107 protein-coding genes (2 of these 107 cut by a window edge) are annotated in these 115343 nt (G+C 60.4%); 13 read left to right on the top strand and 94 right to left on the bottom strand.

From position 1 onward, the window contains the following. From FOI68_RS02510 to FOI68_RS02410, 21 genes are all read right to left on the bottom strand, one after another. A protein-coding gene (locus FOI68_RS02510; protein WP_143862217.1) for a hypothetical protein crosses the window boundary here: on the bottom strand, positions 1 to 1169 show its 5' portion. 1051 nt of this gene lie to the left of the window's left edge; 1169 of the gene's 2220 nt are visible here — the first part of the coding sequence; the start codon lies at positions 1167 to 1169; its stop codon lies beyond the left edge, outside the window. Between the two features lie 348 nt (positions 1170 to 1517). After that, positions 1518 to 1736 carry a hypothetical protein gene (locus FOI68_RS02505; protein WP_035297695.1) on the bottom strand — a complete coding sequence of 73 codons (219 nt, stop codon included), beginning with the start codon at positions 1734 to 1736 and terminating at the stop codon, positions 1518 to 1520. Between the two features lie 102 nt (positions 1737 to 1838). Beyond that, the gene (locus FOI68_RS02500; protein WP_029099709.1) at positions 1839 to 3620 is read right to left on the bottom strand and encodes a M3 family oligoendopeptidase; all 1782 of its coding nucleotides are present in this window, start codon (positions 3618 to 3620) and stop codon (positions 1839 to 1841) included. Between the two features lie 118 nt (positions 3621 to 3738). Further along, entirely contained in the window at positions 3739 to 5061 is a 1323-nt protein-coding gene (locus tag FOI68_RS02495; protein WP_143862216.1) for an MFS transporter, read from the bottom strand. A gap of 22 nt (positions 5062 to 5083) precedes the next feature. Beyond that, positions 5084 to 6301 (bottom strand): M20 family metallopeptidase, encoded by a 1218-nt coding sequence (locus FOI68_RS02490; protein WP_143862215.1) that lies wholly within the window; start codon positions 6299 to 6301, stop codon positions 5084 to 5086. Positions 6302 to 6453: 152 nt separating this feature from the next. Next, positions 6454 to 7011, bottom strand: a complete 558-nt coding sequence (locus FOI68_RS02485) for an ECF transporter S component (protein WP_029099707.1) — start codon at positions 7009 to 7011, stop codon at positions 6454 to 6456. A gap of 60 nt (positions 7012 to 7071) precedes the next feature. Continuing rightward, positions 7072 to 7908, bottom strand: a complete 837-nt coding sequence (locus FOI68_RS02480; protein WP_029099706.1) for an energy-coupling factor transporter transmembrane component T family protein — start codon at positions 7906 to 7908, stop codon at positions 7072 to 7074. A gap of 12 nt (positions 7909 to 7920) precedes the next feature. Then, positions 7921 to 8781, bottom strand: coding sequence for an energy-coupling factor transporter ATPase (locus tag FOI68_RS02475; RefSeq protein ID WP_143862214.1), 861 nt, complete (start codon positions 8779 to 8781; stop codon positions 7921 to 7923). Beyond that, positions 8778 to 9647, bottom strand: coding sequence for an energy-coupling factor transporter ATPase (locus FOI68_RS02470; RefSeq protein WP_044898514.1), 870 nt, complete (start codon positions 9645 to 9647; stop codon positions 8778 to 8780). The genes FOI68_RS02475 and FOI68_RS02470 overlap by 4 nt, the downstream gene beginning before the upstream one ends. Positions 9648 to 9667: 20 nt before the next feature. Then, on the bottom strand, positions 9668 to 10426 hold the full coding sequence (locus tag FOI68_RS02465) for an SDR family oxidoreductase (RefSeq protein WP_044898513.1): 759 nt from the start codon (positions 10424 to 10426) through the stop codon (positions 9668 to 9670). Between the two features lie 13 nt (positions 10427 to 10439). Then, positions 10440 to 11885 carry an aldehyde dehydrogenase family protein gene (locus FOI68_RS02460; RefSeq protein ID WP_044898512.1) on the bottom strand — a complete coding sequence of 482 codons (1446 nt, stop codon included), beginning with the start codon at positions 11883 to 11885 and terminating at the stop codon, positions 10440 to 10442. Positions 11886 to 11888: 3 nt separating this feature from the next. Then, positions 11889 to 12965 (bottom strand): tartrate dehydrogenase, encoded by a 1077-nt coding sequence (locus FOI68_RS02455; RefSeq protein WP_044898511.1) that lies wholly within the window; start codon positions 12963 to 12965, stop codon positions 11889 to 11891. Positions 12966 to 13115: 150 nt separating this feature from the next. Beyond that, the gene (locus FOI68_RS02450; protein ID WP_143862213.1) at positions 13116 to 14429 is read right to left on the bottom strand and encodes a sigma-54 interaction domain-containing protein; all 1314 of its coding nucleotides are present in this window, start codon (positions 14427 to 14429) and stop codon (positions 13116 to 13118) included. Beyond that, positions 14426 to 14674, bottom strand: a complete 249-nt coding sequence (locus tag FOI68_RS02445; RefSeq protein WP_029099699.1) for a hypothetical protein — start codon at positions 14672 to 14674, stop codon at positions 14426 to 14428. Before FOI68_RS02445 ends, FOI68_RS02450 begins: the two co-directional genes overlap by 4 nt. A gap of 117 nt (positions 14675 to 14791) precedes the next feature. After that, positions 14792 to 15463, bottom strand: a complete 672-nt coding sequence (locus FOI68_RS02440) for a GNAT family acetyltransferase (RefSeq protein ID WP_065066351.1) — start codon at positions 15461 to 15463, stop codon at positions 14792 to 14794. Between the two features lie 25 nt (positions 15464 to 15488). Next, on the bottom strand, positions 15489 to 16175 hold the full coding sequence (locus FOI68_RS02435; protein WP_143862212.1) for a GNAT family N-acetyltransferase: 687 nt from the start codon (positions 16173 to 16175) through the stop codon (positions 15489 to 15491). 17 nt (positions 16176 to 16192) lie between these two features. Next, positions 16193 to 17050, bottom strand: coding sequence for a carbon-nitrogen hydrolase family protein (locus tag FOI68_RS02430; protein ID WP_143862211.1), 858 nt, complete (start codon positions 17048 to 17050; stop codon positions 16193 to 16195). A gap of 220 nt (positions 17051 to 17270) precedes the next feature. After that, entirely contained in the window at positions 17271 to 18530 is a 1260-nt protein-coding gene (locus tag FOI68_RS02425) for a M20 family metallo-hydrolase (protein ID WP_143862210.1), read from the bottom strand. After that, the gene (locus FOI68_RS02420) at positions 18527 to 20149 is read right to left on the bottom strand and encodes an amidohydrolase (protein ID WP_143862209.1); all 1623 of its coding nucleotides are present in this window, start codon (positions 20147 to 20149) and stop codon (positions 18527 to 18529) included. Before FOI68_RS02420 ends, FOI68_RS02425 begins: the two co-directional genes overlap by 4 nt. 24 nt (positions 20150 to 20173) lie before the next feature. Further along, positions 20174 to 21664, bottom strand: coding sequence for a sodium:solute symporter family protein (locus FOI68_RS02415; RefSeq protein ID WP_143862208.1), 1491 nt, complete (start codon positions 21662 to 21664; stop codon positions 20174 to 20176). After that, on the bottom strand, positions 21661 to 21861 hold the full coding sequence (locus FOI68_RS02410) for a DUF3311 domain-containing protein (RefSeq protein WP_029099692.1): 201 nt from the start codon (positions 21859 to 21861) through the stop codon (positions 21661 to 21663). The genes FOI68_RS02415 and FOI68_RS02410 overlap by 4 nt, the downstream gene beginning before the upstream one ends. 177 nt (positions 21862 to 22038) lie before the next feature. On the opposite strand from FOI68_RS02410, the gene FOI68_RS02405 reads away from it, so the two are divergent. Continuing rightward, positions 22039 to 23661: a PucR family transcriptional regulator gene (locus tag FOI68_RS02405; protein ID WP_143862207.1), complete on the top strand. Its 1623-nt coding sequence runs from the start codon at positions 22039 to 22041 to the stop codon at positions 23659 to 23661. A gap of 86 nt (positions 23662 to 23747) precedes the next feature. On the opposite strand, the gene FOI68_RS02400 is transcribed toward FOI68_RS02405, so the two are convergent. Then, entirely contained in the window at positions 23748 to 25361 is a 1614-nt protein-coding gene (locus tag FOI68_RS02400) for an ABC-F family ATP-binding cassette domain-containing protein (RefSeq protein WP_035298370.1), read from the bottom strand. A gap of 123 nt (positions 25362 to 25484) precedes the next feature. Between FOI68_RS02400 and FOI68_RS02395 the strand changes: the two genes are divergently transcribed. Next, positions 25485 to 25796 carry a hypothetical protein gene (locus FOI68_RS02395; protein WP_143862206.1) on the top strand — a complete coding sequence of 104 codons (312 nt, stop codon included), beginning with the start codon at positions 25485 to 25487 and terminating at the stop codon, positions 25794 to 25796. 55 nt (positions 25797 to 25851) lie between these two features. Here the strand turns inward: FOI68_RS02395 and FOI68_RS02390 are convergent, their stop codons facing one another. From FOI68_RS02390 to FOI68_RS02370, 5 genes are all read right to left on the bottom strand, one after another. After that, a complete protein-coding gene (locus tag FOI68_RS02390) occupies positions 25852 to 26976 on the bottom strand; it encodes a sulfate/molybdate ABC transporter ATP-binding protein (RefSeq protein WP_143862205.1) in 1125 nt (374 codons plus the stop codon). Beyond that, positions 26976 to 27836 carry a sulfate ABC transporter permease subunit CysW gene (gene cysW, locus FOI68_RS02385; protein WP_035297725.1) on the bottom strand — a complete coding sequence of 287 codons (861 nt, stop codon included), beginning with the start codon at positions 27834 to 27836 and terminating at the stop codon, positions 26976 to 26978. The genes FOI68_RS02390 and cysW overlap by 1 nt, the downstream gene beginning before the upstream one ends. A 3-nt stretch (positions 27837 to 27839) precedes the next feature. Further along, positions 27840 to 28685: a sulfate ABC transporter permease subunit CysT gene (gene cysT / locus FOI68_RS02380; protein WP_035297727.1), complete on the bottom strand. Its 846-nt coding sequence runs from the start codon at positions 28683 to 28685 to the stop codon at positions 27840 to 27842. Positions 28686 to 28708: 23 nt separating this feature from the next. Then, positions 28709 to 29782 (bottom strand): sulfate ABC transporter substrate-binding protein, encoded by a 1074-nt coding sequence (locus tag FOI68_RS02375; protein ID WP_143862204.1) that lies wholly within the window; start codon positions 29780 to 29782, stop codon positions 28709 to 28711. A gap of 273 nt (positions 29783 to 30055) precedes the next feature. Then, a complete protein-coding gene (locus tag FOI68_RS02370; RefSeq protein ID WP_143862203.1) occupies positions 30056 to 30721 on the bottom strand; it encodes an MOSC domain-containing protein in 666 nt (221 codons plus the stop codon). 120 nt (positions 30722 to 30841) lie between these two features. Here FOI68_RS02370 and FOI68_RS02365 point away from each other — a divergent pair, with 120 nt between their 5' ends. Further along, positions 30842 to 31144, top strand: a complete 303-nt coding sequence (locus FOI68_RS02365) for a DUF3846 domain-containing protein (RefSeq protein ID WP_143862202.1) — start codon at positions 30842 to 30844, stop codon at positions 31142 to 31144. Between the two features lie 97 nt (positions 31145 to 31241). Here the strand turns inward: FOI68_RS02365 and FOI68_RS02360 are convergent, their stop codons facing one another. The 3 genes from FOI68_RS02360 to FOI68_RS02350 form a co-directional block, all read right to left on the bottom strand. Beyond that, positions 31242 to 31781, bottom strand: coding sequence for a dUTP diphosphatase (locus FOI68_RS02360; protein ID WP_035289728.1), 540 nt, complete (start codon positions 31779 to 31781; stop codon positions 31242 to 31244). A gap of 38 nt (positions 31782 to 31819) precedes the next feature. Next, entirely contained in the window at positions 31820 to 32851 is a 1032-nt protein-coding gene (locus FOI68_RS02355) for a ribonucleotide-diphosphate reductase subunit beta (RefSeq protein WP_143862201.1), read from the bottom strand. Positions 32852 to 32924: 73 nt separating this feature from the next. Continuing rightward, on the bottom strand, positions 32925 to 35174 hold the full coding sequence (locus FOI68_RS02350) for a ribonucleoside-diphosphate reductase subunit alpha (protein WP_185973850.1): 2250 nt from the start codon (positions 35172 to 35174) through the stop codon (positions 32925 to 32927). A gap of 297 nt (positions 35175 to 35471) precedes the next feature. Between FOI68_RS02350 and FOI68_RS02345 the strand changes: the two genes are divergently transcribed. The 5 genes from FOI68_RS02345 to trhO all read left to right on the top strand — a co-directional run bounded on the left by FOI68_RS02345 (position 35472) and on the right by trhO (position 40045). Next, positions 35472 to 36209, top strand: coding sequence for a hypothetical protein (locus FOI68_RS02345; RefSeq protein WP_044898495.1), 738 nt, complete (start codon positions 35472 to 35474; stop codon positions 36207 to 36209). After that, a complete protein-coding gene (locus FOI68_RS02340) occupies positions 36202 to 37275 on the top strand; it encodes a DUF3419 family protein (protein WP_044898494.1) in 1074 nt (357 codons plus the stop codon). Before FOI68_RS02345 ends, FOI68_RS02340 begins: the two co-directional genes overlap by 8 nt. Then, positions 37272 to 38276, top strand: coding sequence for an N-acetyltransferase (locus FOI68_RS23240; RefSeq protein WP_044898493.1), 1005 nt, complete (start codon positions 37272 to 37274; stop codon positions 38274 to 38276). The genes FOI68_RS02340 and FOI68_RS23240 overlap by 4 nt, the downstream gene beginning before the upstream one ends. A 10-nt stretch (positions 38277 to 38286) precedes the next feature. Then, positions 38287 to 38982 (top strand): iron-containing redox enzyme family protein, encoded by a 696-nt coding sequence (locus tag FOI68_RS02335; RefSeq protein WP_185973849.1) that lies wholly within the window; start codon positions 38287 to 38289, stop codon positions 38980 to 38982. A gap of 121 nt (positions 38983 to 39103) precedes the next feature. Beyond that, the gene (gene trhO / locus FOI68_RS02330; protein ID WP_143862199.1) at positions 39104 to 40045 is read left to right on the top strand and encodes an oxygen-dependent tRNA uridine(34) hydroxylase TrhO; all 942 of its coding nucleotides are present in this window, start codon (positions 39104 to 39106) and stop codon (positions 40043 to 40045) included. Positions 40046 to 40172: 127 nt separating this feature from the next. On the opposite strand, the gene FOI68_RS02325 is transcribed toward trhO, so the two are convergent. The 4 genes from FOI68_RS02325 to FOI68_RS02310 all read right to left on the bottom strand — a co-directional run bounded on the left by FOI68_RS02325 (position 40173) and on the right by FOI68_RS02310 (position 44695). Beyond that, entirely contained in the window at positions 40173 to 41222 is a 1050-nt protein-coding gene (locus FOI68_RS02325) for a sensor histidine kinase (protein WP_029099676.1), read from the bottom strand. After that, positions 41219 to 41893, bottom strand: coding sequence for a response regulator transcription factor (locus FOI68_RS02320; RefSeq protein ID WP_029099675.1), 675 nt, complete (start codon positions 41891 to 41893; stop codon positions 41219 to 41221). Before FOI68_RS02320 ends, FOI68_RS02325 begins: the two co-directional genes overlap by 4 nt. A 5-nt stretch (positions 41894 to 41898) precedes the next feature. Then, positions 41899 to 43680: an ABC transporter ATP-binding protein gene (locus FOI68_RS02315; protein WP_035298376.1), complete on the bottom strand. Its 1782-nt coding sequence runs from the start codon at positions 43678 to 43680 to the stop codon at positions 41899 to 41901. A gap of 565 nt (positions 43681 to 44245) precedes the next feature. Next, a complete protein-coding gene (locus FOI68_RS02310; RefSeq protein WP_143862198.1) occupies positions 44246 to 44695 on the bottom strand; it encodes a hypothetical protein in 450 nt (149 codons plus the stop codon). Positions 44696 to 45145: 450 nt separating this feature from the next. On the opposite strand from FOI68_RS02310, the gene FOI68_RS02305 reads away from it, so the two are divergent. Then, positions 45146 to 46132, top strand: a complete 987-nt coding sequence (locus FOI68_RS02305) for a glycerophosphodiester phosphodiesterase family protein (RefSeq protein ID WP_143862197.1) — start codon at positions 45146 to 45148, stop codon at positions 46130 to 46132. 216 nt (positions 46133 to 46348) lie between these two features. On the opposite strand, the gene FOI68_RS02300 is transcribed toward FOI68_RS02305, so the two are convergent. The 5 genes from FOI68_RS02300 to FOI68_RS02280 form a co-directional block, all read right to left on the bottom strand. Continuing rightward, complete coding sequence (locus FOI68_RS02300) at positions 46349 to 47494, bottom strand: CPBP family intramembrane glutamic endopeptidase (protein WP_185973848.1); 1146 nt, start codon at positions 47492 to 47494, stop codon at positions 46349 to 46351. A 751-nt stretch (positions 47495 to 48245) separates the two neighbouring features. Then, the gene (locus FOI68_RS02295) at positions 48246 to 49346 is read right to left on the bottom strand and encodes a YheC/YheD family endospore coat-associated protein (protein ID WP_143862195.1); all 1101 of its coding nucleotides are present in this window, start codon (positions 49344 to 49346) and stop codon (positions 48246 to 48248) included. Between the two features lie 42 nt (positions 49347 to 49388). Then, positions 49389 to 50309 carry an RluA family pseudouridine synthase gene (locus FOI68_RS02290; RefSeq protein ID WP_143862194.1) on the bottom strand — a complete coding sequence of 307 codons (921 nt, stop codon included), beginning with the start codon at positions 50307 to 50309 and terminating at the stop codon, positions 49389 to 49391. A gap of 37 nt (positions 50310 to 50346) precedes the next feature. Beyond that, the gene (locus FOI68_RS02285; protein WP_029099669.1) at positions 50347 to 50694 is read right to left on the bottom strand and encodes a thioredoxin family protein; all 348 of its coding nucleotides are present in this window, start codon (positions 50692 to 50694) and stop codon (positions 50347 to 50349) included. An 81-nt stretch (positions 50695 to 50775) separates the two neighbouring features. After that, entirely contained in the window at positions 50776 to 51663 is an 888-nt protein-coding gene (locus tag FOI68_RS02280; RefSeq protein WP_143862193.1) for a LysR family transcriptional regulator, read from the bottom strand. Positions 51664 to 51777: 114 nt separating this feature from the next. Here FOI68_RS02280 and leuC point away from each other — a divergent pair, with 114 nt between their 5' ends. Further along, positions 51778 to 53208, top strand: coding sequence for a 3-isopropylmalate dehydratase large subunit (gene leuC / locus FOI68_RS02275; RefSeq protein ID WP_029099667.1), 1431 nt, complete (start codon positions 51778 to 51780; stop codon positions 53206 to 53208). After that, on the top strand, positions 53208 to 53804 hold the full coding sequence (gene leuD / locus FOI68_RS02270; RefSeq protein WP_143862192.1) for a 3-isopropylmalate dehydratase small subunit: 597 nt from the start codon (positions 53208 to 53210) through the stop codon (positions 53802 to 53804). Before leuC ends, leuD begins: the two co-directional genes overlap by 1 nt. A gap of 295 nt (positions 53805 to 54099) precedes the next feature. On the opposite strand, the gene FOI68_RS02265 is transcribed toward leuD, so the two are convergent. The 20 genes from FOI68_RS02265 to FOI68_RS02170 all read right to left on the bottom strand — a co-directional run bounded on the left by FOI68_RS02265 (position 54100) and on the right by FOI68_RS02170 (position 79696). Further along, positions 54100 to 55758, bottom strand: coding sequence for an AMP-binding protein (locus FOI68_RS02265; RefSeq protein ID WP_143862191.1), 1659 nt, complete (start codon positions 55756 to 55758; stop codon positions 54100 to 54102). A 176-nt stretch (positions 55759 to 55934) separates the two neighbouring features. Further along, positions 55935 to 56405, bottom strand: a complete 471-nt coding sequence (locus FOI68_RS02260; RefSeq protein WP_044898484.1) for a hypothetical protein — start codon at positions 56403 to 56405, stop codon at positions 55935 to 55937. An 81-nt stretch (positions 56406 to 56486) separates the two neighbouring features. After that, entirely contained in the window at positions 56487 to 56978 is a 492-nt protein-coding gene (locus tag FOI68_RS02255; RefSeq protein ID WP_035297758.1) for a YajQ family cyclic di-GMP-binding protein, read from the bottom strand. A gap of 49 nt (positions 56979 to 57027) precedes the next feature. Then, positions 57028 to 57816, bottom strand: a complete 789-nt coding sequence (locus tag FOI68_RS02250; RefSeq protein WP_029099662.1) for an SDR family oxidoreductase — start codon at positions 57814 to 57816, stop codon at positions 57028 to 57030. Between the two features lie 217 nt (positions 57817 to 58033). Continuing rightward, positions 58034 to 61117, bottom strand: a complete 3084-nt coding sequence (locus FOI68_RS02245) for an efflux RND transporter permease subunit (protein ID WP_143862190.1) — start codon at positions 61115 to 61117, stop codon at positions 58034 to 58036. Between the two features lie 3 nt (positions 61118 to 61120). Further along, the gene (locus FOI68_RS02240; RefSeq protein WP_143862189.1) at positions 61121 to 62344 is read right to left on the bottom strand and encodes an efflux RND transporter periplasmic adaptor subunit; all 1224 of its coding nucleotides are present in this window, start codon (positions 62342 to 62344) and stop codon (positions 61121 to 61123) included. A gap of 253 nt (positions 62345 to 62597) precedes the next feature. Next, complete coding sequence (gene pepF / locus FOI68_RS02235; protein WP_255433313.1) at positions 62598 to 64409, bottom strand: oligoendopeptidase F; 1812 nt, start codon at positions 64407 to 64409, stop codon at positions 62598 to 62600. A 124-nt stretch (positions 64410 to 64533) separates the two neighbouring features. Further along, positions 64534 to 65823 (bottom strand): UDP-glucose dehydrogenase family protein, encoded by a 1290-nt coding sequence (locus tag FOI68_RS02230; RefSeq protein ID WP_143862187.1) that lies wholly within the window; start codon positions 65821 to 65823, stop codon positions 64534 to 64536. 9 nt (positions 65824 to 65832) lie between these two features. Further along, entirely contained in the window at positions 65833 to 66909 is a 1077-nt protein-coding gene (locus tag FOI68_RS02225) for a glycosyltransferase (protein ID WP_370512095.1), read from the bottom strand. A 118-nt stretch (positions 66910 to 67027) separates the two neighbouring features. Next, the gene (locus FOI68_RS02220; protein WP_143862244.1) at positions 67028 to 67840 is read right to left on the bottom strand and encodes a glycosyltransferase family 2 protein; all 813 of its coding nucleotides are present in this window, start codon (positions 67838 to 67840) and stop codon (positions 67028 to 67030) included. A 5-nt stretch (positions 67841 to 67845) separates the two neighbouring features. Further along, positions 67846 to 68892: a glucose-1-phosphate thymidylyltransferase gene (locus FOI68_RS02215; RefSeq protein WP_029099655.1), complete on the bottom strand. Its 1047-nt coding sequence runs from the start codon at positions 68890 to 68892 to the stop codon at positions 67846 to 67848. Positions 68893 to 69015: 123 nt separating this feature from the next. Continuing rightward, on the bottom strand, positions 69016 to 70209 hold the full coding sequence (locus tag FOI68_RS02210; RefSeq protein WP_143862185.1) for a glycosyltransferase family 4 protein: 1194 nt from the start codon (positions 70207 to 70209) through the stop codon (positions 69016 to 69018). After that, positions 70190 to 70549 carry a hypothetical protein gene (locus tag FOI68_RS02205; protein WP_029099653.1) on the bottom strand — a complete coding sequence of 120 codons (360 nt, stop codon included), beginning with the start codon at positions 70547 to 70549 and terminating at the stop codon, positions 70190 to 70192. Before FOI68_RS02205 ends, FOI68_RS02210 begins: the two co-directional genes overlap by 20 nt. Before the next feature lie 207 nt (positions 70550 to 70756). After that, complete coding sequence (locus tag FOI68_RS02200) at positions 70757 to 71452, bottom strand: DnaD domain-containing protein (RefSeq protein ID WP_029099652.1); 696 nt, start codon at positions 71450 to 71452, stop codon at positions 70757 to 70759. A 125-nt stretch (positions 71453 to 71577) separates the two neighbouring features. Beyond that, a complete protein-coding gene (gene asnS / locus FOI68_RS02195; RefSeq protein ID WP_143862184.1) occupies positions 71578 to 72867 on the bottom strand; it encodes an asparagine--tRNA ligase in 1290 nt (429 codons plus the stop codon). 269 nt (positions 72868 to 73136) lie between these two features. Next, the gene (locus FOI68_RS02190; protein ID WP_255433312.1) at positions 73137 to 76124 is read right to left on the bottom strand and encodes a WIAG-tail domain; all 2988 of its coding nucleotides are present in this window, start codon (positions 76122 to 76124) and stop codon (positions 73137 to 73139) included. Positions 76125 to 76303: 179 nt separating this feature from the next. Next, positions 76304 to 77815 (bottom strand): AAA family ATPase, encoded by a 1512-nt coding sequence (locus FOI68_RS02185; RefSeq protein WP_035297776.1) that lies wholly within the window; start codon positions 77813 to 77815, stop codon positions 76304 to 76306. Further along, a complete protein-coding gene (locus tag FOI68_RS02180) occupies positions 77808 to 78335 on the bottom strand; it encodes a hypothetical protein (RefSeq protein ID WP_143862183.1) in 528 nt (175 codons plus the stop codon). Before FOI68_RS02180 ends, FOI68_RS02185 begins: the two co-directional genes overlap by 8 nt. 166 nt (positions 78336 to 78501) lie before the next feature. Next, positions 78502 to 78981 (bottom strand): cell wall elongation regulator TseB-like domain-containing protein, encoded by a 480-nt coding sequence (locus FOI68_RS02175; protein WP_143862182.1) that lies wholly within the window; start codon positions 78979 to 78981, stop codon positions 78502 to 78504. Between the two features lie 28 nt (positions 78982 to 79009). Beyond that, on the bottom strand, positions 79010 to 79696 hold the full coding sequence (locus tag FOI68_RS02170; protein WP_143862181.1) for a hypothetical protein: 687 nt from the start codon (positions 79694 to 79696) through the stop codon (positions 79010 to 79012). A 134-nt stretch (positions 79697 to 79830) separates the two neighbouring features. On the opposite strand from FOI68_RS02170, the gene FOI68_RS23235 reads away from it, so the two are divergent. After that, positions 79831 to 79992: a hypothetical protein gene (locus tag FOI68_RS23235; protein ID WP_156110418.1), complete on the top strand. Its 162-nt coding sequence runs from the start codon at positions 79831 to 79833 to the stop codon at positions 79990 to 79992. A gap of 82 nt (positions 79993 to 80074) precedes the next feature. Here the strand turns inward: FOI68_RS23235 and FOI68_RS02165 are convergent, their stop codons facing one another. The 15 genes from FOI68_RS02165 to FOI68_RS02095 all read right to left on the bottom strand — a co-directional run bounded on the left by FOI68_RS02165 (position 80075) and on the right by FOI68_RS02095 (position 95661). Continuing rightward, entirely contained in the window at positions 80075 to 81373 is a 1299-nt protein-coding gene (locus tag FOI68_RS02165; protein WP_143862180.1) for an amidohydrolase, read from the bottom strand. A gap of 15 nt (positions 81374 to 81388) precedes the next feature. Further along, the gene (locus FOI68_RS02160) at positions 81389 to 82012 is read right to left on the bottom strand and encodes a redox-sensing transcriptional repressor Rex (RefSeq protein WP_029099645.1); all 624 of its coding nucleotides are present in this window, start codon (positions 82010 to 82012) and stop codon (positions 81389 to 81391) included. 16 nt (positions 82013 to 82028) lie between these two features. Beyond that, positions 82029 to 82922 (bottom strand): ComEC/Rec2 family competence protein, encoded by an 894-nt coding sequence (locus FOI68_RS02155; protein WP_029099644.1) that lies wholly within the window; start codon positions 82920 to 82922, stop codon positions 82029 to 82031. An 84-nt stretch (positions 82923 to 83006) separates the two neighbouring features. Further along, the gene (gene dinG / locus FOI68_RS02150; protein WP_143862179.1) at positions 83007 to 85895 is read right to left on the bottom strand and encodes an ATP-dependent DNA helicase DinG; all 2889 of its coding nucleotides are present in this window, start codon (positions 85893 to 85895) and stop codon (positions 83007 to 83009) included. Positions 85896 to 85941: 46 nt separating this feature from the next. Then, positions 85942 to 87474 (bottom strand): tetratricopeptide repeat protein, encoded by a 1533-nt coding sequence (locus FOI68_RS02145; RefSeq protein ID WP_143862178.1) that lies wholly within the window; start codon positions 87472 to 87474, stop codon positions 85942 to 85944. Between the two features lie 80 nt (positions 87475 to 87554). Next, positions 87555 to 87938, bottom strand: coding sequence for an aspartate 1-decarboxylase (gene panD, locus FOI68_RS02140; protein WP_143862177.1), 384 nt, complete (start codon positions 87936 to 87938; stop codon positions 87555 to 87557). A 31-nt stretch (positions 87939 to 87969) separates the two neighbouring features. Then, complete coding sequence (gene panC, locus FOI68_RS02135; protein WP_044898526.1) at positions 87970 to 88818, bottom strand: pantoate--beta-alanine ligase; 849 nt, start codon at positions 88816 to 88818, stop codon at positions 87970 to 87972. Positions 88819 to 88826: 8 nt separating this feature from the next. Further along, positions 88827 to 89693 carry a 3-methyl-2-oxobutanoate hydroxymethyltransferase gene (gene panB / locus FOI68_RS02130; RefSeq protein ID WP_143862176.1) on the bottom strand — a complete coding sequence of 289 codons (867 nt, stop codon included), beginning with the start codon at positions 89691 to 89693 and terminating at the stop codon, positions 88827 to 88829. 252 nt (positions 89694 to 89945) lie between these two features. Then, positions 89946 to 90929 carry a biotin--[acetyl-CoA-carboxylase] ligase gene (locus FOI68_RS02125; protein WP_143862175.1) on the bottom strand — a complete coding sequence of 328 codons (984 nt, stop codon included), beginning with the start codon at positions 90927 to 90929 and terminating at the stop codon, positions 89946 to 89948. After that, positions 90919 to 92142 carry a CCA tRNA nucleotidyltransferase gene (locus FOI68_RS02120; RefSeq protein ID WP_029099638.1) on the bottom strand — a complete coding sequence of 408 codons (1224 nt, stop codon included), beginning with the start codon at positions 92140 to 92142 and terminating at the stop codon, positions 90919 to 90921. The genes FOI68_RS02125 and FOI68_RS02120 overlap by 11 nt, the downstream gene beginning before the upstream one ends. Before the next feature lie 126 nt (positions 92143 to 92268). After that, positions 92269 to 93396, bottom strand: a complete 1128-nt coding sequence (gene bshA / locus FOI68_RS02115; RefSeq protein ID WP_143862174.1) for an N-acetyl-alpha-D-glucosaminyl L-malate synthase BshA — start codon at positions 93394 to 93396, stop codon at positions 92269 to 92271. Between the two features lie 18 nt (positions 93397 to 93414). Continuing rightward, complete coding sequence (gene bshB1, locus FOI68_RS02110) at positions 93415 to 94110, bottom strand: bacillithiol biosynthesis deacetylase BshB1 (protein ID WP_029099636.1); 696 nt, start codon at positions 94108 to 94110, stop codon at positions 93415 to 93417. Then, complete coding sequence (locus FOI68_RS02105) at positions 94107 to 94517, bottom strand: methylglyoxal synthase (RefSeq protein ID WP_029099635.1); 411 nt, start codon at positions 94515 to 94517, stop codon at positions 94107 to 94109. The genes bshB1 and FOI68_RS02105 overlap by 4 nt, the downstream gene beginning before the upstream one ends. Before the next feature lie 50 nt (positions 94518 to 94567). Continuing rightward, positions 94568 to 95320: a 4-hydroxy-tetrahydrodipicolinate reductase gene (dapB, locus tag FOI68_RS02100; RefSeq protein ID WP_143862173.1), complete on the bottom strand. Its 753-nt coding sequence runs from the start codon at positions 95318 to 95320 to the stop codon at positions 94568 to 94570. A 2-nt stretch (positions 95321 to 95322) separates the two neighbouring features. After that, the gene (locus FOI68_RS02095) at positions 95323 to 95661 is read right to left on the bottom strand and encodes a nucleotide pyrophosphohydrolase (RefSeq protein WP_143862172.1); all 339 of its coding nucleotides are present in this window, start codon (positions 95659 to 95661) and stop codon (positions 95323 to 95325) included. Between the two features lie 320 nt (positions 95662 to 95981). On the opposite strand from FOI68_RS02095, the gene FOI68_RS02090 reads away from it, so the two are divergent. Beyond that, entirely contained in the window at positions 95982 to 96839 is an 858-nt protein-coding gene (locus tag FOI68_RS02090; RefSeq protein ID WP_029099632.1) for a YitT family protein, read from the top strand. 207 nt (positions 96840 to 97046) lie between these two features. On the opposite strand, the gene FOI68_RS02085 is transcribed toward FOI68_RS02090, so the two are convergent. The 20 genes from FOI68_RS02085 to FOI68_RS01990 all read right to left on the bottom strand — a co-directional run. After that, positions 97047 to 97727 (bottom strand): YqjF family protein, encoded by a 681-nt coding sequence (locus FOI68_RS02085; protein ID WP_143862171.1) that lies wholly within the window; start codon positions 97725 to 97727, stop codon positions 97047 to 97049. 45 nt (positions 97728 to 97772) lie between these two features. Beyond that, positions 97773 to 99308 (bottom strand): FMN-binding glutamate synthase family protein, encoded by a 1536-nt coding sequence (locus FOI68_RS02080; RefSeq protein WP_143862170.1) that lies wholly within the window; start codon positions 99306 to 99308, stop codon positions 97773 to 97775. A gap of 333 nt (positions 99309 to 99641) precedes the next feature. Continuing rightward, entirely contained in the window at positions 99642 to 100451 is an 810-nt protein-coding gene (locus FOI68_RS02075) for a sporulation protein YpjB (RefSeq protein ID WP_143862169.1), read from the bottom strand. A gap of 49 nt (positions 100452 to 100500) precedes the next feature. Then, positions 100501 to 101100 carry a DUF1405 domain-containing protein gene (locus FOI68_RS02070; RefSeq protein WP_065066311.1) on the bottom strand — a complete coding sequence of 200 codons (600 nt, stop codon included), beginning with the start codon at positions 101098 to 101100 and terminating at the stop codon, positions 100501 to 100503. A 74-nt stretch (positions 101101 to 101174) separates the two neighbouring features. Next, positions 101175 to 101969, bottom strand: coding sequence for a c-type cytochrome (locus FOI68_RS02065; RefSeq protein ID WP_029099629.1), 795 nt, complete (start codon positions 101967 to 101969; stop codon positions 101175 to 101177). A gap of 29 nt (positions 101970 to 101998) precedes the next feature. After that, the gene (gene qcrB, locus FOI68_RS02060; RefSeq protein WP_029099628.1) at positions 101999 to 102670 is read right to left on the bottom strand and encodes a menaquinol-cytochrome c reductase cytochrome b subunit; all 672 of its coding nucleotides are present in this window, start codon (positions 102668 to 102670) and stop codon (positions 101999 to 102001) included. A gap of 1 nt (position 102671) precedes the next feature. Beyond that, positions 102672 to 103190, bottom strand: coding sequence for a Rieske (2Fe-2S) protein (locus FOI68_RS02055; RefSeq protein ID WP_029099627.1), 519 nt, complete (start codon positions 103188 to 103190; stop codon positions 102672 to 102674). A 218-nt stretch (positions 103191 to 103408) separates the two neighbouring features. Beyond that, a complete protein-coding gene (locus FOI68_RS02050) occupies positions 103409 to 103831 on the bottom strand; it encodes a DUF2487 family protein (RefSeq protein WP_029099626.1) in 423 nt (140 codons plus the stop codon). Between the two features lie 85 nt (positions 103832 to 103916). Further along, positions 103917 to 104132, bottom strand: coding sequence for an IDEAL domain-containing protein (locus tag FOI68_RS02045; protein ID WP_029099625.1), 216 nt, complete (start codon positions 104130 to 104132; stop codon positions 103917 to 103919). 10 nt (positions 104133 to 104142) lie between these two features. After that, positions 104143 to 105255, bottom strand: coding sequence for a hypothetical protein (locus FOI68_RS02040; protein ID WP_029099624.1), 1113 nt, complete (start codon positions 105253 to 105255; stop codon positions 104143 to 104145). A gap of 105 nt (positions 105256 to 105360) precedes the next feature. Beyond that, a complete protein-coding gene (locus tag FOI68_RS02035) occupies positions 105361 to 106299 on the bottom strand; it encodes a tetratricopeptide repeat protein (RefSeq protein WP_029099623.1) in 939 nt (312 codons plus the stop codon). 106 nt (positions 106300 to 106405) lie between these two features. After that, positions 106406 to 107053 carry a zf-HC2 domain-containing protein gene (locus FOI68_RS02030; RefSeq protein ID WP_051188216.1) on the bottom strand — a complete coding sequence of 216 codons (648 nt, stop codon included), beginning with the start codon at positions 107051 to 107053 and terminating at the stop codon, positions 106406 to 106408. After that, the gene (locus FOI68_RS02025; RefSeq protein WP_029099621.1) at positions 107050 to 107640 is read right to left on the bottom strand and encodes an RNA polymerase sigma factor; all 591 of its coding nucleotides are present in this window, start codon (positions 107638 to 107640) and stop codon (positions 107050 to 107052) included. The genes FOI68_RS02030 and FOI68_RS02025 overlap by 4 nt, the downstream gene beginning before the upstream one ends. Before the next feature lie 150 nt (positions 107641 to 107790). Then, positions 107791 to 108912 carry an amidohydrolase family protein gene (locus FOI68_RS02020; RefSeq protein ID WP_143862168.1) on the bottom strand — a complete coding sequence of 374 codons (1122 nt, stop codon included), beginning with the start codon at positions 108910 to 108912 and terminating at the stop codon, positions 107791 to 107793. 309 nt (positions 108913 to 109221) lie between these two features. Continuing rightward, positions 109222 to 110505, bottom strand: a complete 1284-nt coding sequence (aroA, locus tag FOI68_RS02015) for a 3-phosphoshikimate 1-carboxyvinyltransferase (RefSeq protein ID WP_143862167.1) — start codon at positions 110503 to 110505, stop codon at positions 109222 to 109224. Positions 110506 to 110608: 103 nt separating this feature from the next. Continuing rightward, the gene (locus FOI68_RS02010; RefSeq protein WP_044898459.1) at positions 110609 to 111709 is read right to left on the bottom strand and encodes a prephenate dehydrogenase; all 1101 of its coding nucleotides are present in this window, start codon (positions 111707 to 111709) and stop codon (positions 110609 to 110611) included. Positions 111710 to 111776: 67 nt separating this feature from the next. Beyond that, a complete protein-coding gene (gene hisC / locus FOI68_RS02005; RefSeq protein WP_143862166.1) occupies positions 111777 to 112871 on the bottom strand; it encodes a histidinol-phosphate transaminase in 1095 nt (364 codons plus the stop codon). Positions 112872 to 112905: 34 nt separating this feature from the next. Continuing rightward, a complete protein-coding gene (gene trpA / locus FOI68_RS02000) occupies positions 112906 to 113724 on the bottom strand; it encodes a tryptophan synthase subunit alpha (RefSeq protein WP_143862165.1) in 819 nt (272 codons plus the stop codon). Then, on the bottom strand, positions 113721 to 114953 hold the full coding sequence (trpB, locus tag FOI68_RS01995; protein ID WP_143862164.1) for a tryptophan synthase subunit beta: 1233 nt from the start codon (positions 114951 to 114953) through the stop codon (positions 113721 to 113723). The genes trpA and trpB overlap by 4 nt, the downstream gene beginning before the upstream one ends. Next, positions 114916 to 115343: the 3' portion of a phosphoribosylanthranilate isomerase gene (locus FOI68_RS01990; protein ID WP_143862163.1), read on the bottom strand. 241 nt of this gene lie beyond the right edge of the window; the window shows 428 of its 669 coding nt (coding positions 242–669); its start codon lies off the right edge, out of view; the stop codon is at positions 114916 to 114918. Before FOI68_RS01990 ends, trpB begins: the two co-directional genes overlap by 38 nt.

Raw genomic sequence — 115343 nt, 5'->3', positions numbered from 1 at the left:
AGTTCCGCATTGATGCGTCCTTGCTCGCGCTCGTCGTGTCCGCCCTGGTCGCGCCCCAAGGGGCCGAGGTGCGCGACTCCCAAGGAAGAGGGAACGCCAAATTCGGTAACCACGACAGGCATCCCCCTGTGGTGGGATTTCAACTGCCTGAGGTAGGCTTTGTACGGATCGACCTCGCCGCGCTCGTTTTTCACCGTCCTCAACGCCGGATCAAAGCGGAAAAAGTCGGGATAATACGGATAGACGTGATAGGCGGCGAAGAAGCCCGCCTCCCAGTTGACGGTCCGGATATGCGTCGGATCGACACTGACCATGTCCTCGTGAATGATCGGCTCGCCCGGATGGGAGAGCGGATCGGTGGTGACCCAGTTGGTAAATGTCACCGGATGCTGCCAGCCCCGTTTGGCCTCCAGCTGCGCCGTATAATCCAGCATCTCCGCCAGCCAGCTTTCAAACGGCGTGGCTGCGGGAGCGGCCTGAAAATGACGCCCGTGATACATCGGTTCCTGTTTGCGCACCCGGTTTGTCTGGCTCACCATTTCCGGGTCCCACTCGGTGCCCACATGCCAGCCCAACAGGTACGGACCGGCATTGGCCGTGTATGTACCGCTTGCTTTGCCCTGCCGCTCGGGAATCTCGATGTCCCCGTACACCGCTCCGACGGCGTATTCGATCTCCTGGCGAAACTCGGTCTTGATCTCCGGCAAAAACGCGTCCTTCTTTTCGATCAGCGCTTCTTCCGGCGACCAGATTCCCTGAATCAGGTAGAGCGGATCATCGGCGTGCTTCCGGTTGAACTCCACCAGTGCCTCGTAGAAGACCGGCTGATGGATGGTGTAGATCCGCACGGCTCTGACACCCAATTCGTGCATCATGCCGAACCAGCGTTCGTAGTCTTCCTTTTGGATCGGCAGCTCGCCAGGATAGTGCCCCGGCAGGGAAGCCCCCAAGTTGATCCCTTTGACGAAGTAGGGTTTCCACGCGCTGTCTTTGTACATCTGAAGCTGCTCGCCGTGCGTGCGGAATTTCAAATGGTGCCCCTCCGCCGTTTGCCCCGTCTCAACCTGGGCAGACGTGGGAAACATCCACATGGCATAGCCGATCGCGACGCCGGCGAATCCCGCGAGGAGCAGCCACCTGATTCGTTTGCGAATCCCTGCCTTCTCCATCTCGACACTCCCCGATCACGTTTTACTCGGATTGACACGCCTGTCGGTCATTATACGGCAGGAAATTCCACACGGGCCATAGTCGCAGTTTCCTGCTTCACGAACACCTGTTTTGTAAAGAAAATGTAATACAATTCCAATTTCGTGCCCTTATTCCCAGAGAATTCATCAGCCAGTCCTGCAACCTTTTGGGAGACATATGGACAAAAGAAATGGGATGGCAGGATGTGTAAACCATGACATAGGTCCAAGTTACTTGAAAAAATTGGTATGTTGCTCCCAAAAAAACAACCTTCCACTTTGCATGGAAGGCTGTTTTTTTACATTTTCTTTACAGCAAGGCTGGGTCTACTGTTGGGTGGAGTGCTGCTGACCAATCTCGATTTTGCCCAACGCCTGTTTCATTTTATCCAACTGCATCTGGTAATCCCGCACCACCTCGGTCAAGACGCTGACCGACTCCTTGAAGTCGGGTTCGTTGGTAATCCTGTCGATGGCTCTATGTAAATGGAGCATCTTGTTTTCCGTTTCCCGCAGCAGATCGAGCAACTGCAATCCGTTCACCACAATATCACCTCATCCGTTTTTTCATATCGTCTCCACCCGACCGGCTGGCTATACGCACGCGAAAAAGCCCGACGGTTTTCGTCGGGCTCTTGGGCACATCGGTTAGCTGCGGGACGCGGCCAGGGAGACGAACGTTTCGACATCTTCCGCGATCAAGGCAAGCGAGCCGCGCCAGAAGTCGGCGGACCGGACGTCCACGTCCATGATGGCGGCGACGTCGGCAATGTTCATCTTGCCGGTGACCGCAAGCAGTTGATCGTACTGTTCGACAAAGGAGGCGCCGCGCTTCAGGTACTCAGCGTACAGCCCCTTGGCAAACAGGAGGCCAAAGGCGTACGGGAAGTTGTAGAAATTGTAATCGGCGTAGTAGTAGTGCGGCTTGCACACCCACATGTACGGGTGCAGGAATTCGTGGTCCAGCCCGTCGCCGTACGCCTCTTTTTGCGCCTGCAGCATGATCGCCTTCAGCTCGCTGACGGGAAGCGAACCGTTTTCGCGGCGCTTGAACAGCTCCGACTCAAACAGGTAGCGGCTGTAGATGTCGACGATTACCTGTCCCGCGCCGGAGATGTCATTTTCCAAAATGGCAAACGCCTCTTCCTCCGTCGCCTGCTGAAGCGCCGCTTTGGCGATAATCGTCTCGCAAAAGATGGAGGCCGTCTCCGCGATCGGCAGCGGGTAGTCGCTGTTCAAAAACGCCTCGTCCACCAGGCACTCGCCGTGATAGCCGTGTCCCAGCTCGTGGGCCAGCGTGCTCACGTCGTTGTACGAGCCGGTAAAGTTGGACATGATCCGGCTTTCTTTAACGACGTGCAGGTTGTAGCAGAACGCGCCGCCCCGTTTGCCTTCGCGCGGTTCGGCGTCAATCCAGCGGTTGTCAAACGCGCGCGCGGCGTAGTTGGCCAGCTTTTCGCTGAAGCTGCCAAAGTGTTTGACGATAAAGTCCCGCGCCTCCTGATAGGTAAACCGCATGTCCGCTTCTCCCACGGGCGCGAACAGATCGTAGAACGGCAGCCCGTTCGCGTGGCCCAACAGCTTCGCTTTCGTCCGGTAGTACTTGTGAAAGACGGGCAGGCTTTCGCGCATCGCGGTCAGCATCGCGTCCAGCGTTTCCTTGTCCATGCGGGAGTCCTGCAGCGTTTTGTCGAGAGCCGATTGGTAGCCGCGCAGTTTGACGGTGGTGATCACCTCTCCCTTGATGCCGTTCAGGCAGGCTGCGGACGATTCCTCGATTTTCTTGTAGGCGGCCAGTTCCGCCTCATACGCCGTCCTGCGCACCTGCGGGTCTTTTTCGTAGGCCATGTTGCGCACGACCGTCAGCGGGAGCTGTTTCGCTTCGCCGTCCACGGTAATGTCCACCAGCAGCGTGGAGGTGAGCAGCTCCTGCAGCTTCGCCCAGGCGTTGGAGCCGGTGTTTTTCATCTTCGCCAGGATGATTTCTTCCTTTTCGCTCAGCATGTACTTCGCCTTTTCCGCCGTCTCGGTGAGGAAGAACCGGTGCGTTTCCAGCAGCGGAGACTGGCTGATCAGGCTGTCCAGGCCGGAAAGCGCTCCCAACCATTGTTGAAACAGGACGCCCGGCTCCACCAGTTCGACCGCCTGCTCCTGAATCCGTTCCACCAACTGCAGGGCGCGTTCGTTTTTCGCGTCGACGCTTGCGGTCAGCTCCGCGTAGCTGTACAGGCGGGACTGCGTTTGCAGCACGGACGTGAGTTTGGTTATGTACGTCTCCATTTTTTCAACCGCGTCATTCTGCCCGTGCAGGTGTTCTTTGCTCCACGCCTTCAGTTCCTTCATTTCGCTGCACAATTTGTCCCAATCTTTTTGCAGTTCCGGGGAATCGAAGGACGGGTACAACACGTCCAAATTCCAGCGCATGTCCATAAGCGCGTGCCTCCTTCTTCTTGATCAACCACTTCCTTATTGTAAAAAAAATCTTATGGAGTGAGCAAGTTTTTGCCAAAAGGAACCCCCTACCCTGATCCCGGGTAGGGGGCCGCGCTTACATGTTGATGTCTTCCTCGGGATGCTGCGCCAGGGTCTGCCGGTTGATCGCCAGCGTCAGCAGGGAGCAGAGGACCAGAAATCCGCTGAGAAAAAACAAGCCGGCTGTGACGCTGCCCGTCGCTTCCTTCAGATACCCGAGCGCATAGGGGCCGAGAAAACCGCCCAGGTTGCCGATGGAGTTGATCAGCGCGATGCCCACGGCCGCCGCCTCTTCGCTGAGAAACAGCGCGGGCAGCGCCCAGAACGGCCCAAAAAAGCTGTAAATCCCGGCCGTCACCACCCCCATCATGAGGACGGACAGGTACGGATCGTCGGTAAAGGCGCACACGATCAATCCGATCGCTCCCACCGCCGGCGGGATGGCCGCGTGCATCCGCCGTTCCCCCGTCCGGTCCGAGCGGCGGGCCCACCCAATCATCGCCAATCCGCCGATCACATAGGGGATCATCGTGACCAGTCCCACCTGCGTATTGGTCAGCTTGCCGGAGAGCAGCTTGATGATCGTCGGCATCCAGAAACCGATTCCATACAGCCCCACGACCAATGTGAGGTAGATCAGGGCCAGGTGCCACACGCGCGGATTGGCCAGCACTTCTTTGGTCGTATACCGCTTGCGGGCCTGTTTGGCCTTCTGTTCGCGGGCCAGTTCCGCTTTGAGCCACTGCTTCTCTTCCGCGGTCAGCCAGTGCGCGTCATCGGGACGATCTGTCAGGTAGAAATAGGTGACGACGCCGCAGATGACCGCCGGGATGCCTTCCAGGATGAACATCCAGCGCCATCCCGGCATGCCGAACCAGTTGATGTGGTCCATGATCCAGGTGGAGACCGGGGCCCCGATGATGTTGGAAGCGGCCAGCGCGGTCATGAACAAGGCAAACGCACGCGCCTGCTCCCGCGCCCGAAACCAGTAGGTAATGTAGAGGATGATCCCGGGGAAAAAGCCCGCCTCCGCCACGCCCAGAAGAAAGCGGAGAAGGTAGAGGTGCACGGCGTTCTGCGCCCATGCCGTGACGATCACGACCAGCCCCCAGCTCACGATGATGCGGGCGATCCAGATGCGGGCGCCGATCCGGTGCATCAGGATATTGCTGGGAATCTCAAACAGAAAGTACCCGATGAAAAAGATGCCGGACACGAGACCGAACACCTCGGCCGTCAATCCCAGCGCCTGGTTCATCTCCAGGGCGGCGTAGCCCAGGTTGACCCTGTCCAGAAACGCGACGATGTAGAGGAGAAAAATAAAGGGGATGATTCGCCGCATCACCTTGCGGACGGTCCGCTCGCCGACGGATGGCTGCACGGTTTGTTCCAGGTTCATTGGGATTCCTCCTTTCCTCTTTTCAGGCGTGAACCGGCTGCGTCAGATAGGTCAGCGCGGACAGGGCGAACAGTTGGGTCGCTTCCACGAGCTGTGCGATCTCCACGTATTCATCGGCGTGGTGCGGGATGTGCCGGTCCCCCGCGCCGGTGGTCAGGATCGGGATGCCGGCCTTGTGCAGAAACGTCCCGTCCGTGGCGCCGGGCACTCCGTTGAAGACCGGTTCCTTTTTCGCCACTTCCCGGTATGCCGCCGCTGCCGCCTGCACCACATCCGCCTCCATCGGCGTCAGCGTCCAGGGACGTTCCTCGATCACGTCCAGCACGGCCTTGAACTGGTCGTCCTCGCGCGCCAACTGCTCCAGAATGGCGTTCATCTCCCGGCGCAGCGCGTCGTGATCCTGACCGGGCACCGTGCGGATGTCCAGCGTGGTCATGCATTGATCGGGAACGACGTTGATCTGCGGTTCTCCTTTGACAGGGGCCTGCAAAATCGTCGGCGTGATGCTGGGCCATCCGAGCATGGGATGCTGCCCCAGCCGGGCACACTCTCTCTGTTCCAGTTCCTCCAGCGCGAGTATCGCCCGGGCCATGCGGGTGTTGGGATTCACCCCGGTCAGCGGCATGGCGCCGTGGGCCATTTTGCCGTAGGTCCGCAGGATGGCCCGCATCGCTCCCTTCTGCGTGACGCAGAGCTGGTTTTCCTCCGGCTCGCAGATGATCGCGGCATCCACACCTTCCGCCCACCCGCGGCGGATGAAATCCTTGATCCCGATCATCATGCCTTCTTCGTCGCAGGGGATGCAGAGCAGGATTTTTCCCGGAAACGGGATGGCGGAACGCTGAATCGCCTTGACGGCGCAGATTGCCGCCGCCAGGTTGCCTTTGGTGTCGCAGGCGCCCCGGCCGTAGATGCGGCCGCCTGCGATCTGCCCGCCGAACGGGTCGTAGCTCCACGCGTCGCGGTCCCCCTCCGTCACGACGTCCGTATGCGCCTCAAAGAGAAGCGTTTTGCCCGGACGGCCGGAATCGTAAAAGGCGATCACGTTGGGCCGCCCCGGCACCACTTCCTCGTAAAACACCTGAAGTCCCATCTCCTGCAGGGTATCGGCGACAAATTGGGCGACCCGCTCTTCGTTGCCGTCCGGCTGACCGGGCCGATACACGCTCGGGATGCGCACCAGCTCCTGCGTCAGGCGAACGACTTCCTGCTCATCGACAAAGGAAATGACTTGGTTCATGGACATTCGCTCCTCTCCAGATTCTGCACGGATACCGCGATGGGACGGCATACCGCCGGCCCGCTTCCGTCCGTCTCCCCCGCACCACGGCTTCCGCCGGCATTCCCGCCTGTCTCATGATGCACGCACACCGGCAGGGGTTCCGCTCTCGGCTAAAAATCTCCTGAAATTTTCGACTTTTGTTTGCCAGCCGAGCCGATTTTCTTCCACGCCACCACGACGGCCAGCGTCACGATGACGGAGACGATCGCTTCCGGAAGGCCGCTAAACACCGCTACGCTGACGGCGACGCCGAACGGCATGTAGCCGCGGACAACCGCCATCCCGAGCACCAGGATCGTGTTCGTCATCGAGCCCACAAATCCGGCAAGGCCAATCGCCGCATGCTCGTTGACACGCCGCAGGCCCGCGTACGTCAGGTACGCCGTGACCCCGATAAACAGCCGCGGCAGGATGGCGACCAGCGGGTCTTTAAACAGCGGGACGGTGGCGTTTAAAAATGAAGAGACACCGAAAATGAGACCAATCACCAACCCAACGCCCCATCCTTCCACAATGCCGCCGATCACCGCGGGGATGTGCATGATCGTCGCACTGCCCGCCGCCGTCGGGACCGGAATGAAGCCGAGCCGCGTCACGCCCAGCAGGATGGCGATGGCCCCAAGCACACCCGCGATGACAATTTTGCGAACCGTCAAGCCCTTTTCCATGCGTCTTCCTCCTTTGGATGCCGATTGCTGGGGAAATCCCCGTCCAGGGTGAACTCCCCACTACCACGGTATTCCCACCATCACCGCGGACATGACAACGCTTACAGCAACGGCGGCGTAATCCCGGCCGTGCGCCGTGTAATGGGCGTAACGCGTCCGGGCCGCCCCCGGCGTGTAGCAGCGCGCCTCCATGGCGAGAATCAGGTCCTCCGCGCGGGACAGGGCCACGTTGAACAGGGGGATGAGAATCGGGAACATGTCTTTCGTCCGCTTGACGATCCGCCACCACTCGCCGGTGCCGAAGTCGGCGCCGCGCGACGCCTGGGCTTTCATCATCTTTTCCATTTCCATCGCAAAGGTAGGCACGAAGCGGATCGCGATGGTGATGATCAGTGCGAACGCGTGGACGGGAAACCGGATTGTTTCCAGCGGTCTCAGGAGCCGCTCCATCCCGTGCGTCAGCTCGGTCGTCGAAGTGCTGAGGGTCAGCACGCTGGAGAGAAAGATCACCTCCACGAACCGCATCGCCGACACGATCACCAACCGCACGCTTTCGCTGGAAATGGTCACAACCCCGTACTGGAGATAGATTGTCCCGCCCTGGGCGATTTCCCCGTAAAAGAGAAGCTGCAAAACGGCCAGGATGAGGATGAACGGAACGGCCGGCTTCACCCCGGACAGGCCGTACCGCAGCGGAATCCTGGCGAGGTGAAACAGCCACAGGCAGACAAGGAGAGCGAACAGGTTGCCCACGTAGGTGCCGCAGATCGCGATGGCGAGGATGAGGATGACAAAGGCGGCCAACTTAAACCGCGGATCGAGCCGGTGCACAATCGAACCCGTCGGCAGATACTGGCCGATCGTTATGTTTCGGGTCAGTTCAAATTCGGCGGACATGCGAATCCCTCCTCACTGCCTGATCAACGTCACGATTTGGTCCGCTGCTTCTTCGACGCGGTACGCCCCCACATCGACCGGATACCCCTGGTCCCGCAGCCGGTAGAGGATGTCGACGCTCTCCGGCGTTCCGATCCGATGGGCGCGCAGAATCTCCTGGCTGCCGAAGATGTCGCGCGGGGTGCCCTCGCAGACGGCCCGCCCGTCGGCCATGACGTAGACGCGGTCGGCCAGCCGGGCCACTTCTTCCATGTTGTGGGAGACGAAGATCACCGTCAGGCCTTCCTCCCGGTTCAGCCGGCGAATCCGCTCCAACAACTCGCTGCGCGAACGGGGGTCAAGTCCGGCCGTCGGTTCGTCCAGCACCAGCACCTTGGGCGCAAGCGCCAGCACGCCGGCCAGGGCCACCTTCCGCTTTTGGCCGCCGCTGAGCGCAAACGTCGGCCTGTCTTTCATCTCCTGAAACGACAGCCCGACCAGCTCCATGGCCCACTGCACGCGGCGCCGCACCTCTTCCAGCGGCAGCCCCATCTTGAACGGGCCGTACGCCACGTCGTCGCCCACCAACTTCTCGAAAATCTGGTCTTCCGGGTTTTGAAACACGAGGCCCACCTGACGCCTGAGCGCTTTCACGTCCAGCTTCGGATGAGAGACGTCCAGCCCGTTGACGATGACGGTGCCGGACTGGGGACGGATCAAGCCGTTCAAGTGCTGAATCAGGGTCGACTTGCCCGACCCGGTGTGGCCGATAATGGCAATGCACTCGCCCGCTGCCACCTGCATGGTCACGTCGGTGAGGGCGCGGTGCTCCAGCGGAGTGTTCTGCATGTACACGTGAGACAGATTGCGCACCTCGACGATCGGCTGACTCATGATCCGCTCGCCTCCGCCCGTTTGATCGTGAGCCTGTTCACTTCCGCCACCACTTCCTCGTTGTGAATCAGCGCGGGAGAAAAGGCCGGCACTTCCCGGTGGACCCATGCGGCAATCCGGCTGGCGTCCGGAACGTCCAAGTGGAGCTCCCGCAGCCGCTCGTGCTGGGCGAACACGTCCCGCGGGGTGCCCTCCAGTGCGATCCGGCCGCCTTCCATCACGATCACCCGGTCCGCTGCCGCTGCTTCCGACATGTGGTGCGTCACGTTCACGATCGTCATGCCTTCGCGATGCAGCCTGCGGACGACAGCGAGAATCTCCTGCCGTCCGCAGCTGTCCAGCATGCTGGTGGCTTCGTCCATCACCAGGCACCGCGGTTTCATCGCCAGGACGCCGGCGATGGCGATCCGCTGCTTCTGTCCGCCCGACAGATGGTGCGGCGGCCGGTGGCGAAACGCGCTCATCCCGACGGCCTCCAGGGCAAAATCGACCCGCTGTTTCATTTCCTCCGGCGGCACGCCGATGTTTTCCAGCCCAAAGGCGACGTCCTCCTCCACGATGGTGGCGACGATCTGGTTGTCGGGATGTTGAAAGACCATGCCGACCTGGCTGCGGATCTCGTGCATCCGCTTCTTGTCCCGCGTGTTGATGCCGTTCACCCAGACGTCGCCTTCCCGCGGCGTCAAAATGCCGTTGAGGTGCTTGGAGATCGTCGATTTTCCCGAGCCGTTGTGGCCGATAATGGCCAGATGTTCGCCCGGGTACACCTCAAGGGAGACGCCGTGCAGGACGGGAATGTGCTGTTCCTGGTTCACCTGATAGAAAAACGAGACGTTTTCCACGCGAATGAGCGGCTCGTTTGTCATGCGTTCCCCTCGCTTTGCGCTTAAATTCCCCGCCCGCCGTCCACGTTGACGATCTCGCCGGTCACCATCCGGGACAAGTCGCTGCACAGATAGAGCGCGGCGTGGGCGATGTCGTCCGGCTGGATCAGGCTGCCGAGCGGGACGCTGCTTACAAAGATCTCCTGCGTGTCCCTGGAGATTTTCTCCGCATCCCCGCTCATGAATTGGCGCAGCATCGGCGTCTCCGCCGGACCGGGGTTGATGCCGTTCACGCGAATCTTGTAGGGAGCCAGTTCGATCGCCAGCGCCTTGGTCAGCATGATCGCCGCTCCCTTCGAGGCGCAGTACGCGTTTAGTCCCGGGCGGGCGCGGATGCCGGCGATCGAACAGATGTTGAGGATCGCGCCGCTTCCCTGCTGTTTCATGACGGGAACGGCGTACCTGGCCGTCAGGTAGATGGACTTGACATTGACATCCATGATCCGCTGCCACTGTTCTTCCGACACCTCCTCGACCGGGGTAAAGGCCATCGGCACCCCGGCGCAGTTGACGACGGTGTCAACCGTGCCGAAGCGTTGGACCGTCTGCTCCACCGCCGCCTTCACATCGGCGTCGACGGCCACGTTGGCCGGGACCGCCCAAGCGTCGGAACCGCACTCTTCGGCTGTCGCCCGAGCGGCTTCCTCGTTCCAGTCGACGACGGCCACCCGCGCCCCCTCCCGCGCAAACTGGCGGCAAATCGCTTTTCCCATGCCGGAACCGCCGCCCGTGACGATAACCGCCTTGTCTCTCAACATCATCGGCGCTTTCCCCCTACTGTTTCAGATTCATCACGACCATGCGCAGGTCGGTCATCTCTTCGATCGCGTAGCGCGGCCCTTCCTTGCCCAGTCCGCTGTTCTTGATGCCGCCGTAGGGCATCACGTCATTGCGGTACGTGGACACGTCGTTGATGATCACGCCGCCGTACTCCAGCACCCGCGCCGCCCGCATGGCGATGTTCAGGTCGTTGGTAAAAATGCCCGCCTGCAGGCCGTAGCTGGACGCGTTGGCGACGGCGAACGCCTCCTCGATGGTACGGTAGGGGATGATCGTGACGACCGGGGCGAACACCTCCAGGCAGTTTACCTTCATCGCCGGGGTGGTCCGCGTCAGCACCGTCGGATGGAACACGGCCCCTTCCCGCCTGCCTCCGCAAAGCAGCTCCGCCCCCTGCGCGACGGCTTCCTGCACCCAGCTTTCCGCCCGGATCGCTTCCGCTTCGCTGATCATCGGCCCGACGTCCGTCTCCGGGTCTTCCGGATCGCCCACGCGCAGTTGACGCACCTCTTTCAGGTACGCCTCCGTAAACGCCTCGGCGACGCTCTCGGCCACGAGGATCCGCTGCACGGCGATGCAGGCCTGCCCCGCGTTGTGAAAGCTGCGCTGGGCGATCAGCCGCGCCGCCAGGTCGAGATCGGCGTCTTCGTGGACGATGTTGGGGGAGTTGTTGCCCAGCTCCAGCGCCACGGGACGCAGGCCGCTGCGCTGCTTGATGGCGGCGCCCACCTCTGCCGAGCCGGTAAAGGTGTACATGGCGATGCGGGGATCGTCCAGCAGCCAGTCTCCCACCTGGCTGCCGGAGCCGGTGACGATGTTGACGTGCCCTTTCGGCAGGCCGGCCTGTTCCAGCAGTTCCACCAGCAGGAAGGACGCGATCGGCGTGGCGGTCGCCGGTTTCAGCACCACCGTGTTGCCCGCGGCGATGGCGGGTGCCACCTTGTGCGTGCTGAGGAGAAGCGGGTAGTTGAACGGCGTGATCGCACCGATCACCCCTTTGGGCACGCGAATGGCAAAGCCGAGCCGGTTTTCCGCTCCCGGCGTGGCCGCGAGGGGCACCATCTCGCCGGCGATCCGCTTCGCTTCTTCGGACGAGAGACGAAGCGTGTTGATGACCCGGTCCATCTCGCCTCGGGCGTCTTTTCGCGTCTTGCCCACTTCCCTGACCAGCGACAGCTCCAGCTCCTCCCGCCGCTTCTCGGCGATCCGGCTGGCCTCCAGCAGGATGTCTGAGCGCTGGCTCGGCGTCAGGGCGCTTCGGCGGAACGTCTCCAGCGCGCGCGTGACGGCATCTTCCACGTGCTGCCGTTTCGCCTTGGCGATCGTGGCGATGACCTCGCCCGTATACTTGTGGGTGACGGGGATGCGCTCGTCCGTCTCCACCCATTCACCGTCGATGTACAATCGGTAGTGATGCACCTGTGCCTGTGTCCCTTCCATACGTCATCCTCCCCTGCGGTAAAGTTGTTCGCGAATGGCCTCCCCCATCTCCCGCGTGGTGGCGGTCCCGCCGATATCCGGCGTGCGGACGCGCCGCTCCGTCAGGACGTCTTCGATGCTGTCCAGCACCAGCCTGCCCAGTTCACGCTCGCCCAGGTGATCCAGCATCATGCTCACGCTCCAGATGGTCGCAATCGGATTGGCGATGCCTGTGCCCGCGATGTCCGGCGCCGATCCGTGAATCGGTTCAAACATCGAAGGGTAGTCCTTTTCCGGATTGATGTTGCCGGACGGGGCCAATCCCAGCCCGCCGACGATGGCCGCGCCCAGATCGGTCAGGATGTCGCCGAACAGGTTGCTGGCGACGACGACGTCAAACGTTTCCGGGCGGCTGACAAAGTAGGCGGACAGCGCGTCAATGTGCGTCAGGCGGGTCTCGATCTCCGGGTATTCCCCGCTCACTTCCTTGACGATTTCGTCCCAAAACGGCATGGAGTGGTTGATGCCATTTGACTTCGTCGCTGCGGTCAGGCGCCGCTTGCCGGTTTCTTTCGCCAGGCGGTAGGCGTAGCGCACGATCCGCTCCACGCCGTAGCGGGTGAAGACGTTGTTCTGCACCGCCAGTTCGTACGGCGTGCCCGCATGCAGGCGGCCGCCCATGTTGGAGTACTCGCCTTCCGTGTTTTCCCGCACGACGACAAAGTCGAGATCGGCGTGCCCCTTGTAGCGCAGCGGACTCTCCAGCCCGCGCAGCAGCTTGATCGGCCGGAGATTGACGTACTGCTGAAACGCCCGCCGGATCGGCAGGATCAGCTCCCAGACGGAGATGTGATCGGGTACGCCGGGATCGCCGATCGCTCCGAGCAGGATGACGTCAAACTGCCGCAGGGTCGTCAGGCCGTCCTCCGGCATCATCCGCCCGTGCTCCCGGTAATACCGGCAGTTCCAGGGAAAGGACGACGTCTCAAAGGCAAGTCCGCCGTGGATCTCGGCGGCCGCCTGCAGCAGGGCCAATCCCTCCGCCATCACCTCCGGTCCGATACCGTCACCGGCTATGACCGCGACCGCGTAATGGTTCATCGTGGCTCCTCCTTTGCAATGAGGATGCCTTTTCACTCCTGCAAATGTCATGCCAAGTCAGTATATTCTTAATTTTCTGTCGTATCGTGGCGTGAAAAAACGTCTCGTTGCAAAACGTGCAGCATTTGTTGCAATCCATGCAGCATGTGTTCACCGGCGCGTCCCGCCGTCTCCGAACTTTTTCAGCTTTCGCCACAGGGTGGTCCTGTCCATGCCGAGTAACTTCGCCGCCTCCACCCGATTTCCCTTCGTCTCTTCCAAAACTTTCCGGATCAGCATTTCTTCGTCAGACGCTCCCGACTGCGGCCCGCTGCGGGCACGCTGCATTTTCCTGACAAAATAATCCGCATCGGACGCGTCCAGGCGGTCGGATTGGCACAGCAGCACCATTCGCTCCACCACGTTGCGCAGTTCCCGCACGTTGCCGGGCCAGTCGTGCCGCTGCAGCAGGGCAAAGATCGCCGGATCCACGTCCCTGATCCGTTTGTCTCCCCGCTCGCCCACCTCGTGAATGATCGACCAGACCAGGTCGGGGATGTCCTCTTTCCGTTCCCGCAGAGGAGGCAGTTCCAATGTCAGCACGTTCAGCCGGTAGTAGAGATCGGAGCGAAACTGGCCGGATGCGATCTGCTGCTCCAGATCGCGGTTGGTGGCGGCGATGATCCGCACGTCGACGGGCACGATGCGCTCTCCGCCGATTCGTCTCACCTTTTTCTCCTGCAGCACGCGAAGCAAGAGCGCCTGGATCGGCAGCGACAGTTCCCCGATTTCGTCCAGGAACAAGGTGCCGCCGTGGGCCAGTTCGAACAGCCCGGGCTTGCCTCCCCTGCGCGCTCCGGTGAACGCCCCGTCCTCGTAGCCGAACAGCTCGCTTTCCAGGAGGTTGCCGGGCAGAGCGGCGCAGTTGACGGCGATGAAGGGGCCGGCCGCCCGTTGGCTGCCCAGGTGGATACCCTGCGCAAACAGCTCCTTTCCCGTCCCGGTCTCGCCCGTGATCAGCACGGTCGCCTCCGTCTTCCCGAAGGTGGCCGCCCACGCTTTGGCCTCGCGGATCGCCGCCGAGCGGCCGACGATGTCTTCCAGCCGGTATTTGGCCTCCAGGCCGCTCTCCATGCAGTGCTTGCGGATGCGCATCTCCATTTTTTGAATGTCGGTGATCTCCTTGAACGTGGAGACGGCTCCCACGATCTCGCCGTCCACGACGATCGACAGGCGGTTGATGATGATCTGCCTGTTGAGCACGGTGGCGATGTCGCCGATCTCCTTTTTGCCGGTCGCCAGGATGCGCAGCATGTCGGAATTCGGAATGTAGCGGGTGATCTTCTCTCCGACGATGTCGGCGGGGAGGCCGAGGATTTCGATCGCGTTCTTGTTCACCCAGATGACGGTGGAATCCCGGTCGACGGCGATGATACCGTCATGCGACGCGTCCAAAATGGCCTGGATGTGGATGCTGCTGTTCACTTCGCCGAATCCCCCTCCTGCGCCCGTTCCACCAGGGCGTTTGCTTCTGCGGGCGGTTTTCGCACCGTCCGCCGTTTGGTCCTGCGCTTCTTCTTCCTCAGGGACACCAGCGCCGCCAGCATCAAGCCCAGCGTGGCCAACTGAATCGGCTGCACCATCTCGGGGACCACCCACCCGCTCATCCCGAGCAGATGGAAGAGCACAGCCACGTACAGCAGAATGGCGGCCAGATTGTGCGCATTCAATTCCCGTCTCTCCTTTTTCCCGCACGTACGAGCGGGTTTATTTCGTACCGGTGCAAAAAACTCCCGTGAAGCGTCCCAGGCTTCACAGGAGTTTTGCGGACGGCCGACAGCTTCCCGTCAGATCGGGCGAAGGGCGACGCGGTCCAACCCGGACAGCCGCTCCACCATCTCCACCCACGCCTGCGGCTTTTGCGGCAGGACGGCGTAGTAGCGGGTGAGGAAGGTGACGATCAGATCGGCTTCCAGGCTGTCCTGGTCCTCGTCGGTTGGCAGGAAGCACAGGTCGAGACCGGTGACGGCCTCGCCGTCATTTTGCCAGGAAGGATGGACGTACGGGAAGTCAATTCGCTTGTAACCGAGATGGGACAGCACTTCCCGCCGCACGAACGGGTCCATCGGCTTGATCCCGCCAAACACGTGATCCTCGACGCGATACGGATCGTAAATCTCCGCGAACATGCCGTACAACTGCTTGCCGTTGGCCGCAGCGAGGGCGTTCAGGTCTTTTTGCCGTTCACGCGCGAGAAAACGTCCGATGCCGAGCCCCTCCCGGCCGATAATCGTAAAGTCGGTCATGGCCACGTTCAGGTCTGCGTAGTAGCGGTACTCGGTCGCTCCCACGACCTCTCCTTCGTGGACGGCCACAAACACGCGGATGCCCGGGTCTTCCAGCGGTTCCTTCCACAAGTCGAACGCCAGCACCTCTTCCGGCGGGAACACCTCCTGCATCAGGCGGTGCATGCGGGCAAACAAGGGATCGTCAATGCTTTGAATGCGAATGTACTGCACGGAACAATTCCTCCTAGCCAATGGTTCATGGGCGCGCTTCCGTCTCGTGGTGGAAAAAGGGGTTTTTCCACTCCATCAGCGCGGCGTAATTGCGCGATTCTTCGTCTTCCAGGTAGTTGGCCACCACTTTCAGGGGCGTACGGCCGCAGCGCATCAGAAACGTCACGACCGGGTCCTTCAATTCCCCCGCCACCACCTTTTCCAGGTACGCTTCCGCCGTCATCTGGTCGGCGTACCGGCCGTAGCCGGGCATGCGGCCGCCGCCCAACAGGCGCTTCAGCCCCTTGTGGACGACCAGTTCGTACATCGCCTGCATCATCCATTTGCCCAGCCCCAACTTGCGGTAGGACGGACGGATGCAGATGTCGACGATGTACAGGGTGTCGCCGTTGGGATCGTGGTTGCGAATGTAGCCGCTGTCGGTCACTTCCTCCCAGGTGTGGTCCGGGTGGGCCGGATCAAACGTGACCAGCAGGCCGGTGATGGAGCCGGCGAGGACGCCGTCCACCTCGACGCAGACGGCTCCTTCGGGAAACAGCGTGACGTGGTTGGTCAGCTGCTCTTCGTTCCACCACAGTTCCGAGGGAAACGGCGGCGGAAAGCTCTCCTGCTGGATCCGGATCAGCTCGGCAAAGTCGTCCCGCGTGTAATTGCGGATGACCGCCTTTACCGGCTTGTCCTGATCAAAGACGTACAGCTCTTTGCGGTACATGGCTCTCCCTCCCCGCTTTACTTCCAATCGGGATACAGGTCGATGCGGCGGTCGCGCCAGGTGGTGACGGAGCCTTTTTCCCGCACGTCGTACAGGAGCTGCAGATCCAGGTCGGCGGTGACGATCATGTCGTGGTTGATCTCCCCTTCGGCCAGGACGCCGCGCGGCGGGAACGGCACGTCGTTGGGCGTCAGCACGGCCGCCTGACCGAAGTTGGCCCGCATGAAATCGACCGTGGGCAGCGAGCCGACGGTGCCGGTTACGACGACGTACACCTGGTTTTCAATGGTGCGGGCGTGGCTGGTGTAGCGGACGCGGTGGAACGCGTGCCGATCGTCGGTGCACGACGGGCAGAAGATGACGTCGGCGCCGCGCGCCTTGGCCATCCGCACCAGTTCGGGAAACTCGATGTCGTAGCAGATGATCATGGCGATTTTCCCTTTGTCCGTCTCGAAAATCTCCAGGCCGTCTCCCGCGCCCATGTTCCATCCCTTGATTTCCCACGGGGTGATGTGGACCTTTTTCTGACGGCCGACACGTCCGTCCGGGTAAAAGAGGAAGGCCGTGTTGTAGAGCCGGCCGTTTTCTTCAATGATGTGGGTGCCGCCGATGATGTGCATGCCGTGCCGGGCGGCCAGCGTGGAGAACAGGTTGACGTAGTCCTCCGTAAAAGATGGCAGGGCGGTAATGGGCAGCGCGCTGCACTTGCCGTCGCCGATCGACATCAGTTGGGTGGTGAACAGCTCCGGAAACAGCAGGAACTCCGTTTCGTACTCCTCCGCCGTTTTCACGTAGTGCTCCACCTGGCGGGCAAATTCGTCAAAGCTTTGTATGGTATGCAGGTGATACTGCACCGCGGAAACGCGCATCTTCATGTAGACGACTTCCTCCTTGTGAAATTCATGATAGCTAAACTATAGCAAAAAAGCGGGCCAAAGTCTTCCTGTAGCTGCACTTTTCGCTGCGGGAATCCAGAACACAGCTCACGGCCGTCTGTACCGGGACAGACGGCCGTGCAGACAAATGGTGATTGGCGCTGATGGTGGAAGAACTGCTTTTTTACCGAAACCCATGACAGCCGGCGACCGCTGCCGCCTACCCCAGCGCGGCCACCCGCGAGGCGGTGCGGTACAACAGTTCGGTGCCGAGCGCGATGTCTTCGGGGGAGGCATACTCCTGCGGGTTGTGGCTGATGCCGTCCTTGCAGCGGACGAAAATCATCCCGTACTCGCATGCGTAGGAAAGCGCCAGGGCGTCGTGGAACGGGCCGCTCATCAGTTCGGGCGGCGTGAGGCCCATCCGTCCGCTCTCCTCCCGCATCACTGCCTTGATCCACTCGGCGCAGTAGCGCGGCTCGCTGTTCGTGTCCTCGGTGATCGTGTACGTGAGTCCACCTTCGACCGCGGCCCGTTCGATCGCCTCGCGCAGTTCCGCCTCCCGCCGGTTTCGCCGGTCGAGGTCGATGTCGCGCAGGTCGATGCTGAACCGGACCCGCTCCGGGATGATGTTGCGCGAGTCGGGAAAGACCTCCAGATGGCCGACCGTTCCGACCGTGGGGGCGTTCGGGTCCTGACCGGCAATCTCGTTGAGGGCGGCAATCACCTTGGCGGCCCCCAAAAGAGCGTCGCGCCGCATCGTCATCGGCACGGAGCCGGCGTGACCGGCAAAGCCGGCAAATTCCACGGTCCACCAGAGCGGTCCGGAGATGCCGGTGACGATGCCGACGGGCTGCCCCGCCTGGTCCAGCACCGGTCCCTGTTCAATGTGCAGTTCCAGATACGCCCCGATCGCCCCGGCCGGATAGACGGAGTCGGCAAGCCGCTCCGGGTCACAACCAAAATCGATCAAGGCCTGTCTGCGCGAGATGCCGTTTTTGTCCGTACGTTCCAACTCTTCGGGCTCCAACTGCCCGAGGATGCCGCGAGAGCCGAACAGCCCCTTTTGAAACCGGCAGCCTTCTTCATCGCAAAACGCGACCACCTCAACCGGCCGCTCCGGCCGAAAGCCGGTCTCGATCATCGTCTGCACCGCCTCCAGCCCGCCGAGCACGCCGATCGTGCCGTCAAAACGGCCGCCGTACGGCTGGGAGTCGATGTGCGAGCCGATCATCAGCACCGGCGCATCCGGCCGTCTTCCCTCCAGCCGCCCGATCAGGTTGCCGAAGTGGTCGATCCGCGTCGTGAGCCCCGCCTCCTCCATCCAGCGCTGGACCAGTTCCACGCCCGCCCGGTCCTCGGGGGACAGCGCCAGTCGGCACACCCCCGTCTCCCCGATTTTGCCGATCCGCGCCAATGCGTCAATCCGCTGCTGCAGCCGTTCGCGGTTGATCGCAAGCGATCCTGCCTCGGTATTCATCCCTTCATGACCTCCCTGCCCTGTTTTTGGTAGACGATCTCCCCGTCGATCATGGTGAGCTCCACATGCAGGTCCTTGATCCGCTCCGGCGCCGCGTCGAGAATCCGTCCGTTCAAGACGACCAGATCGGCCAGTTTGCCCGCTTCGATGCTGCCTTTGATGTCCTCTTCAAAGCTGGCGTAGGCGCCGTTTACGGTGAACAGGCGGATCGCCTCCATCACCCCGATCCGCTGACGGTCCCCCACGACCCGGCCGCTTTTGCTCCTGCGGTTGACGGCGGCGTGGATGCCCAACAGCGGCGAAAAATTCGTCACCGGGCAGTCCGACGCCCCTGCCGACACGATGCCGCTTTGGAAAAAGTCGCCGACGGGATACATGTGGCCGGCCCGATCGCCGATGCTCCGGACGTAGCCGTCGCCGTACTCGTAGAGAAAGGCGGGATTGGGAATCGGCACGACGCCGAGACGGGCCATCCGCTCGACCAGGTCGGGGGCGGAGACGCCGGCGTGCTCGATGCGGTGGCGGTGGTTGTCCCGCGGATGTTTGCGCAGCGCGTCCTCGATGCAGTCGAGCAGCATGTCGATGGCCCGGTCCCCCTGCGCGTGGGCGGTAATCTGGAACCCTTTTGCATGCGCTTCTCCCAAAATCGTATGCAGCTCGTCCCGGTTGTAGTAGAGGATTCCGCAGTCGCCGGGACGGCTGTCGTACGGCTGCCGCATCGCCATCGTCGCTGCGATGCTGGCTCCGTCCGCGAACACTTTGGCCGGGCCGATCCGAAACCGCTCGTCTCCCAGCCCTGTCACGACGCCCGCCTCCATCATGCGGCGGACGAAGGCGTCTGACTCGTTCAGCGCGCAGATCATCGCGTAGATCCGCACTTTGACGTCGCCGCCCCGCACCGCTTTCTGCATCGCCCGCAGGTTGTCCGGCCCGTATCCGCCCGCGTCGTGCACACTGGTGATGCCCGCCGCCACAAAGTCGTCCGAAGCCAGGCGCAGGGCTCTCCGATACTCTTCCTCGCTGAATGCCGCCGTTTCAAACATCTTCATGTGCGCCGTCTCCACCAAAAGTCCCGTCAGCGCCCCCGTCTCGTCCCGGTCAAGCCGTCCCCCCTGCGGATCGGGCGTGCGTTCGTCAAACCCGGCCAAGGCGAGCGCCCGGCTGTTGACGACGGAGTGATGGGCGCAGGTCCGCATCACGAAAATGGGATGTTCCGTCGACACCTCGTCCAGTTCCCGCCTGGTGGGGTAACGCCGTTCCTTCATCCGGTTTTCGTCAAATCCGGAGGCGCGCACCCACGCTCCCGCCGGCGTCCGCTCCGCCTGCCGCTTCAACGCCTCCAGCAGGCCGTCCACCGAGTCGATGCCCGCCGCCTTGCAGTCCACCCCCAATTTGTTCGTGCCGTAGAGGGTGATGTGCAGGTGGGCGTCGATGAATCCGGGCAGGAGGCTCCTGCCTTCCAGATCGATCACGCGCGTGCCCTCGTGCACGTGGCGGCGCATCTCTTCGTTTCCGCCCACGGCGGCGATCCGGTTTCCGCTCACCGCCACCGCTTCCGCCACGCGGTTTTGAGGGTCTGCCGTCACTACCTGTCCGTTCAGAAAAACGATGTCAGCCATGTCGTGTCCTCCCTTTTCCTGCTCCTAGATTGTCGGCGACTTTTCCGCCGCCGCGGCACGGGTCCCGGACGCTGTCAGCCGGGCGGTCAGGACATGGACCGCCCCCATTACCGCCACGTTGATGAGCAGGGCGATCACGCCCACATTGATGTCCTTGATGACGGCGGGCAGCGCGGGAAACAGGGTGCCCACCGTCACCTCGGCCACCGTCACGTAGACGACCGTCAGCACGCCGCAGGCAATGCCCGCAAACGCCCCGTACTTGTTGACCAGCGGACGTGCGGGCAGGCTGAACAAGAGCGCCGGAAACAACTGCGTCACCAGGCTGTATCCCATCAACAGCAGCGTGACCAGCGCCTCTCCCCCGCTCAGCGTGTAATACAGGCAGATCAGCGAGAGCACGGGCACCAGCCCTTTGGCGATGCGGCCGATCCGCTCTTCCGAGGCCGCCGGCACAAACACGTGGATGACGTTCTTCGCCAGCAGGGTGGCTGCCGTCATCAGCAGCATCGACCCGGGCACCAGGGCCGTGAGCAAACCGGCCGCGCCGATCAGTCCCACCACCCAGGGGTCAAACGTCCGTATCGACAGCCGCAAAAGCGACAGGTCGCCCTCCGCTCCCTGCAGTCCGGGAACCTGCAGGATCGCGGTGAATCCGACGAAGAAGACGAACAGCAGCATCAGGGTATAGAGCGGCAGCACGACCGTGTTTTTGCGAAACACGTTTTCATTTTTGGCGGAAAACACGGAGCCGAACGTATGCGGCCACATGTAAAACCCGAACACGGTCAAGAGCACGGTGGAGACAAACCAGGAGATGCTCATCCCTTCGGCCGGGAAAATCAAGAAGCCCGGCTTGGCCGCATCCACCGCTTCAAACATCGGCTGAATCCCGCCGTAGTAGTGATAGGGCAGATACAGGCCGAGGAAGACGACCACGAAAAAGATCATGATGTCCTTGATCACGGCCGTCCAGGCGGAGCCGTGAATGCCGGAGATCATGACGTAGATGGTCACCGCCAGCACGCCGATCCAGACGGCGGCCGTCGGGGCAATCGTCCCGTACGAGGCCTCCGACACGATAATCCCCAACCCTTTGAACTGCAGCACCAGGTACGGAATGATCGCCAGCACGCCGACCGTGGAGACGAGGATGCCGAGCACCGGACTGTTGTACTTGCTGACGAAAAAATCGGATTGGGAAACCAGCCTGTGCTCCTTGGCGTACCGCCAGATGGGCGGCAGCAGCCAGTAGGACAGCACGTACGCAAGCGAAATGTACGCCAGCACGTAGTAGGCGGGGGCGCCTTTCGAGTACGCCCAGCCGCTGCCGCCCAGAAACGTGAATGTGGTGTAGATCTCGCCGGCAACGAGCAGGAAGATGAAGACTGATCCAAAGCCGCGGCCGCCTACCGTCCACTGCTCCATGTTCATGTCTTTTCCTCTCTGGGCGCGGATGCCGAGGTAAAGCGACAGGGCGAGAAACAGAAAGAGGATGACGAGTGCCGGATTCACAGTTTCTCCCCCTTCCCGTCGGATTGGTCCAGCTTGTTGACGGCCAACATGATGAGCGAGGTCAGCACCACCCACATGACAATCCAAAACAGCACAAAAGGCATGCCCAACACGTACGGCTCCACCCGGTTGACAAACGCCACCCCGCCCAGCATCCCGATAAACGGCAGCGCGCCCAGCGCGTGTTTGACCTTCATCCTCATCCCCCTTTTGGTATGCGGTTTGTCCCATTGCCGGCCGGCTTGTCGGACTTGTATGCTACTATTATCGAAAGATTCACTCTTTTCCTTTGTCCCGTCAGCCAGAAAGAACCGGCGCTTTTTGTCCGCGGGACCAACGGATGAACGACACATGCACGTATGGGGAGGGGTCAGATGATTACTGTGCGTGAATTGATCGAGGTGGCCGGCATGGACACCACCGCTGTGCTGGCCGGGGAAGCGTTTCTGGACAAGGAACTGCGCGGGGTCACGTCGTTTGATTCGCCCGACGGCCACCGCTGGCTGCGCCCGGGAGAATTTGTCCTGACGACCGGTTTTCCGTTTGTCGCCCAGGGGCGGGAAACCGCGTCCGGCTTGATCCAGTTGATCGACGCCCTGGCGGAACGGGGAACGACCGGGTTTGCCATCAAGCTGGGCCGGTACGTCGACGCGCTCCCGGAAGCGGTGATCGCCCGTGCCATCGACAGGCAGATGCCGGTGCTTTCGTTTCCCATGGAAAAGGGCTGGTCGGACGTGATCGTGCCGGTCACCAGCTACATCAACGCCAAACAGCGGCAGGAACTGGACCGGACCCACGTGATCTACGAACGGTTTCACCGCCATCTCACCAGCGGCGGCGGCGTGGAAAATCTGGCCGAACTGCTGCATCGCGTCCTGGAGCGGCCGGTCAGCATTTACCTGCGCACCCCTCGCAAAAGGCTGGACGTACCCGCCACCGTCACCCACGCGCCGCCGCTGGAAAAGCTGCTCGGCCGGACAGGCCCGAATGTGTCCACCCGTGAGCCCCTCACGCGTTACCGGGATCGTCACCTGATCCGCTGGCTTCTGCACCACGGCGAAACACAGGGGGCCATCCTGCTGTGGGAGGTGGAACGTGACCTCCACCCGTGGGAAAAGGTGGCGATTGAACAGACGGCCGCGCTGCTCTCGCTGGAAATCGAGCGGCACCAGACGGTCGCGGCGTCCTGCCAGCGGTTTCGCAACGACTTCCTGCACCTGCTGGTCGCCGGCTGTGACGGTTCGCGCGACCTCCTCTACCGCAAAGCGGAAGAAGCCGGCTGGAGCCTGGCGGACCACTATGCGGCCACCGTGCTGAGCGACGCCGGCGCTCCCGACATCATGCACACCTGGAAGGAGCGGGCCGCTCTATTAGAGGCGCTGCGGAGCGAGTGGGAACACATCTCCCCGTCCGTCCTCTGCGGCCTGGACCGTGAGAACCGGATCCTGCTCCTGTTCCCCGCCGACGCAGGGGCGGCGGAGCCATCCCCCGAGGCCGTGGAGAGCGTTAAGCGCATCGCCCGCCGTCATACGCGCCCGCTCTGTTTGGGCATCGGCCGCCTCCATCCCGGCTTGGAGGCCGTCCCGCACAGTTACCGGGAAGCGGTGATCGCGTGCCGGGCCGCCCTGAACGCCGTCCCGACCGCCCCCGCCGGCGGCCAATCGGCGCCGTTGGTCGTGCGATGGTTTGCCCGGCTGGGTCTGGAACGGGTGCTGTTCGCAGCGAGCCCCGAACAGGAAGCCAGGCGCCTGGCCGATGAATGCCTGGACAGCCTGAGCCGCTACGACCGGGAGCGGAACGGGCAGCTCGTTCGCACCCTGCGCGCGTTTTTGGAGGCCGACGGCAATCACGCGGCGGCGGCGGAAAAACTGTTCGTGCACAAAAACACCGTCAAGTACCGGCTGCAGTTGATCCGCGAGCTGACCGGCCTGCAGCCGGAGTGCGGCCGGGACCAGCTTCTGTTTCGCATCGCGCTGACCGTGCGCAGCGCCGGGTGAGCCCTCCTTCCGCCGACCGGCGGACGCGAAAAGCCCCCGCTCCTCGCAGGGAAGAGCCGGGGGCCTTCGGGGAAAACGATCCGGCCTTACGCGTAATGTTCTTCGCGCAGCCGCTTGATCTCTTCGCTTTCCAGGTATTCGTCGTAGGTCATCAGCTTGTCGATGACGCCTTTCGGTGTGATTTCGATGATGCGGTTGGCGATCGTCTGCACGAATTGGTGGTCGTGGGAGACGAACAGGATCGTGCCTTCGAAGTCGATCAGCCCGTTGTTCAGCGCCGTGATCGACTCCAGGTCCAGGTGGTTGGTCGGTTCGTCCAGAATCAGCACGTTGGCGCCGGAGAGCATCATTTTCGCCAGCATGCAGCGCACCTTTTCACCGCCGGAGAGGACGTTTGCCTTTTTCAGCGACTCGTCGCCGGAGAAGAGCATCCGGCCGAGATAGCTGCGGATAAACGTCTCGTCCTGCTCCTTGGAAAACTGGCGCAGCCAGTCGACGAGGGTGAGGTCGGTGTTGAAATACTCGGAGTTGTCTTTCGGGAAATACGCCCGGGACGTGGTGACCCCCCACTCAAACGTGCCGCTGTCCGGCTCGATTTCGCCCATCAGGATGCGGAACAGCGTGGTTTTGGCCAGCTCGTTGGGGCCGACAAAGGCCACTTTCTCCCCTTTGTTGATCGTAAGCGTCAGGTTTTCAAACAGCTTTTCGCCGTCGACCGTCTTGCTCAAGCCCTCGATCGCCAGCAGGTTCTTGCCCGCTTCCCGATCCGGTTTGAAGTTGATGAACGGATAGCGGCGGTTGGACGGTTTGATGTCCTCCAGCGTGATTTTCTCCAGCAGCTTCTTGCGGGAGGTCGCCTGCTTCGACTTGGAGGCATTGGCGCTGAACCGGGCGATGAACTCCTGCAGTTCCTTGATTTTTTCTTCCTTCTTCTTGTTCTGTTCTTTGGCCATCTTCAGGGCCAGTTGGCTGGATTCGTACCAGAAGTCGTAGTTGCCCACGTAGAGCTGGATTTTGCCGTAGTCGATGTCGGCGATGTGCGTGCACACCTTGTTCAGGAAGTGACGGTCGTGGGAGACGACGATGACCGTGTTTTCGTAGTCGGCCAGGAAGTTTTCCAGCCAGCGGATCGACTCGATGTCCAGGTGGTTGGTCGGCTCGTCGAGCAGCAGGATGTGCGGGTTGCCAAACAGCGCCTGGGCGAGCAGTACGCGCACTTTTTCGTTCCCGGTCAGGTCCTTCATCTTCTTGTCGTGCAGCTCGGCCGGGATGCCCAGCCCGGTGAGCAGTTCGGCGGCGTCGGCTTCGGCCATCCAGCCGTTCAGCTCCTCGAACTCCGCTTCCAGTTGGGACGCGCGCAGGCCGTCCTCCTCGCTGAAGTCCGGCTTCATGTAGAGCGCGTTTTTCTCCTCCATGATCTCGTAGAGGCGCTTGTGGCCCATGATGACGGTTTTCAGCACCTCGTACTCGTCGAACTCGAAGTGGTTCTGCTTCAGCACGGCGATCCGTTCGCCGGGCGTCACCGAAACGTGTCCGCTGGTCGGCTCGATTTCTCCGGCGAGGATTTTCAAAAACGTGGACTTCCCGGCGCCGTTTGCGCCGATCAGGCCGTAGCAGTTGCCGGGCGTAAACTTGATGGAGACGTCTTCAAACAGGACGCGTTTGCCGTAACGCAGCGTCACGTTATGTGTACTAATCATCGCAATACCTGCCTTTTTCCAATCGTTCAAACATTTATCATAGCAGAGTCGGCTCCGTTTTGCAAAAAAACGGGTCGGGCGGGCAGCGTTGTCGGCTTTCACTGGCATGAAGGCGGACGCCTGATGGCGGGCAGCGTTGTCGGCTTTCACCGGCATGAAGGCGGACGCCTGATGGCGGGCGGCGTTGTCGTCTTTCGCCGGCATGGACGGCGGACGCCTGCGGACGGCGGCGCGTCCCTTTCCCCGCTGATAGAAGAGTGTCGTCGCGGGCACACTACAGATGCAGCCCATGCCAATCGCGGAAAGGGGTGGAAGCACATGTCCAAGCATAACGGCGTCAAAAACGAGAGGGGCGGCAAGGAAAATCCGCCGCAGACCCGGTCCTCCAACACGATCAGCAAGGAAGACACACGCGCCAAGCAGCGCGGGGAATAGCTGTCGCAAAAAACCGGTCCGCACACGGCAGACCGGTTTTTTCCTTGTTCATTCCCTAGCCGTTTGCCCGGAGAGCCAGCGCGGAGGCAGCCGGCAATGCTGCCTGGACAAACCGGTTCTCCGGCTCCACGTACACGTACACGTTGCGCAGCGTGGCGTACAGGGTGTCGCCCGTCTGGACGTTCAGCTCGGCAAAATGCTGCAGGCTCACTTCCGCTTCCAGCGTCTCCTGGGTATCCAGCCGTTTCAGCTCCAGCCGCATGAGCGACCCCAGCGCGTAGATGTGCCGCACCTCGGCCGCCAGGCTCTGCACGTGCTGCGGCGTCCGGCTGAGCTCCACATCGTGCGGACGGACGTAGCCGACGGCTGGCAGTTCCTCCGTCTGATCCGCCCACTCCGCCGCAAACTCCGCATCCCCCAGGGTCACTTTGCCGCCGCGGATGCGCCCCTGAAACAGGTTGACCCTGCCCAGGAAACCGTAGACGAACGGATTGGCCGGCCGGTGGTACACCTCCTGCGGCGATCCGGTCTGCTCCACCCGCCCTTCGTTCATAACCACCACGCTGTCGGCCAGCTCCAGCGCCTCTTCCTGATCGTGGGTGACAAAGACGATCGTCAGCTTCAGTTTTTCGTGCAGGCGGCGAAGCCAGCGGCGCAGTTCCTGCCGCACTTTGGCGTCCAGCGCCCCAAACGGTTCGTCCAGCAGGAGAAACTTCGGCTCGACGGCCAACGCCCGGGCCAGCGCGACCCGCTGCCGCTGCCCGCCGGAAAGCTGGGACGGATAGCGGTGGGCCAATCCGTCAAGCTGAACCAGTTTTAACAGATCGTGAACCCGTTCGCGTATCTCTTCTTTCGTCGGCCGCACCTTGCGCGGGCGGACGGTCAGCCCGAACGCGACGTTGTCAAAAATGGTCATGTGCCGAAACAGCGCGTAATGCTGGAAGACAAACCCGACGCGCCGCTCTCTCACGTCGCGATGCGTGTTGTCTTCCCCGTTGAAGTAGATCTGCCCCCGGTCCGGCGACTCCAGGCCGGCGATCAGCCTGAGCAGCGTCGTCTTGCCCGAGCCGGACGGCCCCAGCAGGGCGACCAGTTTTCCCTCGGGAATCTCCAGGCTGACGTCGTTGACGGCCGTAAACGACCCGTACGATTTGGTGATGTTGACCACTTGTATGCTCATCAGCTAGCCTCTCCCATCGCATGAAACTGAGGTTCCTCCGCCTGCTCGTGCCGCTCCGTCTTCCATTCAATGACGCTTTTGACCACCAGCGTCACCAGCGCCAGGGCGGCCAGCAGCGTGGCCACGGCAAACGCGGCGACAAAGTTGTACTCGTTGTACAGAATCTCCACGTGCAGGGGCAGGGTGTTGGTCTGGCCGCGTATGTGGCCGGAGACGACGGACACCGCGCCAAACTCCCCCATTGCCCGGGCGTTGCAGAGGATCACCCCGTAGAGCAGGCCCCACTTGACGTTGGGCAGCGTGATGCGGAAAAACGTCTGCCAGCCGTTTGCCCCCAGCGACAGCGCGGCCTCCTCCTCGTCCTTCCCCTGCGCCTCCATGACCGGAATCAGCTCACGGGCGACGAACGGAAAGGTGACAAACGTGGTCGCCAGCACAATGCCCGGCACGGCGAAGATGATTTTCAGATTGTGCGCCTCCAGCCAGGGGCCGAACAGCCCCTGACTGCCGAACAGCAGCACGAAAATCAGTCCGGAAATGACCGGCGAGACGGCAAACGGCAGGTCGATCAGCGTCAGCAGCACGTTTTTTCCGCGAAAGGAAAACTTGGCGATGGCCCACGCGGCTGCCAGCCCGAACACGACGTTGAGCGGGACGCTGATCGCCGCCGTCAGCAGGGTGAGCTTGACGGCGGCGAGCGTATTCGGATCGCTCACCGCTTCAAGAAACACGTCCACCCCCTGACGGAAGGCTTGGGAAAAGACCGCGATCAAGGGAACAATCAGGAACAATCCCAAAAAGACGAGGGCCAAGCCGATCAACAGCCAGCGCACAACAACAGGTTCCGTCTGATTGGTCACAGGTTATCCCTCCGATCGGGCGGCGTTCAATTTATTCGTCTTCCACTGCAGGTAATTGATGACCAAAAGCATCACAAAGGAGGCGACCAGCATGACGGAGGCGATGGCCGTTGCCCCCGTGTAGTCGAACTGCTCCAGCTTGGTCATGATCAAAAGCGGCACGATCTCGGTCTTCAGCGGCATGTTCCCGGAAATGAACACGACAGAGCCGTATTCGCCCAGGGCTCGCGCAAACGCCAGCGCGAATCCCGTGACTACCGCCGGAAGCAGATGAGGCAAGATCACGCGGGTGAACGTCTGCCACCGCGTCGCTCCCAGCGTCGCCGCCGCTTCTTCCACTTGTCTGTCCCAGTCCTGCAGGACCGGCTGGACGGTTCGGACGACGAACGGCAGTCCGATAAACGTCAGCGCCACGAAAATGCCCAGCGGCGTATAGGCGATTTTAATCCCCCAGACGGCAAACCACTGGCCGATCCAGCCGTTTTCCGCATAAATGGAAGCCAGCGCGATCCCCGCCACGGCGGTGGGCAGGGCGAACGGCAGGTCGACGATCCCGTCAATCACCCGCTTCCCCGGGAACTGGTACCGCGCCAGCACCCAGGCCACGAGCACGCCAAACACCGCATTCAGGCACGCCGCGAAAAAGGAGGTCAGGAAACTGACCTGAAACGACGCAATCACCCGCCGATTCAGCACCGTGTCGATAAACTGTTCCCACGTCATGCTGGAGGTCTTCAGGAACAGGACGGAGAGCGGGATCAGCACCAGCAGGCTGAGGTAAATCACGGTATAGCCCATGGTCAGGCCAAATCCGGGCAGGACCCCTTTGGCTCGCTTACGTTTGTTCATGGATGGCACTCCCTACCGCAAAATCAAGGTTGGTAAATCTGGTCAAACACGCCTCCGTCCGCGAAATGGGTCTTCTGGGCTTTCTCCCAGCCGCCGAACACCTCGTCGATGGTGAACATCTCGATGTCGGGAAACTCCGCTTGATGCGCCTTTCTCACTTCTTCGGAACGGGGACGGTAGTAATGTTTGGCGGCCAGCTCCTGCCCCTCTTTGCTGTACAGGAACTGGAGATACGCTTCGGCAACCGGCCGCGTGTTGTGCTTGTCGACGTTTTTGTCCACGACCGCGACGGGCGGCTCCGCCAGGATGCTGACGGACGGGTTGACGATTTCAAATTTGTCCTTGCCCAGCTCGTTGATCGCCAGATAGGCTTCGTTTTCCCAGGCAAGCAGCACGTCGCCGATGCCCCGTTCCACGAAGGTGGTGGTGGCGCCGCGGGCGCCGGAGTCGAGCACCGGCACGTTTTTCAGCAGGGCGGTGACAAATTCCTGGGCTTTCTTCTCGTCGCCGTTGTGTTTCTTCAGCGCGTATCCCCAGGCGGCGAGGTAATTCCAACGGGCGCCGCCCGATGTTTTGGGATTGGGGGTGATGACGGAGATGCCCGGCTTCACCAGATCGTCCCAATCCTTGATTTGTTTCGGGTTTCCTTTGCGCACCAGGAAGACAATCGTGGACGTGTACGGCGAGCTGTTGTCCGGCAGGCGCTTCTGCCAGTCGGCGGGCAGCAGGCCGTATTGGGCGATGGCGTCGATGTCATAGGCCAGGGCCAGCGTCACGACGTCCGCCTCCAGACCGTCGATGACGGAGCGGGACTGCTTCCCCGATCCCCCGTGGGACTGCTTGATGGTGACGGTCTGCCCCGTTTTCGTTTTCCAGTACTGGGTAAAGTGCTCGTTGACGTCCTGATACAATTCACGGGTCGGGTCGTAGGAGACGTTGAGAAGCTCGACGCTCGAACCTGCTGCGGCAGCCTGCTCTCCGCCCGACTGCGTCTGTTGTCCGCCCGGCGATCCGGCGCAGCCGGCCAGACTGAACGCCAGGACGATCGGCAGCAGTTTGGTGTAAAACGGTTGACGAACATGTTTCGTACGTTCCATGCCAGTTTCTCCCCCAGAAAAGTCATAGTAATGTAATCGGAATTATATGTATTGTATTTCCCCTATTTTCTCCCTGTCAACACTTTTTTCCCCATTACCCAGGCTGGCGCCCTGTGACGTCAATCTACCCTATGCGGCCGGCATGGGCAGCGTTCGTCTCGGCACGCAAAAAAACGGCGCCCTTGGCTCGGGCGCCGCATCGATTCCGCGCGATCCAGGATGACAGCCGGCGATCGGCAAAAAAAAGACGGACAGCCGAAGCGGCCTGTCCGTTTACGCTTTCCCTGCCTGCAGTCTCGATTCGAATGACGCGCGCCAACTGTCGGCCAGTTCCTTCACCGCCAGAATCCGCTCGATGGCGGCGCGGTTGTCCGTGTCGTGATACTTGATCCGATTGACAAAGGCGACGCTTACCTCGTGCTGCTGCCGCTCCAGCAGGCGAAACGGCATGTTAGTCCCGATCTGGCCCGGCTGCAGCACGCGGAAGTAAAAGCCGCTGAAGCCGGTCTGCTGTACAAGAACCACCAGATCGGCACGACCGTACCTGACGTTCAGTTTGAAACAGGGCTGGCGCGGCTGGCTCACCTGCACCACCGCCTCTCCCAACTGAAAGATGTCCCCGATGCACACCTCTTCTTCAGTGAGCCCGCGAACCGTGATGTTTTCCCCGAATGCGGCGGGAGCCAACGGCAGTTTCAGCACGTTTTCCCAATACGGATAATGATCGGCGCTGTAGACGCAGAGGGCCTTGTCGGGACCGCCGTGGCAGCGCAGGTCGGCCTGTCCGTCCCCCTCCAACTGCGCCCAGTCCAGATAGACGGGACCTGTGACCGGCTGTTTGTAAATCCCGGTGCTCAGCTCCCTGCCCTGATATGTCACGGTCTGCGGTTTGCCCGCATTGACGGATACCACTTCCACGGAGACGACCTCCCCTTCCATTTTCTGCTCATTGTACCACAGGGAAGAGCCCTCCGGCTGTTGTCAGAATGGACGGATGATTCTGATACCTCGCGTCCGTCCTTCTTTTCGATTATGATAATGGAGAAGGAGTGATACCCCGTGATTACCGTTCTGATCAAACGTCCCCACGAGGAAGCGGAGCCCGTCGCCATTGCCGGTGCGGACGAGCTGAGCGAACTGGTCGGCGGCGACTACGACGTGGTGCGTGACGACCGCCTCCCCGGCTTTTCGCTGATCGTCAACGAAGAGGCCCGCGGCGTCGAGGCCAATAACTTTCCCGTGACCACCGACGGCTACCTCGATTGGGTCTACGGGACGTGCGTCTTTGTCAAGGAAGACGGCACGTCGCTCACTGAGGAGGACGTCGAGACGGTCCGCCGCTATCTGGCTGCCAAGAGCTGAATTCGAATTCCGCAGCCAAATAATAGACCAAACCCCTGCCCCCTTTCATGGTAAAAGGAGGACAGGGGTTTTCTGTTTCGGAGCCGGTCCGGCTGCCTTACTGGACGCCGCTGCTGCCAAACCCGCCAGCGCCGCGCTCCGTCTCGTCAAGCTCGTCCACGACTTCAAACTGTGCCAGCGGGACGAGGGCCAGCACGCCCTGGGCGATGCGGTCGCCTTTGCGGATCAGGTAGGTGTGGCGGTCCACTTCCCGGTCGACCGTCGCCGGTTTTTCGCTGACGTCCAGGCAGGTATGACCCACTTCGCCGGACGGCGTGCGGATGTTGTCCATCAGCACGCATACTTCCCCCCGGTAGCCGGCGTCTACGGTACCAGGCGCGTTGCTGATGCGCAGTTTCGTCTTGGCGCTGATGCCGGAACGCGGCCGCACCTGCAGCTCATAGCCGTCCGGCAGGGCGAAGGCAAGCCCGGTGGGAATCTTCGCCGTCTCCCCGGGCGGGATCAAGACGTCCTCCACCGCCACCAGGTCGAAGCCGGCGTCAAACGCCCGCGCGTACCGGGGAATGACGGCGTCTTCGTGCAGCCGTTTGATTTTCACCGGGGCAACAAGCCGTTGATTGATTGCGATTGTGCTCATGTCAGGTCTCTCCTTGCTGATGTGTACGCGTTTTTTTCTTACAAATCGCCGAAATTCAAGCCGCTCGATTTGGTGTAGTTGGTCACCTTTTGCTCAAAGAAATCGGTCTTGGTCTGGTTCAGGTTGGCAAAGCTGTCCACCCACTTCATCGGGTGTTCGGTATGCGCGGGATAGAGGATCTCCAGGTCGAGCGCCTTCAGCCGCTGGTTGGCCAGATATTTGATGTACCGCTCCAGGATGTCGTTGTTGATCCCGAGGATTTCGTTGTTGGTCACGTATTGGCCCCAGCGGATTTCGTGCGTGGCCGCCGTGTGGAACATGCCGCGCAGTTCCTCGATCAGCTCGGGCGTAAAGACGTCCGGGTTTTCCGTCCGCAGCTCGCGGAACATGTTCTGGAACAGCACCACATGCGTCAGCTCGTCGCGCTGGATGTACTTGATCATCGTCGCCGTTCCCGTCATTTTCCCCTGACGCGCCAATGTATAAAAGAAGGAAAAACCGGAGTAGAAGTACAGCGACTCCAGCAGGTAATTGGCGATGACCGTCTTGACGAAGTTGACGTCGTTGGGGTTGTCCACGAACTGCTGGTACAAGTCGGCGATGAACTTGTTCCGCTCCAACAGCCGCTCGTCGCTGCGCCACTCGTCGTAGATGTTCTCCCGCGTCTGCGGCGAGCAGACGGAATCCAGGATGTAGCTGTAGGACTGGGCGTGAATCTCCTCCTGGAAGGTCTGGATGTTCAGAAGCGAGCAGACCTCCGGCGCGGTGATGTAGTCGGAGATGTTCGGCAGGTTGACCGACTGCAGCGAATCCAGGAAGTTGAGAAACGAGATGGTCTTGTCAAAGGCGCGCCGCTCCGCCGGGGACAGCGATTCAAACTGCTTGGCGTCGTTGGCCAGCGGCACCTCTTCCGGAATCCAGAAGTTGTTCAGCATCGTCCGGTACAGCTTGGCCGCCCACGGGTATTTGATCCGGTTCCACTCGCGCAGGTTGGTGGTGTTTCCGCCGATCATGCGCTGCGTGCCCCGCTGGCCGCTTTCGTTGAACAGCCGCTTTTTTTCCAATTGCATGCGTGTCACACTCCTCCGGCAATTCGATTCCCCGGCCAACAAAAGACCGGGGAACCGGCGTGATGGCTGCTCATCATGCGGAACAGCTCACGCAGTCTTCCACGTCGACGGATTGGTTGCGCACGTAGTAGATCGTCTTCAATCCGTTCTCCCACGCCTGGATGTACAGGTCGAGAAACTCCGGCGCGGTAATCTCGGGCGTGATGTACAGGTTGAACGACTGCGACTGGTCGATGTGCCGCTGTCTCGCCCCCGCCGCCTTGATGGACCAGCGCTGGTCGATCCGGTGCGCTTCCTTGTAGTAAAAGAAGGTTTTGTCATTCAGGTTGGGCGCGGTCTGCGGGATGTTGCCGCTCCGTTTTTCCTCCACGAAAAACTTGGCGTAGACCGGGTCCGTCGACGCGGTGGACCCGGCGATCAGGCTGGTCGTGCCCGTCGGTGCGACGGCAAACGTCCAGGCGTTGCGCATGCCGAATCGGGCGACGTCCCGCTTCAACTCGGTCCAGCGTTCGTCCGCATAGCCGCGGCGGTCGAAGTATTCGCCGGTGTGCCACTCGCTGCCCTCGAACACGGCGTACGTCCCTTTCTCTTTGGCCAGTTCCATCGACGCCTTGATGGCGTGGTAGGCGATTTCCTCGTACAGCTTGTCCGCCGTCTCGACGTGCTCGTCGCTCTCCCACTTGATGCCGTGCTGCGCCAGGTACTGATGGTAGCCGCTCGTTCCCAGTCCGACGGCGCGGTACTTCCGGTTGGTGACCGCCGCCTGTTTGACGGGATAGTAGTTGAGATCGATCACATTGTCCAGCATCCGCATTTGGATCGGTACGATCCGGGCGATGTCGTCCATCGAGCGGATGCGGCCCAGGTTGAGCGAAGAGAGGTTGCACACGACAAAATCGCCCGGTTTGTAGCGCAGCACCACGTCGCCGTCCTCCAGTTCCTCGCCGGCGAAGACCGTGGGGCTCATGTTTTGCATGATTTCGGTACACAAATTGGAACTGTACACCATGCCCGCGTGCTTGTTCGGGTTGGCGCGGTTGACCGTGTCCCGGTAAAAGATGAACGGCGTACCCGTCTCAAACGCGCTGGACATGATCCGCTTCATGATCTCGATGGCCGGGATTTCCGTCTTGATCGCCAGGCGCTCTTCGCTGACGCACAGCTCATAGCGCCGTTCGAATTCTTCGCCGTAGAAGTCTTCCAGCGAAAAGCCCATCACCTGGCGGACCTCATGCGGGTCGAACAGGTACCACATCCCCCGCTCCTTGACCCGCCGCATGAACAAGTCCGGGATGCAGACGCCGGGGAAGATGTCGTGCGCCTTCATGCGGTCGTCGCCGTTGTTTGTCTTCAGGTTCAAAAAGTCCAGAATGTCGGCATGCCAGACGTCGAGGTAGATGGCGAAGGCTCCGGCCCGCGTCCCCAACTGGTCGACGCTGATGGCGATCTGGTTGTACAGGCGGGTCCACGGCACGATGCCGCCGGACGCTCCCTTGTGGCCGCGAATGGACGCACCGCGGCTGCGCACCTTGCCCAGGTAGATGCCCACGCCGCCGCCATACTTGGAAACCATCGACGTGGCACCGGCCGTATTCATGATGCCGGACAGCGAGTCGTCCACCGTGTCGATGAAGCAGGAGGACAGTTGGTGAAACGGCGTCCCGGCGTTGGACAGGGTCGGCGTCGCCACCGTAATCTCCAGCTTGGAGAGAATGTCGTAAAAGTCCTTGGCGTGTTTCAGGCGGTCCTTTTCCTTCATCGCCAGGTGCATGGCGATGACCATGAATCGCTCCTGCGGCAGTTCCATCACGCCGCCGCCAAAGTCCTTGATCAGGTACCGGTCGGCCAGCAGGCGCAGGCCTGCATAGTTGAACAGCTCGTCCCGCTCCGGCTTGATGTACGCCCCCAATTCCGCCAATTCGGAATCCGTGTATGTTTCCGTCAGATACGTGCCGTAGAGGCCTTTATCCGTCAATGTATGTATGAGCTGCGCAAAGTCGCCGTATCCGAAATGGCCGCGGTACCCGCGGTTGATGGCGGCGTCCTTGTACAGGTCGTACGCCAGCAGGCGGGCGGCCACAAACTGCCAGTCCGGGTTGTCCACACTGGTCTTCTCAACGGCGGTCTGCATGACGATCCGCTGGATTTCCTTGGTCGTCATGCGATCGCGAAACTGAATGCAGGCGTCCATCTCCAGTTCAAGCGGATCGCATGCGGGATAATGGGCGCACGCAAAGCCGATCACCTTTTTCAGCTTGTCGATGCGGAGGTCCTCCGTCTCGCCGCTGCGCTTGACGATTTGAATGGTGCTTACTGCGCTCATAGGGCCACCCCTGCCTCTCCCGTGTTTCTCGCGCACCTTCCAGGAAAAAAGAGGGCTGGCGAGATGTCGTGAACCTTTTTCATAGTGTACAGGATGCCACTATATCTAGCAAGCTGATAAATTTTTCGACAAATTCGACACAAGATATTGATTTCGATAGGGTGGCTGTGTATGTAACACAAGACTGGCCAAAAAGAAACGGGACCGAAGACCCATTTCCAGTGTGCTTGTCAGCGAAGCGTCAGAAGATTTACAATCGGATGGAGACGCCCGAAAATTTTGGAAAGGGTGGGGACCATGATCCAGTTTTCCTACCGCCTGCTCTCCTCCCTGTCCGCCGCCGACAGACAGGCATGTGTGGAGACCGCCAACAGCGCTTTTCCCCACTGCGACCAAACCGCCTACCTGGCGGAACGCTTTCCCCTGTATGACGCAGTGCTGATGGCCCATGACGAATCCGGACTGGCCGCCTTTCAATTGATGCAGCGGTTTCGGACGGACCATGGCTGGTTTGTCTACCTGGGCCCCCTGTACTCCCGGCGGAAGGCCTATCTGCCGATGCTGTTCCACTTCTTCCGCAGCGCGATGGACACATGGCCGGACGAGACGATTCACTTCATGGCCGAACTGCAGAATCCCGACCTGCTGCTCGTCTGCAAAACCCTGTTTCCGCGGTCGTACCCGCTCCTCTGCACCCGCGAAATCCCCCTGACCGTTCGGCAAACGGCCCACGTCTTCGTCGAACGGATTGCGCATATCGAGGGATTCAGGCCGGACAACCTGTCTTCGCACGGCAGCCATACCCTGTACCGCGCGGCGGCCGGCAGCGGTGCGGTCATGACCTGGCTGCACGCCAGGGGCGTGCGGCTGGACCGGGGAGACAGCCAGATCCTGCTGCTCACCTGCCCCGCCGATGCTTCATCCCGCTCCCGTCTCATGCGGGAGATGGAACGCGGCCGGCTGATGCTCGCGCACTGGGAGCGGTTTCGGCCGGTGATGCTGCGAAAATTTGAGGAGGGAGCTGCCCGTGACTGACCTGTATTTTGCTCAGATTCGCGAAGACAGCATGGTGGAACGAACGCTTGCGGACCGGTACCGTCCGGAGACGGTCGCCGTCGTCGGGTCCGGGGGGTGTACGGCGTTTTCCCTGCTGCGCGACGATGTGCAGACAATCTACGCGATAGATGTTAACCCCGCACAGGCCGCGCTGATCGAGTTGAAAAAGGCGGCCATCGGGGCATTGAGCCGCGAGGAATACCTGGCGTTCGCGGGAGAGACGGAGGGGCTGGACCGGCAGGAAACGTACCGCCGCCTGTCGCCGCTGCTCCCCGAATACGCCCGCTCCTTTTGGGACCGCCATCCGCACCTGCTGACGCTTGGCGTGAATCAGTGCGGCGCGACGGAGCGCTTCTACCGCTTTATCGCCCAGAATATCCGCCGCAACCTCTACGGCGACGAGATCTGGCAGGAGCTGCTTTCCTGCCGCACCCTGGCGGAGCAGGCCGCCTTTCGCGAACGCTACCTGACCTCAGACGCCTGGCGCACAGCCGTGCGTCTCTTGCTGAGCAAAACGACGCACCTGCAGTTTTTCCCCGCCTTCATGTTTGCGCAGGCCAGCGAACAGGACTTTGGCGCATTTTTTGAAGCGATGTTCGCCAGAGAGCTGGAGAGCCGGTTGATCGGCGGCAACTATTTTTTCACCCAGCTCATGTTTGGCACGTATCTGCTCGACACGCCGGAAGGAGCGCCGTACTACCTGAGCGAGGATGGCTTTGCCGCGGCCAGGCGCAACCTGCACAAGCTGCGGGTGCTGCCGCTCTCCCTGCAGCAGGCGCTGCCGCAGATGCAGGGCATCGACGCCTTTTTCCTCTCCAATGTCTTCGACTGGTCGGACGAATCGCAGCGGGCGGCGATTTGCGCCGCCGTGCTCGGGGCCAAAAGCCGGGAAGCGGTCTTGCTGTACCGCAACATGCTGTCCGCTCCTCCCCTGCCCGAGGCATTTCGGGAGCGGCTGGCGGTGGACGAAGCGTGTTCCCGGGAGATGACCGGCCTTGATCGGTCGATGATGTACCGGCAGATTACCGTGGGTGTGCTGAGATGAACTACACGACATCCCCATTGACGATGGAACACAACAACGCGCTGCTGGCCCTGGCCCATGCGACGGATACGGGCAGCGACCTGTTTGTTGTGGATCGCTCCCCCGATTTCTTCCGGCTGGGAGAGAGCTGGGGGGAATCGCGGTACACGGGGCTGTGGCGCCGCGGCCGGTTGATCGGCTGCTTCGGGGTGACGCGGCAGGTCCGCTTTCTGAACGGCCGAGAGGAACCCGTGTTCTACCTGCACGATGTCAGGATTCACCCTGACTATATCGGCACGCGCGCCTTTCAGCGGCTGGCGGGTCATGCCGTGGAGAACCTGCGCCAAACGTGCCGCTGGGTGTTTGCCGTCGTCTGGGACAGCAACCGGCACCGCTCGCCGCTGACGCGGGCAAACAGCGTGTTCCCGCCGGCGGTTCCCATCGGCCGCACCGTCCACCTTGGCGTCCCGCTGTTCTGGCCGGTGAACGGAGACTGGGCGCGCGTCTGTCCGATCGACGGCGAGGAAGCGTGGTCCCATTACGAGCGCTGGGCGGCGGGCACTGCGTTTGCGTACGCCGACCGCGCCCGCTTTTTGCGCCGGGATGGCTGGTTTTTGGGCCTGCATGACGGCGGGAAACTGCGCGCCGTCTGCAAAGTCATCGACCAATCGGCGGAGCGCCGGCTGGTCGTCACCCGTTCGCTCCCTCTCCCGCTGCGCCTGATCCATGCCGCCTGCCGGTGGCGCGGGACCGCTTCCCTGCCCGGTCCCGGCGAGCCGTTTCCGCACGCCTATCTCGCCTATTACGCCTGCGCGGACGGGGAAGACGGGCGGCGGGCGTTTTTCGCCTATCTGGCCCGCTTTCACCGGCAGGAGTATCCCTACGTCTTTGCCGGCGTCTCCCCGGAACTGGCGGAGACGTATCGCCACCCGCTGTTCATCAAGCTGGGCTCCACCGCCTACGCCTACGGAGATGTCCCGCCCGGCCTGGCTCTGGACGCCCGCGAACTCACCTTACTGTAGGAGGGATTCGATGACAAATGCATACACGGAAGTGAAGCACCTGGCGCAGCAGCTCTTTGCCCGGCACGAGGTGGAGCAGCATCCGCTGTTTCTCGCGCTGCACGACCAAACGTTTTCCCCGGCGCAGGCCAAGGAAGCGGCCCTGCAGATCTATCACGTCGTGGAGCATTTCCCCCGCTTTTTGTCCGCCATCCTGACCAATCTGCCTGATTACCGGCTGCGCATGCCGCTGGTGGAAAACCTGTTTGAAGAGCACGGCCGGATGAACGCAGCGCATGTGCACCTGGAAACGTACAAGCTCTTTTTGCGCGGTATCGGCGTGACGGACGCCGAACGGGAAGCGAGCCGTCCGATCATTCCCGTACTGGCGTACAACCGCGCCGTCACCGATCTCTGCCTGCATTACCCCTACCCGGAGGGACTGGCCGCCCTGGGCGTGATCGAAGAGATCGTGGCCCGCGTCTCTCCGCTCGTCGGCGCCTACGCCGCCTCCGCGTACGGCGGCACGGCCGATCTGGCCCATTTTACCGATCACGAGACCCTGGATGTCACGCATGCCAACGAAATCTACGAAGTGGTCGCCCAGGTGTACGCGGGCGACAACAAGCCGCTGGTGGAACGCGGCATGCAGTTGGGCATGTACTACCACACCCGGCTGTATACGGACATACTGGACCATGTGCGGACGTTTGCGGCTCACGCGTGACCGGCGGACATCAAATGGTCACATCCTTCCTGACATTTTTTCGGCATTTTTCGGCGCAATGTGATATAATCACGGTTGCGTCAAAAATTCCATAAGAATAGAAGGAAGGGTGAATTGTACCTTGCAAGTACAAAAACCGTATCGTGTTTTGCTTTACTACAAGTACGTCCAGCTTGACGACTACGAGGATTACGCGGCGGAACACCTCAAGTTCTGCAAGGAGCTCGGACTGAAAGGGCGCATCATCGTCGCGCCGGAGGGCCTGAACGGCACGGTGTCCGGCACCATCGAACAGACCGACGCGTACATGGAATTCGTTCGCAAGGATCCGCGTTTTGCGGACATCTGGTTTAAGATAGATGAAGCGGACGGACATGCGTTCAAGAAAATGTTTGTTCGCGCGAAAAAAGAGTTGGTCACCTGGCGTCTGGAAGACGATTTCAGCCCGACCGAACTGACGGGCAAGTACCTGACGCCGAAAGAATTCTATGAAATGCTGCAGCGGGACGATGTGGTCGTCATCGACGGCCGCAACGATTACGAGTACGAGCTGGGTCACTTCCGCGGCGCCATCAAGCCGGGCGTGCGCTCTTCCCGCGAGTTTCCGCAGTGGATCCGCGAGAACCTGGGCCAGTTCAAGGACAAGAAGGTGCTCACCTACTGCACCGGCGGCATCCGCTGCGAAAAGCTGACCGGCATCCTGCTGAAGGAAGGCTTCAAGGATGTGTACCAACTGCACGGCGGCATCGTCACCTACGGCAAGGACCCCGAGGTGAAAGGGCGCCTGTGGGACGGAAAATGCTACGTCTTTGACGAGCGCATCTCCGTGAAGATCAACCACACCGAGGAAGACACGGTCATCGGCCGCTGCTACTACTGCGGCAAGCCGGAAGACCGCTACGTCAACTGCGCCAACCCGTTCTGCAACAAGCAGCACTTCTGCTGCCCGGAATGCGAAGTGAAGTACAAGCGTTCCTGCTCCGACGAATGCCGCGAGCATCCGCGCAACCGCTACGTGGAAGAAGAAAACGCCAAGCTGCAGACAGCCGGCTCCCAGGCGTAAACAGGCAAACAAGCTGATCTCCGTGACGAGATCAGCTTGTTTTTTTGCCAGTGATAGCATCTGCCCTCCGCAGCCGTTCCTCCCTGTCGGCCGTCCGAACTTCAAGTCCTGCGGAGCGGAAGGCCCGCTACGGCTCAACGGGCAGCGTAACGGTAAAGGCCGCCCCTTCCCCCGGTTTGCTCTTCACGCTGATGGTTCCGTGATGCATGTCGACGATTTTCTTCACGATGGACAGACCGAGCCCGCTGCCGCCGCTGGAGCGATTGCGCGATTTGTCGGCCTTGTAAAAGCGTTCGAATAGATGCGGCTGATCCTCCTCCGCGATGCCGATGCCGGTGTCGGCAACGCATACGATCACGTCCTGCCCGTTCCGCTCCAACCGGATGGTGATGCTCCCGCCGTTTGGGGTAAATTTCACACTGTTGTGAAGCAGGTTGACCCAAACCTGGCTCATCAGTTCTTCATCGGCGACGACGTTCACTTCCTCCAGGGACACGTCCATGTCGATCGCTTTGTCCACCCACTGCGGTTCGCAGGCGAGGATCACCTGCCGCAATTGACGGTCCAGGCGGTAGCGCTTCGGCTCGAACGGATGATGGTCCGACTCCAGGGACGTGAGCTTCAGCAGGTTCTCGCTCAGCTTCGACAGGCGTTGGCATTCCGTCTCGATGATGCCGAGATAATGCAGGCGCTCCTCCCGGCTGAGCCGGTCGTTTTGCAGCGCCCGGGCAAACCCGCTGATGGAGGTGAGCGGCGACTGGATCTCGTGGGAGACGTTGGAGATGAACTCCTGGCGCATTTTCTCCATTTGGCTCAGCTCGACGGCCATGTGGTTGATGCTCTCGACAAGCTGTCCGAGCGGATGGTGTTCGCCCGGCTTGACCTGCAGGTTGACGTTGAAATCCCCCTTGGCGATTCGCCGCAGGGCATCGTACAGCGACTGCCACACCGCTCTTTGTTTGGAGCGGGCGAAGAAGCCGATGACAGCCATCACCATTCCCGCCAGCACATAGCCGAGCATCACGGTGACGAGCTGCCTGACGTAATCGGGCATCTGGTTGGTCAGCCCGCCGGCGTACAGCGACGTCAGGAAATAGGCGGCCGACCAGCACACGGTAAAGAATCCCAGCACAAACACGATGCCCGCCGCGTGGCGCAGGAAGAGCTTTCCTTTCATGAACGAACCTCCAATCGGTAGCCAAGCCCGCGGATGGTGCTGATCCGAAACGAGTGCCGCTCTTCCGGAAAACGCTCGCGCAGGCGCTTGATGTGCACGTCGACGGTCCGCTCGTCCCCTTCGTAATCGTACCCCCAGATCTGCTCGATCAACTGCTCGCGGGAAAAGGTCTTTCCGGGGTAACTGGCCAGTTTGAACAGCAGTTCAAACTCCTTGAGCGGCAGGGTCACCTGCTTGTCGCCCACCTGCGCTTCGTAGGTTTTGCGGTCAAGCAGCAGTTCGCCGATCTGCACCCGCTGCGATACGGCGATCCGGTAGCGCCTCAGCAGCGCTTTTACCCTGGCGACCAGTTCCAGCGGTTCAAACGGCTTGACCAGGTAGTCGTCCGTGCCCAATTGGAAGCCTTTGATTTTCTGCGACGTTTCTCCTTTGGCGGTCAGCATGAGCAGCGGGGTGTCGTAAAGTTCCCGCAGCTCGCGGCAAAGCTGCCACCCGTCCATGTTGGGCATCATGATGTCGAGGATCACCAGATCCGCCCGGGTTGTTTCCAGGAGCGCGAGCGCTTCCCTGCCGTCGGCGGCCTCCAGGACGGTGAACCCTTCCTCCCGCAGAAAAACGCCGACCAGCTCCCGAATGTGGGGATCGTCGTCTACAACCAGTATGGTGGCCATGGTCCTCATCCCTTTCCCGATTGGATTTCCGCCGCGGTCCGCTGATCGATCCGCAGCTGCTGGGTGGCAAATTCGCGGTACATCGCATGGGTGGCGAACAGTTCCTCATGCGTTCCCCGGCCGGTGATCCTGCCTTTTTCCAGAAAGATGATGTGATCCGCGTCCATGACGGTGGACAAGCGGTGGGCAATCACCAGCGTCGTTCGCCCCTTCATCAGATTCTGCAGCGCTTTCTGCACCTCGATTTCCGATTTGCTGTCCAGGCTGGACGTGGCTTCATCCAGCATGAGGATGCGGGGATTGCGCAGAAGCGCCCGGGCGATGGCGATGCGCTGGCGCTGGCCGCCGGACAATTTGACCCCTCTTTCCCCCACCTGGGTGTCGTATTGGTCCGGCATCTCCTCGATGAAGTGATCGGCGTAGGCCATGCGCGCGGCGCGGCGCAGCTCTTCCTCGCTGACCTCCCTTTCCATTCCGTAACAGATGTTCTCCCGGATGGTTCCGGCGATGATCGGGCTCTCCTGGGACACGTATCCGATCTGGCTCCGCCACGATTGGAGGGAAAACGCGTCGATCGGTTCCTCGCCCAGCCTGATCGTCCCCCGCGTCGGCCGGTAGTAGCGCTCCATCAGCGAAAACAGCGTCGTTTTCCCGCTTCCGCTGGGCCCCACGATCGCCGTGACCCGCCCCGGCTCGATCGTGAAGCTGACGTCGTCCAGTACCGGTTCACCCGACTTGTAGGAAAAGCTCACATGCTCCAGGATGATCGGCTGATGCGGGTTGGTGACCTCGCGTCCGGCCGTCAGGTCTTCTTCCGCCGCTTCCAGCGTGGCAATGATCCGCTCGGTCGCTCCCCTCGTCTTTTGCAGGTGGGTTACAAACATTGTCAATTGGCTCATCGGCATGACAATTTGAAAGAGATACAGGATAAACGCGACCAGATCGCCCGCCGTGAGCGCTCCGGACGACACCCGCATGCCGCCGTACCCGAGAATGACCACCAGCAGCACCATCAGGACGAGGGAAACAAACGGGGAGATCAGTGCGTGCACCGTCCCTTCTTTGATGCCGAGGTGAAGCAGGTTGGTGATGCCCCGTTTGCCGTTTTGGTACTCAATCGCCTCCGCGTTTGACGCCTTCACCAGTCGAATCTCCGACAGCACCTGGTTCAAGGTCGCGGAAAATGCGGCGGTCTCATCCTGCATCCCGCGGGAAATCTTGTGCATCGTCCGCCCCAGCGGCATCAGGATCAGAATCGACAGCGGCACGGCGGTCAGCATCAGCAGCGTCATTTTCCAGTCCAGAATGAGCAGGATCGTCACCGAGCCGACGATGGAGATCGCGCCGGTAAAAAAGTTGGTCAAATGATCCGTAATCAGCCCCTTGACGACCGCCGTGTCATTCGTCATCCGGCTGATCGTCTCCCCGGTCTGGTGGTCGTCGTAATAGGAAACCGGCAGGACGAGCAGCTTTTTCCACAAGCGGTCCCGCAGTCCGGCCACCACGCCCTGGCCGATCCGGTTGAGCAGGTAGATCGACAGTCCGCCGGCGATTGACTGGGCGAGAAAGGCGGCCACCAGCACGGCTACCTGCCACCTGTCCAGCGACGCGAGCGAGAAGCTGTTGACGAGGTCTTTCGTGAACAGCGGAACGAACAGGCCCACCACGGTGGAGGCTACGCTCAGGAACAGCGCGATGGCCAGCGGCAGAGCGGGCGGGTTCGTCTGTCTGATCAGATTGAGAAACGGGCGCCAGCCACCCGTTTGTTGCTTCGACATGTTCTCCATCTCCTTTTTCAAAAACGTAAGCTGTGATCCTCACAACGCTTGGGGTTAAACGCTCTCGGCCGCCTGGACGTCCGGGTCCCTCTCCAGACCGACTCGCGGATTCCTGTTTGCCATACGTGTTCTCTCCTTTTCATCCCGTTTCGGCGTGAACAGGATACAACACGTATATGAACGGAATGTGAACGACGCGGGCCCCGAAAAAACGGCTCTCGCTTCATGTTTTCGCGTTGGGTGCAGCCGAACTGCCGCCATGTGTGATCAAGGGCGGAAACGCCATGACTTGCATCAGGGCAACGCACATGACCGCATGACCGGATGGCAGGTACGGCCGCCACAGACAGCCGCTCCGCCGGGCAGACGCGAAAACTCCGGTGTTTGTCCAATTGCGGGAACATACCGGAGTTTTCTCATGCCAGTTTTTTCGTTTTGCGAATGTTCGTTGCGCCCGAAGTATGCGCCGGTCCCAGCCCGTTTCAGGCTTCATACATCCGGTCGAGGGCGAGCGGCCGGGCAGACGGGATGGGCGCGGCGTTCGATGACGTGACGCCGCCGCATGCGCTCCCGTTTACAGCGTAGTCTGGGACGGCTCCGCTTTGTTCAGCTTTTCCTTGAACATGTCACCCAACACCCCGATATCCACTTCCCATTTGTTCTCTTTGTAATAGACAGTCGCCTTGGATTCGCCTTTTTTCCCGGTGATCCGGATGCTGGCCGTCTTTACTTCATAGCTGCCGTCGTCATGAAACGAGATGTCCGCGTCCTTCAGTTCCGATTCCAGGATGGGGACGACCGTCTTTTGCACCGCATCCTGCGTGGTCTGCACGGCTGTGCGTCCCATATCGATCACCTGCTCCGGGCTGAAATGGAAGACCAGCACGAGAATGACGCCGATCACCGCCATCATGGCAAACAGCCGAAACAGGCTTCGCATGATCCATTGAAAGGCTGCGATCACCACGATCGCGCATATGACGATGGGCCAATAGTCTGTAACGAGGTTGAGCAGCGATTCCACATCTATCACTCCTTCTTTACCCATTCTGACCCAAACGGGGCCGGACCTATCCGTGCCCCCACAAGAAGAACGGCTCCCCGCATGTGTTTCGCCAGAAGCTATTCTTATTATGAATGTTCGCAAACGGTCCGGTCAAATGGCGCCGCGCTTTCCCCTCCTCTACTCAATACGAACAGCCCGTCCTGATCGTTACAGTCCAGGGGCAGGCCCCGGCAAAAACGCAAAAATGCAGGGTGCCATTCCCGACAACGGCACGGAACTCAAAAAGGCGCCATCGCAGCGCCGCACCAGGGAGTCGGAAATGGCTGTCCGCTTTCTCCGCGCGTTCCCTTTGCGGGCGATCGTTTCGCAGGAAAAGGCCTCCTCCCCATAAGTTGTTTGTCGAACAACGCGCCCATCCATGGTATCATGGTGTTCTGTACGAAAAGCATGATGGACGAGGAGAGTAGAATGAACAGATTTCGTGCGTTTTTCAAGAACAAGATCGTGTTGTTTTGCATCGCGCTCGTTGCCTTCATGTATGTGAACAATACGTCGCTGCTGGCCGAGGAGCGGACAGGAACTCCCTTGCTTTTGGCCCATCGGGGATTGGCTCAAACGTTCAACATGGAAGGCATCACCAATGAAACGTGTACAGCCGCGCGCATCTACAAACCGGAGCATCCTTACCTGGAGAACACGATTCCGTCCATGGAGGCTGCCGTCAGGGCGGGTGCCGATCTCATCGAGTTTGATGTCCATCCGACAAAGGATGGAAAATTTGCCGTCTTCCACGATTGGACGCTGGATTGCAGAACCAATGGAAAAGGGGTTACCCGAGAGCATACGCTGGAAGAATTGAAGAAGCTGGACATTGGCTACGGCTATACGTATGACCACGGGAAAACGTATCCGTTTCGCGGAAAAGGCGTCGGCATGATGCCTTCTCTCGATGAAGTGCTCGCTCATTTTCCCCACCAGTCCTTCTTGATTCACGTGAAAAGCAACGACCCGGAAGAAGGAAAACAATTGGCCCGGTACTTGTCCACCCTGCCGGAAAAGCGCCTGGAACAGTTGACGGTATACGGGGGAGATCAGCCGATCGAAGCGCTGCGTGAAGAGCTTCCGCAGCTGCGCGTCATGTCTCTCGCGACGATGAAGCGTTGTTTGCTCCCGTATATCGCAGTGGGATGGACCGGGTATGTTCCGGAGGCCTGCGCAAGAACGGAACTGCATATTCCGGAAAAGATTGCCCCTTGGCTGTGGGGATGGCCTGACAAGTTCCTCAATCGAATGGACGAACATGACACCAGGACCATTTTGGTTGCGGGAAATGGAGATGTCTCCCAGGGGTTTGATTCGGTGGAAGACCTTGAACGTCTGCCCGCCAACTATACCGGAGGAATCTGGACCAACCGCATCGATAAAATTGCACCTGTGTTCAAGAAGCAGGAGTAACCCTGCCGTGTTTGTTTGCATGACAAAGGGGCTGTCCCGGACCTGTTCGGGAAGCCCCTTTGCTTTATGCGGAACGTGACCATTCTGTTGATGACACATGGCAGGCGGATGTCCTCATTGACAGACGGAAATGGCGCTGTCGTCGTTCCTCTCCGGCGTGTCGGGAAAGGCGTGCTTGTTCAGGAACGGGGCCGTGCTATCAATGCAGCATACTTCCTAGAACGTCTCAGCGCTGTGAGTTGTCGGCACCGGTTCTTCCCTGGCTGCCTTCCGATCGGTATCAAACCATGACCATACCATCAGCAGCAGGATCGAATAAGACAAAACCCAATAGGTAGTTTCCTGAATGGGAGCAGATCCAGAGAAAATCGGCACGCTGTAATCAAGTACCCCATGGATGACAACGGGTACGACCAGGTGATTCGTTCGAATAAACGCGATGGTGAATAACATGCCGGCTGCGGTCACATCCATGAATCGAAAGAGCAGCCGATCCATGCCAACATGTGAGCCGATCGAATCCGGAACATGTACGAGACCAAAGATCATTTGAGACAGAATAAAAGCACAAAGTAAACATCGTTTTTGATATACACCCCATTTCCTCTTTAGGAAGAGAAATACCTGGACAAATAAAAAGCCACGAAATACGGCTTCTTCAAATAGACCAACTCCCCAGATATACCCCAAGTATCCGCCCAACCACCGGGGAAACCCATCCTCAATCATACGGAACGTGACAGTCAGTTTTTCTTTGGTGAAAAGCAATTCAACTACGACAGTAATCTGTACAACACACCAAAGAAGCAGGCAAGCCCACAAAGAACGCAGAAATGTTGATGGATCCAAACCGAGATCCTTGGATTTTAACGGACCGGATATTTTCAAACACGCCATAAAAATGAGAAAAAGAAGCAAATTGATGATCAATCGAAACGTAATGAATCCGTTTGTAAGTTCCACGTACTTCTGTAACATATTGGTGCTGATTTCCACAATCGAATGATTGAACATGATGGTCAGCCCTACGAGCAAGAAAACCAACAGAAAAGAGAATCCATTTGAATGGTTGCAATTTGTCAGCTTCGGATTCAATACAAATAAAACCATGATCAATACGCCAATTTGTGCAGCGGTCAAAACCGAGAGACTAACGTAGGAGACAGAATCAACATGGTTCAGAATGATGGGGCGAAGAACGATCATGAACGTAAGGGCTGAAATGACAAGGAGAGAACGCGTTTTTTTCCATGACGTTCGATTCTTCTCCATAAATATGGAGAGCAGAAATAGCAGCAACAACAGGAAAACGATCAATCTGTCCATAAACATTCGAATCGTCACATCAATCTGGTTCGCCATTTGAAAATGTCCATCATCTGATACACATAAAGATACTCCAAGAAATAGAATCGGCATACAGAAAAGGATTGCCTGCAAGGTTTTATCTGACAGCGTACGTACCCTCAATTTCACCACCCGTTTCTTGTTCCCTGTCTATATATCCAAGGAACCGGACAACGTTCCATCATTTCATTTCGTGTCTGAGACGAACACGCAAGGACCTTGTGGTTTGAATTTTTCGACAATCGAGCATATAAGGAAATGATTGGGAAATCTGGATTTTTTCACTAGCAACACGAAGTATCATATACCAATTTTTTACTCCTGTAAACTACCAGGATTCGACCACTATTCTTAACAAGAGCTTCTCATCCAGGGGATAAATCACAATGGAAGCGGCCCTCAAGAGAGGTGATCTCACCTTCTATCCCGTCAGGAAAGAGGATGAGATCGTGGTGTCAATACACCCCGCAATGATTCTGACGATCCAGTTGGGTACGCTTGTTGATGCGTTGACCGCTCTCTGTTGAACATCGGTAGCAAAAAAGTAGATCACCCTTGAGCCTGGCAGCCTGGTGATCTACTTCCATCAGTATGCGGCGTCCCCTTTGGGGGCGGCTATTGTGCAGGCCGCCGGTGTGAGAGAACCGGCGGCGAAAAAGTCCCATCCTCATGATGAGCGAAATGGCGGAACATGTCCCTTACGCTCATAGCGGCAGGGCGTGCCGTGCGGAAGACTGTCACTTATCGACAGCCTGAAGCGGCGCTATCACAGCGCCGCTCGTGCCGCCTGCCGCTCGCCGCCGGACTGCTGCCGGGCGAGGTGCAGGGCGTATTGAATCGGTTTGCTGATCGCTTCCTTGTATACCTGAGGCGTTCCCAGCTCGCGGAAGATTTCCCGCCCCGGCTTGGGATTCACCTCGATCAGCCAGGCCCGGCCGTCGACGTCGATGCCGATGTCCAGTCCCAGCTCGATCATCCGGCCGAAGTGCTGCTCGATCGTCTCCGCCGTCTGATAGGCCAACTGCTCGCAGTCCCGGATGATCTCCCGCGCCCGCTGCTCGCCAAACCGGGCGCGCAAAAACGCCTGGGCGGGCACCGCTTTGCCGCCGCCGTGCAGATTGGCCGTGGCGCTCCTCTCCCCGCCGACGCGCATGCCCGCGCCGGTGATGCTCCAGCAGCCGTTCCCGTCTTTCTGGATCAGCAGGCGCATGTCTACTGACCGTTTCGGAACCAGATCGAGACGAAGCCCTTGCTGGATGATCATCTTCTCGCTTTTCCACCGGTCGATCCAGCGCAGCAGGGCCGGGATGCGCCTGATCAGCGCGGACACTTTGGTCCGATCCTTGTTTCGCCCCAGGAGGCGGTACCCCTCAGCCGTCTTCTCCAGGCGGACAATCCCCCTGCCGCCGGTGCCATTCAGCGGCTTCAGGTAGAGAAGCGAATGGCGCGCGAGCATGCTGCGCAGATGGGCGTGGCTGTAGAGCATCGCCTCGGGAAGCCAGCGGTGCATCCGCGCGTCCCGCCACAGGACCTCATGTACTTTCCACTTGTTGGCCAGCCGGCTGTTGGCGTACCGAAAGCCGTTTGTCCGGCGAAACGCGACGTACCGCCGAAACGCCGCCGTCGGCGTGTAGCGGTAGCGGTCGATCACCACGTCGGGACGGGGAAACATGCGGGCCCTCCAACTCCGCCCATCCGGCACAAAACCGCGCACCTGCCTGCCGGACGGCGACACGTCCTGCGGCGAAAACAAAAAAACCGTGCCGCCCAACGCCTGGCCCGCCCGGATCAGCCGGCGAAAGTAGGCCGGCTCGGCAAATTTTTTTCCCTCCCGCCAGGTCAGGATGCCGATCACGGGTCGTTTCATCACACCACCCTCTTTCGTTCCCTTCCCTGGCAGTGTATTCACCTAGCGGCGCATTGGCGCTTGCCGCAGGGCCTGTTCCAGACGGCGCAAATCGTCCGGCAGCGGTGATCGGACCTCCATCGTCTCTTCGCCAAACGGGTGGGAAAAGCGCAGGACGGCGGCGTGCAGGGCCTGTCGGCCGATCATGCCGGCCTTTCCGCCGTAGAGGGTATCACCGATAAGGGGATGGCCCAAATGGCTGAGGTGGACGCGAATCTGATGGGTGCGGCCCGTCTCCAGCCGACACTCCAGCTTCGCCGCTTGAGCAAACCGCTCCACCACGCGGTAGTGCGTGACCGCCGGATCGCCGTTGGGCGACACCCGGCGCCGATTGGGATGAAACCGGTCCTTGCCGATCGGTTGGGTGATTATGCCGCTGTCCCGTTTGACCGCTCCGTGCACGAACGCGATGTAGGTACGCGAAATGTTCCGCTCCCGCAGCCGCTCGTCCAGGAGGGCCGACGCCAGGGCGTGCTTCGCGTAAAGGACGACCCCGGAGGTGTCCTGGTCCAGCCGGTGGACGTGGCGCACCTTGGCGGCCACGCCCGTCCGCGCGAAATGGCCGGCGATCAGATGATCGAGCGTCTTGGTGTGACCCGGCTCCGTGGGATGGAGCAGCAACCCGGCGGGCTTGTTTACGACCAGCAGATGGTCGTCTTCGTACAAGATGTCTACCGGCTCGTCCACTGGCTCAAGCCCCAGCGGTTCCGGCTGGCAAAGACGGAGGCGGATCTCCTGCCCCGCCTCCGCTTTCGCGTGCTGGGCGACCGGTGCGCCGTCCAGCAAGACCTCCTTGTGCTGAAAGAGCAGGTGAACCTGCTTGCGCGGCAGCCTCCACTGCTCCCGGAGCAGCGCGCCCACGGACACGGCGTCCTCCGCGAGATGGCCGACCAGCCATTCCCCTTCTTTTTTCATGTGTATCATGCCGTCGTGTCTCCCGGTTGGTTGGTTTCTCGTCTGGTTACGCCTGCTTCAGTCCCTCGTACACTTCAACTGCGCGGTTCAGGAAGTGTTCGATTTCTTCCCGGCTTTTGCCCAGCTTGCTGACGAACCGGACCAGTTCCTTGCCGTTGGAAAAGGCGATAAAGCTGGGGATGCCAAAGACGTCCAGCTTTTGCGACAGCTCCGGCAGGGTGTCGCGGTTGACGGCGACCATGTCCAGCTTGTCCTTGTAGGCTTCCTCGACTTCCGGCATGAACGGATCGATCCGGTGGCAGTCCGGGCACCAGTCCGTGTAAAACTTGACGACCACGGGTTTTTCCGAGGCAATGGCCTGTTCAAATTCCGCTTCGGTCTTGATTTCCTTCATGTCTGATCATCCTTTCTCGGATTTCTTGTGGAATTAGTGTACCACAGCCGCAGGTGTTTGTCCCGGCGGGGCCGCACTTGGCTACATCGCGCCTCCCTGCTCCACCAGGGAACGGACGAACGACTCCGCCGGACGGGAGAGCGGCCGGTCCTTGCGGTAGGCGACGACCAGCGTGCGAAACGGCCGGCCGGTAAGGCTCAGGTAGACGGGCGGCTCCGTCGTGCCCGGTGCCAGCGTAATCATCTTGGGGGCAAACGATAAGCCCATCCCCGCCGCCACCAGCGACTGCACCGTCTGGATGTTGCTGCTCTCAAAGACGATCCGCGGACGGAACCCGGCCTGTTCGCAAAGCCGCAGCGAGATCGTGCGAAACCCCTGCCCTTCTTTCAGCAGGATAAACGGCTGTCCGGCCAGCTCGGCCAGATCCACTTCCTGCCGCTTCGCCAGCGGGTGCTGCGGGGGAACCGCCAGGTAAATCTCCTCGTGAATGGCGGGGATCACCTCCAGCGAGGGATCGGCGATCGGCATCGTCAGCAGGCTGACGTCGATTTTCCCCCGGACCAAAAGCTGCTCCAGATTGCTGGACGTGTCCTCGATCAACTGCAGCTCGACACCCGGAAACTGCTTGGTAAACGCGGGGATGACCCGGGGCAGGACGTACGCGCCGGTGATCGGCAGACTGCCCACCAGAAGCTTTCCGCTCTCGCCGACCGCGTAGGCGCGCATCTCCCGCTCAAGCCCTTCCGCCATATCGATCAGCGACTGGGCCACCTGAACGAAACGCTGACCCGCGTCCGTCAGCTCCACGTGCTGCGGCAGGCGATGAAACAGGGTAACCCCGAGCAATTTTTCCAATTTGGCGATCTGCTGGCTGAGCGACGGCTGGGCCAGATGGAGCCGGCCCGCCGCGCGGGAAAAGCTGCGCTCTTCCGCCACAGCCAGCACGTAACGAATCTGTCGTAATTCCATGAAGACCTCCCGATAGGCAAAAGCTATCCATCTCATAATAATTATATCTTTGAACTATTCCCATGGCCATGATACAACCGTGATAAGAGTTTCGCACGAAGGAGGAATGTCCACATGAAACCCCGCACGATGTTTGAAAAGATCTGGGATGCCCACGTGATTCACGAAGAGCCCGGCAAACCCAGCCTGCTGTACATCGACCTGCACCTGGTCCACGAAGTCACCTCGCCCCAGGCGTTTGAAGGCCTCCGCCTGGCCGGCCGCCGCGTCCGCCGTCCCGACCTGACGTTTGCGACGATGGACCACAACGTTCCGACGGCTGACCGGTTTAATGTCAAAGACCCGATTTCCCGGCAGCAGATGGAGACGCTGACGAAAAACTGCGAGGAGTTCGGCATTACGCTGGCCGACCTGAACAGCCCCGATCAGGGGATTGTCCACGTGATCGGACCGGAGCTGGGATTGACCCTCCCCGGCAAAACGATCGTCTGCGGCGACAGCCACACCTCCACGCACGGCGCATTCGGCGCTCTGGCCTTCGGGATCGGCACGAGCGAAGTGGAGCACGTGCTGGCTACCCAATGCCTCCAGCAGGCCAAACCGAAGACGCTGGAAGTGCACGTGAAAGGCGAGCTCCCCTTCGGCGTCAGCGCCAAAGACTTAATTTTGGCGATCATCGCAAAATTCGGGACGGACTTTGCCACCGGCTACGTGATCGAGTACACCGGTGAGGCCATCCGCAAACTGACGATGGAAGAGCGCATGACCGTCTGCAACATGTCGATCGAAGCGGGAGCGCGGGCCGGCCTGATCGCGCCGGATGAGACCACGTTCGCCTACCTCAAGGGCAGACGCTACGCGCCGCAAGGGGAAGATTTCCTGCGGGCCGTCGAGCGCTGGAAACAGCTCTGCACCGACCCGGGTGCCACGTACGATCACCGCGTGGAAATCGACGCGAGCGAAATCGCGCCGCAAGTCACCTGGGGAACCAGCCCGGGCATGGGCACCGACATCACCGGCACCGTCCCCCATCCCGATTCGTTCCCGACGGCGGCGCAGCGAAAAGCGGCCCAGGACGCCCTCGCCTACATGGGGCTCACACCGGGCACCCCGATGACCGAGATCAAGATCGACCGCGTCTTTATCGGCTCCTGTACCAACGGCCGGATCGAAGACCTGCGCCGCGCGGCCGAAGTGGCGAAGGGACGCCGCGTCGCGCCCCACGTGCACGCGATGGTGGTCCCCGGTTCGCAAGCCGTGAAGCAGCAGGCGGAACAAGAAGGCCTGCACCTGATCTTCCAGGAGGCCGGCTTTGAATGGCGCGACTCCGGCTGCTCCATGTGCCTGGCGATGAACCCGGACGTGCTTCAGGAAGGTGAACGCTGCGCCTCCACCTCCAACCGCAACTTCGAAGGACGCCAGGGACGCGGCGGCCGCACCCACCTGGTCAGCCCGGAAATGGCGGCGGCGGCAGCCATCGCCGGCCACTTCGTCGACGTGCGCGAATGGAAACGTGAAGGCGTGAACAAGGAGGTCCTGCAATAATGAAACCGTTTGTCGTACACACCGGAATCGCAGCGCCGTTGGACCGCGTCAACGTGGACACCGACGCCATCATTCCCAAGCAGTTTCTCAAACGCATCGAGCGCACCGGCTTCGGCCAGTTTCTCTTTTACGAGTGGCGCTTCAACGCCGACGGCAGCCCGATCGAATCGTTCGTGCTGAACCAGCCCAAATACGCCGGCGCCACCGTCCTCTTGGCCCGCAACAACTTCGGCTGCGGCTCCTCCCGCGAGCACGCGCCCTGGGCGCTGTTGGACTACGGCTTCCGCGCCATCATCGCGCCGTCGTTTGCCGACATCTTTTACAACAACTGCTTTAAAAACGGCATCCTGCCGATCAAGCTGAGCGAGGAACAGGTGCAGGAGCTGTTCAGCCGCGCCGAGAGCCGCGACAACTACCAGCTCACGATCCATCTGCAGGAGCAGGTGATTACAGACGACGCCGGTCTCTCCTATCCGTTCGAAGTGGACGCATATCGCCGGTACTGCCTGCTCAACGGGCTGGACGACATCGGCATCACCCTGCAATACGAAGACAAGATCGCCGCCTACGAGGCAAAGCGGGAAACGTTCGTATAACTCCCCGCACACCGGCGAAGGCATGGAACCGCTCCGTGCCTTCGCTTTTCTTGTGACAAAAACAGCGCCTCCTCCAGCTTTTCCCACCCATCATAGTGCAGAACGGCCGGAAAGTAAAGATTGCCCTTTTCGCGCCGTTCACGCAGAGCTGCCGGCACGCTGACGACGGCCGGTTCCGCCTCGTATCGACACACCAACGCCGGGGCATGCCCCGGCGTTTGTCCGCTTTCCACGCTGCTCGCGATACATCGTCTCACTGTTCGCCGCGTGTTTCACGCTCTTCGCTGTCCGTCTGTCACGCGGTTTCGATGCCGTCCGCCGCCTCCAGGCCGAAAGCGCGAATCGCCTGCTCCCGCAGCTTGAACTTCTGGATTTTGCCGGAGGCGGTCATCGGGTATTCACTGACGAACTGGATGTAGTGCGGAATTTTAAACCGGGCAATCCTGCCTTCGCAGTATGTTCGCACCTCTTCCGCTGTCAGCGTCTCCCCCGGTTTCACCTTGATGCAGGCCAGCACCTGTTCGCCGTATTTGGGGTCCGGCACTCCGACCACCTGAACGTCCAGCACTTTGGGATGGGTGTAGAGGAATTCCTCGATTTCACGCGGGTAGATGTTTTCTCCGCCGCGGATGATCATGTCTTTCAGCCGGCCGGTGATGCGGAAGTAGCCCTCTTCGTCCACCGTCGCCAAATCGCCGGTGTGCAGCCAGCCTTCGTGATCGATGGCTTTGGCCGTCTGCTCCGGCATGTTGTAGTATCCTTTCATCACGAGATAGCCGCGCGTGCACAGCTCTCCCTGCACACCGGGAGGCACCGTCTCTCCGGTGACGGGATCGATCACCTTCACCTCCACGCCGTCATGCGCCCTGCCCACGGTGGAGACGCGGCGCTCAATCGTGTCGTCCGGCCGCGTCTGCGTGATGACCGGGGACGATTCCGTCTGTCCGTACGCGATCGTGATCTCGCGGATGCCCATTTTCTCCACGACGTTCTTCATCACCTCGGTCGGACACGGGGAACCGGCCATGATCCCGGTGCGCAGCGAGCGAAGGTTTCGCTCCGCAAACGACGGGTGGTTCATCTCGGCGATAAACATGGTCGGCACGCCGTACAAGGCGGTGCAGCGCTCCTCCTCCACGACGGACAAGACCGTCCCCGGATCAAAGGTAATCACCGGCACCATCGTGGCTCCCGTCGCCACGCAGGCAAGCGTGCCCATGACGCAGCCGAAGCAGTGGAAAAAGGGCACCGGGATGCACACCCGGTCCTCCGCGCCCAGCCGCTGGCACTCGGCCACCTTGATCGCGTTGTTGACGATGTTGTTGTGGGACAGCATGACGCCTTTGGGGAACCCGGTCGTCCCCGACGTGTACTGCATGTTGATGACGTCGTCCGGGTGCAGCTCCCGCTGGCGGGCCACCCGCTCCCCGTCAGGCACGGCCGCGCCGCGTTCCAGCAGATCGCGCCACAAAAACATGCCGGGCTGCCGGTCCTCCCCGATGTAGATGACGTTTTTCAGATGCGGCAGCCGTGCCGACTGCAGCCGCCCCGGTTCGCACTCGTCCAGCTCGGGGCAGATTTCCCGGATCATCTCCAGGTAGCTGGCGCCCCGGAACGAGTCGATCAGCAGGAGCGTGGTGGATTCCGACTGGCGCAGCAGGTATTCCAGCTCGTGAACGCGATAGCTGGTGTTGACCGTGACCAGCACTCCCCCCATTTTCGCCGTGGCAAACTGGCTGATCACCCACTCCGGCACGTTGGTGGCCCAGATGGCGATGTGTTCCCCTTTTTGGATCCCCAGCGAGAGAAACCCCCGGGCGGCCAGGTCGCACACGTCCCGGAACTGTGAAAACGTGTAGCGCAGGCTCCGCTCCTTGTAGACCACGGCCTCCTTGTCAGGAAAGCGGCCTGCCGTTTCGTCCAGCAGGTCGCCGATCGTAATGGAACGCAACATCGAAAGCCCCCCTTCTCCCCTAAACGTCTGACTATTCTGTCTGTTGTAGTTGATTCGATTCGCCGGCTGTATATTCCTTCCTGTCATACGTTTTTTCGGAATGGTTCTCCTGTCGTAAAGCCGGTCCGACATCCGGCGGGAAAGAAAAAGCGTCCCTTTGTCGGAACGCCTTTTCCTTACTGCACCACGAATTTTTGCACCGCTTCCACCTTGTACGGCAGGTGATTGCTGTAGTTCAGCTCAACCCGCAGCTCGTGCTCCCCTTTTGGCAGCTTCTTCAGCAGAAACTCCGGATGGTAGATCATCCCCTTCGGTTCGCCGTTCAGGTACAGGTGCGCGTGCCCTTGGCCGAAGACAGCCTGGTTGGGATCGCCCGAATCCTCGACAAACTGAAAGTTCTGGGTGAGCAGTTTGACGTCAGCCGTGCTTCCCTCCACCTTCACGTCCAGGTTGAGGGTCGGCTTCGCGGCGCCGTCCGGCGGAGCAGCGGGCAGTGCGGATGCGGGGACGCTCGGTTCTTCCGGTCTGTAGGAGTCGGATACATGCAGCGGGTCTTTGACCAGCAGTACGATACCCGCCACCAGCACGATCAGAAAGACGATGCCGCCCAGGATCAGATTGCGCAAACTGACGATAAAGACCTTCATATCCTACTCTCCCTTTCGCAGATGCTTGTCGCCTATTGGTACATGCATACGCGAAGAGAGAAAAAATAGAAGCAAAACTTTTTATCGGTAGTTGATGAACTGCACCTCAATCGGCAGGTCGGCCTTGCGGATGGCGGCGATCACCGCCTGCAGATCGTCCTTGCTTTTGCCAACCACCCGGATCTGGTCGTCCTGGATCTGCGATTTTACTTTCAGGCCGGTCTCCTTGATGATGCTGGTGATTTTTTTCGCATTCTCCTTGTCGATGCCCTGTACGAGCTTGACCCGCTGGCGGACGGTCCCGCCCGCTGCAGGCTCCACTTTGCCGTACTCCAGATTTTTGACCGGCACATCCCGTTTGACCAGTTTGCCGAGGAGGATGTCTTTGACCTGGCCCAGCTTAAATTCGTCGTCGGAAACCAGCACGATCTCCTCTTTCTCCAGCGTGATGCTGCTCTTGCTGCCTTTGAAGTCAAAGCGGTTTTCGATCTCCTTGACAGCCGTGTGGATGGCGTTGGTCACCTCGGCCAGATCCACTTTGGATACGATGTCAAACGAACTTTCCTTGCTCATGCCAGCTCCCCTTCACCTGTATTTTCCATCCATTATAGCACAGCGGCGGTCAGATCGCCTTGACCAGGCCACCGTCGACGAGGAACGCCTGGCCCGTCACGTAGCTGTTGGCCGGGGAGGCCAGGAAGGTGACGACGCGGGCGAACTCCTCCGGTTGGCCGTAACGGCCGAGCGGAATCGCAGCCTCCACCTGCCGTTTCACCTCGCCGACGTCCACCTGGAGCTGCTCCGCCCGCAGCCGGTCCAGCGAAGCGACCCGGTCCGTCGCGATTCGTCCGGGCCCGACGGTGTTGATGAGAATCCCGTCCGGGCCGAGCTCCACGGCCAGGCTTTTCGCCAGCCCGACAATCCCGGTGCGGAAGGTGTTGGACAGGATCAGGTTTTCCAGCGGCTGTTTGAACGAAGAGGAGGCAAAATTGACGATGCGGCCGAACTGCTGCCTGCGCATGTGCGGCAGCACCGCGCGAATCGCCCGCACGAAGCTGAGCAGGTTCAGCTCAAAGGCCGCGATCCACTGCTCGTCGGTCAGTTGATCAAAGGTGCCCGCTGCCGGACCGCCGGCGTTGTTGATCAAAATGTCCACGCTGCCGAACCGGGCGGCCGTCTCGTCCACCAGCCGCCGGATGTCCTCGGCTTTGGTCACGTCCACCAGCATGGCCAGCGGCTCTTTCCCCGTCTTGTCGATGATCTCCGTCCGGGTGGCGGCCAAGGCGGCTTCATCACGGCCGCAGATGGCGACGTTCGCCCCCTCCGCCGCGAGCGACAGCGCGGTCGCTTTTCCCAGTCCTTTTGTCGAGGCCAGCACGATGGCCGTTCTTCCCTGCAATTGCAGATCCATATCGATTCTCCTTTCCGGTTTTCGCAATGTTCTGGTATTCCTTGTCTGCCTCCATTCTACAGAAAAATCTGACCAATGCAAGCAAAAGGGAAAAGGCCGGACAGTTTCCGGCCTCATCGGCAGCATGGCGAAGGCTGCAGCCCGTGTGCGCATGGATGCCAGCAGCAAGGGCCCCGGGATGGGGCCCTTGTTCGGATTCGCTGCGGACCGGTGCCGCTTACAGTTCGGCGGCCGGCACCTTGTTCTTCGCCTGCTTTTTGGCGAGCCGTTTGGCTAGACGGGCCGCTTTGCGGGCCAGCCGGCGCTCCCTGGCGCTCTCAAACAGCGAGTACAGGACCGGCACCAAGACCAAGGTGACCATCGTGTGGAAGATCAGGCCGGAGATGACGGCCGTCGCCAGCGGCGCTTCCAGGTCGGACCCCTCGGCGATGGCCAGTGCCATCGGCAGCATGCCGAGAATGGCGGTCAGTTTGGTCATGATCACGGGCCGCACGCGGTCTTTCGTGCCCTGCAGGATGGCGTCCATCAGCGCCATGCCCCGGCTGCGCAGCAGGTTGATGCGGTCGATCAGGAGAATGGCGTTGGAGACGACGATCCCCACCAGCATGATGATCCCGATCATCGCCATCTCGCCGAGGATCCGCTGCGTCAGCACAAACCCGAGGATGACGCCGACCAGCGCCATCGGAATGGTCAGCATGATCAACAGCGGCTGGGACAGACGTCCAAACTGCGCCACCATGATGACGTAAATCAAGGCGATGACGCCCAGAAAGACGAACAATCCCTGCGTCATGTTGGCGCTCTGCTCTTTCAATTTGCCAGCGATCTCCACCTTGTACCCGGCCGGGACGGCAAGCGCAGGCAGTTTCTCCGCCACCTGGCGGCCCACCGTCCCCAAATCGCTGCCGAGCAGTTCAGCGGAAACGGTAACGATCCGCTCCCCCTTTTCACGGGCGATGGTGACCGGCGACTTGCTGTACCGCCACTCCACCAGTTCGGAGAGCGGCACCTGCTCACCCGTTTTGGAGCTGATCATGATTTGGTGCAATTGCTCCGGATGCTTCAGCCAGTTGTCCGGCATCCTGGCGACCACGTCCACCTCAATCCCGTCCGACGTGATCGTCGTGACCGGCTGTTCCCCGATCATCATGCTGATCTGCTGCAGCAGGGAGCGGGGATCCACCTGCAGCCGGGCGAGCGCGTCCTGCTTGGGGATCAAGGTGATTTTCTCCTTGCCCTCCCTGAAATCGTTGCGGATGTTGGTCACGCCCGGGATGGTTGCCAGCATGGCTTCCACATCGCCGGCGAGCTGCCGCATTTTCTCCATGTCTTCGCCGACGATGTCCAATTGGACAGGGGGCTCATTTCCCTGGCCGCCAAATGCGGTCGAGATGCTCTCAATGCCGGGAATCGCCTTGAGCCGGTCGTTGATGTCCTGGGTCAGCGCTTCCTTGTCGCGCTCCCGTTCCTTCTTTCCCTTCAGGGAGATGAAGAGTTCCGTCTTCTCCTTGTCACCGAAGAAAAAGACGTCTTTGACTTCCGGTATTTGCCGGAGAGAGGCTTCCGCCGCCACGCCCGCCCGCTGCGCATCTGCCAGCGTGGACCCGGTCGGCATGGTCAGCGAAGCGAACACCAGGTTTTCGTTCGCATCGATGCCCTGCCCCATTTTGACAAAGGGCAGGAGGAAGGTGGAACCGACAAAGATAACGATCGCGAGGATGACGGTTTTCACCCTGTGGCGCAAGGCCACCTGCAGCAGCCGGTTAAACCACAGCACGATCGCGTGATCCTTGCCTGCGTCCTCCAGCGACACGTTCTTGTCCTTGTTGAGAAACCGGTCGGAAAACACCGGGACGAAGAAGAACGCGGCGATGGTCGACGCCACGATGGCCGACGTGACCGTGAAGGCGATCGACTGCAGAATCGGTTTCAACCAGTCTTCAAAGTCGGCAAAGACCAGCGGCAGGAAGACGATGATAATCGTCAACTGCGAGGTGAACACCGGGGTCAGCACTTCCCGCGTTCCTTTCACGATCGCCCGCTGCAGCGGCTCCCCTTTTTCCCGGAACTGGTAAATGCTTTCCAGAACGACAATGGCCGCATCAACGATCAGGCCGACCGACAGGGAAAGCGACAGCAGGCTCACCATGTCGATGTTGTACCCGCCCCATTTCATCGCGATGAACGTCATCAAGGCGGACAGCGGAAGCGTCGTGGCGATGACCAGCGTCACGCGCCAGTTGCGCAGGAAGACGAACAGAATGATGATGGCCAGCGCCCCGCCGATCAGCACGTCCCGGCTGAGGTTGCTCACGGCGTGCTGAATGTACGAGGCGGCCTCAAACATCACCTTCAGTTCATAACGTCCGCCGGCTTCGGCGTTGATCTGTTTCACGACCTCCTCCACGTTCCGTTGGGTGGTGATCAGATCGCTCCCTTCCGCCCGCTTGACGCTGAGGTGAACGAACACGCTGCCGTTTGTCAGCGCGATCGAATCCTTTACCTTGCCGCGCAGATCCTCAATCGTCGCCAACTGGTCCAGCGTCACCGTCCCTTCCGGCGTGTCGATGTTCAACCGGCTGATTTCCTGGACGGTCGTGTAGGTGTTGTCGATCATGACGACGGTGTCAAACCCGGGATTCTCCAGCGTTCCGACGGCCTGTTTCCAGTTGGTCGCCTGGAGCTGCTCCATCACCGATGCGGGCGTCGTGCGGTAGGCGGACAGCCGTTCCGGCCGCAGCGTGACGGCGATCTGGTTTTCAAAACTGCGGTCGGACACTTCCACTTCCTTGACCCCGGGGACGGATTCGATCCGGTCCTTGATCGCGGTCTTCGCCAGGCCGAGCATGGTTTGCGGGTCCGCCCCCACCAGGGCATAGTCAATCAGGGCATCGTCTCCGAAATTGGCCTGGTTGACGTTGACCGTGTCAACCGCCTTGGGGAATCCGTTGCGCAGGCGGTTCACCGCGTTTTGCACGTCCTGCTTCACTTTGTCCCCTTTGCCTTCTTCGGCGATCACCGTGATGCTGACGTGCCCGGTGGAGGTGGTGGACGAGTACTCTTTCACGTCGGCAATCGACTTGATCTCCTGTTCGATCTTCTTCGTGACCTTTTCTTCCATCTCCTCGGGCGGAAGCGAACCGCCGGAAACGCTGACGGTAATCCACGGGAAGTTGGTCTTGGGAACCAGCTCCACTTGAAAGCTGAAAAGCGAGCCGAGCCCGGCGATGACGATGACAAAGGTGACCAGAAACACAATCAGGCGCCGCTTCAGCAAAAAGAGAATCGTCTTTTCCATGCGTTATTCCCCTTTCGCCTCCACTTTTTGCCCTTCAACGTAGAACGTAATGCCGGTGCGCAGCAGTTTGTCGCCCGGTTTGACGCCGGAGACAATTTCCATCTGGTCCCCGACCAGTTGGCCCGTTTTCACTTCCCGCTTGACGATGACGCCGTTTTCCACCGCCATCACATAGTGGGTAGATTCGCTCACGCCGACGCTTTCCAGCGGCACGAGAAAACCGTTGATCGTCCGGGGGATCTCCACGGTCGCCACCATCCCCCCGCGCCATGCGCCTTTCGGGTTGGGGACGGTCACTTCCACCCGAAACTTCCCGGTCTGCTTGTCGACCACCGGCGACACGAAGGTGACGGTTCCCTCGTTCTTCTGGCCGTCTTCGCCGATTACCTGGACCTTGGCCTTTTCGCGGAACTGGCTGATCAGCTCGTTGGTGACGTCCAGCGTCACTTTCACCTCCGACAAATCGACCAGATGGATGATGGCTTCGCCCGGATTGGCCAGTTCGCCCACCTGCTTGGAGACATCCACCACCGTACCGGCGAACGGGGCGACGATTTTGGTGTCGTCGAGCGTCTTTTTCGCCCGCTCCACCTGACCGGCCGCCTGTTTCAGCGAAGCGTTGGCCATGGCGATGTCTTCGGGCTGGGCTCCCTTGAGCAGTTCATCGAGGGCCAGCTTGGCGTTGTTCACGGCTATCTGCGCCTGGTCCACGGCCCATTTCCGGTCGTTCCATTCGCTTCGGGAGATGGCGCCGCCTTCGAACAGCTTTTGGCCCTGCTCAAACTCCCGCTTGGCCTTGTCCAGTTGGTTCTGGGCGCTTTGCAGTTGCAGACGCTGCTGTTGAATTGCTTCTTCCGTCGCACCCTTCAACGTCTTGCTCTTGCGGGCCGCCGCTTCTTCCACCTGGCCTGCCGCCGCTTCCACTTCCTTTTGGTAGTAGCGGGTATCCAGCGAGGCCAGAAGCTGACCCTGGGCGATTTTCGCCCCTCTCGTCACGTGGATGGCCGCTACCGTGCCTCCCGTGCCAAACTGCAGGATGGCATCTCGCTTCGCTTCCACGATGCCGGTCACGGTCAGCACGACGGGGTGATCCGGCTTCTTCACCGTCAGCACCTCGACGACTTTGGCCTTGGCGGGCTGCTCTTTCGGCGGTTGAGCCGTTTCCGGTCCGCAGCCGGCGGTGATGGCCAGCAGGGAAGCAAGAAAGATGGATGCGCGTTTGCTCACAATGATTCCTCCAAGTCTGTGACAGTCATTTCCAAGGGATATTGTGCCAGGAGTCCCGTCTTTCCAAAACAGTCAGCGGGTGGAACTTCCTCTCCGCCTCGAGACGGAGCCACCCCCGGCACTTCTCCCTGGACAGTACTACGTCGTACATGGAAAACCGTTACAGGATATGACCAAAAAATGGACAACAGACCGAACACAGCAAAAGAACGCAAAAAAACCGGGACATGCTGTCCCGGTTTTGTACTTCCGTTTACTTCGCTTCCGCCAGTTGTTCCATTTCCGCGAGCATCTCGGCGAAGACGCCCAGCGCCTCGCGGATCGGCTGCGGCGAGGTCATGTCGACGCCCGCTTTTTTCAGCAGATTGAGCGGGTAGTCGGAGCTGCCGCTCTTCAAGAACTGCAGGTACCGCTCCACCGCCGGCTGCCCTTCTTCGAGAATTTGCTTGGCCAGCGACGTGGCGGCGGAGAACCCGGTGGCGTATTTGTAGACGTAAAAGTTGCGATAGAAGTGGGGAATGCGCGCCCACTCCAGATCAATCTGGCTGTCCACGACCATTTCCGGCCCGTGGTAGGCCACGTTCAGCTCGCGGTAGATTTCGCTCAGGCTGTCGGCCGTGAGCGGCTCATCCTGTTCCGCCTTGGCGTGCACGGTTTTTTCAAACTCGGCAAACATGGTCTGGCGGAAGACGGTGCCGCGGAACTGCTCCAGGTAGTAGTTGATCAGGTACATCCGCTGCTTTTTGTCCGTGGTCGTCTTCAGCAGGTGGTGCATCAGCAGCGCCTCGTTCAGCGTAGAGGCCACCTCGGCGACGAAGATCTTGTAGTCGGCGTAGGTGTACGGCTGCGTCTGATTGGAGTAGTAGCTGTGCAGGGCGTGCCCCATTTCGTGCGCCAGGGTAAACATGTTGTTGACGTTGTCCTGGTAGTTCATCAGCACAAACGGATGCGTCGTGTACGCCCCCCAGGAGTACGCGCCGCTGGTTTTGCCCTGGTTTTCGTATACATCGATCCAGCCGCCCGCAAATCCTTCGGCGAGGACGCGGCCGTACTCCTCTCCCAGCGGCCGCAGCGCTTCCTTGATCGTCTCCACCGCCTGCTGATAGGGAATCTTCATCTCCACTTCCGGCACGATCGGCACGTAGAGGTCGTACATGTGCAGTTCGTCCACCGCCAGCATCTTTTTGCGCAGCGCGATGTAGCGGTGCATCAGCGGCAGGTGCTCACGGATGGTGGCGATCAGGTTGTCGTACACCGAGATGTCGACGTTGTCGGCAAACAGGGCGGCGTACAGGGCGGACGGGTATTTGCGGGTGCGGGCGTAGAACACGTCCGCCTTGACCGCAGACGTGAGCGAGGCGGCAATCGTGTTGCGGTGCTTGTCGTACGTGGCGTACAGCGCCTCGAACGCCTCCTTGCGCACACGGCGGTCCTTGCTCTCCATGAACTGGACGTACCGCCCCTTGGTCAGCTCCACCTCTTCGCCGTTTTCATCGGTGATCATCGGGAATTTGATGTCGGCGTTGTTCAGCATCCCGAAGATCTTGGACGGCGCCGAAGCCAGTTCGCTGACGTTGGCCAGGATCGCCTCCTCCTCGGCCGACAGCGTATGCGGCTTGTAGCGGGTGATTTCGTCCAGCAGGATGCGGTAATGATCCAGCCCCGGCACCTGACTGATCCACGCTTCCAACTGCTCGGTCGGGATCGCCAGAATTTCCGGCTGTATGTACGAAATCGCTCCGTATACCTGCGTGCTCAGGGCGGTCGCCCGGTCGGTCAACGCCTGGTAGGTGCTGTTGGTGTTGTCTTCGTCACGCCGCATGCGGGCGTACACGTACACCTGGTCCAGTGTCATCAGCAGTTCGTCCTGCAGCTTCAGGACCTCCAGCAGTTGTTGGCCGGACTGCGACAGCGTGCCTTTTTTGGCCGCGATCTGCTCGGCCATCTCCTTTACTCTGCGGACGTCGTTCTCCCAGTCAGCGTCGCTTTTGTAGATGTCCTCCAGCCGCCACTTGTACTCGGCCGGAATTTCGCTTCGCTTCGGCAGGTTTTTGCTTTTGTTCACCGCGATCACTCCCTCAGTTTTTTCGTCTCGTTGGGGAACCATTCCATATGTGTATGGTAGCGCATTCTGCCATCCGGTTCAAATGGCCCCGTACGCAAAAAGCCGACTTTTCTCGACGGAAAAGTCAGCTTCTGCCCACGCCGGCATAGACGAACCCGGCTTTCGACAGCGCTTCGGCCGGCCAGGCGTTGCGCCCGTCAAACAGCACGGGAGCGTTCATCGCCGCCTTCACCCGCTGCCAGTCAAGGTCTACGCAGTGTTTCCACTCCGTCACCAGCAGGGCGGCATCCGCAGCCTGGAGCGCCGCATACGGGTCGGACGCGAACGCCACCTGAGGGTACAGCCGGGCGACTGCCGGAGACGCCACCGGATCGTAAGCGGACACCGCCGCCCCTTCACGGAGCAGAACATCCAGCACCTTCAGGGACGGGGCTTCCCGAATGTCGTCCGTATTCGGTTTGAACGCCAGGCCCAGCACGGCAATCCGCCTGCCGTTCAGCGCCCCCATCCGCTCGCGCAGCCGCGCGATAAACCAGTCCGGCTGCGTCGCATTCACGTCCCGCACCTTCTCCAGGATGGAGAGGGAGACGCCGTGCTGTTTGGCGAGCTGCAGCAGGGCGATCGTGTCCTTGGGAAAACACGACCCGCCGTAGCCCAGCCCCGCCTGCAAAAACTCCGGCCCGATCCGGCTGTCCAGCCCCATCCCGCGGGCTACGGTCTGCACGTCCGTGCCCAGCACCGCGCTCAGCCGGGCCAGCTCGTTCATAAACGAAATCTTCGTGGCCAAAAACGCGTTGGACGCGTATTTGATCAGCTCCGCATCGGCCCGCGTTGTGAGCACGCGCGGCGCCGTTACCCCTTCGTACAACCGTTCCAGGACGGCAAACGCCTCATCCGCATCGGCCCCGATCACGATGCGGGACGGCGACAGCGCGTCCTGCAAGGCGCTCCCTTCCCGCAAAAACTCCGGATTGGACGCCACGTGAATCCCCCCGCACGCGGCAAGCCGGGCGGCCACGCGATCGGCCGTACCGACAGGAACCGTGCTTTTGATGGCAACGGTGCGCTGCTTCGGCACGTCGTCCTGCAGGGCGCGAATGTCATCCACGGCGGCAAACAGATAGGACAGATCGGCCGAACCGTCGGTCGCTTCCGGCGTGCCGACGCAGATGAACAGCACCTCCGCATCGCGGGCGCCCTCGTTCAGACTGGCGGCAAACCGAAGCGCGCCGCTGTCGACCGCCCGGGCCAACGCTTCCTCCAGACCGGGTTCGTATATGGGGCAGATTTTTTGCTTCAAGCGGCTGATTTTCGCCGCGTCGACATCCACGCCCGTCACCCGATGTCCGTGCAAGGCGAGGGACACCGCCGTCGTCAGACCCACGTATCCCGTACCTACTACGGCTACCTCCATCGTTTCACCTCATCGCTGCTTTTTCAGTACGCGCAGATACAAGGCTTCCAGTTTTGCGCGCTGTTTCTCTATATCGTGGCGGCGCTCCACCTTTTCTCTCGCCCGGATCACCACGTCCGGCCACCGGTCCTGCTCCTTCAGCACGCGTTTCATCATGTCGGCCAGCTTGGAGACGGACCGCTCCGGTACGAGGTATCCCGTCCTGCCGTGTTCCACCAGTTCGGGAATGCCCGCGTGATAGGTGGAGATGACCGGCCTGCCGGTCGCCATCGCTTCCATCAGGACGTTGGGAATGCCTTCCTGGTTGCCGTTTTTCGCCGTTTTGCAGGCGATGACGAACACATGGCAGTTCGCCAGTTCACGCCCAACCTCCTGATGAGGCTGGGTGCCGCGCAGCGTAACGGCATGCTGCAGGCGATGGCGCCTGATCAGGCGGCGCAGCTTCTTCTTCTCTTCCCCGTCGCCGACGATCGTCAGCGTCGCACGGGGAAACTGGGGACGGATGCGGGCAAACGCCTTTATCAGCGTATCCATCCCTTTCTTTTCTGTCAAACGGCCGACGCTCAACAGGCGAAACGCCCCGTCGACGACCGGCTGCGGGGGCTGCAGGGGAAATTTGCGCAGATCGATCCCGGAGCGGATCAAGGTGATTTTTTTGCCGGGACAGCCGAGCCGGATCAGCCGCCGCTTCATGTGCTTGCTGACGACCGTAAACGCCTTCCCTTGACGGAACAGCCGCTTCAGCGCGCGGCGGTAACGGCGGTCCTCCTGCACGCGCTTGGTGGCGTCAAACCCGTGAAAGGAGGTGATCAGCGGCAGTTTCGCCTTCCGCGCATGCGGCAGCAGCTCCAACCCGGCCGGGCCGAATCGGGCGTGCAGGCATGCGATCTTCTTTTTTTTCAGCCAGCCGGCAAGACCTTTGAACCGTCTGCGCACGTACACGGGCCAGTAGGGAAACTGCTCGCGGTTGCACGGCCGCCGCGTCAGCACGACCGGCTTCACGCGCTGGTGGCCAAGCAGTTGTTCGTAGATGAACGTCTCGCTTTTCGGCAGGAATTTTCGCCGGTAGACAAGAACCCGATGCATGCGATGGCCTCCCGATTTCATGTGTGAGCCGTTTTGGACGGTGCGCATGTCTGCGCGCTGCTGTTCGCGGGGGCAGTCAAGAAACGATCCCCCGCCCATCCCGTGGTCGGCACGGTTCTCATCCGTCTTGCCGCCTCACTCTCTTCAGCCGCTTGATGATGAGATACCCGCTTTTATAGCCGTAGACGGGTTTGTATTCGCCCCCCCAGCGCATGAGAAAGTGCTGGAAGGTCTCTCTGCGGAGCTGGTTCCGTTTCCATTTCATCTCTTTGTCGGTAAGCTGTCCCCGGTGCTTGGTCCTGTTGTACAGCTTGCGGTTGATCCACTTCACGGGGTACCGTTCAATCAGCCGGAGAATCATTCGCCGGTCTTCCATGATCCGCCCCTCATACGGATCAGAGGTATCCCATCCTCCCACCTCCCGCAAGGCGTCTACCCGATAGCACCGCGGCGCCACCATCCAGCGGGTGTACTGTAAAAAGTCGTATTTGTTGTGAAACTGCTTGTGTGTGATCAAAAACGGATCGCAGCAGCGCCCGCGCCTGACCCGCCAGATTTTCACGTTTCCGTAGAAAAGCGCCGTGTTCTTCTTGTCTTTGCGGATGTATCGCTTCAGGATGGACAGTGTCTCACTCGGCAGCCAGTCGTCCGAATCCAACTGGACCAGAAACGGCGTATCCACCATCGCCAGCGCCTGGTTCATCACCTTGGAAATGCCGGAATTCTCCTCCATCCGGTAGTACTGGATGCGGGGATGCATCAGATAGGGGGCCACTTTCTGGTACGTCTGGTCTGTGGACGCATCGTCCATGATCAGCAATTTCCAGTCCGTGGACGTCTGTTTGAGCACGCTGCGGATCGCCTTGTCGATATACGCTTCCCGGTTGTACGTGGGAATGACAACGGTGAAAGTAGGGGTCTCCGGCGTCATCGTCGTCATGGCGGATTCCCCTTTGCCCCGGGCATGCGGATGGAGGATTTGTCGCTGAGGATAAACACCCCTCCGCTGTCCGCTGCGCTGCCGGCGAGATGGGAGGAACGGCCAAACACGCTGTTGGTCACCGGCCATTCCACGTCCTTGAGCGAGCTGTTCTCGAGCAGAATGCTGTTTTCAATGTGCTTGCAGTTTTTCAACTGAACGCCATCCTGAATGGCGACATAGGGACCCAGCCGGCAGTTCTCGATACGGCAGCGCTTCCCGATCACCACCGGGCCGACGATGGTGCAGTTTTCCACAATGCTGTCGCTGCCGACCTCGTGCCGGACGCCCAGCTCCTGCTTCAGCATCCAGCGGTTGGCCTCGAGCCAGCGTTCAATCGTTCCCACATCCGTGTATTTCCCGTTGGTGACGGTATGGGCGATGTGATAGCCGCGGTCAATCATCGATTGGATCGCGTCCGTGATTTCGTATTCGCCGCGGCTGGACGGACGCAGGGTGGCAATCGACGCAAAGATCGGGCGGGTAAACAGATAGGCGCCGATCACTGCGAGATTGCTTTTGGGCCGCTGCGGTTTTTCTTCTACGGAGATCAGACGCTCCTCCTGTATTTCCGCGATCCCGTAATCCTCCGGTCTGTCCACCTTGCTCAGCATCACGACACCGTCCGCACGGGTGCGGGTAAAGGTCTGCGTCAGCTCGTGCAGGGAATCCATCAGTAAATTATCGCCCAATAGCAGGATAAACGGTTCGTCACGCAGGAACGGCTGCGCCAGCTGCACGGCATGGGCGATTCCCAACGGCTTTTTTTGCTCAAGAAAGGTAATGGTAGCCCCAAATTGACTACCATCGCCCACATATTGAGGAATTTGCATTTGGGACGGTTGTATGACAATTCCGATGTCACGCACACCCACTTCACGCAGTTTGAGTAAGCAGTAGTGTAAAACCGGGTGATTCGCCACAGGGAGGAGGGTTTTGGGTTGGGAATAGGAAAAGGGGTGCAGGCGGGTACCGCGTCCAGCACACAAGATTAACCCTTTCACGACAATCACTCCCCAGTTGTGCTCTGCGATACTTATAAGGTATGCGGCTTCCCCCTTCTGAACAGGGCGGACGTCCACAACCGGGAAAGAACGGGCGACCACCCATTCCGGCCGGTCGTCAGCTCAGCCGATGCTGCGCAGCGGCTGCCTGCCCTGTGCCTGCTTTCGCCCTGTGCGTTTGGCGATGACTTCCTCGAATACGCGCAGATACTCCTGGGCAGTCGCGTGCCAGGAGAATTGCCCGGCTCGCATCAGCGCCCGCCGTCCCATGTCGGAGCGGAATCGGGGAGCGCTCCACAGCGTCTCCCAGACGGCCGGCAGTTCCTTTGGCCACTCCTTGGGCGGAATGAGAAACCCGCTTCCCAGGTGGTTGACCACTTCCCCGATGCCCCCCCGCGGCGTGGTGATGACCGGCTTGCCGGAAGCCATCGCTTCCAGATTGACGCGGCAAAACGGCTCCTGCCAGACCGACGGCGTCGCCACCACGTCGCCGATCTGGTAGTACAGCGGCATCTGCGCGCCGGGCACGAAGTTGACGAATATCACCGCGTCGCCCAGCGGTTCCGCCAAGGCTTTCAGACGGCGCACGTAGGCGTTCTCGCGGTTGCTGCCGTATCCCGTCCCTCCGACGATCACCAGCCGCGCTTTCGGGTCCCGTACTTTTACGTTCCGAAACGCCGTCAGCAAAACGTGGACCCCTTTTTCGCGAATCAGCCGGCCCGCGTAGAACAGCACCCGATGATGCGACTTCAGCCCCAACTGCCGGCGCAGTTTTTTCACCGCGCGGCTGTTTCGGGCCGCCTGATAGGGCGCAACGTCCACCCCGAGGTGTACGGCGTGCACCTTTGACGCGGGCAGCCGGAGTTTTTCGATAAAATGGCTGCGCAAATACTCGCTGTTCGTGAGAATGCCGTCCGCCAGGCGGCCTACCCGCCGCATTTGTTCCGGGCTGATGAGCGGCGGGGACGCGTAGACGTGGGAGTGCATGTTCACAACGATCGGCGCACGGGGAAAATGGCGCCGCAGCGCCGGTACAAAATGCGGCCGGTTTTCCACCAGAATCACGTCCGGCTGCCGCTTGCGCAAATCGCGGATCACCCTGCGCAGGTATGGGCGCGGACCGCTGTAGGCGAAGCGGACGAACTCCCGGTGTTCCTCCCGGGCGGACTGCGGATAGTCGGGACACGTGCGGGTGTAGATCGTCACCTGATGCCCCGGCCCGAACACTTTGCTCACTTCGTCTATATCGTGCTCCACGGAGCTGCCCTTGACCGGCGGCACGGAAAACGGCCCGGGGCTAATGATGGCGATGTTCATCTCGCTCTTTCTCCCACTCTTTTTTCAAGGAGAGGACGACCTGGTACAAGTACTCGCACTCCCGTTTCTGTTCGGCTTCCAGCGCCTTGAAGCGTTCCTCCCAGGCGGCGAGCGATTCCCTCAGCGCAGCCACCTGCGCCTCGAGCTGTTCGATCCGCTCCTTCCACAACGGCTCCTCAGGCTGTTCGATCCGCTCCTTCGACGCCGGCCCTTCAAACGGAAGCAACTCCGGCAGTTTGACGGAGGTAACCCGTTCGACGGCTTCCTCGATGATGACATGACCGGAAAAGACGCCCGGCATGACCCAGTGGGGCGGTTCCCCTCGTTTTCGCTTCTCCACGGCAACATCCCTCCAACCTGCGTGCCCCGGCGGCAGCGCGTCAACGTGCGTCGCACGTCAAACCGATGCCGCACGGGCACACGTCACGTATTTCGTAATATGGTATGAAGCGATGCGGAATTGGGTACGTGTACAGCCGCAAAACCGCGGCAGCGGCCGTTCACGCACCGGACCGTGCCCAACATAAAACCGCTGTGACTCACGTGCTCACAGCGGTTGCCGGTAATCGCGCGAAGGGGCCTGTCGACGAAAGCGCAGACTGTAATGCCGCGCCTCCTCCACGCTGGTGATCTGTTGTTTTTGCCACTCCAGGAGAATCCGGTCGATGTAGCGGATGTGCAGTTTGCCCACGGCAGCCGCTTCCCGCAGGGCGGTCAGGATCAACTCCTCCGGGTGGCCGTCCTGCTCGGTCCACATGTGGATCGTCTCGATTTCAAAAGGGGACAGGGGACGTCCGAAGGCCTGTTCGAACCGGCTGTACAGACCGGCCGGCTCCTCGGCGGACGCCGCAGCCGCCTCGGCGAACGGTTCCGCCACCGAGTCGACGATACGGGAAGCCGTGAGCTGCTCGCGCCAGCTCTGGTACAACTTGCGGTACAGCGGCGTCAAATTGTACTGCTCATGGCGCAGCCCCGTTTGCTGGTCAATGTATTCGTCAATCCTGATCCACTCTTCCTTCAACAGCTTTTGCAGCGTCTGGATCAGCCTCGCGGGCGTGAGGGACATGCGCTCTTCCAGCTCCTGCAGGGTGGGAAACCGGTTCCCCTCCTGCTGAAACGACAGCAGATGGATGATCAGCATCATCTCCTCGTCGGAAAGAGACATGCGCTTGTACATTTTCAACAGCAGATTGGAGACGGACGTCGCGCCTTCTTGCAGCAGTTGCAGAATATGGGAGTCCATGAAAAGCTTTCACCTCATTGACGGGCCGGTCATCCGGCAAATCCAGGCAAGCGAACACCCTGCCGCCCTCCGGCAACAGGGTGTCGGGCCGTCAGGCAGCCAGGCTGCCGAATACGGTCGGGTCATTATGGGTAGAGACGGTACAGCATGCGCGGGAACGGAATCGTCTCACGCACGTGGTCAAGTCCGCAAATCCAAGCGATCGTCCGCTCCAGCCCGAGGCCGAAACCGGAGTGCGGCACCGTGCCGTATTTGCGCAGATCCAGGTACCACTTGTAGGCGTCTTCGGACAGATGGTGTTCTGTAAAGCGCTGCTCCAGCAGGACAGGATCGTCAATCCGCTGGCTGCCGCCGATAATTTCGCCGTAGCCCTCGGGGGCGATCAGGTCGGCACAGAGAACCACTTCCGGCCGGTTCGGATCCGGCTTCATGTAGAAGGCTTTGATCTCGGTCGGATAGTGGGTGATGAAGACCGGCTTGTCAAAGTGCTCGGCGATCATCGTTTCGTCCGGCGCGCCGAAATCGTCGCCCCACTTGATGTCGCTGCCTTTTTCCTGCAGCAGCTTGATCGCGTCGTCGTACGTGATGCGCGGGAACGGAGCCACCACGTTTTCCAGCTTGCTGGTGTCGCGGTCCAGCGTTTTCAGTTCGCGCTGGCAGTTTTTCAGAACGGACTGCACGATATGGGAGACGAACGCCTCCTGAATGCGCAGGTTTTCTTCGTGATCGACGAAGGCCATCTCGGGCTCGATCATCCAAAACTCGATCAGGTGGCGGCGAGTTTTGGACTTTTCCGCACGGAACGTCGGCCCGAAGGAGTAGACGCGCCCCAACGCCATGGCGGCTGCTTCCATGTAAAGCTGGCCGGATTGCGACAGGTAGGCGTCCTCGTCAAAATACTTGGTGTGGAACAGGTTGGTCGTTCCCTCTGCGGATGTCGGCGTGAGAATCGGCGGATCCACCTTGTAAAACCCGTGCTGCTGGAAAAACTCGGTAACGGCGCGGATCACCTCGGAACGGATCGCCATCACGGCTCGCTGGCGCGGCGTTCTCAGCCACAGGTGACGATGGTCCATCAAGAAGTCAACGCCGTGCTCCTTGAGCGAGATCGGGTAATCGTGAGCGATCTGGATGATGTCGATTCCGGTTACCGTCAGCTCGAAGCCGCTGGGTGCCCGCTCGTCCGCGCGCACTACGCCGGTTATGTACAGGGAGCTTTCCTGAGTCAGCTTGGAAGCCGCTTCCCACACCGCTTCCGGCACCTCGGCCTTGACCACGACGCCCTGGATAAAACCGGAGCCGTCGCGAAGCTGCAGGAATTGTATTTTACCGCTGCTGCGTTTGTTGTAAAGCCAGCAGCCCAGTCGCACTTCTTGTCCCACGTGCTGCCCGATCTGGGCAATGGTCGTCATCATCGGCTTGTTTTCCCTCCAATATGCCATTCCAAACAAATTCCGACTTGGTTGTAACGAATCAATTATACTATCGGGTATGCACAAATTCAATGAAAGACTGACCGGCCTTAGGTGACCATAAAAATATTATGGTAACTGATTGGGGTTCTGCGGATCGCGGCAACCCCGGGTAAAACGTGACGAACGTGACTGTTCCGTCTGCAGGTGAGCGGGCGCAACAAAACAGGGCCCTCCCTTCGCACTGCCAGAGAGGCCCCGTTTCGCTGCTGTCAGTGTTGATTCGTCTCATCCGGATGGACGGAGTGCGCGGCGCCCGGTTCGTTTTCGGCGAACCGCTCATTCGCTTCCACGGGATGGCCGTCTGGTTCGGGCACCGGCTCCTCCCGCTTCGATCCCGTCGCCGCCTCCGAGGGACCGCGGGCGTCCTCTGCCGCGTCCGGTTCGATGGCCGCTTGGGCCGAATGGACCTGCCCGCGCGCCGCATTCGTCGCCGCACGCTGTACAGGTGCTTGCCCTTGGACGTCACCCTCCACATCTTCGGGCTGCCCGAAGTCTTCGTCATGGACATCTTCAGCCTCTTCCGTCTCCGCTTCTGCGCTCGGGTCGAGGTCCGGTTCTTCGTCCTCCTCCGTCAGCACGACCGGCAGCTCCTCGTTCAGCGCCAGCGCCGTTCCTTTTTCCCCGACCGCAATCCACTGCAGTACGCCAGAAGTCTCCTGGCCAAAACGGGTGCGGAACACGTTCACGACGGCATAGGTCCGGCTCGTGTACTTGAGTGACGTACAGCATCCCGCCTGATTGGTCATGGCGATCAGACAGTAATGGGGGTCCACGTAGGGAACGTTGAGCCGGATGGTCACATCTGTCGATTTTTTGCCGGCAGCCAGGCGAAACGGAACAAATCCGAACTGCTGCAGGGTGATCCCCTGTATGCTGCCGGTTTCCACCGGCCGAAACGACAGCTTTTCCGGTGTGACAGAAGCATCGGCCAGATGCTCCGCGGCGATCGCCTTCTCCGTCACATGCTTGGCGGTTACGGCGCGGTCTGCCAATTTATCGGCCGTCACGGCTCCGTCCGCCAGCTTTTCCTGCGTCACGGCGCCGGCTGCCAGCTTCTCCCGAGTCACAGCCTCCTCCTTCAGGTGAACCGCAAACACGATGGATTCCTGCAGATGGTGAGACCCGATGCTTTTCCGCTGCACGTGTTCGGCATGAACGGAGCCGTTGGCCAGCTTATCCCGATTGATCGACCGGTCGACGATGTGATCCGTCGTCACCGCAAACACGTCCAGCTTTTCGCCGTCCACGCTGCGTGCCGCCAGCTTTTCCCGGGTGACCGCCTGATCGACCAGCAGTTCGGTGCCAATCAACTCCGGCTGGAGATGGTGAGGGCCGATCGCCTGCGGACAAATGTGGTCGCTGTCGACGATCCGGGGGGTGAGCAGGTCGCGGGTCACGCTGCCGGGAGCCAGGTGCTCACCGGTCAGGCTGCCTTTCACCACGTGCTCCCCGGTCACCGAACGGGCTTCCAGTTTGGTACCGTCCACGCTGCGGTCCGCCAGTTTCTCCCGGGTGACGCTGCCGTCCGCCAGCTTTTTCGCCGTCACGGCGCCTGCCTGGATGTGTTCGTTCTGCACGGAACCGCTCACCAGATGCTGGGCCTGCACGGATTTGTCGGCCAGTTTTTCCCCGGTGATGACGCCTTTTGACAAGTGACGTCCCTTGATGGACTCCGTCGCCAGTTTCGCCGATGTGACGGCCCCGTCCGCCAGCTTGGGGGTCGTGACGCTCAGTTCCGTGATTTTGTCGGTGGAGACGGATTCGCTCGCCAGCTTCGACGTGGTCACCACGTGATCTGCCAGGTTGTGCGTCTGGATGATGTGATCCTTTAAATGAACGTTGCTGATGATGCGCTCGCGCAGATGCACATCCTCGATTGCGCCCCTGGCCAGCTTCTCCTTCGTGATGGCCCCCTCGGCGATGTGTCTGGCTTCGATCGACTCATCGGCCACATGGACCCCGTAGACGCTGCGCGGCGCCAGCTTGTCGGCGTCCACCGCCTGATGGGCCAGTTTGCTGGTGGTCACCTGCTGGTCGCCGATTTTCTTGCTGGTCACCACGTTGTCCTGCAGATGACTGGTTTGAATCACGGCCGCCTGCAGATGGATCCCGCTGACGGCTCCCCTGGCCAATTTCTCGCTGGTGACGCAGCTGCTGTCCAAATGCTCCGTCTGAACCGCAAATGGTGCCAGCTTTTGGCCGTTGACCGCCTCCGGAGCCAGATGATGGGGGCCGATGATGAGATGGGCGATATGCTGCTCCTCGATGCAACCCGGCATCAGGTTGACGCTGTCCACGGCACACTCTGCCAGATGCTCGTGCAGAATCGCCCCGTGTTTGATGTGCTGGGATTCGACCGCTTCCTCGTCCAGTTTGCTTGCGGTCACTGCCGCGTCCCTCAGTTTGTCGGTCGTGACCGCGCCGTCCTCCAGCTTGACGGAGTTGATGATAAAGTTGGCCAGATTGCCTTTTTGAATCGCGCCCATTTTGATCTTTTCCGACGTGATCGCCTGATCCTGGATCAGCTCGCTGGTGATCGCCTGTTCCTGAATGTGCTTGGTTTGGATGGCCCCCTCGGCAAACTTGATCGAGTCGATCGTCTTGTCCGCCAGCTTATCCGACGTGATGCTGTTGTTCATCAGCTTGTCACCGGAAATGGAGCGGTCCTGGATCATCTCGCCGGTAATGACGTTTCTGCCGATGTGGACGGATTGGATGGCATCCGGGGCAATCTTGCCGGAAGTGACGCTGTTGTCGGCCAGCTTGGCGCTGTCGACGGCGTAGTCTTTCAGCAGGCTGTTGTCGATGCTGCCCGGCTTGATCTTGGAAGCGTCGATCGCCCGGTTCGCGATCTTTTCGGCCGTCACCGCCTGATCGCTCAGATCATCCGTATAGACAAAGGAATGGCCTTGCTCTTGTTTCCGCTCCTTGATGATCTTGGAGAACATTGTTTGATTGGAGGAAACGTTCTGGGGGGGAACATTTTGCAGGGGCGGGATGACGGCGCTGCTTTTGTTGGTAGTTGGGACCGGTTTCGGCTCGATTTCTTCGTAATCGTCTTCATCCGTCAATTCCGACTCCAGCCGTTCGAGCCAGACCAGGTCCGATGTCTGCGGCAGAAAGGGAATCTCGAACGACTCGTTCTTCGGGCTTTTTCCCAAGGATTTGTTCAGTTTTCGTCGGTTTAATCTTGCCATTGGGTCTCCTTCCCTTCTGATGTCTCTCCCATGTGCTCTTGTAGAATATTCAACACGGGCGCGGTTGGGTACCCTGTCCCGGAAAAAAAAGTCCGAGACTTCCGCAAGACGGATCAGCGGAAACAGGCACGGCCTCTTCCCAGGCAGACGTTGTGATGAACACAAAAAAAGCCGGCGGATCAAACCGCCAGCTCCTCGGACGATTGCCGGGCTTCGGCCAGCAGGCTGCGGAACGCGTCGCCATGCAGCACTTCCTCTTCCAGCAGGGTGTTGAGGCCGATCTGGAACACGGAGTCGAACTGGCGCAGCAGCGCGCGCGTCTTCTCCAGCAGTTCCTCCAGCAATCGGTTTACTTCTTCGTGTATTTGCGTCTTGTCCGCGAATTGCAGGTGGACGATCCCCAAGCGGGACATCCCGCTCTGGACGATCTCCGTCGCCATGTTCAGAGCCTGCTCAAAGTCGTTCTTGGAGCCGGTGCTCCGGCCGCCGTAGTAGATTTCTTCGGCGACGGCGCCGCCGAGGCAGACCATGATCTGCTGTTCCAGCGCTTCCTTGGTGTACAGGTAGCGATCCTCCAGCGGATTTTGACGGACGTAACCCAACGCTTTGCCGCGAGGACTCAGCGTCACCTGGGAGACGGAACCAGGGCGCACGTGTTCGCTGACGATCGCGTGTCCCAGCTCGTGCAGCGCCACCCGCTTCTTTTCTTCCAGCGACGCTTCCCGGTCCACTTTTTCCCCCAGCATGACCTTGTCCACCGCGTGGGCAAAGTGGCGCGCCTCAATCTTCTCGCACTGTTCGCGCATGGCGTAAATCGCTGCTTCGTTCGCCACGCTCTCCAACTGCGCGCCGGAGAAGCCAAACGTCTCCTGCGCCACTTTTTCCAGCGAGACGTCGGGGGCAAGCGGCTTGTTGGCGGTGTGGATCATCAGAATCTGCTCGCGCGCGGTCTTGTCCGGCAGATCGACGCTGATGTGCCGGTCAAAGCGTCCGGGACGAAGCAGAGCGGGGTCCAGCATGTCCTTGCGGTTGGTCGCGGCAATCAGCAGGATGCGCGGCTTGTCGCTGGTGGCGATGCCGTCCATCTCGGTCAAGAGCTGGTTCAGCGTTTGGTCGTATTCGCGCTGCTGCTGACCGTCGCGCTTGCCGCCGATCACGTCAATTTCGTCGATGAAAATGATCCCGCTGTCCTGACCGTTCTTTTCTGCCAGGGTTTTGACTTCCTTGAACAAATCGCGGATGCGCTGGGCGCCCACCCCGACGTACATCTCCACAAACTGGGAACCGGAAGCGGCCACAAACGCGGAATTGGTGTAATTGGCCGCCGCTTTGGCCATCAGCGTTTTCCCCGTCCCCGGGGGACCCGTGAGCAGCACCCCTTTGATCGGGCGAATGCCGTACTGCTCGATTTTGTCCTTGTGCACGAGAAAATCGAGCGCTTCTTTCAACTCGTTTTTGGCCCGCTCCTGTCCGCCGATGTCGGAGAACGTCACGTTGGAGGCGGGAACGGCGTGTTTGCTCGGCTTGGACTTGCCGCCGAACGACAGTTTTCCCTGGTTCTGCCGTACGATCAGAAAATAAATGGCCGTCAGGACGGCCGCAAACACGAGAAACGGCGTGATGTTGACACCGAGGAACAGCAGGAAGATCAGGATGCCGGGAATCACGCCGCACAAGATCTCCTTACCCATGCGTCGTCACCTCGTTTCCGGCCGAACGGGGAACGATGGCGTAGAAGTCGTCCTTCCCCTTTTTCATGTAGACGTAGACGTTGCGGTCGTCCATCAATGCGGACGCTTCATCCAGCCGATGGGCCGTCTTCCACTCCGTCAACATCTGCGGAATGCGGCTGTACTGGTGCAGATCCACCGCTTCCGTAAAGGAAAACAACCCGTCCATCCAAATCTGTTCCAGGTCTTGGGAGCGGTTGTCCACTCCAACTTCCACCGTCTTGCCCCCGGCCAGGGCCGCGGTTTCCTGGAGCAAGCGGCGGTATTCCTGCGGGAACAGATCCGGGCGGGTCACCTGCAGCTTTATCTCAATGCGATCCTTGCTTACATCCAAGTGCGTCAGTTCCGCTGACTGCATCTGTCCGATTTGGGTGCGAAGCGGTTTTTCCACTTCCATTTTCTGGTACAAGAACCAACCACCGAACAGGAGAGTGAGCGTCGCCAGCAGCGAGAGGCCTATCGCACGTTTTCGCAGTTGCACAGCTACTCCCCCCTTGTTGTTTTGTGCTCTCTGTCATCGGTTCCAGTATATCACACCCGTATAGCGTTTTTGGTATGCAGATGTTGGATAGCGGGACTCGACTAGAACGGCAAAAAGGCCTTTTTCGCTTGGAAAAAGGCCTTGCGAGCGTACATCTGCATCCGGTCTACGCCGGCGAGATGATGTAAGACGTGAGCAGCTTGCCGCTGAACAGGTCGTAGTGGAGATAGTGAAAACGGCCGTCGCGATCCTGCAGGGTGACTTCCCAAAAGCGGCTGTTCTCGTCCAACCCCGGGACGATGTGCAGCACCCGCGCGTCCGGGAAGCCTTTTTTGACCGCCGCTTCGACACTTTCCCGGCTTACCGCCCTGTCCATCGTGTCAAATTCGGCCTTGTCGGCTGTCAGCCAGGCGACCACCGGCGTTCCGGCCATGTTTTTGCCCAGCACGACGGCGTACGCCTGCTTGCCGCGGTACTCGTCAATCGCATCGATCTGGGCGATCGTCGTCCGTTCCTGTACCCACTGCCGCACCTGGTCTTCGAAGTCGTGCCGCTTGCCCACGACCGTGGAGGTCAGGTGATAGGCGGCACCCAGGGCGACCACCAGACAAACGGTCACTGCCCCTAGAAAGATTCGTACGTACACAATGACAATCCCCTTTATCCTCCAAACGTTACAGCCGGAAGCGAAGCTGGTCCTGCTTCATGCCGGCCGGCGTCTTCATTTGCAGCAGCACGTCCAACTGCCGCAATTCCCGTGTCGTACCATCGTACCACACATGGTAATCGACGGCGATCTGGCGGGCCAGTCCCGCCTCCTGGATGGGAAAAGACGGTCCCAGCCACGTCGCCAGGAGCGAGGTGACCTCTCCTGCCGGGATGGACAAGCGGTACCCCTGCCACGCCCGGTTGGAGGGGTCCGACACGGCCAGCGGCGTGACCGATCGTAGGTGGTCTTTCAGGAGAACCGCATGCTCCTGCGGCGTGAACAGGGCATAGGGCAGCGCCGTTTGCTCCTGCACCTGCCCGTCCACCGTCACGCTGACGTCCTGCTCGCTCCGCCGCAGTTCCACGTGGTGGCCGCCGATCTCCCCGCTTAATTGAAACCGCTGTCCCTGGAAACGTCCGCTCAGGACGTGATCTTGCAGGTATACTTCAAATGGCCGTTCCTTTTGCTCGGTGAGCTGGTCCAAGAGATCGGCCACGACCATCCGATCCGCTTCCGCACGTTCTGCCTCTGCCATGATGGGCACGCCCTTCCCGTCATGCCGGTTGTGCAGCGCCCCCAACGACACGCCAAGGAAAAACAGGCCGAGAAAAATGGGCAGCAGCCACCAGAGCTGCTTGGGCCGGACGTACATGTCCTTCCCCTCCTGTCCCGTTTTTTCCTTAACCTATGTGAGGCGGGAAGGTTTTAGAACGGTACGGAAAACTTGCTAAACATACCCCCCGGCGTCCCGGCCATACTACAGATACACCCCGAGGAGGTGAGCGCGTGAAACCGTCGCAACGATCGACATCTCCTGACGTGCTAGGGTATCTGCTGCAGGAATACCGCGTCTCCTGGGCAGCGTTGTCGTCGCCGCTGAGAACCTTGACCCACTCGCCCACACTGGAGTTCCGCCACGCCCCGCTTACGGACGTGTGGCAAAAATGAGCGCGGCATGGCGTCCAAACAAAACTTCCTCTACCTACACCTACGCTCCCCTTCTCCTGTCATTTGCCCTGACAGGAGCCTTTTACCGTTTCAGCGTTTGGAACACGCGGTTCGCTTCAAAAATCACGCGCTCTTCGTCCACGGTCAACAGCTCGCGGTTGCGCATCAGGAACCGGCCGGCCACGATCGTGTCGGTCACGTCCCGTCCGTTGGCCGCATACACCACGTGGGAGACCGGGTTGTGAGCGGGATGGAAATGGGCCTGATGGCTGTCCAGGACGATCAGGTCCGCCTGCTTGCCGGTTTCGATCGAACCCAGCTCATCCGGCTGGAACACGCCGTCCGCCCCGTAGCGGGTCGCCATGCGCAGCGCTTCTTCCGCCGGAACGGCCACGGGGTCGTAACCCACTCCCTTGTGCAGAATGGCGGCCAGCTTCAGTTCTTCAAACAGGTTCAGATTGTTGTTGCTGGCGGTGCTGTCCGTTCCCAGCGAAACGCTGATTCCTTTCGCCAGCATTTGGGGAACCGGCGCCACGCCGCTGGCCAGCTTCAGGTTGCTCACCACGTTGTGGGAGACTTTCACTTGATATTTTGCCAATACGTCCATTTCTTCATCCGTCAGATGAACGGCATGTGCTACCAGCGTCGGACGGCGGAACACGCCCAGTTTTTCCAGGTGGGCGACCGGACGAAGGCCGTAATCCCGCTCGTTTTGGCCCACTTCCCACTTTGTTTCCGACATGTGGATGTGGATCGGCAGGGAAAGCTCTTCCGCCCGTTCCACAATTTGCGTGATAAATTCCGGCGGGCAGGTGTACGGCGCATGAGGCGCAAGCATCGTGGTGATGCGGCCGTCCGCCTGATTGTGCCAGTTTTTGGCAAAAGTGGTAGCCTCCCGCAGTTTGGCCGCCCGCTCTTCCTCCGAGCAGAGGCCGATCATGCCGCGGCACAGCCGGGCGCGCATTCCGGTCGCTTCCACCGCTTTGGCCACTTCGTCCATGTGGTCGTACATGTCGACGAAGGTCGTCGTTCCCGTGCGGATCATCTCAATCAGCGACAGGTATGTGCCCCATTTCACATGGTCGGCGGTAAACTGCGCTTCCAGCGGCCACATTTTGTCTTCGAGCCACTGCTGCAGCGGCAGGTCGTCGGAGTATCCGCGCAAGAGCGACATGCCCGCATGGCCGTGCGTGTTGATCAGGCCCGGCAGGAGGTAGTTGCCCTTCAGGTCGATCACCTCGTCGTAGCCGGACACGTCCGCAGGCGTGGGGCCGACGTACGTAATCGCGCTGCCGGCAAACGCGACGGCTCCGTCGTGGATCACCTCGTTCTGGTCGTTTACGGTGATCACGGTGGCGTGAGTCAAGATCGTCTGTTTCATCGTTCCACTCCGTTCTTACGTTAAATAATAGGCGAGACTTTGCAGGCTGGACGTCACATCCGCATAGTGGATGCGCACCTCTTTCTCCGTCCGGATGGTCGTCGGCGCGAAGTTGAGGATGCCTTCGATCCCCGCCTCGATCAAGAGATCGGCCACCGATTGGGCGGCGGCAGCCGGGACCGTGATGATCGCCAGGCGAATGTGCCGATCCTTCACTGTCTGCTTCAGCTCTTCCAGCGGCTGGATCGTGATCCCCGCAATCTGCTTGCCCTGCTTGGCCGGATCGCTGTCAAAAATCGCCGCGATCCGCATCTGATCCTTCAGGAACGCGTTGTAGTTGCTGATCGCGTGGCCGAGATGGCCGGCGCCGACGAGCGCGACGCGAATTTCCTGATCCAGTTTGAGAATCTGGCGGATTTTTTCCACCAGGTAGTTGACGTCATAGCCGATGCCTTTCTTGCCGAAATCGCCGAACGCGGCTAAGTCTTTGCGGATTTGGGCGGGGTTGACGTCCAGATTTTTGCCCATCTGCTGGGAGGATACCGTCGTCACGCCCACTTGCTGCAAATAACTCAGGTAGCGCAGATAAATCGGCAAACGGCGAACGACCGCTTCCGAAATCTTTTCACTTTTGGCCACGTACGGTCCTTCCTCCTTACTTTTTTCGCTTGACGACACGGTAATCCCTGCCGTTGGACAGGATCGCGATCGTGCCGTGCTGGCTGGTGATGTAGGTCTCCGCCCACGATTCGCCCAGGCGTTCCAGCACTTCCTCCTGGCTGTCTTTCATCTCGTTTCGGGACTTGCCGGTCAGAATCACCGCCACCTGCGGGTCCACCTTGGTGAGAAACGGCTGGGAAGAGGCCTGGTTTCTCCCCTGGTCGGCCACTTTCAGCACTTCCGCCTTCAACTGGCCGCCGTGCTTCTCCAGCAGGCGCTCTTCCGCCTTTTCATTGACGGCGCTGGCAAAGAGAAAGCGAAGCTGGCCGTGCCGCAGCCGGAACACCAGGGAATTGTCCTGCGGAGACAAAAACAGCGGTTCGCTGGGATGAAGCACGTCCAACACAACGTCGTTGTCCAGTCTGATCGCGTCGCCGTCCGCGACGGGCAGCAGCTTTTTGTCCCCTTTGAGCGGGACGAGCCTGCGAATCGACGGCTCGATCAGACGGGGCAGAATGACCGTATCCACCGGCATCCGGTCGCTGAGAAAGGCGAAGCCCCCCGCTTGTTCCGGCTGATCGTTGGTCACGACAACATAGTCCAGACGCGTCAGCTTTCGCTCGGACAGCATGCCGAACAAGACGGGCCAGTCTTCCGCGCTTCCCGTGTCGACCAGCATGGTTTTTCCGCCCGGCAGTCGGATCAGCGTGCTCTCGCCATGCGGCAGGGCGAGAAAGTGGATCACCAGCCCGACAAATTCGCGTTCGTCGTCGCTGGCGAAGGGGTCCTCCACCTTTACCACTCCCTGCAAATGGCTGTCGATCGAGCAGCCGGCAAACAGCACGACGCACAGCAGCAGCAGCCAAGCCCTACGCGTATTCCCCAGCATTTATTCTATCACCTAAATCCCTGCGAGACTATTGCTTCATTTTATGAGTCTCGCCGGGATTGCATGCAGCCGGCCGTTCAACGCTTACAGCTCCGTGCCGGTCTCTTGGGCCAGAAACGGACCGATCCGCTCGCGGAGCTCCGGCCAGGTGCCCGTCTGCACCTGAAACGGCGGCAGGGATTGCAAAAACGCCCGGCCGTAGCGGGACTCGACGATGCGTCCGTCAAACACGACCACGACGCCGCGGTCCAAATGATGCCGGATCAGCCGGCCGACGCCCTGCTTGAACTGGATCACCGCTTGCGGCAGGGCCAGCGACATGAAGGCGTTTTTCCCGTCCGCTTTCAACTGCTCCGCTCTCCCCTGGTAGACGGGGTGATTGGGCGGCGTAAAGGGAAGCCGCACGATGACCAGGCAGCTCAGCGCTTCGCCGGGGATGTCCACGCCCTCCCAAAAACTGCTGGTCCCCAGCAGCACACCGTGTTCCAGCCGTTGGAACAGCCGGACCAGCTTGCTGCGGTTGCTGCTGTCGATGCCGTGGCCGAGCAGGGTGTACGGCTCGTCAGCCAACTGCTCCTTCATCAACTGGTACACCTGGCGGAGCATCGAGTGAGACGTAAACAGGATCAGCGTCCGGCCGCCGGCGGCGCGGATCACGTCCAGGCAGCCCTGCACGACCGCTTCCAGGTAGTGTTCGTCGCTTTCTTTTCCCGGGGCGGGAAAGTCGGAAGGGATGAACAGCAGTCCCTGTTCCTCGTAGGCAAACGGGGAGGGCAGGGCCAGGGTACGCACCCGTTCCTCCGGCATCCGATCCAGGCCAAACCGCTCAATCATGTAAGCAAAGCTGTTCTTGACCGTCAAGGTGGCCGAGGTGAGAATCAGGCTGCGCTTTGCTGTGAACAGCGGATGGGCGAGCGCATCGGCGACCTTCAGCGGCGCGGCGTGCAGATAGACGTGCTTGCGGGGGGTGCGGGCCTCCACTTCCATCCAGCAGACGTACTCCGCGTCCGGTTCCAGCAAAAAGAAGTGAAGCAGTTCGGCCGTTTCCTGAAGTTCGTCCACCAGGCCGGACACATCCGTCCGCAGGCTGCGCAGCTCGTACGGCGGTTTTTCGTCGGCGGGGATGCACTGCAGCAGGCGGTCCATGGACGCCGCGTACGCGGTGAGCGCTTCGATCACCCGGCGCGCCGCCCTGCGAATCCGTTCGTGCCGGCCGGAAAACGACTCCTTGCGGTACCGCACCGTTTCCCGCCCGGTGTCGGTCGTCTCCTCTCCCCGGTCCGCCGCCCACTGGTACAGAAGCTGCGTCATCTGCAGCGCCTTTTCGCGCAGCGCGGGGAACAGCTTGTCCATCTCCGCCAAGGTCTCCGCGACCCTGCCGCCATCCTCCGCCTGCCAATCCTGCAGCTCGGCGGCGAAGCGCCGCACAACGCTCCCTTCTTCCGCCGCCGCCCGATCCAGCAAAAACATCATTCCGGCAGTGGACAACTGCTTGCCGAGATGGGCGGTGGCGATCTCTTCCAGATGGTGGGCCTCGTCGATGACCGCCGTCTCATACGGCGGCAGAATCCGGTTCTCCGCCTGCAAATCGCTGATCAAGAGCGCGTGGTTGACGATCAGGATGTCCGCGTCCCGCGCCCGCTCCCGGGCCTGGAAATAGTAGCAGCGGCTGAACCAGGGGCAGTTGCGGTGCAGGCAGGAGGCGGCGTCGCTTTTCACCTGCTGCCAGTACAACTGTCCGGCAGCGGGCAGGCTCAACTCCTCCACGTCGCCTGTTTCCGTCTGGGTCAGCCAGGTGAGCATCTGCCCTTTGACCAGGCGGAGTTCCTGACTGTTTCCCTCCACGGGCTCCTCCAGGCTTTGTTCAAACTTGCGCAGGCAGAGATAATTGCCCCGCCCCTTCAGCGTGGCGGCGGTAAAGTCAAACGGCAGCGACTGCTTGAGAGCGGGGATGTCCTTGTGAAACAACTGCTCCTGCAGGTGAATGGTGTGCGTGCTGATCACCACCGGCTCACGGTGCTGTTTGGCCCACACGATGCTGGGCAGCAGGTAGGCGAGCGATTTGCCGGTCCCCGTCCCCGCTTCCACGAGCAGATGCGCGCCGTCGCTCATCGCGTCATGGATCGCGCGCATCATCGCTTCCTGCGCTTCCCGCCGCTGATAGCCGGGCAGGCTGCGCCCCAGCGCCGCCTTTTCGTCAAGCATCTGCTCCAGCATCTCGGCAAACGGTTTTGTCAGCGGCTCAGCGCGTTCCAGCGGCGTCTTGGCGCGTCCTTCCCGCTTGCGCAGGGCAAGCTGACGGTACACGTCCCACAGCTCCGACTCGTCCGTCTTGGTACCGGATTCGTCCAAAAGCGGCACCTCCGCCAGCTTTTCCATCTCGATGTGGCGCAGCAGGACGTCGATGTCAGTGCGAAACGACGAGACGAGCATCTGCAGCCGCTGCACCGTCACCAGCGGCAGTTGGCGCAGGATGTCCAACAGATGCAAAAACAGGCGGGCCGTCACCATCGCGTCGCTGTCCGCCTGATGCGGACGGTCGTGTTCGATCTGCAGGTCGTCGGCCAGTTCACCCAGGCGGTAGCTGTTTTGCATCGGCATCAAAAAGCGGGACAGTTCCACCGTGTCCAGCACATATCCGTCAAACGTATAATAGCCCTGGCTCAGCAGGGCTTCTTGCAGAAACTGCAGGTCAAATGCGGCATTGTGAGCCACAAAGGCCCGCCCGTCCAGCATGCGGAGGAACCTGGGAAGCGCTTCCTCCAGCGTGGGGGCATCGGCCACCATGTCGTCCGTGATGCCGGTCAACTGCGTAATAAACGGCGGGATCGGTTGCCCGGGGTTGATCAGGGTGGAATAGCTCTCCGTAATCTGCCCGTCGTCGATGGCGACGGCGCCGATCTGGATGATGCTGTCCCCCTGCCGCGGGTGGCTTCCCGTTGTCTCAAAGTCTACGACGATAAATCGATTCAACCTCTTGTCACCTCGTACGTGCGCGGACAGTAGGGCGTCCGCTTCCCTAGCATTCGGCAGCGTCCGGGAATTTTCCTGCTCCGGGCGCCGTTTCCGGCTGCAAAAGTTCGCTTGCGGCCGTCGGTCCCCCCAGCTTGGCGGCGCACAACTGCAGGTAGAGCGGGATCTCCTGAAAGTGGTCGCTGTGGGGAAGCACCCGCCGAAAATATTGCTCCGCCAGCCGCCAGTTCTCCTCCGCAACGGCAATCCGGCCGAGATGGTAATACCCGAGCGAACGAATATACGGATCCCCGTCCTCGGTAAACGGCGCGGCCAAACGTTTGGCCGTCGGCATGTCCCCCAGCCGCTCGTAAGCGGTGATCAGCCCGGACTGGGCCAGCCGGTGATCCCGCTGCTTGCTCAGGATAGAGCGAAACGATGCCAGCGCGTCGTCCACCCTGCCGTCAAACAGCAGCATCCAGCCGTAGCTGAAGGCAAAGTCGGGATTGTCCGGCGCGAGGCTGATCGCCTTTTTCATCAGGGTCAGCGCCCGCCGCGTGCCGGCGATCAGCCAGGTGTTCCAGGCCAGTCCGTGCCACGCCCACCCTTCGCGGGGAAACCGCTCCGCCAAAAAGTGGTAGCAGACCTGGGCGCGGTGATAGTTGCCCAACGATTCGTAAAGGCTGGCCATCTCCCGCAGCGTCTCGCTGTCCAGCTTGCGCGTCGGCAGTTTCAGCGAGTCCGGAGGCTGCGGGTCCGCCGTCTCGTCACGCGCCTGCAGGATGCGGGCCGCTCTCAGCCAGAGCATCTGCGCTTCCCAGTCGGAGTCCCCTTCATGCAGCAGCGATTCAACCGTCTCCAGCGCCTCCTGCACATCGCCGTCCTGCAGGTAGCAGAGCGCCAGGTTGAACCGGGCCTCCCGCTGTCCCGGATGGTGTTCGAGCGCCGCCTTGAAGGCCTGTGCCGCCTCCAGCCACTGCCGTTCTTCCGCCAGCATGCAGCCGATCGCGTTGTAGCTGATCGCCGCCACCACCGGCGATTGGGCCGAGCGGCTGAGCAGGCGGAACTCCCGGAGCGCTTCCTCCCTCGCCTCGGAAAACAACAGGCTGTAGGCGTAGTAGAGCCGGCCGCTCTCCCAGTCCGGCGATTCCTTGACCAGTTCGGCAAAGCACTGCCGGGCGTCCTGATAGAGGCGTAGCTGATAAAACCCTTCACCTTTGCGGTACATGTGCTCGAAGGGACGGCCGGCCGCTTCCGCCAGGAATGCGCCCAGGTTGGCTGCGGCCGCGTCCCCGCCATGGTCATGATGTCCGCCCGGCGATGCGTCGGCGCCCGCTTTTGCCTTCGTCGGTGCGGCTGTCCCTGGCTGACTTTCATCGGCAGGCGGGTACTCTCCCTCCAACTGCTTGATGCGGCGAATCGCGAGGGACAGCTTTTCCTCAAACTGCAGCCACAGATCGACCACCCGATCACTCACCTGGCGCAGTTCAAACAATTGATCGGCGAGCAGGAGCTTTTCGTCCTCCGACGCCGTCGGCCACTTCCGTTCGATCGTCTCCGCTTTGGAACGCAGCGCGGAGAACCATTCTTCCAGCTTCATAAAAAAGCCACCCCCCTTGAGGCGTGAGTAGTCTCATTGTCTCACAAGGCAGGTGGCTCTATGCAGGCCCGCCGCTCGCGTCAATAGACGGTCGCGTGCACTTCCTCCGCCAGCAGTTGGGCAATCTTGTTGTTCTCGTCCATAATGGCGACGCGCGGTTTGTGGGTGCGAGCCTCTTCGTCCGTCATCATCGCGTACGAAATGATGATGACGATGTCGCCCGGCTGCACCAGGCGGGCGGCGGCTCCGTTCATGCAGATGACCCCGCTGCCCGGCTCTCCTTCGATCACGTAGGTTTCCAGACGCGCGCCGTTGTTGTTGTTGACGATTTGCACCTTTTCGTTCGGCAGGATGTCCAGCGCATCGAGAATCTCCTTGTCGATGGTGATGCTGCCGACGTAGTTCAGGTTGGCTTCCGTGACGGTGGCGCGGTGGATTTTTGCTTTCATCATCGTGCGAAACACGGCGGTCTCCTCCCCTTTTCAGTCGTGTTAGCTATACGGTAACCATCATGTTGTCGATCAGGCGAGTGCGGCCGAACCGCACCGCCAGGGCGAAAATAAGCCGCTGGCCGGGGCTGGCCGTATCAACTGGCGTCAGCCGCGGGTACGTGAGCACCTCGACGTAATCGATCTCGGCCAGCGGCTCCGCCGTGATCATCGCCGCCATGCGCTCCTTGATCTCGTCAAGCGGGACCCCCTCTTTGAGCCACGCTTCCGCCTGTTTGAGGCTGCGGTAAAGGACGGTGGCCTGCCGCCGTTCCTCCGGGTTGAGATAGACGTTGCGCGAGCTCATCGCCAGGCCATCCGGTTCGCGCACGATCGGGCAGGGCACGATCTCCACCGGAACGGACAGATCTTCCACCATTTGGCTGATGACGGCAAGCTGCTGGGCGTCCTTCTGTCCAAAAAAGGCGGCGTCCGGCTGGACGATGTGAAACAGCTTCAGCACGACGGTCGCCACGCCGTCGAAGTGACCCGGCCGGGATTGACCGCACAGCGGCTCGGACACCTGAGCCACGGAGACGGTCGTCAGCACCTGGCGCGGATACATTTCCTCCACACTCGGGGTGAACAAGAGATCGACTCCGGCGGACCGGGCCAGTTCGCGGTCCCGTTCAATATCGCGCGGATAGCGCTCAAAATCCTCGTTGGGCCCGAATTGCAGCGGGTTGACGAAAATGCTCATCACGACAAAATCGCACGTCTCCCGAGCCTTCTTGACCAGGCTGAGGTGGCCGTCATGGAGATAGCCCATGGTGGGCACGAAGCCGATCCGTTTCCCCTGCCGGCGCGCTTCGCCGACATGGCGGCGAAGTTCGGCAATCGTGGGTACCTGCAGCATGCGCTCGATCATCGCCGGCCCCCTCCTTCTCCGTAGAGCTGTTTCACCGTTTCCTCCGCCGCGTGAAAGACGTGTTCCGGAGCCGGAAAACGGCGGTCCTTCACCTCGGAGACGTACGCCGCCACCGCTTCGCGAATGACGATCCCTGTGTCGGCGTAGCGCTTGGCAAATTTGGGCTTCCAATCCGACGACCCGTACCCAACCAGATCGTGCAGCACCAGCACCTGGCCGTCACAGGAGGGGCCGGCTCCGATGCCGATGACCGGAATCTCCAGCTTGTCCGCAATGACGGCAGCCACTTCCTGCGGCACACATTCCAGCACCAGCGCGAACACGCCCGCTTCCTCCAGCGCCATCGCATCTTCCAGCAGGCGGCGGGCCTGTGCCAGATCACGCCCCTGCACCTTGTAGCCGCCCAGTTGGTGAACGGCCTGCGGCGTCAGGCCGATGTGCCCCATCACCGGAATGCCGGCCTGCACACAGCGCGTGACGATCGGCGCGAGTTCCCGGCCTCCCTCCATTTTTACCGCTTTGGCCAGCCCCTCCTGCAGGAGACGGCCCGCGTTCTTGACCGCTTCCTCCACCGTCCCGTGGTAGCTGAGAAACGGCATGTCGCTGACCACAAAGGCCCGCTTGACCGCCCTGGTCACGGCTTTGGTATGGTGCAGCATGTCGTCCATCGTGACCGGGATCGTCGAATCGTACCCCAGTACCACCATCCCGAGCGAATCTCCCACCAGGATCATGTCCGCTCCCGCTTCTTCCACCAGCTTGGCGGAAGGAAAGTCGTACGCGGTGACCATGGCGATCGGTTGGCCGTCACGCTTTTTTTTACGCAAATCGGACGTGGTGACCGGCGCCAGGTTGTTTGTCATCTCTCCCACCTCTTTGTGCGCCCCACCCCGTGGACCCATCCGGAAATAAAAAACCCTCTCGCCGAAAAAGGGAGAAGGGTGTCCATGCAAACATTTGTCCATGGTCGCTGGATTCCTTCTGTCTCGGTCCACACAGGCTCTGAGCAGATTGTTGTCCATTACGATGTGTTGATGCTTGATAAAAAATACTCCCGGTTTGGAGTGCCGTTCGCCGGACGATACGGCCTCCACCTTAGGAGTATACCAGAAGACTTATTCGTTTGCACCATAATTGACGTCGGCGGAATACACTTTATGCCGTGCACCCGCGGCGTCCTCGACGATCAGGACGCCTTCCTCGTCCAGACCGACAGCCCGTCCTTCCAGCGTGGAATGGATGGTTTTGACGGTCACCCACCGGCCGATCGTGTAGGAGCAGGCTTCCCACTCCGTCTTGATCCGGTCGAAGCCGTGCTGCAGATAGTGGTCGTACTCCGCTTCAAAGATGCGGCAAAACCGCTGGATGAACCGCACCCGGTTGACAGTCGTTCCGCTCTCGATCCGCAGCGAAGTGGCAATGGCCCTGAGCTCTTCGGGAAAATCGGCCGCGACGGCGTTGGCGTTGATCCCGATGCCGATGACGAGGTAGTTGACGCGGTCCGCTTCGGCGTTCAGCTCCGTCAGCACGCCGCACACCTTTCTGTCGCCGACAAAAATGTCGTTGGGCCATTTGATCTTGACCGCCACTCCCGTCTCCTTCTGCATCGTCTTCGCCACCGCGACGGCTGTCAGCAGCGTCATCTGCGGCGTTTTCGGGAGCGGGATCACGGGACGGACGATCAGGCTCATCCAGATGCCCGTGCCCTTGGGCGAATGCCAGGCACGTCCCAGGCGCCCTTTGCCGCCGGTCTGCTGCTCCGCGATCACCAGGGTCCCTTCCGGCGCCCCTTTGGCAGCCGCTTCATGCGCCAGCGGCTGGGTGGAGACGACGGTGTCGTACGCCTGCACGTGCTGGCCGATCCGCTTCGTGTCCAGGCCGGCGATGATCGCTTCGGCGGACAGGCGGTCGGGAGCGGCCAGCAGCCGGTATCCCGCCTTGCGGACCGCTTCCACCTCATACCCTTCCTGACGCAGTTCCTCGATGTGCTTCCACACCGCCGTCCGCGAGCAGCCGCAGGTCTGGCTCAGTTCCTCGCCGGAGATGAACCGGCCGGGATTGGCGTGGAACGCCTTCAGTATTTCCTGCTTAATGTTCATGACGCGCTACCTCTCTCCTTGCCTCTTCCACCAGCGCCTCCGGGGTGTTGGGCAGCCCGTGCAGCGCCGTCTGCTCCAGCAGGTGCATGAGCAAGCGCTGAATCCATTCCCCCGGTTTTCGCTCCAGGGCCGCCTGCAGATCGCGACCGGTGACGGCCAATTCGCGCAGCGACTTGACCGGCATCGACTCGTAGGCGGCGATCAGCGACCGCGAGGAACGGCGGTCCTTCCGCTTCCACCAGCACGCCTGCAGCAGGTTGTCCGTTTCCATGCAGACCGGCCAACCCGCCTGCAGCAAAAGTCGTCCCCACTCCACATCGCGCGGCTCATCCCAATCCGGCCGCAGCGCCGCCAGAAGCCCGACGAATTGGGCGATCGCTTCGGCTTCCCGCTTGGACATCCGAAGCTGCAGACAGAGTGTGCGCGCCTCCTGCGGGTCAAACCGGGCGGCATACATGAGCAGGGCCCACTTTTGGTTCAGCGTGCCCAGGTGCACCAGCCGCCACGCCTGCTCGTGCGACGTCCGGAACAGGCGATCCAGCAGAGGAGAAAAACCGGCCAAGCCCGTCTGCACGATCAGGCCGATCCCCTTTTGCGGCGCCGCGCTGTCGACGATCTTGTGCAGTTCTTCCCGAATCCGTTCCGCGGCGATATGCGACAAGAGCGGTGCCGTTTGCTCCATCGCCGCCAGGGTAACCGGCTCGATGGAAAAGTCAAGCTGCGCGGCAAACCGCACCGCTCTCAACAGCCGCAGGGCATCCTCGCGAAAGCGCCGCTCCGCCGTCCCCACCGCCCGGATCAGCCGATCCCGCAGGTCGTCCCGCCCGCCGAACGGATCGCGCAAACGGTCGAACCGGTCCATCGCCATCGCGTTGATGGTAAAGTCCCGCCGCTCCAGGTCGAGGTGCAGGTCGGAGACGAAGCGGACCTCTTTCGGCCGGCGGTAGTCCTCGTACGTACCTTCCACCCGGTACGTGGTCACTTCGAACATCTGCCCGTCCAGCCTGACGGAGACGGTCCCGTGCTGCAGGCCGGTGGGGACGTGGTCGGGAAACAGCCGCATGACGTCGCCGGGATGGGCATTCGTACATATATCTATATCGTGCACGGTTCTGCCGAGCAGCCAATCGCGGACGCACCCGCCGACGAAATAGGCTTCATAGCCGTTGTCCTCCAGCGTGCGCAGGATGCGAACCGCCAGTTCCTTGAGCAACTCCTTCACCCCGTTTTCCGTCCGCCCAGCAAAGGAGGCGTTTGTGTGAAAATCGTGTATGGCCTGTTCATCATGGTTTCCAAGCTGTTTCAGTTGGCCAAAAGCAGCCTGCACCGTCCGTGACCGTCACAACGATCCGGGGCCGAGCAGCTCGCGATACAGCAATTCGTACTGGGACGTGATCTTCTCGTGGCAGAAGGTTTCACTCGACCGCTGGATGCTGTTGCGGGACAGACGCCGGTAAAGGTCCGGGTCGGTCAGCAGGCGCACGGTCCGTTCCGCCATGCCGGCGACGTCCCCGACCGGCAGGAGAAAGCCGCACTCACCGTCCGGCACCACTTCCGGCAGTCCGCCCGCATTGGTCGTCACGACCGGCACGCCGCAGGCCATGGCCTCCAGCGCCACCAGCCCGAAGCTCTCCTTTTCCGACGGCAGCAGCATGACGTCGGCCATGGAGATTACCTCGGCCACATCCTCCTGTTTGCCGAGAAAATGGGTGTCGCTTTCCAGCCCCAGCTCGGCCACCATGTTGCGGACCGAACCGAGGTCGGGCCCCTCGCCGATCAGCATCAGCTTGACCGGAAGCTGCTCCCGCACCAGCCGGAAAATCTCGATCACGTCCGGCACCCGCTTGACCGGACGGAAATTGGAGATGTGCATCAGGATTTTTTCCCCGTTCGGTGCGAAGACGCGCTTCCACTCGCCCACCTCTTTGGGGTAGTAGCGCCGCTTGTCCACGAAGTTGTAGACCGGGACGATCTCCTTGTCGACGTGCAGCAGTTCCCGCGTCTGCCGGATCAAATCCTTGGACACGGCGGTGACCAGGTCGCTTTGTTCGATCCCGAAGCGGATCATGCCGCTCAGGCTGGAGTCGTATCCCAGTACGGTAATGTCCGTTCCGTGCAGGGTGGTGACGATCTTGAGCCGTTCGCCGACCATCTGTTTGGCCAGATAGGCGCACAGTGCGTGGGGAACGGCGTAATGGACGTGCAGCAGGTCCAGCTTTTCGTTCTGCGCCACCTGCGCCATCCGATTGGCCAGCGTCAAATCGTACGGAGGGTATTTGAACACGTCGTAATGATTGACTTCCACTTCATGGTAAAAAATGTTGGGATGAAACGTTCCCAGGCGGAAGGGCATGCTGGACGTGATGAAGTGAACCTGATGGCCCCGCTCCGCCAGCAGTTTGCCCAATTCCGTGGCAACGACTCCCGACCCGCCCAACGACGGGTAGCAGGTGATGCCAATCTTCATCCGGGTGTCCTCTCCTTCCTACAAGCTTGTCAGCACGTAAGGTGCAGCGCTGACAAACCCCTCCGCATACATGACGCCCGCCTGCTGCCCGAACAAGCGCTCCCTGTACTCCACCAGTTCCAGATACCCGTTGTTGAGCGGCGTAGAGACGCTGCCTTCTTCTTTTTCAAACTGGCTGCGGTACGACCGCAGCACCTCCATTTTTTGCGCGTACACCGGCGTGACGTCCACGACCACATTTGGCGTCGCCGTCGTGTTGATAAAATAGTACAGCAATTGGCTGGGGCGGTAGGCGGGCAGGGATCGTTCCGCGGTAAACAGACGAATTCCGGCGGAAAAGACAGCTTCCCGGACGATCCGGCTGACGCTCTCGTGATCCGGGTGACGGTCCTGCCAGTAAGGCGCCAGCACCACGCGCGGCCGCGTCTGCCGAATCAGGTCGACGACCCGGCTGATCGCCTCATCGCGCACCCGTTCCAGGCCGCGGTCCGGCAAGCCGAAATTATAGCGGACCGCAATCCCCAGCCGCTTGTCAGCCTCCGCCGCCTCCGCCTGCCGGCGCTCCACGGTGCCGTTGGACGAAAGTTCGGCGTAGGTCAGGTCGAGGATGCCGACGCGTTTGCCCTGTTTCACTGCCAGCAGCAGACTGCCGGCCGCCCCGATCTCCACGTCGTCGGGGTGCGCTCCGATGGCGAGGATGTCCAACTCGCTCATGCCTGCTCCTCCTTGCGCACGACCTCGCGCCAGCGCAGCTCGCCCCGCTCCAGCGCCTTCAGCAGCACTTCCGCCGTTCCCATGTTGGTGGCAAACGGAATCTTGTGCACGTCGCACAGGCGAAGCAGCGCGATGATATCCGGTTCATGCGGCTGCGCCGTCAGGGGATCGCGCAAGAAGATGATCAGATCCATCTCGTTGCGGGCGATCATCGCCCCGATTTGCTGATCTCCTCCCAGGGGGCCGGAGAGAAACCGCGTGACCTGTAGGGATGTCGCTTCCATGATCCTGAGTCCGGTCGTCCCCGTGGCGTACAATTCATGCTCGCGCAGGATGGACTCGTAGGCCATCGCCAATTGAACGATTTCTTCCTTTTTTCGGTCGTGTGCGATCAAAGCAATTTTCACGCAAACCTCTCCCTCGGTGTAAGTAGCGTTGCACAACGGTGTGCCCGTGCCTAATCAATCAGGTGCTCCAGTCCATAGATCAGTTCGCCCAGGTTCATCACAGCCTTAATCGCCATGTTTACTCCCGGCATGAACGACTCGCGGTTGATCGAGTCGTGACGGATGGAGAGCGTCTGGCCCGTTGCCCCGAACAGCACTTCCTGGTGAGCCACCAGTCCCGGCAGCCGCACGCTGTGAATCCGGAATCCGTGGTACTCCGCGCCGCGCGCCCCCGGGATGCTTTCCGTCTCTTCCGGGTGGCCCTGTTTGATCTCCTCGCGAACGGCCGCGATCATCTCCGCCGTTTTCAGCGCCGTTCCGCTGGGCGCGTCCAGCTTCCGGTCGTGGTGCAGCTCGATGATCTCCACATGCGGCATGTATTTCGCCGCCATGGCGGCAAATTTCATCAGCAGAATGGCCCCGATCGCGAAGTTGGGCGCGATGATGCCGCCGAGACCCGCCTCCCGGTACCGCGCCGTCAGCTCCTGCAGCTGCTCCGGCGTCAGTCCGGTCGTCCCCACCACCGGCCGAATGCCGTGGCGAAGACACAGTTCAAGGTGGCGGTAGACGCTGTGCGGCGTCGTAAAGTCAACCAGCACGTCGGGACGCATCTCGTCCAACTGTCGGCGGACCGCCTCATCGTCCCCCCGCGTGTCCAGTGCCCCTGTGTACACCAACTCCGCATCTTGTCCCAGCATTCTGACGACTTCCTGGCCCATCCGCCCGTGGGCTCCCGCTACTGCTACGCGAATCTGTTTGTCCATCTCTAGTTCGTCTCCTCTACTCTCGTCCAGCGATCCTTATCGCGTGTGTTGAATTTGTGCATAATACGATCAAACGCCTCTTGCAAATCAATGCCGAGCGAATTGGCGAAGCACAGCACAATGAAAAAGACGTCGCCCAACTCTTCGTCGATGGTTTTCTCCGCTTCGTCTTTTTTCTTTGGTTTTTCGCCGTAGTAGTGGTTGATCTCCCGCGCCAGTTCGCCCACCTCTTCCGTCATCCGGGCCATCATGGCCAGCGGGGAGAAATACCCTTCCTTGAATTGTGATATGTATTGGTCCACTTCCTGTTGGATATCCTGCAAGGTCTTCCGCTGATTCATCGGGTCACTCCTTTGTCTGCCAGAAAATATTCGTGACTTTATCGTACCTGAAAAGCCTGCGTTTGCCAAATCTCAATACGCAGGCTGGCAGGATATGGACAATCAAATCAACATTCCATTATAATGGCAGTCGTACCTACCAACAAGCCTTCATCCGTCCGCACGGATGCGGCAAGCAGGCAGGTCCGCACGGCGTCGGCCGCACCCAACTGCGCGAGTGTCTGCCGCCGAGAGGAATCCCACAGAGGGCCTGCTGCCTCCGGCTTCCCTCGGAAGGAAGCCTTCGGACGCAGGATCACCGGCAAGAAGGGAGAACGCTTATGAAACTGCGCCTCAAGAGCATCATCGCCATCATCGTCGGATCCGCCATCATGGGATTCGGCATCAACGCCTTCAACATTCCGAACAACCTGGCCGAGGGCGGCATTACCGGCATCAGTATTCTGATCAAGCTGATGATCCCGAGCGTCGACCAGGGGATCGTCTTTTTCGTCCTGAACGTGCCGCTGTTCGTGCTCGGGTGGAAAGTGCTGGGACGCACCGCGTTTGCCTACACCATTCTCGGCACGGTCGCCCTCTCCGTCTTTCTCTCCCTGTTTGAGGGCGTGCTGCCCCTGCCGATGCACGACCGGCTGCTCGCCTCGCTGTACGCCGGCGTGGCGATCGGGGTGGGCCTCGGGATCATTTTCCGCTACGGGGGCACCACGGGTGGTGTCGACATCATCGCCCGCGTGCTGCAAAAATACATGGGCATCAGCATGGGCCGCACACTGTTTTTCGGCGACATGCTGGTGATCGGCGCGTCGCTGATCTATTTGAATCTCGAAAGCGCGATGTACACCCTGGTGGCCGTCTTCATCGCCGCCCGCGTCATTGACTTTTTTCAGGACGGCGCCTACGCCGGAAAGGCGCTCACCATCATCTCCGATCACGCCGACGCGATCGCCAAACAGATTCTGGAACTGGGTCGCGGCGTCACACTGCTGGCGGGCAAAGGAGCGTTTTCCGGCGAGGAGAAACAGGTCGTGTACGTCGTGGTCAGCCGCAACGAAGTGATGCGTTACAAAAGCATCGTGCAGGAGATCGATCCCCATGCGTTCGTGATTGTCAATGACGTGCACGAGGTGCTCGGCGAAGGGTTTACGCTGGACGAAAACAAGCAGCCCATTCACGAGTGACTGGAAGACAGCCGTCCCCACTGACAGAGCCGGTACACCTTCAGCATTGTGGAACGGAAAAAACTAGGCGGCAAGCTGGCTCCGGTACGCGATCGTGGCCAGCTTTTTCACTACGATTGAATGTGTTTTGTCGCAATCCCTTCGCACAAAAGACCGTGTCGCTCGTGCGGCCTGTTCCCGCCGTGCTTGCAGCCCGGCGACAACCTGTCATCCGAACATCCTTCTGCACCGCCAAATCCACGCTTTCACGCCCTGTGCATAATGCAGGTGCACAGGGGCCTTGGACATTTCTACTCCGTACAGGTCCGCCATCGTGTTTTCCCGGATCACCGCTTGGGCGACCTGCAGCCGCCATGGCTCATGGTAAATGTCCCCGCCGTAGATCCGCTGCGTGCGGCGGCACACACAGCAAAAACGGTAACGCTCGGTCAGCCAATGCTCAATGCTGCCCGGTCTCGCCGTGAACGGTTCGGAAGTGGGCCGGTAGATCGCGTCGAACCGCTGTGCCCCCCCTTTCCGCTCGCTCTGGAAATCGATACCCGCTGCCGTTCGTTTGATTGTCATTCCGGCAGGGTAGTACGGAAGGTGATACGTCCATGTGGCGGCACGGATGGCCACCGGATTGGACGCGTCCAGTGTCAAAAAGAATACCGCCGGTTTTCCGCCTGCGATCACGTACGTGCGCACATTGATTTCCGGAAACGGAACCGTATAGGGAATGACCGGCAGAAACCTGAGCCGGATCTCGCTCATTTCAAACGGAATGACGCCAATCCACGCCATGCCGTCAAATGTATCCACTTCCAAAGGAGGAGGAACAAACTGCCGAATCCTTTCAGCAGGAACAGGCCAATGGGCAAACAGAAGATCGTCCCATGTCTGCGTCATGATCCACGTGCCTTTGATGTCAGCCCCCTCCTCTCGCTTGTCGTGTCAAAACGTTTGGAACAGACTCAGAACACTTTGCCGCTCGTGTTCTGTCCCTCGCTCCTCTGCCGATTCCTTTCCCGGTGTCGGCGCAGCGGCGGCAGGTTCCGCTTCAGCTGACGATGCGCCGGGAACGATCTCATATGGTTGACTGACCAGCCGAACCTTCGTTACCGTGCTCGTCCATTCGTCGAGCGCTACCAGATCGTCCGCGTTCACGTCCCTCAAGGAGGTTTTTCCCAACGCACGAATGGCGATTTTCATCTCTTCTGCAAAGGATTGAAAAAAGTTCTCCAAAGACTGCGCGGCCTTCTCGATTTGAAACTCGTCCTTTTGGCTGCCCGTGTAATAGGCAAGCTGCGTGGGCGGCTCCCACGGAATGGCTTTTGTCACCTGATCATGGGTCATGGCCCACAGCAGGGCTGTTCCCATGTACACGGCGTCCGCTCCCAAGGCGAGCGCTTTCAAACATTGGCCGGGCGTAGCATATCCTCCACCTGTCAAGAGGCTGATCCGGTCTTTTACTCCCCGCTTTTTCAGATAGTGAACAGCGCGAGACAAGGCGAAAATCGTCGGCAGGCCAAAGTCGTCTTCCAAAATCGGCGGCCCTCCTTTTGTGCCGGCCTGTCCGCCGTCCAGACTGATAAAATCCACCCCGGCCTGAACTGCCGCTTCCAGGTCGGCTTCCAGCTTTCCGCTGGCACACATCTTCACGCCAATGGGGATGCCATAGGTTAGGGAGCGCAGTCTGTCGACCAGGGGCTTCAGGTCCTGCGGTTTGACGATTTCCGAATGACGGGAAGGGATGACGAGGCCCTCACCGTCCGGAACCTGCAGAAGTTCACGAGCCCTTCCCTTCAAATACTTGGGCGGGATTCTGCTCGCGGCACCGGCTGTCGCACCTTGACCGAAATGAATCTCGATCGCGTCTGCCTGCCGGAGAGTCTCCGGCTCTTTCGACCAGTGCCCGGAATTGTACTGCAGGATGTAATGGGCGGCGAGTGCCCTCTCTTCGGGCAGCAAAGGTCCTTCGCCCGAGTTCGTCGCGGTTCCGACCGCTGCCGTTCCTTTGGCGATCGCGATTTTTACTTTCTCGGATACCCCGATGCCGTAGCCCATTGCGCCGGCCATCAGGGGGATGTTCAGGATCAGCGGCCGTTGGGCAAGCGGGCCGATTGTGATCATCATGTCGACGGGAGCATTTTCCGGTGCGGGAAGCGTGGCAAGCTGAGCGGGAGAAAAAACCAGGCCGTCAAAGTCCAGAAACTTGCGCGGACTGCCGAACGGCCGCTCGATTATGCCGCCGCTGGATGCCCGCAGACTGTTTTCCACGACGATCCTGGGGCTTGTTCTCGTGAGCGCCGACACCATCTCCCAGATGTTTTCCGGGTAACGGTCAGCCATCAGCCGTTTCGTAAAGCGCCCGATCCCCCATTTGATCAATGGCCGGGCAAACACGATGGCGATCAGACCCGCACAGAGAATGGCCAGGAATGCCCCGGCGAACGACCCGGCGAGAAAGGAAACCCACTTGATGGTCATGACAACCTCCTTGCCCTCTTTTCATCCCTCATTATTTCGATCTTGCGCGCTGCCTATGCGTCTGTCGCAGGAAAGCCCCGGTTGGGAGCAAAAACAGACGGCCGTCCGCTGGTGGTACACGTCTCTTCCCCTTCCGATCCGGCTCCCCATTGCAGCCGCATCCCTCATCCTCCACCGCCGTACCATACACCGATTCTGCAGGTGTGTCCTTCTCCTAAAATGAACAGAGAGCTTCTACGCACAAGGTAGAAGCTCTCTGTCTGTAAAGGGGCCCTGCAGGGAAACGGAAGGTTCTCCCGTCGGACGAATATGTTCCGGTACGCCTCCGCACAGTCAGGCAGAGTGCATCTGCCCCCGGTATTTTTTCCAGGCCACATACGCCAGCGTCAGCAGCACCGCTCCGACAATCGCCACAAACACCGGAAACGGCGAAGCCGGATGGATCAACAGGGCGATGGCGCTCTGATCCTTTCCGATGAACGCGGACTGCATCGTGCCGTTCAGATCGCGCAGGGCGTTCCGAACCATCTGCCACTCGATCCGGCTGCGGCGCAGCTCTTTGGAGATGAGATCGTACGCGGCGTCGATCTGCTTGATCTGCTCTTCCCGCAGATGGATGCTCATCGCCGGTTTGATCGCCAGATACAGGCGGGTGTTTTCGTCAAATTGCTGGCGAAACTGGTCAAAATTCCGCTCCACCGCCGACTCCATCAGATTTTGCATCTGGGTGGCATAGGAAACGTAGTAGCTCCGCCACATCGGCTGATGATCATGGGTAAGCGCGTCGATGGCGATCCTCACGCGGGTCGCGTGCCACAGCAGTTGATCGCTCGTGCTGGACATGGCGAAACTGTTTTTCGCCGCCAGGATCGACTGCGTCACGGCGTTCAGACTGTCGATCCGCAGCGAGACGGGCAGGCGCTGCTGGGGAAAGCGTTCCGCCAGCAGCCGAATCTTCTCCTGCGCCTCCTCCAGCTCCCCTTTTTTCGTATGGGTTAACAGTTCTTGCGCTATGTGATCCAACGCGGCCAACTGTTTTTCTTCGGCCGGACGGTCAAGCCTGTTGATCAACGTATGGATGGGCCAGGCCAGCATCAGCCCGATGATCAGGAAGAACAGCAGAAACCGGATGTTTTTTTTCAAAGCAAAAACCCTCCTTCCCCTAGTACAGACTATGGAAAGGAGGACAAGATTAGACCTTGTTTCTGCTGAACCGCGCGTTGGTGAACCAGATCACCGCAATGGAAATCAGGCTGAGCAGAACCGTGCAGAGACCGACGATTCCCTCATACGGATCAAGCACGGCAGGCAGCCACGGATGGATGGCCATGACGTAATCGAGGAAATCGTTATTCAACGTCCACAGTGCAGCGATTCCCACCGGCAGCCAGCTCAGCTTGAAAAATCGGGCATACAGCACCGATTCGGCCGCCATGCCTGCATGGGAGATCATAAGCATGATATCCGTCCCGCTTACCTCGTCACCCAAGAGCCATCCGGCCACGATGATGCCTACCGCCCATACGCCGTATTTAAAATTGGTGATGCCGGCCAGAGCTTCCAGCACCGGGATGTGCCGTCCCATCAAGTAGGTAAACAGCACGATGGTAAATAGTCCGCTCCCCGTCGGACTGTCCGGAACAAACGGCCGCAAGTACCCCGGGGTAGCTGCCAGTTGATTGCTGTACCAGACAAAGCCGTAGATGGTTCCCAGCAAGTTGACGACGAACAGGGTCCAGAGAAACCACCTTTTCCCCAAAGACTGCCAGAACCACTCCCATAACCAGCTCATGAACATCGTCTCCCGCTATGTGCGCCGTTAAAGAAAAAGCTGACCGAACGTCAGTCAGCTTTTCTTGTATGGGCTTATTTCAACGTTGCCATGTACTCAGCCAATTTCTTGATTTCCGCTTCATCCTTGATCAGGCCGCCCGGCATTGCCGGCGGTTTCCCGTTCTTGATGATTTCGGCAATCTGGTTCGCGTCATACTTGCTGCCGATCTTCTGCAGATTCGGCCCCATGCCGCCTTCCATGTTCTTGCCGTGGCAGCCCATGCAGCCCGTTTGAGCCGTCCACAGTGCATCGGCCTTGAAGCTCGGATCAGCCGGCGCCGGAGCGGCCGCGTTGGACCCGCCTCCACTGCCGCTTCCGCCGTGATTGGACGCGTGGTTCAGGGAGTGCTCATGGTCTGCTGCCCACGTCAGGTAGAAAATCGATACCAGCGCAGTCATCATCAGACCGGTTGCCACCGGACGGCGGGACGGACGGCGTTCTTTGCCGGTATCCAGCCACGGAGCCAGCAGCAGCGCTCCAAATGCGATACCCGGAATGATGACGGTGCCCAGGACTACCCAGTCACCTGCTGCCCACGGATACTTGAGCATCTGATACAGGAACAGGAAGTACCAGTCCGGCAGCGGAACGAACGACGTATCGTTCGGGTTCGCCTTGTCGGTCAGCGGCGACGGGTGAGAGACTGTCAGCACCAGAAACCCGACCAGACAGACGGCTGCCACCATCCACTCTTTCAACAGGAAGTTCGGCCAGAACGGCTCCGTTTTTCCCGGAAAGTCGGAGTACGACGGGGCAATGTTCGGAATGCGCTTCGCCGGTATCCGGGAGTCTCCGACGAAGGTAGCATCTTTGTCATGTTTCGCCATGCTATTTCCTCCTTAAAATCGAAGACTCATCATAGTGGACCCGAGATACCTTGCGCGCGAATCATGATGAAGTGTGCTCCCAACAGACCCAAGAGGGCTCCCGGCAGGAAGAACACGTGAATCGCAAAGAAGCGGGACAGGGTTTGCGCCCCTACGATGTCGCCGCCGGTCAGCAGGGTCTTGGCGTACGGACCGATCAGCGGCACGGAGTTCGCGATCTCCAGACCTACCTTGGTCGCGAAGTACGCCGTGTTGTCCCACGGCAGCAGGTAACCGGTGAAACCGAGGCCGAGCATGACGAAGAAAATCAGCACGCCCACTACCCAGTTCATTTCACGCGGTTTTTTGTACGAACCGGTAAAGAACACGCGCAGCGTGTGCAGAAACATCATCACGATGACCAGGCTGGCCCCCCAGTGGTGCATGCCGCGGACGATCACCCCGAATGCCACTTCGTTCTGCAGGTACTTGACCGATTCATACGCATTGATAATGTCCGGTACATAGTACATGGTCAGGAACATACCGGACAGGATTTGGATGACTGTAATAAAGAACGTAAGGCCACCAAAGCAATACACAAACGCGGAAAAATGGTGCGCCGGGTTTACGTGCTCTGGCACTTCGTGGTCGGCCAAATCGCGCCACATCGGGGTGATGTTCAGGCGCTCATCAACCCAGTCATACATTTTTTGCAACATCTTAGCCACTCACCCCCGGACGAGGATTTGGTTTCAGTTTGCCCAGATAGAGCTTGCCGTCCTTCACTTCCGTCTCGTATTCATCGAGGGATGCTGTCGGCGGAGTTCCCAGAATGTGCGCACCTTCCTTGTCGTAACGTCCCAGGTGGCACGGACAGAAATACTGGTTCGGGTGATCCGGGCTCGTGTTCCAGTCCACTGTACAGCCCAAGTGCTTACAGATCGGGGACAGTGCGAGGATCTCGCCCTTCTCATTCTTGGTCACCCACGCAGCCAGCGTCGACTCGGACTCATACCAACCGTCCTTGGTATGTACCTTGAAATCCACACGCTTCGGCTCGGGACCGAACTCGTCCACGCTGCCGACAGCCACTTTATCTGTACCCGCATGGCCTTTCAGCAAGGGGTCGACTGCAAAACGAATCATTGGTGTGATCATTCCCGCAGCGAGGAATCCGCCCGTTCCCATGAGTGCGTAGTTGAGAAACGTACGTCTGGAAATTTCCCGTTTGTCGCCCATGTCTTTTTCCCTCCTTACTCTGTAGAATAGCGCAACAATGGCGATTTCCATACATATACACTAGGTCAATCCCAATCATAGCTAACGCCTATAGAGATGTCAAGAATATCCGGGGGACGCGCCCGGCACCAACCTCGTCTGATTGAGAGATTGTTGCCATTTTGTCAAATATGGCAACTCTCCCCTGATTGATATAGTATTTCCTGAAATATCTCCGTCTATTGACGGTCGCCGTGCTGCCAGAGACGAATAATTTCCCGGCTGAGGACATCGACGGTCACCTCAAAGCGGAGCGCGGAATCCAGGTCTTCATCCCCCACTGTCAGCCTCAACAGTCTGCCTTCATCCACGCGCGCATCCAGCCGCTCCCCGCTGAACTGCAGCAGGACGTAGTGGGCAAACCCGGCCGGCAGCCGTTGGGCAAGCGGCTCGTCGCCGATCTGGTAACAGATCGGGAACATCAGCACCCGGCCCTTCAAACGCTGTTCGATCGAGGCGGCCACCTGCACCAGATAACTCATCCGCTGCACGTGCTCGTTCACCGGCTTCTCCGGCCGGTACAAATAAAGAGGGAGCAGCGCGGTATCCACGTAGGTCCGCAGCTCCTCCCAATTCTCCAGTTCTTGAACGTTCCACTGCATAAGGCGTCTCCTCTTTCCATTAACATCTGGAAACTAGCGTACCACGAAGAGGAGGAGACAGGCAATCGTCATGTCCCGCCCGGAATTACGATTGTTCGTAGGCCATGATCTCGCGCAGTTCGTCGGTCAGGCGCATGAACCGCTCCTTGTTTTTCATCGCCAGCGCTTCGTCGATCTCCTGGTACAGGGTGCGCTTGCGGTACAGGCGCACCTGCTCGTCAATCACCATTTCCGACAACAGCCCCGACACCAGTTGGTTGTTTGTCCCGTACGCATTGGAATAGAAATTTGGCCACTCCATGATACATCCCTCACTTCAGCAGAATAGTCGTTTCGGTAAAGCCATTGTATTTGCGAAGCCATGTCTGGCTGGCATACGTCCCGGCGTACAGCCACTGACCGCTTTCGTCCTGCCCGACACGGAGCAGTCCCAGATGGACCATCATTTTTAGAACGCGGTTGGTCAAAATGTTGACCGCATCATCGTAGTAAAACGGCCTGATCCAGGAAAGCAGCCGGTCCGAAAGCGCGTCCTGGCTGACCCATCCTCCCGCCCCCAGCAGGGGAATCAGTTGGACCAGCATCGGCAGATTGGGGACCGCCCGCTTGTACAGCCGCATCCAGAAGCGGATCAGATCGTGGTGCAGGTGATCGTCATACGGCTGTTTCAGCCGTTCTTCCCCCGCTTCCGTCAGCATCACCCGTCCCGGCGACTCCTCGATCCATTTCTGGTAGTAGCAGAAGTCGTAGAGCAGCGAAAACCGGTCCGGGTACAGGTCGAAGTGAAGCCCGTAGCCGAAGCGCCATTTCTGCGGCGGGAGCGGCTCTTCCTTGACGTGCAGAAACTGAAACAGCTGCTGCTGGTACCGCTTGTACATGGCGCCGTCCGCGGTCAGCGGCACAGGCTCCTGCTGCAGGAATTGTAAAAATTGCATGATATCGTCGCAGAGTGCAGTTCCTTCGTCGCGGTAGGCCGCCGGTTCCGCTGCCGTGACGGTGTCCCGCCATTTGTCCAGCCACGCCTGCAGGTACGGTTCCCGCATGTCCAGGGGAATCTGGTACTGGCCGGCCGTCCTGCTTTTCGCCGGAAAGATCCAGCCGCGCCGCATCGCGTCGGCGATAAATTTGCGCGCTTCTTCCGCCTTCCGCTCCTTGTGCGCATCCAGTGCCAAGCCGGCCTTGGCCAGCAGATCTTCCAGCGACAGCACCGTGCGCTTGTCGAGAAAGAGCAGGAGGAAAAAATGGACTTCTTCCAGGGAAAGCTGCTCCACTTCCCGGGCGATGGTCTGCCGGTACCGCAAATTGGCGAGAAGCGACGTGATCAGTTCATTCTTGGAGTGAGGGTTGCATTCGCAGCCGTAGTAATCGGCGATTTGATGGAGCTGCCGGATATCGGTGTAGACCAAGATCTCAGCCAAGTTCATCTGCGCATCCCTTCTTTGCGAGGGTTTTTCTTACCCTTCATTCTTGCCAAATTGCGGCAAAATAAACAGGAAGCCGCCAGCGCGGCTTCCTGTCAGGGCAGTTTGCTATTCGTCGTCCACATTCCATTCGTCGTGCAGCTTTTGGTATTCCTTGGCTTCTTCATATCGGCCCGCTTGCGTCAAGAGGGCGATCAGGCGGCGAATGTGGTCCAGGTCAAACCCGGACAGCGCCACGTATTGCTTCAGCGCATCGATCGCCTTTTCCGTCCGGCCGAGCGAGAGGTAGATGTCAGCCGCAAGCGGATAGGAGGCGACGTATTCCTCGTCGATCGCCTGCAGGCTGGCCACCAGCTCCGCCGCTTCCTCCAGCCTGCCGAGGTGAAACGCCATCAGCGCGCAGCCGTACAGCACCTCCTCCGAGCGCTCCAGGGCCAACGCCTGGCGATACACCTGATAGGCCTGTTCAAACTGCCCGTTTTGGGCGAGCGAGCGTCCCTTGGCCATGAGCAGCGGCAGGCTCTCCTCCCCGGCCTGCTCCAGGAGCTTCAGCGCCTCCGCGTCGCGTCCCACCCGGAAGTACATGTCGCCCAGCGCGGCGAGGATGTCGGGATCGTCCGGCTCCTTCTGGCGGGCCTGTTCCAGGTACTTGACCGCCACTTCGTCGAGGTCCTGCATGGCGTAAAGATCGGCCAGCAGCAGGTCCAGCCGGATGTGTTCAAACCCCGATTCCTTCAATTCGTACAGCAGGTGCTGCGCGGTCTCAAAATCGCTCAGGTCCAGCGCGATTTCCGCCAGCAGCATCTGGCATTCGCGCCGCTGCGGCGCCTCCAGCTCGGGATGTTCCCGCAAAATGTCGGAGAGCAGGCTGGAGGCCTGTTCGAGATGGCCGAGGCGGTACCACACTTCCGCCAGGTACATCATTACCTCCGGCAAATCCTTGCCGTGCTCCTGCACCTTTTGCAGCGCTTTGAGCCCCAGTTCCACCTCGTCGTTTTCAATCCGTTTGATCGCTTCGTCTATGACGTACAGCCATTTGTCTGTCATCGTCCTCACCTCGTATGTATGGTTGCTCTTGTCGTGCGAAAGAGCCGCAAAAGACCGTCCGAAGACGGTCTTTTTCCGTATGTTCCTTCTATAAGATCATATACCATTATGCCCGTGTCAGCCAACTCATGGAGAGGACGGTGACCAAAATGCCAAACACGCTGAGCATGATCCCGTAGTTGGGTTTGGCCGGGTCGGTCGGCTCATGATCGCCGTTGAACGGGACGATCGAGGCGGTCCCCTTCACCAGTGGCTTTTCGTCAGATACCAACGGCTGCGGTTCCACGACGTAGGTGCCGTCCGCCGTCTGCATGGAGGACGTGATGACCTGCGCCTTTTTCCCCATCGCCACCACTTCCCCGTCGATCATCAGGGAGTTGGCCTGCTCCGTACTGCTCGTATTGACGTACAGCGTAAACGAACAGAGCATCAGCAGGATAATCGCGGCACACGCGCCCACGCGACGCATGCGGGCCGTCACGGTAAACACTTTTCTCCCGATCGGAATCGCCCACTTCTCTTCCGAAAGAATCCGGGCCATCACGGCATCGACGATCGACTTGGAAGGCGCGACCGCGTGGTACTGCTCCCTGTCCGACTTCATCCAGTCGCCGCTGTCTTTCCACAGCGCGTAGTCGGCGTCGCAGGCGCGGCAGCTCGTCAAGTGGTTGTCAATCCGCCGGCGCGTCACTTCGGACAGCAGGCCGTCGGCGTAATCCGGCATCAATTCCTGTACTTCTTCACATTTCATCATCGATTCATCCCTTCAGCTTCATCCAAATGAGGGTCCAGGATGTAGGCTTCCAACTGTGCTCTAATGCTCTGCCGCGCGCGAAACAACAGGGATTTCACCGAACTCACCGTCAAATCCAGAATGGTGGCGATCTCGTTGTAATCCATCTGCTCGTATTCCCTCAGGATCAAGGCCGAGCGCTGCTTTTCCGGCAGGTTGTTGATGGCCTGTCTGACCAGGTGCTCCCGTTCGTTGCGCAGCAGGACCTGCTCCGGCAGGCGCTCGTACGACGCAAGCGGCACTTGCGGGTTATCCTCGAGGTATACGTCCGAATTCCGGCTTTTGCGCAGCTCGCTCAGCACGGTATTGCGGGCAATGGTGTAGAGCCAGGTAGAAAAGGTCGCTTCTACATCGCGGAACGAGTGAATGCTTTTATACGCCTTGTAAAACGTCTCCTGACAGATATCCTCCGCCATGTGCTCCAGATGGGCCTGGCGCAGCAAGTGGGTGACAAATGCAAGAATCTTTTTTTCGTATCGCCGGATCAGTTCGGCATAGCATTCCAGGTTGCCTTCTTTTATTTCGCGGATAAGCTGGGAATCGGTCATGTGCAGGATTACCTCCTATTGCGATTCCGATCCCTCAGCGGCCTTTGTTACATTAGACTGCCGGGGATGTAAAAAGTTGCGCTGCCTAGGCGATTCTTTTTCCTCGCCTGGCGGCCGGAATCCTCTACGAAAAAACCCCCAGATTTGGGGTTATATGACATAATTATAAGGCTTGATGTCGAGGAGGCATCGTCCCATTCCTATGGTCGAAGCAAAGCACTGGTTGCGGTACAACCACTTTCCTTTTGACATGACAGATGTTGGCAGAAGAAAATCACTAAGGTTGAGAATAGTGGAAAGAACAAATTTTGTCAACCAGTGTTCCTTTTTCAGGAAAAGAATGTCGGCATCAGCCCCGGGAATGATGCAGCCTTTGCGCGGATACAGACCTGCGGCCTTGGCGGCGTTTGTCGAAGCGACGCGAACGAGCAGGCACAGCAGCGATTCCGGGTCCCATTCCCTCCGGCGCAGGTTGACCTGCACCTCGTCCAGCGCGGCGATGACCGGCAGCGAACGGAACCAGTGGCCGGCGAGATGGCGCAGCGCCCGTTCACAATCCTCGCCGCGGAGACGGAAGACATGGTAGTACGGATCGAATTCCTCAAAGGTAAGCGACGCCTCTCCATCCACCCACGTGCGGATCTGCCAGCAGCGGCACAGCGAGAGCCACTGCCGATGCAGGCGGAGACGCTCCTCACCATTCAGTCCCGCTTCCTTCGGCACCCGCAACTGCAGCATCACCTTGTATGACGTCAGCAGGGGCGAAATCGTTTCCCAATCCATCCGAAAAAGTTCTTCGGGCCGGCGCACGACGACCCGAAGCAGCCGGTATCCCTCGCTGCACCACCTGCGCACCGTCTCGCCGTTCAGCCGCGAAGCCGGCAGTTCCACCTGCCACGTGTAATCGATCAGATTGTTGAAGTGCATCGCCGTCTGATAGCGCACCTGCGGATGATCCATCCACGCTTCCGGCTGGAGCGTGTCCACCAGACAGGTATATCCCTGCCGGATGAGCAGGCGGATCGCGTCGAGGTACTCGGGCAGCCGCCTGATCCGCCCGTGCGGCCGTTCCGGCATGGCGACAAAGCCGGGCAGCAGGTACATCCCGGACGCGTCGATCTCGTTGGGACGGGCCGTTCCCTTCGCTTCTCTCGGCAAGCTGTCTTTTGCGATCCGGCGAATTGTCCCTCCGGAAATCCAGACGTCCGCTTCGACGATTCCGTATGACGTCACGACGCTTCCTCCACGAATCACGACCTCTTCCTGCCGCACGGCTCGTCCCTCCCCCGACCGCACTTGGCGGCTTGTTTCAGTACGAGCTTATGCGCGGAAAGCGAAAAAAGAACAAAAAAGACCGCCGTTGATGTAAGCGCATTCAAACGGCGGTAGCACTATGCGTGCAGAAATATATTGGATAGGAGTGGAGAGAAACCATACTGTACCCTTATTATAACGCAATGTAAGCGCTTGTCAAATCTTTTTTTCAACATTCTTATTTCGTCTCAGGCGGGAATGCGGCGAAAAAAGGAAAAAGCGATGAAAAAAACCCGCGCGCGGCGGGTTTCTTCTGCTCTGCTCTGCTTACGGTTTGCTGATGTGCGCCAATATGTCGGCAAAGCCAGGGAAGGAGACGTTGATGGCCTCGTCATTCTCAATCACCGTTTCGCCCGCCGCCGCCAGACCGGCGATCGCCATCGCCATGCCGATGCGGTGGTCGCCCATGCTGTCGATCGTCGCGCCGGTGAGCGGCGTCGCCCCCTCCACGATCAGACCGTCCGGCGTGGGCGTTACCTTTGCCCCAAACCTGGACAGTTGGCTGGCGACGGTGGCGATCCGGTCCGTCTCTTTTACGCGCAGCTCCTCGGCGTCGCGAATCACGGTACGGCCGCTGGCCTGCGTGGCCATGACGGCGATGACGGGGATTTCATCGATCAGACGCGGAATGATCTCGCCGCCGATCTCGATGCCGCGAAGCTCGGCATGGGTGACGAGCAGGTCGGCTACCGGCTCTTCGTTTACGACCCGTTCGTTCTGCAGCTCGATGCGGCCGCCCATGGCGCGGACCACATCGATGATCCCCGTGCGGCTGGGGTTGATGCCCACATTCTCGATCAAGAGGGAACTGCCCGGCACCATCATCACGGCCGCGATCAGAAACGCCGCGGACGAGATGTCGCCCGGCACGCGGATCGCCCTGCCCTTCAAGGTTTGGCCGCCCTCGACGGATACGGTCAGACCGTCGCGGACCACCTTCACGCCAAACGCCTGCAGCATGCGTTCCGTATGGTCGCGGGAGAGCTGAGGCTCCGTCACGCTGGTGACGCCTTTGGCCTGCAGGCCGGCCAGAAGGATCGCCGATTTCACCTGGGCGCTGGCAACCGGCGACTGGTACGAGATGCCCTGCAGGTCGCCGCCGCGAATGGACAGCGGGGTGTACTCGCCGTCTTTGCGGCCGTCAATTTTGGCCCCCATCTGGCGCAGCGGCCCGATGACGCGCCGCATCGGCCGCTTGGCGATCGACTCGTCCCCCTCCATGACGGCGTGAAACGGCTGCGTTGCCAAGATCCCCGCCATGAGCCGGATGGTCGTGCCGGAGTTGCCCACGTCCAGGTGCTGCGACGGTTCCTGCAGGCCGTACCATCCTTTCCCGTGGACGGTCACGCGATCCCCTTCCTGCTCGATGTCCACGCCCATCCTGCGAAAGCAGTCGATCGTGCTCAGGCAGTCAGCCCCCGGCAGAAAGCCTTCGATCGTGGTGGTTCCCTCCGCCAGCGCGCCAAACATGACGGCGCGGTGCGAAATCGACTTGTCTCCGGGCACCCGGACTGTCCCTTCTATCCGTTTTGCTGGTTGTACGCGAAGCACGGTTCCACTCCCCTTTTTTCTCTGTTACGTCAGTCGTTGCAAAACGTTGGCTGCAGTCGCGCGTCAAAGCGTCTACGCCCCAAAGTACGACGGCACGGCCGGTCTACTCGCGCCTGTATACATTGTAATCGAAATAGCGCAGGAGTTCTTCTCCCTTTTCCAGTTCCGCCAGGGAGCGGAAGGTGATCCGCAGCACGCCCAGCATGTCTTCCCGGGTCTCCCTGATTTGAATGTTGGTGATGTTGATCTGCTTGGCGCCAAGCAGGGTGGTGATCCGGCCGATCTCTCCCGGATGGTCGGGAATGTCGATGTACAGGTCGTACAGCGGCGGCAGCGCCCCTTTTTTCCGCTCCGGCAGTCCGTCGCGGAAATCACGCGCCGACTTGAAAAACTGCTCGATGCCGTCGGCGTCTCCCTCGCGGACCAATGTCATTACGCCGTCCAGCGCCTTGGTCCAGTCATCGGCGATCTTCAGCAAGTGCTCGCGGTTGTTCAGGAGCACATCCCGCCACATGCGCGGATTGCTGGAAGCGATGCGGGTGATGTCGCGAAACCCTCCGGCCGCCAGCCGGTGGTGCCAGGGATTTTCGTCGTCGTACCCGGCCACCAGATTGACCAGGGCGGACGCCAGGATATGCGGAAAATGGCTGACCGCTCCCACTACCTGGTCGTGTTCGTCCGGGTCCATCCGCACCACCTTGGCACGGGTCAGCGCCAGCAGCTTCTCGAGCCGCTCCACCTGCTCCTCCGGTGTCCCCGGCGCGGGCGTCAGAACGTAGTACGCATTTTCAAACAGGCGGTCCGAAGCCGCTTCCACGCCCGACTTGTGCGAGCCGGCCATCGGGTGGCCGCCGATAAACGTCACATTGGACGGGATATGCGCCTCGGCGTACCGGACAACGCCCGATTTGGTGCTGCCCACGTCCGTGACGATGACGCCGGGCTTCAGGTCCAGATCGCGCAGGCGGTCCAGCGTGGCGTAAATCTGTTCCACCGGCACGGCGAGAAAAATCACGTCCGCTTCCCGCACGGCCTCCTGCAGGTCGGTGGTGCCCGCATGAAGGACGCCGAGCGTCATCGCCCTGTCCAGATAATCCTGCCGGACGTCGAAGCCGATGATCCGGTTGTGCGGATCCTCCCGCAGGGCAAGCGCGATCGAACCGCCGATCAACCCGACGCCGATTACTGTGATGGTCGTTTTCATCTCCACTGTCTATCCTCTCTGTATACGTGTAGACAAAGATGCCGGACGGACGCCGGCATCTTCTTCGTTATTTCAACGCGCCGGCCACGATGCTGCCAAGCGCCTGCAGAACCTTTTCGTTTTGTTCCGCCGAGCCGACCGTGATCCGCTGATACCCGGGGAATCCGAGCGCCCGGCCGGAGCGCACGATGATCCCCTGCTCCAGCAGTCTGCGGAAGACCTCGTCGGAGTCCTGCTGCAGATCGACCAGGACAAAGTTGGTCTGGGTCGGGAAATACGACAGTCCCCACTCGTCAAAGCGGTCGGTCAACTGCTTCAAGCCTTCCCGGTTGCGCTTGCGGCATTCTTCCACGAACGCCTGGTCCTTCAGCGCGGCGCGGGCGGCTGCCTGAGCCAGCGTGCTGGTGTTGAACGGTTCGCGCACGTGGTCGAGGTGGCCGACGATCTCTTCTGACGCGATGCCGTATCCGATGCGGAGCGCCGCCAGGCCGTAGATTTTGGAGAACGTGCGCAGGACGATCAGGTTGGGGTATTGCTTCAGCATCGGCACGGTTTGCGGATACGCCGGATCCACCACGTACTCGTAATAGGCCTCGTCCAGCACCACCAGGACGTCTTTCGGGACTTTTTGCAAAAACGCCTCCAGCTCGTCACGCGTAACGATCGTCCCGGAAGGGTTGTTGGGGTTGCACACCCAGACGACGCGCGTCTGTCCGTTGATCGCGGCCGCCATCGCTTCCAGGTCGTGCACGCCGTTTTTCAGCGGCACCTCGATCAGCTCCGCGCCCTCGATGATGGCATTGGCGCGGTACTGCGAAAAGGTGGGCGTCGCCATCACGGTGTTGGTGCCCTCCTCCAGATAGGCGCGGGCGATCATCTGCACCACTTCGTCCGAACCGTTGCCAAAAATCAACTGCTCCGGCTTGACGCCGAGAAACTCGGCCAGCTCCCAACGAAGCTGCAGACTGGCGCCGTCCGGATAGATGGCCAGCGTATCCAGTTGGGCGGCAATCGCTTCTTTCGCCTTGGGCGAGCAGCCGAACGGGTTCTCGTTGGACGCCAGCTTGATCACTTCCGTCAGGCCGAATTCTCGTTTCACATCGTCGATCGGCTTCCCGGGCTGGTACACCGGGGCGCCGAGAATGCGCTGCTTCGGTAGCATCTGCGTCTCACTCCAGTCAAGTCACGTTTTCCCCTTATTGTAGCGCACCGGCCAACTGTTGTACAAACGTTTTTATTTTTGTGACACCCTGCGCCATTTGTTCGGGATCGGACAGCAGCTCCAGGTGCCGCTCCATCTCCTGCACGATCGCGCTGCCGACGATTACCCCATCCGTGTGCTGTGCCACCGCCCGCACCTGCTCCGGCGTAGAGATGCCGAACCCGACCGCGGTCGGCGCGGAGGTGCTCGCCTTGACCCGCTTCAAAAACTGGGCGAGATCTTCACGCAGGCTTGCGCGGGCGCCGGTCACGCCGAGCGACGACACGCAGTACAGGAATCCGGTCGCCTGCGCGCCAATCGTCCGGATGCGGGATTCCGATGTGGGGGCCACCAGGGAGATGACGTGCACCCCGTGCGCTTGGGCAGCCGCTACCGCCGGCCCGTTTTCCTCCACCGGCAGGTCGGGAATGACGATGCCGTCCGCGCCTTTTTCCGCCAGCGCGGTAAAAAAGCGCTCCACGCCGTACTGCAGCACCGGATTGTAGTAGGAGAAAAGCACGATCGGCACCTGCATCCCCGATGCTCGCAGGCTGGCGACCAGTTCCAGGGCGTCGTCGATGGTCACGCCGTTGGCCAGCGCCCGTTGGGAGGCGCGCTGAATGGTAGGGCCATCCGCCAGCGGGTCCGAATAGGGAATCCCCAGCTCCAGCAGGTCGGCTCCCGCTTCCACCAGCGCGTGGGCAATCTGAAACGTCGCGTCGAGGTGAGGGTCGCCAACCGTGATGAACGGGATGAAACGCTTGCGGCTGCGGTCGGCAAACAGCCGGTCGATTCGATTCGCGAGCGCTGTCATTGTGCGTCTCCCCCTCTCCGTTCGTCGTCCAGCGCGGCCTGGATCGTCGCCACGTCTTTGTCTCCGCGGCCCGACAGACAGATGACCAGGACTTGATCCGCTCCCATCTGCGGCGCCCGTTTGACCGCCTCGGCCACGGCGTGGGCGCTCTCCAGAGCCGGGATGATCCCCTCGGTCCGGCAGAGCAGTTGAACCGCCTCCAGCGCCTCCCGGTCCGTGACGGATGTGTACTGCACCCGTCCGGTTTCCTTCAGGTAGGCATGCTCGGGTCCCACGCCCGGGTAATCCAGCCCGGCCGAGATGGAGTGCGCTTCCTGCACCTGCCCGTACTGATCCTGCAAGAGATACGTCATCGCGCCGTGAATCACGCCGGGCCGTCCGAGGGAAAGCGTCGCCGCGTGCTTGTCGGTATCCACGCCCTGTCCGGCCGCCTCCACGCCGCGCAGGGCAACGGTCTCGTCCTGCAGGAACGGGTAAAACATGCCGATCGCGTTGCTGCCTCCGCCCACGCAGGCGATCACTTCATCGGGAAGGCGGCCCACCTGCTCCAGGATCTGGCTGCGCGTTTCTTCGCCGATGATTTTCTGGAACTCCCGCACCATGTAGGGATACGGATGGGGGCCCACGACCGAGCCGATCACGTAAAACGTCTCATCCACATGGGAGACCCAGTAGCGGATCGCTTCGTTGGTCGCGTCTTTCAGCGTGCGGGAACCGGAGACGGCGGGGATCACCTCCGCTCCGAGCAGCTTCATGCGAAACACGTTCAGCGCCTGCCGCTTGATGTCCTCTTCGCCCATGAACACCTTGCAGGACAGCCCCAGTTTGGCCGCTACCGTGGCGCTGGCCACACCGTGCTGCCCCGCCCCGGTCTCGGCGATGATGGACGTCTTGCCCATCCGCTTGGCCAGGAGTCCCTGCCCCAGCGCGTTGTTCAGCTTGTGGGCCCCGGTGTGGTTGAGGTCCTCCCGCTTCAGGTAGATGCGCGCGCCTCCCAGCGCTTCCGTCAGTTTGTCGGCGTAGGTCAGAGGCGTCGGCCGTCCGGCGTATTCGCGCAGCAGCTGCCCCAGCTCGGCGCGAAACGACGGATCGCGCCGTGCTTCCGCAAACGCCTGTTCCAATTCCGCCAGGGCGCTCATCAGCGTCTCCGGCACAAACTTGCCGCCAAATGGTCCAAAGCGTCCGTGCTCGTCAGGCACGATACGCGTTTCCTTCTGCGATACGGTCATGTTCCCTCACCCTCTCCACGAATTGCCTGATTTTCTCCGCATCTTTTTCTCCGTCGCTCTCCACGCCGCTGGACACGTCGATGATCGCGGGCCGGAATCCGCCCACCAGCTCGGCCACGTTGTCCGCGTTGATGCCGCCTGCGATGATGCAGGGGGCGGGAGCCGTCCACTCCCGCAGCAGGAGAATCTGCTCCCAGGAAAAGCGTTTGCCCGTGCCGCCCGCCTGCCGGGGATCGTAGGTGTCAAACAGAAACGCGTCGGCTGCTCCCCGGTACGCGTTTACGACATTCGCCAGCGGCTCGCCGCTCCCGACCGCCAGCGCCTTCCAGACCGGCAGGGAAAACCGCTGCCGCACGCTTTCGCAAAAGGCGGGCGATTCCTGCCCGTGCA

Source organism: Brevibacillus sp. LEMMJ03, from assembly GCF_007197875.1.
GTDB lineage: Bacteria > Bacillota > Bacilli > Brevibacillales > Brevibacillaceae > Brevibacillus > Brevibacillus thermoruber.
The sequence above is the reverse complement of the archived record's forward strand: the minus strand, read 5'-3'. Positions and strand labels throughout refer to the sequence as shown.

Bases quoted from the DNA above. Each gene is read 5' to 3' on its own strand.
- FOI68_RS02315 (WP_035298376.1), bottom strand. From the start codon at position 43,680: ATGGAGAACATGTCGAAGCAACAAACGGGTGGCTGGCGCCCGTTTCTC.
- asnS (WP_143862184.1), bottom strand. From the start codon at position 72,867: ATGATGACGACCATTGCCCAGATCGGGCAGCACGTGGGACAAGAAGTG.
- FOI68_RS02090 (WP_029099632.1), top strand. From the start codon at position 95,982: ATGAAACTGCGCCTCAAGAGCATCATCGCCATCATCGTCGGATCCGCC.
- trpB (WP_143862164.1), bottom strand. From the start codon at position 114,953: ATGACCGTATCGCAGAAGGAAACGCGTATCGTGCCTGACGAGCACGGA.
- FOI68_RS02285 (WP_029099669.1), bottom strand. From the start codon at position 50,694: ATGAAGGAAATCAAGACCGAAGCGGAATTTGAACAGGCCATTGCCTCG.
- FOI68_RS02320 (WP_029099675.1), bottom strand. From the start codon at position 41,893: ATGGCCACCATACTGGTTGTAGACGACGATCCCCACATTCGGGAGCTG.
- FOI68_RS02290 (WP_143862194.1), bottom strand. From the start codon at position 50,309: ATGATACACATGAAAAAAGAAGGGGAATGGCTGGTCGGCCATCTCGCG.
- FOI68_RS02085 (WP_143862171.1), bottom strand. From the start codon at position 97,727: ATGACGCAGACATGGGACGATCTTCTGTTTGCCCATTGGCCTGTTCCT.
- FOI68_RS02335 (WP_185973849.1), top strand. From the start codon at position 38,287: ATGACAAATGCATACACGGAAGTGAAGCACCTGGCGCAGCAGCTCTTT.
- FOI68_RS02255 (WP_035297758.1), bottom strand. From the start codon at position 56,978: ATGAGCAAGGAAAGTTCGTTTGACATCGTATCCAAAGTGGATCTGGCC.
- FOI68_RS02495 (WP_143862216.1), bottom strand. From the start codon at position 5,061: ATGAACCTGGAACAAACCGTGCAGCCATCCGTCGGCGAGCGGACCGTC.
- trpA (WP_143862165.1), bottom strand. From the start codon at position 113,724: ATGACAGCGCTCGCGAATCGAATCGACCGGCTGTTTGCCGACCGCAGC.
- bshA (WP_143862174.1), bottom strand. From the start codon at position 93,396: ATGAAGATTGGCATCACCTGCTACCCGTCGTTGGGCGGGTCGGGAGTC.
- dapB (WP_143862173.1), bottom strand. From the start codon at position 95,320: ATGGACAAACAGATTCGCGTAGCAGTAGCGGGAGCCCACGGGCGGATG.
- FOI68_RS02200 (WP_029099652.1), bottom strand. From the start codon at position 71,452: ATGGACTCCCATATTCTGCAACTGCTGCAAGAAGGCGCGACGTCCGTC.
- FOI68_RS02490 (WP_143862215.1), bottom strand. From the start codon at position 6,301: ATGAACCAAGTCATTTCCTTTGTCGATGAGCAGGAAGTCGTTCGCCTG.
- FOI68_RS02080 (WP_143862170.1), bottom strand. From the start codon at position 99,308: ATGACCATCAAGTGGGTTTCCTTTCTCGCCGGGTCGTTCGCCGGGGCA.
- FOI68_RS02170 (WP_143862181.1), bottom strand. From the start codon at position 79,696: ATGTACGTCCGGCCCAAGCAGCTCTGGTGGCTGCTGCCCATTTTTCTC.
- FOI68_RS02245 (WP_143862190.1), bottom strand. From the start codon at position 61,117: ATGGAAAAGACGATTCTCTTTTTGCTGAAGCGGCGCCTGATTGTGTTT.
- FOI68_RS02210 (WP_143862185.1), bottom strand. From the start codon at position 70,209: ATGAACATCGCCATCATTAGCCCCGGGCCGTTTTCCGTGCCGCCGGTC.
- FOI68_RS02190 (WP_255433312.1), bottom strand. From the start codon at position 76,124: ATGGCAAGATTAAACCGACGAAAACTGAACAAATCCTTGGGAAAAAGC.
- FOI68_RS02165 (WP_143862180.1), bottom strand. From the start codon at position 81,373: ATGAAACAGACGATCTTGACTCACGCCACCGTGATCACCGTAAACGAC.
- FOI68_RS02390 (WP_143862205.1), bottom strand. From the start codon at position 26,976: ATGAGCATACAAGTGGTCAACATCACCAAATCGTACGGGTCGTTTACG.
- FOI68_RS02435 (WP_143862212.1), bottom strand. From the start codon at position 16,175: ATGTACCGCAAAGAGCTGTACGTCTTTGATCAGGACAAGCCGGTAAAG.
- leuD (WP_143862192.1), top strand. From the start codon at position 53,208: ATGAAACCGTTTGTCGTACACACCGGAATCGCAGCGCCGTTGGACCGC.
- FOI68_RS02500 (WP_029099709.1), bottom strand. From the start codon at position 3,620: ATGGACATGCGCTGGAATTTGGACGTGTTGTACCCGTCCTTCGATTCC.
- FOI68_RS02460 (WP_044898512.1), bottom strand. From the start codon at position 11,885: ATGGAAGGGACACAGGCACAGGTGCATCACTACCGATTGTACATCGAC.
- FOI68_RS02405 (WP_143862207.1), top strand. From the start codon at position 22,039: ATGATTACTGTGCGTGAATTGATCGAGGTGGCCGGCATGGACACCACC.
- FOI68_RS02125 (WP_143862175.1), bottom strand. From the start codon at position 90,929: ATGAACATTAAGCAGGAAATACTGAAGGCGTTCCACGCCAATCCCGGC.
- FOI68_RS02470 (WP_044898514.1), bottom strand. From the start codon at position 9,647: ATGACAAACGAGCCGCTCATTCGCGTGGAAAACGTCTCGTTTTTCTAT.
- FOI68_RS02475 (WP_143862214.1), bottom strand. From the start codon at position 8,781: ATGAGTCAGCCGATCGTCGAGGTGCGCAATCTGTCTCACGTGTACATG.
- FOI68_RS02145 (WP_143862178.1), bottom strand. From the start codon at position 87,474: ATGAAGCTGGAAGAATGGTTCTCCGCGCTGCGTTCCAAAGCGGAGACG.
- hisC (WP_143862166.1), bottom strand. From the start codon at position 112,871: ATGCTACCGAAGCAGCGCATTCTCGGCGCCCCGGTGTACCAGCCCGGG.
- bshB1 (WP_029099636.1), bottom strand. From the start codon at position 94,110: ATGAGCGAGTTGGACATCCTCGCCATCGGAGCGCACCCCGACGACGTG.
- FOI68_RS02155 (WP_029099644.1), bottom strand. From the start codon at position 82,922: ATGCTGGGGAATACGCGTAGGGCTTGGCTGCTGCTGCTGTGCGTCGTG.
- FOI68_RS02250 (WP_029099662.1), bottom strand. From the start codon at position 57,816: ATGGATCTGCAATTGCAGGGAAGAACGGCCATCGTGCTGGCCTCGACA.
- cysT (WP_035297727.1), bottom strand. From the start codon at position 28,685: ATGAACAAACGTAAGCGAGCCAAAGGGGTCCTGCCCGGATTTGGCCTG.
- FOI68_RS02280 (WP_143862193.1), bottom strand. From the start codon at position 51,663: ATGGAATTACGACAGATTCGTTACGTGCTGGCTGTGGCGGAAGAGCGC.
- FOI68_RS02070 (WP_065066311.1), bottom strand. From the start codon at position 101,100: ATGAGCTGGTTATGGGAGTGGTTCTGGCAGTCTTTGGGGAAAAGGTGG.
- FOI68_RS02225 (WP_370512095.1), bottom strand. From the start codon at position 66,909: ATGCATCGGGTTCTTGTCTACCGGCGAAAATTCCTGCCGAAAAGCGAG.
- FOI68_RS02295 (WP_143862195.1), bottom strand. From the start codon at position 49,346: ATGAAACGACCCGTGATCGGCATCCTGACCTGGCGGGAGGGAAAAAAA.
- FOI68_RS02345 (WP_044898495.1), top strand. From the start codon at position 35,472: ATGATCCAGTTTTCCTACCGCCTGCTCTCCTCCCTGTCCGCCGCCGAC.
- FOI68_RS02050 (WP_029099626.1), bottom strand. From the start codon at position 103,831: ATGCAGTGGAACGTTCAAGAACTGGAGAATTGGGAGGAGCTGCGGACC.
- FOI68_RS02065 (WP_029099629.1), bottom strand. From the start codon at position 101,969: ATGGCGAAACATGACAAAGATGCTACCTTCGTCGGAGACTCCCGGATA.
- FOI68_RS02480 (WP_029099706.1), bottom strand. From the start codon at position 7,908: ATGTCCGCCGAATTTGAACTGACCCGAAACATAACGATCGGCCAGTAT.
- FOI68_RS02025 (WP_029099621.1), bottom strand. From the start codon at position 107,640: ATGACCGATTCCCAGCTTATCCGCGAAATAAAAGAAGGCAACCTGGAA.
- FOI68_RS02010 (WP_044898459.1), bottom strand. From the start codon at position 111,709: ATGAAAACGACCATCACAGTAATCGGCGTCGGGTTGATCGGCGGTTCG.
- FOI68_RS02045 (WP_029099625.1), bottom strand. From the start codon at position 104,132: ATGGAGTGGCCAAATTTCTATTCCAATGCGTACGGGACAAACAACCAA.
- FOI68_RS02265 (WP_143862191.1), bottom strand. From the start codon at position 55,758: ATGTTGCGTTCCATTACGATCGGCGACCTGCTGGACGAAACGGCAGGC.
- FOI68_RS02395 (WP_143862206.1), top strand. From the start codon at position 25,485: ATGGCGGGCAGCGTTGTCGGCTTTCACCGGCATGAAGGCGGACGCCTG.
- FOI68_RS02350 (WP_185973850.1), bottom strand. From the start codon at position 35,174: ATGAGCGCAGTAAGCACCATTCAAATCGTCAAGCGCAGCGGCGAGACG.
- FOI68_RS02095 (WP_143862172.1), bottom strand. From the start codon at position 95,661: ATGAATCAGCGGAAGACCTTGCAGGATATCCAACAGGAAGTGGACCAA.
- FOI68_RS02410 (WP_029099692.1), bottom strand. From the start codon at position 21,861: ATGAAGGTCAAACACGCGCTGGGCGCGCTGCCGTTTATCGGGATGCTG.
- FOI68_RS02455 (WP_044898511.1), bottom strand. From the start codon at position 12,965: ATGAACCATTACGCGGTCGCGGTCATAGCCGGTGACGGTATCGGACCG.
- FOI68_RS02485 (WP_029099707.1), bottom strand. From the start codon at position 7,011: ATGGAAAAGGGCTTGACGGTTCGCAAAATTGTCATCGCGGGTGTGCTT.
- FOI68_RS02040 (WP_029099624.1), bottom strand. From the start codon at position 105,255: ATGAACTTGGCTGAGATCTTGGTCTACACCGATATCCGGCAGCTCCAT.
- FOI68_RS23240 (WP_044898493.1), top strand. From the start codon at position 37,272: ATGAACTACACGACATCCCCATTGACGATGGAACACAACAACGCGCTG.
- FOI68_RS02430 (WP_143862211.1), bottom strand. From the start codon at position 17,050: ATGAAGATGCGCGTTTCCGCGGTGCAGTATCACCTGCATACCATACAA.
- FOI68_RS02260 (WP_044898484.1), bottom strand. From the start codon at position 56,405: ATGAAGGTCTTTATCGTCAGTTTGCGCAATCTGATCCTGGGCGGCATC.
- FOI68_RS02300 (WP_185973848.1), bottom strand. From the start codon at position 47,494: ATGGCGAACCAGATTGATGTGACGATTCGAATGTTTATGGACAGATTG.
- FOI68_RS02325 (WP_029099676.1), bottom strand. From the start codon at position 41,222: ATGAAAGGAAAGCTCTTCCTGCGCCACGCGGCGGGCATCGTGTTTGTG.
- FOI68_RS02220 (WP_143862244.1), bottom strand. From the start codon at position 67,840: ATGACGCCGGAGACCCCTACTTTCACCGTTGTCATTCCCACGTACAAC.
- FOI68_RS02185 (WP_035297776.1), bottom strand. From the start codon at position 77,815: ATGGGTAAGGAGATCTTGTGCGGCGTGATTCCCGGCATCCTGATCTTC.
- FOI68_RS02400 (WP_035298370.1), bottom strand. From the start codon at position 25,361: ATGATTAGTACACATAACGTGACGCTGCGTTACGGCAAACGCGTCCTG.
- FOI68_RS02425 (WP_143862210.1), bottom strand. From the start codon at position 18,530: ATGAATACCGAGGCAGGATCGCTTGCGATCAACCGCGAACGGCTGCAG.
- FOI68_RS02055 (WP_029099627.1), bottom strand. From the start codon at position 103,190: ATGGGCGACAAACGGGAAATTTCCAGACGTACGTTTCTCAACTACGCA.
- FOI68_RS02030 (WP_051188216.1), bottom strand. From the start codon at position 107,053: ATGATGAAATGTGAAGAAGTACAGGAATTGATGCCGGATTACGCCGAC.
- FOI68_RS02370 (WP_143862203.1), bottom strand. From the start codon at position 30,721: ATGGAAGGGGAGGTCGTCTCCGTGGAAGTGGTATCCGTCAATGCGGGC.
- FOI68_RS02465 (WP_044898513.1), bottom strand. From the start codon at position 10,426: ATGATGTTGAGAGACAAGGCGGTTATCGTCACGGGCGGCGGTTCCGGC.
- FOI68_RS02420 (WP_143862209.1), bottom strand. From the start codon at position 20,149: ATGGCTGACATCGTTTTTCTGAACGGACAGGTAGTGACGGCAGACCCT.
- FOI68_RS02230 (WP_143862187.1), bottom strand. From the start codon at position 65,823: ATGGAGGTAGCCGTAGTAGGTACGGGATACGTGGGTCTGACGACGGCG.
- FOI68_RS02375 (WP_143862204.1), bottom strand. From the start codon at position 29,782: ATGGAACGTACGAAACATGTTCGTCAACCGTTTTACACCAAACTGCTG.
- FOI68_RS02035 (WP_029099623.1), bottom strand. From the start codon at position 106,299: ATGACAGACAAATGGCTGTACGTCATAGACGAAGCGATCAAACGGATT.
- FOI68_RS02360 (WP_035289728.1), bottom strand. From the start codon at position 31,781: ATGAGCACAATCGCAATCAATCAACGGCTTGTTGCCCCGGTGAAAATC.
- panC (WP_044898526.1), bottom strand. From the start codon at position 88,818: ATGCTGCAGGTACCCACGATTGCCGAACTTCGCCGCCATGTCGGCGAA.
- qcrB (WP_029099628.1), bottom strand. From the start codon at position 102,670: ATGTTGCAAAAAATGTATGACTGGGTTGATGAGCGCCTGAACATCACC.
- FOI68_RS02355 (WP_143862201.1), bottom strand. From the start codon at position 32,851: ATGCAATTGGAAAAAAAGCGGCTGTTCAACGAAAGCGGCCAGCGGGGC.
- leuC (WP_029099667.1), top strand. From the start codon at position 51,778: ATGAAACCCCGCACGATGTTTGAAAAGATCTGGGATGCCCACGTGATT.
- FOI68_RS02305 (WP_143862197.1), top strand. From the start codon at position 45,146: ATGAACAGATTTCGTGCGTTTTTCAAGAACAAGATCGTGTTGTTTTGC.
- panB (WP_143862176.1), bottom strand. From the start codon at position 89,693: ATGACAAACAACCTGGCGCCGGTCACCACGTCCGATTTGCGTAAAAAA.